68 protein-coding genes and 1 pseudogene (2 of these 69 cut by a window edge) are annotated in these 115,343 nt (G+C 60.8%); 46 read left to right on the top strand and 23 right to left on the bottom strand.

Translation table 11 applies throughout. The features are described 5' to 3' along the window. The 4 genes from BBOU_RS03870 to BBOU_RS03855 form a co-directional block, all read right to left on the bottom strand. A protein-coding gene (locus tag BBOU_RS03870; RefSeq protein WP_152595554.1) for a DUF6020 family protein crosses the window boundary here: on the bottom strand, window positions 1-71 show its start. Its footprint begins 1,477 nt before the window's first position; 71 of the gene's 1,548 nt are visible here — the first part of the coding sequence; the start codon lies at window positions 69-71; its stop codon lies off the left edge, out of view. A gap of 316 nt (window positions 72-387) precedes the next feature. Then, window positions 388-2,418, bottom strand: a complete 2,031-nt coding sequence (locus BBOU_RS03865) for a glycosyltransferase (RefSeq protein ID WP_026502849.1) — start codon at window positions 2,416-2,418, stop codon at window positions 388-390. Window positions 2,419-2,490: 72 nt separating this feature from the next. Next, window positions 2,491-4,602, bottom strand: a complete 2,112-nt coding sequence (locus BBOU_RS03860) for an LTA synthase family protein (RefSeq protein ID WP_238552014.1) — start codon at window positions 4,600-4,602, stop codon at window positions 2,491-2,493. A 600-nt stretch (window positions 4,603-5,202) separates the two neighbouring features. After that, window positions 5,203-5,643 carry a hypothetical protein gene (locus BBOU_RS03855; protein ID WP_033489864.1) on the bottom strand — a complete coding sequence of 147 codons (441 nt, stop codon included), beginning with the start codon at window positions 5,641-5,643 and terminating at the stop codon, window positions 5,203-5,205. Window positions 5,644-5,941: 298 nt separating this feature from the next. Between BBOU_RS03855 and BBOU_RS03850 the strand changes: the two genes are divergently transcribed. Beyond that, window positions 5,942-7,354 (top strand): tyrosine-protein kinase domain-containing protein, encoded by a 1,413-nt coding sequence (locus BBOU_RS03850; RefSeq protein WP_033489866.1) that lies wholly within the window; start codon window positions 5,942-5,944, stop codon window positions 7,352-7,354. Between the two features lie 179 nt (window positions 7,355-7,533). Further along, window positions 7,534-9,519, top strand: a complete 1,986-nt coding sequence (locus tag BBOU_RS03845; protein WP_026502847.1) for a hypothetical protein — start codon at window positions 7,534-7,536, stop codon at window positions 9,517-9,519. A gap of 554 nt (window positions 9,520-10,073) precedes the next feature. Here BBOU_RS03845 and BBOU_RS03840 read toward each other — a convergent pair. Both BBOU_RS03840 and trxA read right to left on the bottom strand, forming a co-directional pair. After that, complete coding sequence (locus BBOU_RS03840) at window positions 10,074-11,084, bottom strand: resuscitation-promoting factor (RefSeq protein WP_026502846.1); 1,011 nt, start codon at window positions 11,082-11,084, stop codon at window positions 10,074-10,076. A 401-nt stretch (window positions 11,085-11,485) separates the two neighbouring features. After that, a complete protein-coding gene (gene trxA / locus BBOU_RS03835; RefSeq protein ID WP_026502845.1) occupies window positions 11,486-11,821 on the bottom strand; it encodes a thioredoxin in 336 nt (111 codons plus the stop codon). A 174-nt stretch (window positions 11,822-11,995) separates the two neighbouring features. On the opposite strand from trxA, the gene BBOU_RS03830 reads away from it, so the two are divergent. The 14 genes from BBOU_RS03830 to BBOU_RS03765 all read left to right on the top strand — a co-directional run bounded on the left by BBOU_RS03830 (window position 11,996) and on the right by BBOU_RS03765 (window position 29,431). Next, entirely contained in the window at window positions 11,996-12,622 is a 627-nt protein-coding gene (locus tag BBOU_RS03830; protein WP_026502844.1) for a DUF4916 domain-containing protein, read from the top strand. Window positions 12,623-12,710: 88 nt separating this feature from the next. Further along, window positions 12,711-13,631: an alpha/beta fold hydrolase gene (locus tag BBOU_RS03825; RefSeq protein ID WP_051616721.1), complete on the top strand. Its 921-nt coding sequence runs from the start codon at window positions 12,711-12,713 to the stop codon at window positions 13,629-13,631. Then, complete coding sequence (gene nudC / locus BBOU_RS03820) at window positions 13,628-14,737, top strand: NAD(+) diphosphatase (RefSeq protein WP_033489868.1); 1,110 nt, start codon at window positions 13,628-13,630, stop codon at window positions 14,735-14,737. Before BBOU_RS03825 ends, nudC begins: the two co-directional genes overlap by 4 nt. Window positions 14,738-14,862: 125 nt before the next feature. Then, window positions 14,863-16,533 carry a L,D-transpeptidase gene (locus tag BBOU_RS03815; RefSeq protein ID WP_238552010.1) on the top strand — a complete coding sequence of 557 codons (1,671 nt, stop codon included), beginning with the start codon at window positions 14,863-14,865 and terminating at the stop codon, window positions 16,531-16,533. Between the two features lie 161 nt (window positions 16,534-16,694). Further along, window positions 16,695-17,108 (top strand): glycine cleavage system protein GcvH, encoded by a 414-nt coding sequence (gene gcvH, locus BBOU_RS03810; RefSeq protein WP_026502840.1) that lies wholly within the window; start codon window positions 16,695-16,697, stop codon window positions 17,106-17,108. A 229-nt stretch (window positions 17,109-17,337) separates the two neighbouring features. Continuing rightward, a complete protein-coding gene (locus BBOU_RS03805) occupies window positions 17,338-18,552 on the top strand; it encodes an App1 family protein phosphatidate phosphatase (protein WP_051616719.1) in 1,215 nt (404 codons plus the stop codon). Between the two features lie 76 nt (window positions 18,553-18,628). Further along, entirely contained in the window at window positions 18,629-21,037 is a 2,409-nt protein-coding gene (locus BBOU_RS03800; protein WP_026502838.1) for a S9 family peptidase, read from the top strand. A 193-nt stretch (window positions 21,038-21,230) separates the two neighbouring features. Continuing rightward, complete coding sequence (locus BBOU_RS03795; protein ID WP_015449955.1) at window positions 21,231-22,268, top strand: 3-isopropylmalate dehydrogenase; 1,038 nt, start codon at window positions 21,231-21,233, stop codon at window positions 22,266-22,268. A gap of 192 nt (window positions 22,269-22,460) precedes the next feature. Then, window positions 22,461-23,054, top strand: a complete 594-nt coding sequence (locus BBOU_RS03790) for a TM2 domain-containing protein (protein ID WP_026502837.1) — start codon at window positions 22,461-22,463, stop codon at window positions 23,052-23,054. A gap of 23 nt (window positions 23,055-23,077) precedes the next feature. Continuing rightward, on the top strand, window positions 23,078-24,193 hold the full coding sequence (locus BBOU_RS03785; RefSeq protein WP_051616698.1) for a lipoate--protein ligase family protein: 1,116 nt from the start codon (window positions 23,078-23,080) through the stop codon (window positions 24,191-24,193). 75 nt (window positions 24,194-24,268) lie between these two features. Next, a complete protein-coding gene (locus BBOU_RS03780; RefSeq protein ID WP_026502836.1) occupies window positions 24,269-24,988 on the top strand; it encodes a Crp/Fnr family transcriptional regulator in 720 nt (239 codons plus the stop codon). Window positions 24,989-25,204: 216 nt separating this feature from the next. After that, complete coding sequence (locus BBOU_RS03775; protein WP_026502835.1) at window positions 25,205-27,331, top strand: transglycosylase domain-containing protein; 2,127 nt, start codon at window positions 25,205-25,207, stop codon at window positions 27,329-27,331. A gap of 259 nt (window positions 27,332-27,590) precedes the next feature. Continuing rightward, the gene (locus BBOU_RS03770) at window positions 27,591-28,718 is read left to right on the top strand and encodes an NADH:flavin oxidoreductase/NADH oxidase (RefSeq protein WP_026502834.1); all 1,128 of its coding nucleotides are present in this window, start codon (window positions 27,591-27,593) and stop codon (window positions 28,716-28,718) included. 119 nt (window positions 28,719-28,837) lie between these two features. Continuing rightward, the gene (locus tag BBOU_RS03765; RefSeq protein ID WP_026502833.1) at window positions 28,838-29,431 is read left to right on the top strand and encodes an FHA domain-containing protein; all 594 of its coding nucleotides are present in this window, start codon (window positions 28,838-28,840) and stop codon (window positions 29,429-29,431) included. Between the two features lie 103 nt (window positions 29,432-29,534). Here the strand turns inward: BBOU_RS03765 and BBOU_RS03760 are convergent, their stop codons facing one another. The 8 genes from BBOU_RS03760 to BBOU_RS03725 form a co-directional block, all read right to left on the bottom strand. Continuing rightward, a complete protein-coding gene (locus BBOU_RS03760) occupies window positions 29,535-30,227 on the bottom strand; it encodes a variant leucine-rich repeat-containing protein (protein ID WP_026502832.1) in 693 nt (230 codons plus the stop codon). Window positions 30,228-30,286: 59 nt separating this feature from the next. Further along, window positions 30,287-31,159 carry a PP2C family protein-serine/threonine phosphatase gene (locus BBOU_RS03755; protein ID WP_026502831.1) on the bottom strand — a complete coding sequence of 291 codons (873 nt, stop codon included), beginning with the start codon at window positions 31,157-31,159 and terminating at the stop codon, window positions 30,287-30,289. Next, entirely contained in the window at window positions 31,156-33,612 is a 2,457-nt protein-coding gene (locus BBOU_RS03750; RefSeq protein ID WP_026502830.1) for a transglutaminase TgpA family protein, read from the bottom strand. The genes BBOU_RS03755 and BBOU_RS03750 overlap by 4 nt, the downstream gene beginning before the upstream one ends. Then, window positions 33,609-34,829: a DUF58 domain-containing protein gene (locus BBOU_RS03745; RefSeq protein ID WP_026502829.1), complete on the bottom strand. Its 1,221-nt coding sequence runs from the start codon at window positions 34,827-34,829 to the stop codon at window positions 33,609-33,611. The genes BBOU_RS03750 and BBOU_RS03745 overlap by 4 nt, the downstream gene beginning before the upstream one ends. Window positions 34,830-34,873: 44 nt before the next feature. Further along, a complete protein-coding gene (locus BBOU_RS03740) occupies window positions 34,874-36,169 on the bottom strand; it encodes an AAA family ATPase (RefSeq protein WP_026502828.1) in 1,296 nt (431 codons plus the stop codon). Beyond that, on the bottom strand, window positions 36,159-42,203 hold the full coding sequence (locus BBOU_RS03735) for an Ig-like domain-containing protein (RefSeq protein WP_420885345.1): 6,045 nt from the start codon (window positions 42,201-42,203) through the stop codon (window positions 36,159-36,161). The genes BBOU_RS03740 and BBOU_RS03735 overlap by 11 nt, the downstream gene beginning before the upstream one ends. A gap of 88 nt (window positions 42,204-42,291) precedes the next feature. Continuing rightward, window positions 42,292-43,722 carry a serine/threonine-protein kinase gene (locus BBOU_RS03730; protein ID WP_026502827.1) on the bottom strand — a complete coding sequence of 477 codons (1,431 nt, stop codon included), beginning with the start codon at window positions 43,720-43,722 and terminating at the stop codon, window positions 42,292-42,294. A gap of 542 nt (window positions 43,723-44,264) precedes the next feature. Next, window positions 44,265-45,410: a quinone-dependent dihydroorotate dehydrogenase gene (locus BBOU_RS03725; RefSeq protein ID WP_026502826.1), complete on the bottom strand. Its 1,146-nt coding sequence runs from the start codon at window positions 45,408-45,410 to the stop codon at window positions 44,265-44,267. A 93-nt stretch (window positions 45,411-45,503) separates the two neighbouring features. Between BBOU_RS03725 and BBOU_RS03720 the strand changes: the two genes are divergently transcribed. From BBOU_RS03720 to BBOU_RS03695, 6 genes and pseudogenes are all read left to right on the top strand, one after another. After that, window positions 45,504-46,295, top strand: coding sequence for a polyprenol monophosphomannose synthase (locus BBOU_RS03720; RefSeq protein WP_051616696.1), 792 nt, complete (start codon window positions 45,504-45,506; stop codon window positions 46,293-46,295). A gap of 146 nt (window positions 46,296-46,441) precedes the next feature. Then, window positions 46,442-47,233: pseudogene (locus tag BBOU_RS03715) on the top strand (DeoR/GlpR family DNA-binding transcription regulator); the annotation flags it as partial. A gap of 339 nt (window positions 47,234-47,572) precedes the next feature. Next, a complete protein-coding gene (gene galT / locus BBOU_RS03710; protein ID WP_026502823.1) occupies window positions 47,573-48,838 on the top strand; it encodes a galactose-1-phosphate uridylyltransferase in 1,266 nt (421 codons plus the stop codon). A 127-nt stretch (window positions 48,839-48,965) separates the two neighbouring features. Next, the gene (galK, locus tag BBOU_RS03705; protein ID WP_033489914.1) at window positions 48,966-50,189 is read left to right on the top strand and encodes a galactokinase; all 1,224 of its coding nucleotides are present in this window, start codon (window positions 48,966-48,968) and stop codon (window positions 50,187-50,189) included. 272 nt (window positions 50,190-50,461) lie between these two features. Next, window positions 50,462-50,734 carry an ACT domain-containing protein gene (locus tag BBOU_RS03700; protein ID WP_015449974.1) on the top strand — a complete coding sequence of 91 codons (273 nt, stop codon included), beginning with the start codon at window positions 50,462-50,464 and terminating at the stop codon, window positions 50,732-50,734. A 67-nt stretch (window positions 50,735-50,801) separates the two neighbouring features. Further along, window positions 50,802-52,166, top strand: coding sequence for a PFL family protein (locus BBOU_RS03695; RefSeq protein WP_026502821.1), 1,365 nt, complete (start codon window positions 50,802-50,804; stop codon window positions 52,164-52,166). A gap of 835 nt (window positions 52,167-53,001) precedes the next feature. Here the strand turns inward: BBOU_RS03695 and BBOU_RS03690 are convergent. Continuing rightward, the gene (locus tag BBOU_RS03690; protein WP_081815500.1) at window positions 53,002-53,676 is read right to left on the bottom strand and encodes a tRNA (cytidine(34)-2'-O)-methyltransferase; all 675 of its coding nucleotides are present in this window, start codon (window positions 53,674-53,676) and stop codon (window positions 53,002-53,004) included. A 76-nt stretch (window positions 53,677-53,752) separates the two neighbouring features. Between BBOU_RS03690 and BBOU_RS03685 the strand changes: the two genes are divergently transcribed. The 12 genes from BBOU_RS03685 (at window position 53,753) to pepN (ending at window position 81,676) form a co-directional block, all read left to right on the top strand. Further along, window positions 53,753-54,778 (top strand): HhH-GPD family protein, encoded by a 1,026-nt coding sequence (locus BBOU_RS03685; RefSeq protein WP_081815499.1) that lies wholly within the window; start codon window positions 53,753-53,755, stop codon window positions 54,776-54,778. Window positions 54,779-54,827: 49 nt separating this feature from the next. Further along, a complete protein-coding gene (locus BBOU_RS03680) occupies window positions 54,828-55,490 on the top strand; it encodes a hypothetical protein (RefSeq protein ID WP_033489872.1) in 663 nt (220 codons plus the stop codon). Between the two features lie 221 nt (window positions 55,491-55,711). Then, a complete protein-coding gene (gene rpoB, locus BBOU_RS03675) occupies window positions 55,712-59,281 on the top strand; it encodes a DNA-directed RNA polymerase subunit beta (protein WP_026502818.1) in 3,570 nt (1,189 codons plus the stop codon). 93 nt (window positions 59,282-59,374) lie between these two features. Next, window positions 59,375-63,439, top strand: a complete 4,065-nt coding sequence (locus tag BBOU_RS03670; RefSeq protein ID WP_026502817.1) for a DNA-directed RNA polymerase subunit beta' — start codon at window positions 59,375-59,377, stop codon at window positions 63,437-63,439. A 410-nt stretch (window positions 63,440-63,849) separates the two neighbouring features. Beyond that, complete coding sequence (locus tag BBOU_RS03665; RefSeq protein ID WP_051616694.1) at window positions 63,850-68,220, top strand: PD-(D/E)XK nuclease family protein; 4,371 nt, start codon at window positions 63,850-63,852, stop codon at window positions 68,218-68,220. Window positions 68,221-68,231: 11 nt separating this feature from the next. Next, entirely contained in the window at window positions 68,232-72,359 is a 4,128-nt protein-coding gene (locus BBOU_RS03660; RefSeq protein ID WP_026502815.1) for an ATP-dependent DNA helicase, read from the top strand. A gap of 142 nt (window positions 72,360-72,501) precedes the next feature. Continuing rightward, window positions 72,502-73,419, top strand: a complete 918-nt coding sequence (locus tag BBOU_RS03655; protein ID WP_051616693.1) for a GNAT family N-acetyltransferase — start codon at window positions 72,502-72,504, stop codon at window positions 73,417-73,419. Next, window positions 73,420-74,802, top strand: coding sequence for an MFS transporter (locus BBOU_RS03650; RefSeq protein ID WP_026502814.1), 1,383 nt, complete (start codon window positions 73,420-73,422; stop codon window positions 74,800-74,802). A gap of 92 nt (window positions 74,803-74,894) precedes the next feature. Next, window positions 74,895-75,647 carry a 4-hydroxy-tetrahydrodipicolinate reductase gene (gene dapB, locus BBOU_RS03645; RefSeq protein WP_026502813.1) on the top strand — a complete coding sequence of 251 codons (753 nt, stop codon included), beginning with the start codon at window positions 74,895-74,897 and terminating at the stop codon, window positions 75,645-75,647. Window positions 75,648-75,885: 238 nt separating this feature from the next. Continuing rightward, window positions 75,886-76,791: a 4-hydroxy-tetrahydrodipicolinate synthase gene (gene dapA / locus BBOU_RS03640; RefSeq protein WP_026502812.1), complete on the top strand. Its 906-nt coding sequence runs from the start codon at window positions 75,886-75,888 to the stop codon at window positions 76,789-76,791. Window positions 76,792-76,851: 60 nt separating this feature from the next. Continuing rightward, entirely contained in the window at window positions 76,852-78,711 is a 1,860-nt protein-coding gene (locus tag BBOU_RS03635) for a ribonuclease J (RefSeq protein ID WP_026502811.1), read from the top strand. A 358-nt stretch (window positions 78,712-79,069) separates the two neighbouring features. Continuing rightward, window positions 79,070-81,676 carry an aminopeptidase N gene (pepN, locus tag BBOU_RS03630; RefSeq protein ID WP_026502810.1) on the top strand — a complete coding sequence of 869 codons (2,607 nt, stop codon included), beginning with the start codon at window positions 79,070-79,072 and terminating at the stop codon, window positions 81,674-81,676. A 276-nt stretch (window positions 81,677-81,952) separates the two neighbouring features. Here the strand turns inward: pepN and BBOU_RS03625 are convergent, their stop codons facing one another. The 4 genes from BBOU_RS03625 to BBOU_RS03610 form a co-directional block, all read right to left on the bottom strand. Further along, the gene (locus tag BBOU_RS03625; protein ID WP_026502809.1) at window positions 81,953-83,317 is read right to left on the bottom strand and encodes an aspartate aminotransferase family protein; all 1,365 of its coding nucleotides are present in this window, start codon (window positions 83,315-83,317) and stop codon (window positions 81,953-81,955) included. A gap of 358 nt (window positions 83,318-83,675) precedes the next feature. Beyond that, on the bottom strand, window positions 83,676-84,119 hold the full coding sequence (locus BBOU_RS03620; protein ID WP_026502808.1) for a GNAT family N-acetyltransferase: 444 nt from the start codon (window positions 84,117-84,119) through the stop codon (window positions 83,676-83,678). 104 nt (window positions 84,120-84,223) lie between these two features. Beyond that, window positions 84,224-86,956 (bottom strand): bifunctional amino acid transporter/iron-containing alcohol dehydrogenase, encoded by a 2,733-nt coding sequence (locus tag BBOU_RS03615; RefSeq protein WP_026502807.1) that lies wholly within the window; start codon window positions 86,954-86,956, stop codon window positions 84,224-84,226. Window positions 86,957-86,974: 18 nt separating this feature from the next. Continuing rightward, complete coding sequence (locus BBOU_RS03610; protein ID WP_238552003.1) at window positions 86,975-87,598, bottom strand: cytidylate kinase-like family protein; 624 nt, start codon at window positions 87,596-87,598, stop codon at window positions 86,975-86,977. Between the two features lie 692 nt (window positions 87,599-88,290). Between BBOU_RS03610 and glmM the strand changes: the two genes are divergently transcribed. Both glmM and BBOU_RS03600 read left to right on the top strand, forming a co-directional pair. After that, window positions 88,291-89,691 (top strand): phosphoglucosamine mutase, encoded by a 1,401-nt coding sequence (gene glmM, locus BBOU_RS03605; RefSeq protein ID WP_026502805.1) that lies wholly within the window; start codon window positions 88,291-88,293, stop codon window positions 89,689-89,691. Window position 89,692: 1 nt separating this feature from the next. Continuing rightward, the gene (locus tag BBOU_RS03600) at window positions 89,693-90,349 is read left to right on the top strand and encodes a peptide deformylase (protein ID WP_026502804.1); all 657 of its coding nucleotides are present in this window, start codon (window positions 89,693-89,695) and stop codon (window positions 90,347-90,349) included. A 254-nt stretch (window positions 90,350-90,603) separates the two neighbouring features. Here BBOU_RS03600 and BBOU_RS03595 read toward each other — a convergent pair whose 3' ends face one another. Continuing rightward, the gene (locus BBOU_RS03595; protein WP_152595555.1) at window positions 90,604-91,695 is read right to left on the bottom strand and encodes a hypothetical protein; all 1,092 of its coding nucleotides are present in this window, start codon (window positions 91,693-91,695) and stop codon (window positions 90,604-90,606) included. A gap of 137 nt (window positions 91,696-91,832) precedes the next feature. On the opposite strand from BBOU_RS03595, the gene BBOU_RS03590 reads away from it, so the two are divergent. Continuing rightward, window positions 91,833-92,873 carry an endonuclease/exonuclease/phosphatase family protein gene (locus BBOU_RS03590; RefSeq protein ID WP_081815498.1) on the top strand — a complete coding sequence of 347 codons (1,041 nt, stop codon included), beginning with the start codon at window positions 91,833-91,835 and terminating at the stop codon, window positions 92,871-92,873. Between the two features lie 79 nt (window positions 92,874-92,952). Here BBOU_RS03590 and BBOU_RS03585 read toward each other — a convergent pair whose 3' ends face one another. Both BBOU_RS03585 and xseA read right to left on the bottom strand, forming a co-directional pair. After that, window positions 92,953-93,255 carry an exodeoxyribonuclease VII small subunit gene (locus BBOU_RS03585; RefSeq protein ID WP_026502802.1) on the bottom strand — a complete coding sequence of 101 codons (303 nt, stop codon included), beginning with the start codon at window positions 93,253-93,255 and terminating at the stop codon, window positions 92,953-92,955. Window positions 93,256-93,314: 59 nt separating this feature from the next. Further along, window positions 93,315-94,679, bottom strand: coding sequence for an exodeoxyribonuclease VII large subunit (xseA, locus tag BBOU_RS03580; protein WP_051616691.1), 1,365 nt, complete (start codon window positions 94,677-94,679; stop codon window positions 93,315-93,317). Window positions 94,680-95,061: 382 nt separating this feature from the next. On the opposite strand from xseA, the gene nrdD reads away from it, so the two are divergent. The 5 genes from nrdD (at window position 95,062) to BBOU_RS03555 (ending at window position 105,732) form a co-directional block, all read left to right on the top strand. Continuing rightward, window positions 95,062-97,494, top strand: a complete 2,433-nt coding sequence (gene nrdD, locus BBOU_RS03575) for an anaerobic ribonucleoside-triphosphate reductase (protein WP_026502801.1) — start codon at window positions 95,062-95,064, stop codon at window positions 97,492-97,494. Between the two features lie 179 nt (window positions 97,495-97,673). Continuing rightward, complete coding sequence (nrdG, locus tag BBOU_RS03570) at window positions 97,674-98,387, top strand: anaerobic ribonucleoside-triphosphate reductase activating protein (RefSeq protein ID WP_081815497.1); 714 nt, start codon at window positions 97,674-97,676, stop codon at window positions 98,385-98,387. A 237-nt stretch (window positions 98,388-98,624) separates the two neighbouring features. Beyond that, the gene (locus BBOU_RS03565; RefSeq protein WP_051616690.1) at window positions 98,625-103,463 is read left to right on the top strand and encodes an acyl-CoA dehydratase activase-related protein; all 4,839 of its coding nucleotides are present in this window, start codon (window positions 98,625-98,627) and stop codon (window positions 103,461-103,463) included. Window positions 103,464-103,787: 324 nt separating this feature from the next. Then, a complete protein-coding gene (locus tag BBOU_RS03560; RefSeq protein ID WP_026502799.1) occupies window positions 103,788-105,059 on the top strand; it encodes a glutamate-cysteine ligase family protein in 1,272 nt (423 codons plus the stop codon). A 43-nt stretch (window positions 105,060-105,102) separates the two neighbouring features. Continuing rightward, window positions 105,103-105,732, top strand: a complete 630-nt coding sequence (locus BBOU_RS03555; RefSeq protein WP_026502798.1) for a TetR/AcrR family transcriptional regulator — start codon at window positions 105,103-105,105, stop codon at window positions 105,730-105,732. 99 nt (window positions 105,733-105,831) lie between these two features. Here the strand turns inward: BBOU_RS03555 and BBOU_RS03550 are convergent, their stop codons facing one another. Then, window positions 105,832-108,153: a glycoside hydrolase family 3 N-terminal domain-containing protein gene (locus BBOU_RS03550; RefSeq protein WP_026502797.1), complete on the bottom strand. Its 2,322-nt coding sequence runs from the start codon at window positions 108,151-108,153 to the stop codon at window positions 105,832-105,834. Between the two features lie 342 nt (window positions 108,154-108,495). Between BBOU_RS03550 and BBOU_RS03545 the strand changes: the two genes are divergently transcribed. From BBOU_RS03545 to ileS, 4 genes are all read left to right on the top strand, one after another. Next, window positions 108,496-109,161, top strand: coding sequence for a MarR family winged helix-turn-helix transcriptional regulator (locus tag BBOU_RS03545; RefSeq protein WP_238552000.1), 666 nt, complete (start codon window positions 108,496-108,498; stop codon window positions 109,159-109,161). Then, a complete protein-coding gene (locus BBOU_RS03540; RefSeq protein ID WP_026502796.1) occupies window positions 109,158-111,071 on the top strand; it encodes an ABC transporter ATP-binding protein in 1,914 nt (637 codons plus the stop codon). Before BBOU_RS03545 ends, BBOU_RS03540 begins: the two co-directional genes overlap by 4 nt. Then, window positions 111,068-113,107 (top strand): ABC transporter ATP-binding protein, encoded by a 2,040-nt coding sequence (locus BBOU_RS03535; protein WP_026502795.1) that lies wholly within the window; start codon window positions 111,068-111,070, stop codon window positions 113,105-113,107. The genes BBOU_RS03540 and BBOU_RS03535 overlap by 4 nt, the downstream gene beginning before the upstream one ends. A gap of 417 nt (window positions 113,108-113,524) precedes the next feature. Next, window positions 113,525-115,343: the 5' portion of a mupirocin-resistant isoleucine--tRNA ligase gene (gene ileS, locus BBOU_RS03530; protein WP_026502794.1), read on the top strand. Its footprint extends 1,514 nt past the window's final position; the window shows 1,819 of its 3,333 coding nt (coding positions 1-1,819); the start codon lies at window positions 113,525-113,527; the stop codon falls past the right edge of the window.

Below are 115,343 nucleotides of genomic sequence, written 5' to 3'. Positions count from 1 at the left end.
TCATGGTCGCTTTCAGTCCGCTTCGAGTCGCGGCCTAGCCAATCGATGAAACGCTCGAATATCAGCGTCATCACCATAAAGAACACAGTCAGTGCGATGATGTGCAGTACTCGCCTGACGTTACCGCCGCCGCCCTCATTCAGGTACGCGCAGTATTCTGCCAGCGCTGCAAGAACTAGACTGCAACAGAACAGCCCGAACCGGGGCAGGCGCAATTTCCGCTGTGCTGTGCTTGTGCGGACGGTTGGAGATTCGACTACTGCTGGCATCCTCTTCATCAACATTCCACCATATCAACCAGGCGCCACGAACACAGCCGGGTGTGAGGATTACGACAATTCTCACACCCGGCTGGTATCCGCTTGGCTGCTGACGGCCTCTCTGATACTAATCCTGCGCCGGATTCTCCTTGAAAATCCGTTCCCACGTCTCGAAGCTCGTGAATCGGGGATCATTGTACGCGGCATGGAGCCGCGCCCAGTTGCGCTTCAACTCGGCGGAGAGACGGAGCGCTTCGTTGATGTCCCGGCGGAACAGACGGTCGTCACGGCGCATCCAAGTGACGGAATTGCCGTCCGGTGAGGTAACCAGAGCCGAATCCACGCCATTGTAAGCGTTCCAAGTGGATTCCATGGTTGGCACAGCTACATCCGGGGCAGTGCACTTACGTCCGTCGCGCGGCAGCAGCATCGCCTTCCCGAAGTTCACCGCGCAGTCGATAGCACGCCGGATAGATGTCGTCGGCCGGGTGCTCGGCGGGACAAACCTACGACGAGGCTCCGGGAACTTATCGAAATCCGAAACCGCATGCGTATCAGGGAATGTCGAACGAAGCTTCTTGACACTGCCCATCGCGGTCGAATAGATGCCGATGACATATTTCGGGCCTCGAAGTAGATCCCTGATAGCTTTGTGGTGCAACCCGATACCAGAGTAGACCAGATGAAGCCCCATATTGATGTCAGCGGAGAGCACGTTCACTGGCATTGTTCGCGAGGGTGAAGGATTATGCCGTAACGCAAAAATCCAACGATTGCGCTGCATGAAATACTCTTCCCACGTGCGGGAGATGTCCTTGTCATGCCAACCTTGATGCCACACTGCGACGCCTGGGAGAGACACCGTTGGATAACCGTGTTCCTTAGCGCGGAACGCATAGTCGATATCGTCATACTTGATAAACACCGGAATCGCGAGGCCGATTTCGCGGATAATCGAGGTAGGGATCAGGCACATCCACCAACCGTTGTATTGTGCGTCAAAACGCTGGTGGCATTCGGGGGAGTCTCGCAGCGGATTCGTAGCGAAATCATGGGATCCGAAGGCATTTCGCATTGGCATCTGGCGGCCATCGATATCCTCACCCTGCGACCACAACACCGTACGATTATCCAAATGCAGCATGCCACCGCCTACAAGCAATGGCCGCTTCGCATAATCCGCAAACTGCACGGCACGCACAATCGCCTCGGGCTCGCTGATTGCGTCATCGTCCAGCAGCAGCACGTATTCGCTGTTGCCGGCCTTGCATGTCTCATACATGCCACGGGAGAAACCGCCGGATCCGCCAAGGTTGCCTTGCCGCAGATATGTGAGCTGGCTGCCCAGATCTTCAGCAACCGCCTCGAAATCCGGTTGATTGCACACCAGATCAGTGCCCTGATCGGTGCAGTAGATAGTGTCGAGACGCTCGCGGACGGAGGCTTCTCCGGCAATCGCCTTGAGCTGGTTCATGCAATAGGGGGCACGATTGAACGTGGTAATAGCAATGGACAGCGTGGTGTGGTCCTTCGTCCTGCGCTCTTCGGTCGGAACCTGCCAGCCGGCGTCGCTTACCGTGAGTGTGGAATTCGGTGCCGCCTGGGCGTCGAACCAGAAGAATCCGCCATCCATGAGGCCTCTCATGTCGAATATACCGGAAACCGCCGTGGGGGTGTCGGCATCGATATCGATGCTGCCCGCCGGAGTAATCAGGCCGCGGCCATTCGACCTAAAGAGGTTGATGCGCCCCTTGCCTGCTGCTTTGGCTACGAACCGAACCTGGCTTACCGCAGTCCAGCGACGCCAGTAGGAGGCGGGGAATGCGTTGAAATACGTGCACAGGGAGGCGTGGCCGCCTTGATGGACCTGTAGTTCGGTGCGAGACAGGCATGTGAAGGAGTTTTCAGGGGTCGTCGCATCCGCGGCACCCTCGCGCAACAGATGCAACAGATCGCGACGATTCATATGCTTGGTGTCCACGCGAAGCTGGTTGATGCGAACGTCCTGGGCTCCGGCATCGACATGCGGGCGCGTCCACTCGACGGCATAGAGGGGAAGAGTCAAATCAGCGTCTTTGATAGGGAAGACAACGCGGCTGACGGTCTCCCATGCCGGTGCTGCTACAGAATGTGCGATATAGGTATCGGACTGCTTCATGCCGACAAGTATACAAACTTTGGCGTATTACGGAGTGGGCTCGTGGGAGCTTGGCCCTTGATTGCCCCAAGACTACTTTGAGACGGCCATGAAGTCAGTATTCTTCAAATACTGTTTGCCGGCGGTCAAATCGTATTGGATCAGCTGATAATCATGAAGCAGCTCTTTCTGCTGCGTTGTCAGATCCTTCGGCTGGATTCGATTCCCATCCGCATCCAAGTAGACAGGTTTGCTGGCATCGCCGGCGGAGGCGGGAACGGAAATCGCTGGAATCGCTGCATGCATTTCAGTGAGGAACGCGAGATACGGCGATATCTTCGCATTGAGATGCTGTGCTACTTGGGCCATGAAATAATTCGACGATGTATATGCGTTCGATGCGTCATCCAGTTTGGTGGTCGCGGATGCCGAGGCAGCGTTCGACCAGATGAAATAGTCGGTTTCGTGCAGGGTGATTTGATTGTGTTTGTCCTCGTTGGCGGTCGAGTAGATACCGGGAAGATGGTCCCCGTAGAAAATCACGGTGATCGGGCGGCCGATCTGGTTAAGCTGATTGAGGAGATCCGCAGTCGCCTGATCAGTGTAGTTCACGCCTTTGGCATAGGTCTCGATGCTGGTTTTCTCATCGTCGCTAATGTCGGACGAAGTGTCTCCGGAATCTTGGAATTGGTTGTTTTGATACCAATCATTGTAGGGAAGGTGATTCTGCATGGTCACGGATTGAATGAACTGGTTGCTGCCCTCATCGGTGTTGATGTTGGCGAGAATGTCCGAATAGAGCGAGGAATCCGAGGCGTACCACCCGGAATCGATTGGGGTGAGATCGGAAAGCTCGGGCTTCCCGTCGGAAGCGTAGAATTTGGAGAACCCGAATTTCTTGTAGTTGCTGTCGCGCAGATACATGGTGCGGGAATACGCATGGAACGCAATCGAACTCGACTTACCGTTCGCCTCGTTCCAGATTTGATTGAACGTGGGCGTCCATTTGAGTTTCGGCACCAGCTGCTGGTAGGCGATAGACAGTGATGAATCGTAATTGGCCATGTTGAGCCCTGTCAGCGCCTGATACTCGATATTCGCGGTACCGCCGCCGTACCCGGGGGAGAGCATAAGACCGGAGGTGGTTTCGGACTTGATTGCCCTAATCTGCGGCATCGGGTCTTCGGCGAATGACACGCCCGGCACACGGGTGGGGTCGGAGAAGGATTCGGACAACACCATAATCACCGTATTATCAGTAAGGTTCGCTGTACGCGTCTGGTTGATGGTGTCGGCTTCACTCGCATATTTCTTGGCGAGGATTTCCATACTTTTCTTGTTATACCCGTTTGGCTTGTCCATGATTTTGACATGTGCGAGCCGCAGGAAGTTCATGGCCGGGCCATTCGCGGCCGCATCGCCCATGGCGTTCCACAGCTGCGGGGCGTCGGACAACCCACTCGCAAAATTCTTCGCCCAGGACCCCTCGACAGGCAGTCCCCACGTAAACGACACACACAGCACCACGCTGAGCACTGCCGCGACCCACCTGCATACCATGGCGGTGATGTTCTTGACGCTGACGAATTCCGAACACTTCCACGTGTACGGGATTAGCCCGCGGCGCCGGTCGAGGAACTGCAATACCACGCACACCACAATCAGCCAGATCACCCCGGTAACGGCGGAGTTGATGAGAATCATGTCTTTCTTTGTGGTGAATGACATGATGCTGTCGCCGTTGCCGCCCGTGATGAACTGCAGGTCGGCCGGGATGATCGGCTCGTTGCGCAGCTCCACCTTGATCTTGTCGGCGATGGCGAACACGGTCATCAGCGTGCCGAAGATCGCGGTCGCCACCCAGAACCGGTTGATGACCAGGATCACCATGAGATACAGCACGCCCAGCACAATGAAGTTTAGCCACGCCTGGTAACTCTGGTGTAGCCAGATCTGGCTGACGAAACTCGTGAGCTGCCCGGCTACAGAGTTGAGCGCCTTGGTCTGGTCGTCCACAACCTGCCCCTTGGCGTACGTCGGCTCGCTGTACACGCTCCACTGCAATCCGAGCACACTTGCCGCAGTCACGACGATGAACACGATGGCGTAGAAGGCGAAGGGGAAGCGCATCCGCTTGTCCCAGATGCGTGTTTTGAAGAACGCCCACCCGGCTGCGCATGCTGTGAATCCGCGGGTTGCGCTCAAGCGTTGCCATTGTTGCGCAATCCAAGTGTTGATAGGGGAGAAGATACGCGACCACCATGCGCGGATGCTGGTGATTGCCGCAACGGCGGTGGTGCGGAATCGTGATGCGGCGTGCTTGACATGCCCATTGGAAGAGTCGGCGTCTTCCGGGGCCGCGACTGCGTTGTCGGGTCTCTCGGCGGGGGAATGGTCTACCGGCTCGGATTGGTCGGAAACCTTACGGTAGGGGGTGTTTGAATAGAAGTATTATCGGCGCCGCCCCGCTGGGCGCCAGTGAGTTCTGGTTCTGGCTGTGGCTGGTGATTCTGCTCGTCTGCGGATTGTTCGAGATCAGATGATTCAGCCATGCGCACTACTCCTGTTGCCGGTCACCATGTGATACGCACGATATCGTACCGGTCGGATCTTGACAACGTTTGCTGTAAGAGATATGCCGAAACAGGCGGTGAACATGCTGCACGGTCGCTGTGGGAAATCTCAACGGCGACATTCCCGCAGCGACCGGCTGGATTGCGGCTGGCAGGGTATTGTTGCTGGCCGGGGCGTCCATGTTGGGTTGTCCGAATGAACTGTTGTGTCCCTGACGCCGCGGGGTTGCGGTTACTTCACCGCTGCGGTTTCCTTCTTGCGTCCGCGGCGCTTCATGACTCCGGAAGTGGAGTCGCTCAGGTCGAAGACCACGACTTTGCCTTCGCCGGCCTTCGTGCCCGGAACCTTGTGATAGGCAACGTGGTCGTCGTCGACATCCTCGAAGGTGTAGTAGCGGGCGACCGTATCAACAACCGATGAGTCGCGGACGCTGGCGGACAGAATGTTCTTCTTTCCAGGCTTGCAGAACTTCACCGCGTTGCGGTCGTGTCCGGTGCACGGTTCGACGGCGAGCTGCTTGGTGTCAGGATTGACGAAAATCTTGACGAATTCCGGATAATTCAGATAGATGATGGTGGCCTTATTGAATCGCACAATCGTCTTAGTGACGGTCATGACAAGCTGGCCTGTTGCCTTGTCGATGTTAATCTCTTTGAATCCTTGTAATGTCATGGATGTAGTGCTCCTTGTAATCAGTGATGCGGCATCATCGCATCTCAATCATATATGATACTAAATCCTATATGTCAACATGGTTATTTGTCGAAAATCTTCTTGAAAAGACCTGAGCTGTAATCGGATTGCGTATCCTGTCGAATGATCGCTCGCCGCACAAGAACGGAACTCAACAGATACGTGAAAACATGGTGGATTCGTGGGCGTGAAGTGAGCACCACATCTCGAATTCGGTGGCTGGTGGTAGTATTGAGGAGTTTTGCAATAGGAGATTTTCAGAAAGATTGGGGAACCATTGACCATCGCCGATTTGCTCCAAGCTGTTCGCAAACATCTGGTGGCCGCCATCGCCACATTCGTTGTTGTTGTAGGCCTCGTCGCGGCATACACGTTCCTGACCCCGCCGAAGTACACGGCGACGGCCCAGCTGTTCGCCACCTACGCTGCACAGAGCGAGACACAGACCTCATCGGATATGAATTCCGGCGCGTCCTACCTGTCCACGCAGATCAAGACCTACCCGCAGCTCATCAAGACCGAGGCGGTGCTGCGACCGGTCATCAAGGATCTGGACTTGGATATGACCACAAGCGAGCTTGCAGCTCGAGTCACAGCCACCAACCCCAGCAACACCTTTATGGTCGACGTTTCCGTCGAAGACGGTGACGCGGCACGATCCGCGGCGATTGCGAACAGTGTGGCCAAGAGCCTGTCCCAGCAGGTCACGTCATCCCTGTACACGGACGAGTCGGCCAAATCCCCAATCCAACTCACCCTCGTTCAGAAGGCTTCCACCCCGCAATCCCCAAGCTCGCCGAAAACCACGTTGTATCTTGCTTCCGGGATTGTGCTCGGCATCATCTGCGGTATCGGTATCGCCCTGCTGCTTGACATGCTGAACACCAAAGTTGAAGGCGCCACCGACGTGCGTGAACTGACTCATGCTTCCTCGCTCGGCTCCGTGCAACGTTCCGCCCTGCTTGAAGAGTCCCGTCCAGTGGTCATTGCACAGACCAGCAGCAAGGAAGCTGAGGAATTCCGCCGTATCCGCACGAATATCGCATTCCTTGCCCCCAACACCAAAGAACACGGCCACCTGCTGGTCATCTCCTCCACCAGACCGAGCGAAGGCAAGACCACGATTTCCGCAAACGTTGCTGCGGCTATCGCTGAAGTCGGCAAAAGCGTTCTGCTTATCGACGCCGATCTGCGTCACCCGTCCGTCGCCAAGAAACTCGGCATTGAAGGTCAGGTTGGCCTGTCCCATATCCTGTCCGCGCAGGCAACCCCGCGTGACGTCGTACAAAAGTACTGGAAGCAGAATCTGCACGTCCTGCCCGCCGGCAAGCGTCCGGCGAACGCAAGTGTGCTGCTCAACTCGGAGATAATGACCGATATGGTCGAACAGGCGCTCACCCAGTACGACTATGTGATTATCGACACCGCCCCGCTTTCTGTTTCCGACGACGCCGTAGTGTTCGGACGCATGGCAGACGGCATGATCCTGGTTGTCGGTCGTGGTGTTGCCGACAAGAAAGAGCTTGAAGAAGAAGCCATGTCATTGAAAGAAGCTGATGTGCCGATTCTTGGCTTTGTGCTCAACTATGCGGATGAGAAGAAGCATTCCGACAAGAATGGCAATTACTACTATTACTATTACGAAGATTCGCACAACGAGCATGGCACCGGTCGTCACGGCAGCAAGTGATTGCCGCGCAGGCTGATGCGTGAACACCAGGGGCGACAGGAGCATTGCTTCCGTCGCCCCTATTCGCTTGTATGCGACCAGACCGTGACCGGGTATGGGCAGTGGCTTACCATAGATACATACGCCGTACGGAGTAACCGCATGACTAGGGATGGAAACGAACAGGAGGAACGGAGCCGATGACAGGACAGGAGCAACAACCCGTGGACAACAATCTGCTGTTCCCCATCGCCCCGTCATCCGGAGGTGATCCCAGCGCGGCGGACGATGCAGGAACCCAACACCCTGTCCCATCACCACTGTCAGACGAGCCGGCAGGGTTGCATGACGCCATTGACATCCCCGCCCCGCCGCAGGCCGCTGATACTGCACTTGAGCAACAAGCCCCGCAGGATACCGCGGACACGGATCAGCCCACTGCAAACGAGTCCGGTGTCCTACCAGGCGACATCGTCGACACGAACTGGAACATACCACTCATCACCTTCCCGACGTGGGGCTCGCTCCTCGACAACAACGCAGAACAAGACGACAATGCTGGGAACAAAACAGGGCAGCCTGCCGATGAGTCCGCAGCGCAGGACAATCAAGTAGCCCCCCCAACCGTGTTCACCCCCTTCGTGCCTTCCGAACCGGAGCCGGACACGCAGGCAGCTTCAACACAGGACACCACCAAATCAAAAACCGAACAATGGCTCAACGCCGCCGCCCAAGATCGCGGGATGCACGAGACCCAGCAAATCAACGCCGTTCAGCCAGATCCCAGTGCTACTGCTGTTGCTGGAATCTCACAGACCGCAAGCGATACCGGTATTGCGGAAACCGCCGCGCTGAACAACAGCGCACCAGCTACGGCTCAGACGCAACCCGTGAGACAGTCTGCTGGGCCGGCCCTCTTGACACCTCCCACCCCAAGCGAGCGCGATCTGCAACACGAGCGGACCGCCAACGCTGAAACGGAAACCATGACGCCGATTTCGTCCGCCGCCGTCGTCGCCGGAACCGCGGCGATTGCAGCGAACGTGGCAGCACCAGGAGCCGTGAAAACCACAGCTACCCGCACCTTGCACACGACGTCCGAGACACCGACTCCAGCCAATGACGCTGTCGGATCGTTAAGCGAAGAGCTCCGCGAAGAAGACGCGCGTGCCGCCTCCCAGCCCATTCAGCCGGAAGAATCGTATGGCGACAAACGGAACAAGGGCGGGCGAGCCAGAAGCCGAGCCATCGTCACTGTATTCGTCATCATCACCATTGCTGCCGCTGCGGCAGGCTTGTACTATCTCACCGGACTCATCCGCACCAACCGTGACCGTAGCAGCGCGTACGCAAGCTGCACTCAGGCGTACAGTGCCTACAAAGAAGAATCCGAGACCCTTGCCAAAACGCTGAAAACAAGTAAAGCGCAGCAGAAAGTCGGTGCCGATCAAGTAGCCGATGTGATGACCGTCGAACACCTCAAAACCGCGGTAGACAAGGCGAAATCCGTCAGCAAGCCCGTCACCTGCTCCACCTCGATGAGCACCGAAGCCATGCGTAAAGCTGCGGAAACCAACAAGACACTCACCACCGAACTGACCACAGCCAACTCCACCATCAAGGCAGCCGCCAAAGAAGTCAAAGCAAGCGTCACCGTCAAGCAGAACAACGACTACGATACCGCGGTCAACACGCTGAAAACCTCCACCAGCGAAGCGACCACTCTAATGACCAACAGCGAAGGTGTCGTCGCCGACGACCAGACCCGCACAACCCTGCAATCAGCCATCGATGCGGCAAACGAACTGCTGAAAAAAGACAAGCCCGCTCTCGCGGACCTCCAGAAAGCGCAGTCCGACCTGCAAAGCGCCTCCGACGCGGTCAACGACTCGATGGAAACCTACAAAACCCAGCGTGCCGCCGCCGACGCCGCTGCCGCTGCTTCCGCCGCGCAGGCACAAGTACAAGCACAACAGCAGGCTCAGCAACAACAGTCGCAGCGGCGGTATTCTTATCCGTCGTCGACCCCGAGAACAGACGAGAACACGACACAGAATAATTCACAAGGCCAACACGGCGACAATTCAGACAATTCACAGGGGGCCCAGACCCCATCAGACGGTAACACCACGTCGGACGGGCAGCAGTCCAAATCCCCGAGCCCAAGTGCTTCCGCCACTGAGTGAAATCGGGTGCTCATCCCGCTACTGACTCGTACACGGGTCACATGTGTTCCTGCTTACGCAGCAGCATCAGTGAGGCGGCCTGCCGGCTCCTCCACGCACGCGAAATCAGCACCGAAAACGCTTCGTATGGAAAAGATACCGGCGTGATACTCTCTCGTCAGCGTTGAGCGCTGATTGCGTATTGTTGATATTCTGCGGTTTTTAATGTCTCGCTCTGCTGGCGATTCTTCACTGGCCCTTGGTTTCCGTTCCGCAACATGTGATTCATCCCGACACATCACCGCCGTGGAGGGCAGACAAGTGACGGTGAAGGAAAAGATACCAAGAGAACAACTGAGCACAACGCCCCGCATGTGCAACGCATCCGAGGGCAGGGGAGGAAGGAGGCTTTCCCAGTGGCAGAATGAGACTTCAATCGCCGAAATCGGGGTATAGCGGCTTGGATACAGACTGCCCCTCGGGGAACCGATGACAAATCCCATACGCACCAACGCAAAACCGGCACCCGGATTGCTCCGGGTGCCGGTCATACAACACTCAATGAACCAGCATGATTAGTAACTGTGCGCCTTCAGCCAGTGTGCATAAGCACCTTGGACCGACCCGTACCGCGAATTGCAGTATCCCCAGAACCATTTGAGCTGCGTCTGATAGTTGGTCGCCCAATCAGCGCCGGCGGACGCCATCTTGCCACCGGGAAGCGCTTGAGGCAAGCCATAAGCGCCGGAACTGGCGTTGGTGGCGTTCACACGCCAGCCGGACTCATGCGTGATGATGTAGACGGTCGCGGTGAAATCAGCTTCGTTCCCGCCATTGGCGATGAGATAATCATGTGCCCACTGCTGCATCTCACCCACCGGGGTGGTGGTGCCGATATCCGTGTTGGCAGCGGCAGCAGCATTGGAGCTGGTCGTCTTGGTGGTGCCCGTGCCGACCAGAATGACCTTGTCGACAGGAGCGGTCTTCACATAGGATGCGAACACGTTGGAGGACACCACTTTGCCACCGGCACGCTGCACGAGGCTCGTGGTTTCCATCACGCCTTCCTTGCCTTCGGTTTCCACCTTTTCGGTGCCCTTCGGCAGGTCGGCGGTTTCCTTACGCACCACGTTGAAGGCGATGGCATCATCGGAGGTTTCCAAATCAGCGCCCGCACGTTCGATGGTGATGACTGTCGATTCGGTGACTTTCGTGGTCAGGGACGGGGAAACCGTATCCGTCGGTTCAAGCGTGATGTTGCCCGCTTCAAGCACCGACTTCACATCCGTGAAATCCTTGCCGAGCACGACGCGGGACTTGCCGTTGATCTTGACGGTGATATAGCTGGTATCGGCGTCGGAGCCCTTAAGGCTGCTGCGCGTGGTCCCACGGGAGACTTCCTGCGCGTTAGTATCGGTCGCCGAATACGCGGTAACAGTGGACTGATGATGCTCTGCCGCGTAATAATTGCGCGATACGACACCGGTGCCCGCGAGGATGCCCACTGAGGCGATGACCGCCATGATCCTGATGCGCTGGCGTTTCGTCAACGCTTGGAAAGTGGACTTCTTACGGTGGTTAGCCATGTCGCTCCTTGATCGACCTACAGATACCGTGTGACGGGTGGTAAACCGCTACACCCCACGTCGCCGACTGCTCAACACTGCCGCCGTCGGGTTGCGCACACAACCTCCATATTACCGCGATGAGATGAAACATCAAATCAGCGTGGGGCAGGAAGCGTTGTCCCGCGGTATCGGTATGTAAGCGCAACCGTTGTGGCACAAAGGCCTGGGGGCGTCCCGCACCATCGCGACGCGCCCGGAAACCCGCTGTGTGATTTCTCTACGCGGGGAATCGGCAGAACGTCGTCGCCGCAATGCAAAACCCGCGGTACAGCATGAGCAGTGCCGCGGGTTTCAAAACATCGATCATGTCGGCATCCACAGCACGGATACCGGCGATATCCAAGAAGAACGAAAACGCCTCAGTGCTCCTCGGCCTGATACGCTTTGGCCTGGCCGATCAGGTTCTCCAGATCGGAGGCGCGCAAAGCACCCGCCTGCTTGAAGATCACCTTGCCACCCTTGACGACCATCAGCGTCGGCACCGCCTGGATTTGCGCGGCAGCCGCCAACTCCTGATTCTGGTCGATATCGACCTTCGCGAAGGTGATATCGGGATGCGCATTGCTGGCGTTCTCGTATACAGGGCCGAACGCCTTGCATGGGCCGCACCAGGTAGCCCAGAAGTCAACGAACACGAGATTGTTGTCGTTGATGGTCTGCTCGAACGTTTGCGTGGTCACTGCGGTGGTTGCCATAATAAGCTCCTCACTTCGCCGTTCCGCCGGTGCGGAACGGAATCCGGTCTTGCGTGGTGTTCCAAGCATCGCACACCACTACCGGAAGTCTAGCGCTCTCCGCCTAAAGCCGAACCGAATTTCCGCTTGGAGATACCCGCCACGCCATTCACAGGGTTGGATAATAATGGAGACATGCCAGTGTTGAATGACGAAGTGCCAGATGAGGGCGATTATGATGCCAACCGCCGCAGAGGCGAGTTCGACCATATCACGCCAGAGGATTTCATCCGCGGCTCAGGGCACGGCAATCCGCCCGGATGGCTGGACTCCGATGAAATCAACCGTATCCGCCGCGAAACCCCCATGCCGTACGTCGTGGTTGTGCCGGTCCGTGTCGACGATTTGGGGCGGGTGTCCAGCGTCGGATCGCTGCTGTGCGTCAGCGAGGATGGTTCGGTCGAGCGCACGCTGATCGCCGGACGCGTACTGTATCACGAGTCGCTGCGGGAGGCGATCGCCCGCAATATTTCCAAGGATCTGGGCGATATCGCGCTGCCGGTCCTGCCGCAATCCTTGCAACCGTTCACGGTGGCGGAATTCTTCCCGACTCCCGGCATTTCACCGTTCCACGACCCTCGCCAGCATGCGATCGCCTTATGCTACGTGGTGCCTATTCCCGGTGACTGCAAACCGCAGGATGAGACGCTCGATGTGGAATGGTGCGACGTGCATGGCAGTCAACTGCAAACCTGCATCAACCAGATGGCCAACGGGTATGGGGAAATCGTCCGTCGTGCCCTCGCATGGGTAGGCGCGTAGGCGTACGCTTCACACGAATCGCCCCGAACGTCGTATTGCACGTGATTTCAAGGATGGGAGAACGATGACATTCACACCGATGACACCGATGGACACGCAGACGGCAGGAGACAAGCCCTTACCGGACACGCCGGCCATCACTCTGCATAACACCGTGTACCGGGATGGTTCTGCTGTGCCGCTGATTTTGGTTCACGCGTTCCCCGTTGACCATCATATGTGGGACACATGCGCGCCCCTGATCGCGGATATCGCGGACGGCATGGGCCTTGACCGGTTCGCCATATGGGCGCCCGACATGCCCGGAGCCGGTGAAGGGCCGATTCCCGGCGTCGCAGCAAGTGGACGACAAGCGCCGGACGGCGCCTACCTTGACGCGTTGGACCTCATGACGGACGCATACGCCGAGCTCGTCAACACCGCCGGATATGACCGCGCGGTCTGGGGTGGACTATCCATGGGCGGTTACGTGGTGCTGGACATGCAGCGCCGACACCCGGACATGGTCGCCGGACTCGCCCTATGCGACACGAAAGCGTCCGCCGATGATGCTGCCGCACGAGCGAATCGTCTGCGCATCGCCGACCAATGCACGCGCGACCACACCGTGAACCCGGTTATGCATTTCGCCCAGCCGAACGAGGGTGATTCCAGCATCAAACGCTCCGACGCGTTCATCAGTCAGATGACTGACTGGATCAACGCCCAGACGCCCGAAGGTGTCGCATGGCGGCAGCGCATGGCCGCAGGACGCCCGGATTTGAACGACCAGCTTGAGTCCATCACCGCTCCGACGGCAGTGATCAGTGGCGAATGCGACCTTTCCAGCCCGCCCAGCCAGATGCGACCGCTCGCCGAAGCAATGACCCATACGCACGCCGCATTCACCCAAATCCCCGATTGCGGCCATTTCAGCGCGGTCGAACACCCGCATGCCGTCGCCCAGGCATTGGCGGATCTGATGGCACGCGTACAAGACACCGAACGAACCGAGGATGATCAGCAGTGAGCGTGTTTTCCCCTCTCGCCTTGACCCAAACCCTGCCATTCCTGCCCTTGGCGCAAGGAGACATCGATTATCAGGTGGAACGCCGGGAAGATCCCGACCTGTTCGTATCCGTGCTCACTGCGCCGCAAACCACGGTCATGTTGGTCGACGGCGGCCGTATCGCCGTTCCCAAAGGCCAAGGCGCACTCACCGAATACGAGAACGTCGCCCTGCGCCTGGCCACCCTGCCCGGCGCCTACGTGCTGCCGGAACTGGCAACCCACCCACAGGTCGTACCGATGTTCCTCGGCTCCTACGGTGGTGCTCGTGACGAACAGGTCGTCGCCATTGATGTGACCAGACTGCCGGCCGCCACCGGAACCGCCAGTAGCGGCGTGCCGGATTCAGCATTCGAAGGCGCCGACGACGCGTTCGGCGCCACCAGCGGATCGGGAGCCTCCCGCCGCCCGCACGCCGCCGCATCATTGCTGCAACAAGCACGGGAACGGTTCGACTGGGTGGATTTGCGCGGATTCGCACCACACGCCTCATCACGCGAAGCGGGACAAGCCACCACTGCGGCGACACTCAGCGTCTGGCATATGCGCCAACGCCACTGCCCGACCTGCGGTGCGCCAGTCACCGCCGCCATGGGCGGATGGGCCCAACGTTGCACCAACGAGGACGACGGACACCGTCTGCTCTTCCCGCGCATCGAACCGGCCGTCATCGTTTCCGTCGTCGACGCACAAGACCGGCTCCTGCTGCAACACAACAACGCCTGGCAAACCACGACCATGTACTCGGTATCCGCAGGATTCGTCGAAGCTGGGGAAAACCTCGAACACGCGTGCCGCAGGGAAACCCGAGAAGAAACCGGCATCGAACTGGGCGAAGTCAGATACTTGGGGTCCCAGCCGTGGCCATTCCCCGCCTCCCTCATGGTCGCGTTCAAGGCACGCGCCTTAAGCACGGACATCCGCGTGGATGGCGAAGAAACCGGCGACGCACGATGGTTCACACGCGACGAATATACGCAGGCACTCGCCTCCGGTCGCGTCACGCCCCCGGTCAAAGCCGCCATCGCACGATACATGATTGAGGAATGGTACGGTCACGAACTGTGAGCCGGTGCCCGATTTCGGCGAATCCGACAGCAATGTGATATCGACCACGTACGGGGGTGGAAGTGCCACGATGGTCATATGATGCGGCTAAAATCAGGCGGGAGTAAAAAGAGGAAGGCAACAACGTGACGAACACTTCTGACGGTTTTGTGTCGCGATACGGCGCCGGAAGTCCAAGCATGGCGAATTTCGGCCGTATTCCAGCACAGCCTGACGCCCCGGGGGATGTCTGGAAGGGCATGGGCGGCATGGAACCCAACGACGATACGCTCTCCGGTATGGAGATTCCGCTGTACGCCGTCGCCGATGGCGGTGCAGCTGATACGGATGCGGAGATGGCTCAAGCGTTACGCCCGCCGCATAAGCGCGTATGGCTGATTGTGCTGCTGTCCATTCTCGGCGTAATCGTGGTCGCTGCGGTCGCGGGATTCTTCACCGCCCGCTGGTATTACCAAGACAAGGCGGCCCCCGGCATCACTTTCGCCGGCGTATCCGTCGCCGGACAGAACCGTGCACAACTCGCCGACACCGTCAAGCAGGCGGTCAACGCCACCAAAATCACTGTCACCGACCAGCAGGGCAACACCGTCACCGCGTCGCTGAAGGATTTGGGCGTCGCCGTGAACGAGCAGCAGACCGTGTCCGAACTGGTGTCTGCCAAGAACGCCAACCCGTTCATGCGCATCAACCCGTTCGCCAAGCAGAGCGTCAAACTTGCTGCCACTACGGATAAGCTCGCCTTGAGTGAATACCTGACCGGCAAACTGATTACCCCCGACCAGCAGGCCATCGCCTCCACCATTTCGTATGATGACGCGTCCTCAAAATTCGTGGTCAATGCCGGCCGCGGCGGGCAGACCCCGGTCATAGATACCGTGACGAAAGCCGTGGATCAGGCCATCGACCAGCCGGGAAGCGTCCGCACCACGAGCGTCAGCTACACGCAGACCGACATGCCGATCAGCGAAGCCGCGGCCGCGCAGGCCGCAGACCAAGCGAACGCCGGGCTCGCCCTGACCATCACCGTCAACAATGGTGACGTGACCACCTACAAAATCCCCGCGGCGACCATCGCCTCATGGACTACCACGACCGCCGACCCGGCAAAAGGCACTATTGCAGTGTCTTACAACAAGCAGGCCATCAGCGAGTATATGGCCAGCGAGCTTGGACAGCATCTCAACCAGACCAAAACCAATCAGGTCGATCTGGTGGATGCGTCCGGCAATGTCATCATGACAAAAACCAAAGGCGTGAACGGCGTGGCGATCAAAGACACCGCCACCGTCGCCGACCAGGTGTACAGCGCGTTGAGCGGCAACCGTTCCGCCACGTTGACCGTCGCCAGTGATGTGACGACATTCGACACAGAGCAGCAGAAAGTCACATGGAAGATCGTCGTCGACCGCTTCAAGCAGACGGCGACCGTATACAACAACGACCAAGTGGTTCAGACCTTTAACGTGTGCACCGGCAAAACCGGCAAGCATGAAACCACGCCCGGCAACTATTTCATCTATCTGAAGTACAAAGTCCAGGATATGCGTGGCAGCAACGACGACGGTTCCCAGTACCTGACACCCGGCGTGAAGTGGATCAGCTACTTCAACGGCGGTCAAGGATTCCACACCGCCAACTGGAACGCTTCCGGCATCGCGTCCGGCGATCCGACCGGACATGGTTCGCACGGCTGCGTGAACATGAACGAGGCCGACGCGAAGTGGATTTACGACAACTGCCCCGAAGGCACACTCGTGCAGGTAGTCGGTGCCCAACCGACCTCACCGGTGCGCTGAACCGGCCCACCAACCCGTCAACACGCCGGCCGGTGCCATCCGATGCGTCCTGACTTACAGGATTGCGGCGGATACACCGGTCGGCGTTCTGCTATCCGGACGGTACTGCTGGATATGCCGCAGTCGGCACGGCTGTTGGCTTCATGCGTTACGCTGGCATCATGAGCAACAACGAGCAAGAAGATGATCGCCCGAACCTCGAGGTTCCCGACCACCTGAACTATTCCGACGAACACGTGTGGGTCGACGAAAGTGTCGAACCCGCTGCCATCGGCATCACCGAATACGCCGCCAACCAGCTTGGCGACCTCGTGTTCGTCGACCTGCCGGAAGTGGGCACCCGCGTCGAAGCCGGCGATGAGATCGTCGAACTGGAATCCTCCAAAGCGGTGGAACCGTTGGTCTGTCCGGTTGCGGGCACCATCCGCTACGTCAACCGGGATGTCGCCGACGACCCGGGTGTCATCAACAATGATCCGTACGGCGAAGGCTGGATCGTCAAAATCGAGCTTGATGACGATGAGCCTGACCTGTTGTCCGCCGATGAGTATGCGGCGATCCTGCGGCGGCTGTAAGACATTGCCGTCAGCTTCTGCCGACGCCGAGGCACCCGTCAGCGTCGGCAGAAGCAGAAGGTGGACCGGTTCTGTCCGTCAAGCATCGGCAAACGGTCGACGATTGGACGATACTGGCCGTGCGTATCGGAAATGTCCATCGGGAATATCCCTGAGCCATCCCTGAATTCTTCCGGAACTCGCATGATGGCGTCATCCGTTCTTCATGACCTCACCGTATGATGGGGGCATGAGCAGCATTACACAATTCCCACACAATCGGAATGATGATGACATGCCGACCGTGCCGATTCCCGCCCGCCGCGTCGTCACCACCTTCGATGCTGCATCAAAACACGAGCAAATCGACAGCAAACCACTGCCGGTGAGAATCTTCCGCCGCGTGGTCACCGGCATATTCAGCCTATGGGCCAAAATCTCAACGACCATCGTGCGCAATCTGCATTGGCGTCAGCAAGTCGAACCATATGTCGGATACGGCACCAACGATTTTTCCCGACTCATCTGCCGAACGGTATACGAGCCGGTACACCGCGAGCCGGGCACGCTGATGCGCGGCTGGCGGGGCATGCTCGCCGTCCCGGCGCCTCACGTGAGGGTCAAACTTTCCATCGACAACGTACCGGTGGAAACCGTGCAAGTCGGCACCAGCGAAGTCTACGACCGTGTCGACCGCGTGCGCGAGCGCAGCAGCGAGTTCGCGGTCTCTGATTCCGCCGGGTATCTTGATCTGGTTGCTGACCGTACGCTCGAGCCGGGTATACATCATGTCTCCTATCAGGTTGCCGGGCGGCATGCGGTGAGCGCGAACCTGTTCACCATCGCTCCGGGGACGCGCGTTGGGGTGATTTCGGACGTGGACGACACCATCATGATCACGCAGGCGCCCACGTTGTGGAAGGCGGCGTACAATCTGCTGCTGCTCAACCCGCACAAGCGTGCATCCGTCCCTGGTATGGCGGTGTTGTTCAACCGGATCGCTGATATTTTCCCGGACGCCCCGTTCTTCTACCTGTCCACGTCGCCGTGGAATGTGGAGAGTTCAATCCGTCATTTCATCGAGAATTACGGGTTCCCGGCCGGTCCGCTGCTGTTGCGTGATTTGGATCCGCGGCCGAAAACCTTCATCCCCTCGGGTGTGCAGCATAAGTTGGAGTATGCCGAGCAGCTGATGGGTGATTTTCCTGACATGAAATTCATTCTGATCGGCGATGACGGGCAGAAGGATCCGACGACGTACGCGACCATTGCGAAACGGTATCCGGGGCGTGTGCTCGCCATCGGGATTCGGCAGCTCAGTCCGCGTGAATCCTCGCCGCTTGGTCCGGTGCATGGCATGACGCAATCCCAGCCGGCTCCGGTGACTGACGTGCCGGTGTTCACAGGGACGACTGGTGCCAATCTGATGAAAACGATGCTGCCGTATCTGCGGCACATCGCCTGATCGTCGCAGGCGTGTTCCGCGGTAGGGGCAAACTCGCCGGCGAACGCAAGCCGTGTCATGCTTTACGATGGTGCCTATGACCGACGAACAGTGTGAATCCGGAATGTCGCAGGGGAGTACTCGCGGGCTTGAGCCGCCGCATGCCAGGCTGGTGCCGCATCGGCGCGTGACGCATGGTGATGTGGTCGAGGACCCGTATGAGTGGATGCGTGACAAGGATTCGCCGGAATTGGCCGCGTACGTCAAAGCGCAGAATGAGTATTGCGAGCGTCGTATGGCGTCGTTGCACGGCTTGCGTGAGACGCTGTTCAAGGAGTTCACGTCGCATGTTGAGCAGACGGATATGTCGGTGCCGGTTCGGGTGAACGGGTACTGGTATTTTTCGCGTACCCGTGAGGGCAGCCAGTATGCGGTTTCCTGCAGGATTGCGGTGCGCGGGCAGGATGATTGGGATCCGCCGCAGGTCGACCCGCAGGCGGAACCCGGGTCGATGCCGGGCGAGCAAGTGTATTTTGATGCGAATCGGGAATCGCAAGGGCATGATTTCTTCCGTGTCGGGGGGATGGATATCAGCCGTGACGGCCGTTGGCTGCTGGTCGGCGTGGATACGGACGGCGATGAACGCTACGATTACCGGATTCGTGATGTGGAGACCGGCGAGGAGCTTCCCGAAGTGTTCGAAGGGATTTCGAACGCGTGTTTCACACCTGACGCGGCGTGGGTGTTTTACACCGTGCTTGACGACGCGTGGCGGCCGTGCGCGGTGTTCCGTCATCGGGTCGGCACGCCGGTCGTCGATGATGTCGAGGTGTTCCGTGAACGTGACGAACGGTTCTGGGCCGGGGTGGGCTTGAGTTTCGACGAACGGCATGTGGTGATCGGCACGGGTTCGAAAACCACGAGCGAGGTGCTCATGCTGCCGGTTGATGATCCGACCGGCGAGTTCGTCCCGTTCATCCCGCGTCGTGAGGGTGTCGAATATGACGTGAGTTTCGCCTGTTTCGAAGGCGCAGGCGAGCATGGCGAGGATATTCCGGTGGCTGTGGTGGATCACAACGCGCAGAACCCGAATTTCCAGATTGATGTCATCGATATGCGCACGCATAAGCCGCCGTACCGTTTGGGGGAGGGCACATGCGTGGCGGCGGGCTCCCCGTACGGGTGCGAGCAGGGTGACCGGGTGCTTGCCGGCGCGTCCGGCCGGCCGGTCGGCACGCCGTATCATGATCCGCGTAATCCGGATATTCTTCAAGGCGCTCGCGGATTGTCCATTGACGGGATCGCGTTGCACCGGCATTTTGTCGCGTTGTCGTATCGTGCGGACAGTTTGCCGCATGTGGCGGTGATGACCAAGGACGAGGCGGCGCAGGATTTCCTGCATGCTCGCCCGTGGCGGTTCCGTGAGCTGGTGCCTGACGCGCTCGGCTCGCCGGATACCGCGAGTGAGGGCGGTGAGGCACGGCTGTATTCGATTGGCGCGGGCGGCAATCCCTCGTATGACGCTCCTCGTATGCGATACTCGTTCACCGGGTATACGCGGCCTGGCGAGCTGCATGAGATCGACCCGCGTACTGGCGTGGACACCGTGTTGAAATGTGCCCGCGTGTTGGGGGATTTTGACGCGTCACGGTATGCGGAACGCCGTATCTGGGTTACGGCGCGTGACGGGGAACACGTGCCCGTGTCGCTGGTGTGGCGGCGTGACCGCCTGTCTGCGGCTCCTGGTGAGGCTGAACGCTTCGGCATTCGTGCGGACGGCTCATCCCCGATGTTCATTCTCGGCTATGGGGCCTATGAGGTCAGTTCCGACCCCGGGTTCTCGGTGGCGCGGCTCAGCCTGCTCGACCGGGGCGTACTGTACGCGGTCGTGCACACTCGCGGCGGCGGGGAGATGGGGCGCGCATGGTATGAGCAGGGGCGCCGGATGAACAAGAAGCACACGTTCGAGGATTTCGTCGACGCGACGCGCGCCTTGCAGCGCATGGGATTGGCTTCGCCGGCGCGCACGGTCGCCGAAGGCGGCTCGGCGGGGGGTTTGCTCATGGGGGCGATTGCGAATATGGCGCCCGAATGCTATGCGGGTATCGAGGCTGACGTGCCGTTTGTGGACGCGTTGACGTCGATTCTTGACCCGTCTTTGCCGTTGACGGTCACCGAATGGGATGAGTGGGGCGACCCGTTGCACGACCGCGGCGTGTACGCGTATATGAAATCGTATTCACCCTATGAGAACGCGCCTGTCCCCAAGGACGCCAGGGTGCGGGATTTCCCGAAGATTTTCGTGACCACGTCGATGAACGATACGCGTGTACTGTATGTCGAACCGCTCAAATGGGTGGCGCGGCTTCAGGCGGCCGGCGTGGACGCTGTCGAGAAAATCGAAACCGAGGCCGGGCATGGCGGCACTTCGGGTAGGTATCGGCAGTGGCGGGAAATCTCTTACGAGAACGCGTGGTGCCTGGCGACGATGGGTATCACCGAATAGTCGATGATTGTGCGGATGCGGATTCGCCGGCGGTTGCACCGCGGCGGGATCATCGTGGGTTTCACGGTGGACAATATGCCGGCGAAGCGCATCATTCGGCCGTAATACGGACACGTTTTCAGCATACGGACTCGTGTCCAGCACTTGAAACGTTCGCGTCCTTGACACAGGTGAACCGACTAGTGTCGCGAACATGAGCACAACCAAGACATATCGGATCGCCGTCATCCCGGGCGATGGCATCGGCAAGGAAGTCACCCCCGTCGCCCAAGCGGCGCTCGAAAAAGCTGCCGACGGCGTGGCGTCATTCACCTACGAAAACTTCGACCTCGGTGCCGAGCGCTACCTGCGTGACGGCGCCATCCTGCCGGACGAGGATCTCGAACGCATCAAGGGCACGGATGCTATCCTGCTTGGTGCGGTCGGCGATCCGCGCATCAAAGCCGGTATTCTCGAACGTGGTCTGTTGCTCAAACTGCGGTTCTCACTCGACCAGTACATCAACCTGCGTCCGTCCAAACTGTACCGTGGTGTCACCTCGCCGCTCGCCAACCCGGGCGACATCGATTTCGTTGTCGTGCGTGAAGGCACCGAAGGCCTGTACTGCGGCGCCGGCGGCGCGGTCCGTCGCGGCACGCCGAACGAAGTGGCCACCGAAGTGTCCATCAACACGGCCTTTGGTGTCGAACGCGTGGTCCGTTACGCCTTCCAGCTCGCCATGAAGCGCAAGAAGCACGTCACGCTCGTACACAAGAAGAACGTGCTCGTCAACGCGGGCGACATGTGGCAGCGGATCGTCGACAAGGTCGGCGAGGAATTCCCGCAGGTCACACACGACTACCTGCACATCGACGCGACCACGATCTTCCTCGTGTCGAACCCCTCGCGCTTCGACGTGATTCTCACCGACAACCTCTTCGGCGACATTCTCACCGATGAGGCGGGTGCCGTGGTCGGAGGCGTCGGATACTCCGCCTCCGGCAACATCAATGCTTCCAACGAATACCCCTCGATGTTCGAGCCGATCCACGGGTCGGCCCCGGATATCGCAGGCAAGGGGATCGCCAACCCGACGGCCGCCGTGCTGTCGAGCGCGATGCTCCTGCGCCACCTTGGATTCGACGAGGCCGCCGCAAAAATCGACCGCGCGGTCGAAGCGGATATCGCCGAACTCGGATCGACCAAGCGCACCACTGAAGAAGTGGGACGCGACATTTTGGCGCGCATTTGATACCTCTCACGCCACAAGCGTGTGAGCCGCCGCCCTGCAATCCTGTGCAACGGAAGAAGTCAATACAGCACGGGGATGCAGGGCGGTTTATTTCGTATCCTAATCACGCCCATCGCCCACGGTAGAGCAACACGGTCAAGAACAACGGAACGCTGGTGGCATGACCGCAACGGGTATGCGATACTAGGGGGCATGGAAGAAAACAATCAGCAACAGCCACCCGCCCCTGAGACGCCTGGCAGCAATGCACCGCAGCAGCAAGAGCAAACCCAGTACGCTCCGACACAGCAGTACGCGCAGTACTCGCAGCCCGCGCCATCAGAATACACCTACGGACAGGGCAGCACCCCATACCAGAACACCTACCAGTACGGCGCCCAACCGGTCGAACAGACACCTGCCCAGCCCGGCTACCAGCCGGCGGGCGAATACCAGTACCAGCAGACGTACGAACAGCCCTACCAGCAGCAGTACCAGCAGCAGTACCAGGGTGCGCAGGGCTATCCCTATCCGCCGACCACCAGCGCGGGATACGGCTACGTCGGCCAGAAATCCAAGGTCGCCGCAGGCCTACTGGGCATTTTCCTCGGATGCTTCGGTGCGCACAACTTCTATCTCGGCTACACCGGCAAAGCGGTCGCACAGCTGCTGATCACCATCCTCACCCTCGGTTTCGGATCCGTCATCACCGGCATCTGGTCCTTGATTGAAGCGATCCTCATTCTGAGCTCCTCCACCGGCAGCGACTGGCATCGCGACGCCCAAGGTTACGAACTGCGCGACTGAGCGACCAACCGAAAGACAACCATATGCGCGGCGAATACAAGACCCCGGGCGGAAAACTCGTCGGGGTCAGCGTCTCATGCGACCCGGCCGGCTTCGTCACCTCCTGCCACATCGACGGCGACTTCTTCATGGAAGGTGACGAAACCGGCCAGCGTGCCCTGCTCGCCGCGCTCGAAACCGCCCTATGCCACGGGGACGACCTTGGAACGGTATGCTCCGCCCATCCGCAGGTGCGCCTGATTGGCGTCGACGCAGACGCCTTCACCATCGCATTCCGCAGAGCGGTCGGCACTGATACAGACAGGCATGGCCTTGCCGTATCGCCCCCTCAGCCGCACACTCCTCCCCAACCGGGTCCCGCGGCGGACCGTCGTGTCCTCGACCAAATCGAGCGGAAAGCCGAACGCCGCCGTCGCGCCCGATGGCAGGCGCTCAACTCCCAGATCATCCACGACATCCCACGGATGCCCCAAGACCAAATGGATCTGGACATTCGCATGGCTGAACGCGTCGCCAGCGGAGAACTGCCAGCCACCCTGCGTTTCTGGGAGTGGGCGGCCCCGGCCGTCGTCATCGGACGTTTCCAATCACTCGAAGACGAAGTCAACCTCGAACAAGCCCGGCAAGAAGGTTTCACCGTCGTACGCCGATGCACCGGCGGCGGTGCGATGTTCATCGAACCAGGCAACACCATCACCTACTCCCTGTATGCGCCCCGGGATTTCGTCGCCGGCATGAGCATTGAGGAATCCTACCGCCAATGCGACCAATGGGTGATTGACGCACTGCACGACCTCGGCATTGACGCCACATTCACCGGCATCAACGACATCTCCTCAAACGCCGGGAAAATCGCCGGTGCCGCGCAACGCCGATTCCCCCCGATCGGTTCCGGACCGGGGGCGGTCCTCCACCACGTGACCATGGCCTACGACATCGACGCCACCGCCATGACCCGCATCCTGAACACGTCACGCGAAAAACTCTCCGACAAGGCGGTCAAATCGGCACGCCGTCGCGTCGACCCGCTGCGCTCGCAAACCGGCATGAGCCGAGACCGGCTGATCGGGCGGCTCATATTCGCCGCCTCGCATCCGCGCTCCGACAATCCGGGCATGCCTGACGAACCGTCATCCTGACGTTTCCCGGCGCGCGCGAAGACACAGAGGTTACAATAGGTGCCGTATGCGTCCGGAGGCAGCAAGGAGGAGCCCATGGTCATGCCCAAGCCCAATGCGATGCCGGAGCCTGACAACATCCTGCTGCGCACCGCACTATTCAAACAAGTCTCCCAACAGCAGGCCGCACGCCTGCTGCCATACCTGCAACGAGCACAATTCGGCAAGGGCGGCGTGATTTTCGCCGAAGGGGACACCGACCACCGCATGTACCTGCTTGAACGCGGTCGAGTCAAACTCACCCGGCGTTCCAGCGACGGGCGTATCCAACTGCTCAGTATTCACGCGCCGGGGGAGGTGCTCGGCGAAATCCCCGTGTTCGACCCCGAAGGCGGCCCACGCACCGCATCCGCAATCGCGATTTCCAACCCCACTCAAGTGGTGTGGCTTGAACACGACGCGTTGTTCGCATGGCTCGACCAGTATCCGCGCGTCGCCGTCGACATGCTCCAAGTGCTTGCCGGACGCATGCGCGCGAACAACGAACGTATCAGCGACCTCGTATTCATGGACGTGCCGGGACGGCTCGCCAAAACACTCATCAATCTGGCATCCCGCTTTGGTGTTCCGGTCGAAGCGGGCGTGAAAATCCCGCATGATCTGACCCAAGAGGAACTCGCCCAACTGGTCGGCTCATCGCGTGAAACCGTCAACAAGGCGTTGACCGAATTCGCCAACCGCGGGTGGATCGCACGGGAAGGACGCAGCATCATCATCTACCAGCCGGGCGCCCTGATCCGCCGGTCCAAACGCTGACGTCCGGACGAGCCGCCCGCGCAACGCCCCGAGCTTCCCCAAGCCGCGGCATCATCCACGCGTGGCCGCCGGCTTCAAACCGCTTTCGCACAACAGCAGGCTCGTTTTTGGCTTGTTTTCAGGGTTTTCCCCGTACATGGGTGATTGTGCGAATACCGTGGCGGTGTGCCTTCGACCCCTCGGCAAAGGTACAGGCGACACCATAGAATGGGGCACATGCCCAAAAAGAACTCCCTGACCGCGCGACGTGCGCTCGCCTTGCTGCTCGCCTATCTGACCCTCTGCATCTGTGGCGGCGTCGTGGTGAGCCTGATGGTGATGCCCGCCGTGTTCGGGGCGAACAACATGGCCAAGGCGCTCTCACCGTCCCTGACCGTCGAGGGTATTGATTTCGACGTGACCAGCCTGCCGCAGAAATCCACGCTGTACGCGTCCGACGGCAAAACGGTCATCGCCTCGTTCTACGCGCAAAACCGCGAAGTCGTGCCGATCAAGAACATTTCCGTCTACATGCAGCGCGCGGTGGTCGCGCGTGAAGACCGCCGCTTCTTCGAACATGCCGGCGTCGATGTGCAAGGCGTGATGCGCGCATTCGTGAAAACCTACGTCGCCAAAGGCGACACCCAAGGCGGTTCGTCCCTGACCCAGCAGTACGTCAAGAACGTGCTCATGGTCAAAGCCCGCGAAGATGACGATCCCATCGCCGAATACCATGCGTCCGAAGACACCGTGGCGCGTAAGCTACGCGAAATGCTCATCGCCGTGCAAATGGAAAAGAAATACTCGAAATACGAGATCCTGCAAGGCTATTTGAACATCGCCCAATTCGGCTCGGGCAGCCTATACGGCGTGGAAGCCGCGGCGAAACGCTACTTCAACACTAACGCCGCCGACCTCACCGTAGTCCAGGCGGCCACCATCGCGGCCATCACCAAAAACCCGGAAAAGTACGATCCCTCCATCGAAGCGAACCAGAAAACCGCCGAGGAACAACGCAACATCGTGCTCGACCTCATGCTGCAGGAAAAATTCATCAGCCAAGCGCAGCATGATGAAGCCAAAGCGACACCACTCAAGGACACGCTCAACATCCAGTCGGTGCAACAAGGCTGCCAGGTCGCCGGCGATGCCGCGTTCTTCTGCAGCTACGTGACCAACCAGATCCTCAACTCCAAAGAGTTTGGCAAAACTGCGCAAGCACGCCAGAAACTGCTGAACGAGGGCGGTCTGGAAATCTACACCACCATGGATGTCAACGCGAACAACGCAGCCATGAAAGCGGCGCGGGACACCATTCCGCCGAACGACCCCACCGGATTCGAAGTGACCATCGCCGCCATCAAACCCGGTACCGGCGAAGTGCTCGGCTTCGGCCTGAACAGAACGTATGACGCGACGGACGCGGCGAAAACCGACCCCACCCGCACGTCGATCAACTATGCGGTCGACCAGAAAGACGGCGGCGGCATCGGCTTCAACGTCGGTTCAACATGGAAACCGATCAACATGGTCGCCTGGATGATGCAAGGCCATTCCATCACCGAATCCCTACGCACCTACACACGGTACGCGAACAGTTCGTTCAACTGCGCGAAATTCGCAGGGAAAGGCACATGGTCGCTGCACAACTCCGAAGGCGGCACCACCAGCCCGGAAACCCCGTTGCAAGGCCTTATCAAATCGCATAACACCACGCAGGCGTCCATGGCCCAAGTGATCGGCCTGTGCTCCATCGCCGACGCCGCCAAAACCCTTGGCTACCATAACGCGATCCTCGGCCAGGAAGACGTCTATTCGGCCAACTCCTTCAACCCGCCAATGATCATCGGTTCGGTCCAAGCGTCCCCGCTGACCATGGCGAACGTGTACGCGACACTCGGGGCCAACGGCGTGGAATGCACGCCGATCGCCATCAAAAAGGTCATCAAGCAGAACGGCAAGAAGCTCAAAGTGCCGAGCGCCAACTGCCACCAGGCCATAGCCCCCGAGATTGCCCAGACCACCGCCTATGCGCTCAATCAGGGTGTGCTCAAAGGCGAGGCGAAAGCCGCCCAATTGGACAACAACCGCAAGACCTTCGCCAAAACCGGTACCAACGAGCAGACCTACATGCTGACCGCAGGCTTCGTGCCCAACACGGTCGCGGCGTTCGTGGCGGTAGGCAACGCGGAAACACAAGGCGACTTCTCCGGCAAAACCATCAACGGCGTCACCCACAGCACATGGTACGGCATGTATATCGCAAGCCCGGCGTGGAAAGAATTCATGAACACGTACCTGGCGGCGATCAACGCGCCCAACGATGACAGTTACGGAACCTTGGCAGGCCAATACGCCAAGTAAGGCGGCTGAAGCATCGGCGTGACGGCTTTATATACGGCGGGAGGCGGCATTGCGGCGACGCGTGCCGCCTCCCGCCGTATGACGGACGGGCGGACCGGGTGACCTGTCGGCGCATGTTCGTCCGCTGTTCACCGAAACGGACACTAGGATGCCGCAGGACACCTTACAATGCAAAGAGAAGCATATGACATGCCTGAAGGCGGCCGCGTGCAACGCATGCGCCGGCATACGCCCGTCTCCCCACGGAAAGGAACACGACATGGCGAACGACAATACAGGTACAGAACCTGAAGAGCGTGCAGACTGCAAACTGTTCGAGCCCTTCACGCTGCGCGGCCTGACGATGCGCAACCGCATTTGGCTGCCGCCCATGGACACGTATTCGGTGTACGCGCAAGACGGCAAGCCGACCCCATTCCATTACCAGCATTACGTGTCCCGCGCCATCGGCGGATTTGGCATGGTGATTGTCGAATCCACGGCGATTAGCCCCGAAGGTCGTATCTCCCCGTGTGACGTCGGCTTGTGGAACGACGACCAGATCCAGGCGTGGCGTTGGATCGTTGACGGGGTGAAAGCGACCGGCGCCCGCATCGGCGTGCAACTCAACCATGCCGGCAGGAAGGGCAACACGGGGAGTTTCTCACTGGGATACATCCATGAGAACGTGCCGCAAGACAAGGGCGGCTGGCAGACGGTCGCGCCAAGTCCGATCCCGTACGCGAAACTCGATACGCCGCGCGAACTGAGCGTTGATGAGATCCACGGGGTGGTCGCGCAATTCCGTGACGCTGCAGCGCGTGCGGTCGCCGCAGGATTCGACATGGTCGAAATCCATGCGGCCCACGGGTATCTGCTGTCCGAATTCCTTGACCCGCTGACCAATACGCGAGAGGACGAATACGGTGGTTCCCTGGACAATCGGATGCGCATCGTCGTCGAAACCGTGGACGCCGTCCGCCAGGTGATTCCCGACTACATGCCGCTTGTGGTGCGTGTTTCTGCGACCGATTGGGCCGCCGGCGGTTGGGATCTGGTCCAGACCGTGGAACTGTCCCGTGTACTCAAGGAGCATGGTGTGGATCTGATCGACGTGTCGACCGGCAGCATCATCCCGCATGTGAACGTGCCGGTCAAGCCGGGCTGGCAGGTGCCATTCGCTTCGGCGATCCGCAAGGAAGCGCAGATTCCGGTGAGCGCGGTCGGTTTGATCACCAAGCCGAAGCAGGCGGAGAAGATTGTGCGCAAAGGCAAGGCGGAAGTCGTGGAAATCGGCCGCGCCGCACTGCGCGACCCGTACTGGCCGTTGCGCGCCGCATACAAGCTCGGCGTACCCGCCAATCAGGCGCCGTACGCGGACCAGTATCGTCGCGGCGCCTTCTGCTGACGCGGCATACTCGATGAGGCTCGCCAGCAGTATGATCGCATCAACCTTGGCGACCATACTGTGGGCGGAGAGCCGCACCCGTCCGCCCTTGCGGAAAGCATCCGCCTATAATCGGAACCATGAGTGCGCTACCATATCCACCCCCACCGGAACTGGGCTGGTATGACGAAGATGCCACGGTGATGCCGCAGCAGACCGCCGAAACCCAGCCAGCCGCGAATGCCCAGCCCGTCGCGAGTGCGGGTACCACAACCGCCGCGAACCCGCCGACTACGGCGGAAATCGCGCAAACCACAGCACAACCCACAACGGCAAGCCAAGACGATGACGATATCGATTGGGAAGGCACCGTACTGTCCACGGCCTTCACCGCTTCGGCGCCGAAACAGGAGTATGAGCTGTACAACGAGCAGACCGGACAGCGCATCATCGTGGATACGGGCGTACTGTTGGGGCGCAAACCCTCGCAAGACCTGCCGCAAGGTGTCAAAGCGGTCAAACTGGACGACCCCACGCGCACGATTTCCCGCAACCATGCGGCCATCAGTTTCGACAAGGACGGCCTGCTGTGGATCGAGGACTACGATTCACTCAACGGCACGTACATCATCCGCGATAATACCGAAACGAAAGTGGAGCATGAGCGCATGAGACTCCAAGCCCCGTGCACCATCCGCATCGGCGACCAGTTCTTCACCTTCGAACAACGCTGACCGTCGGCACGACCCTCCAACACATTGCTTCCGCCCCGGGCCGGTGGCGCTGATACTGTGCCCAGAACCGGTTCGGGACGGGACTGTGAAACCGTACGTCAGATTATTGGCGTGAACGGATGGCGGCGTTGATCGCCGAATCATTCAACTGGCCAAGCCACTGGAGCAATTCCGGATAAATATTCGGATTGCGGGCGAGCGCAGGACGCAGTTCGGGCGCTTCACCGGCGATATGCGCCATGAGCATCTGATCGGTGGTTTGCATCGCGAGTTCCGCGGTGTAGCCGTTCGCAGGTGCGGCGGTGTCGGCGGTGGCAGAGGTTTCCTGTGCTGCGGCGACCGGCTGGCCTTCCGTATCATCCGCCGACTGGGATTGGGCGGCATACCCGGTTTCCTGCGCTGGGGCAGTGGCGGGCGTATTCGCGGCGTTGAATGCGGGATCGGCATTGTACGCTTCGGCAGCCTGATATTCGCTGGTAGAGCCTGACATCGCGGGCTGTTGCGTTGCAGACGGTTCGACGGCAGGCTGTTGCATCACCGGTTGCTGTGCGACCGGTTCGGCTGCCATCCGCTGCTGGACGCCGGACGGCGGAACCGGCCAGCCCATGGCGATAAGCTGCTGGCGGGCACGTTCGTCGCCGAACTGGGCGATCCATTGCTTCAACCCCGGGTATGCTCTCGGATTCGCAACGACATTCGCTCCGAACTCAGGATTCTCGTACGCGATTCGCGCGAGGAATGCCGGATCGGCGTTCGGATCCTGCACCGCCGCGACCGCGGCATCGAAGTCAACCATGGTGTGTTCTCCTTATTGTTGTATTGGCCACTATTGTACTGACGACACGTCTGCGCCGATCACCATCGCCATGATGACACCGCCCTGAGCGTGTGCAGGGTGCCTTCCAACGCGTCGTAGATGTCCTCGTTGTCGCCGAGTTTGCCGGCATGCCAGCCTGCGTTTGACGGGCATTCAGCACGCATATCCACCACCAGGACGGAAATATTGTCACTGCCGCCCGCCTGCAGCGCGGCTTCGACAAGCCTGTCCGCCGCCGATTGCGGGTTCGCGCATGACGCGACGATATCGGCAAACTTGTCGGAGCTGATTTGTGCGTGCAACCCGTCGGAACAGATGATGAACCGGCCGTTCGCGGGTGCGGCATACCAGTCGGGGCGGATGCCGTCAGGGGCGCCGATACATTGCGTGATGACATTGCGCGGGATGCGTCGGCTCGCCTCCTCAGGCAGCATTCTTCCCGTGTCGATGGCCTCCTGGCGTTCCGAATGGTCCCGGGTGATGCATACCAGCGAATCCGCCTGCCACACGCCGTCAGCGCCCGCATCCATATGGTAGGTGCGTGAATCGCCGATATTGACGATATAGCAACGTTCGTCAGGGCTCGAGCCATCCTGCCTGACACGCGTTGGCAAAATCACGCCGGTGACCGTCGTGCCGGCGACCCCGCCAAGCTCCTCACCCAAGGTGAGTGCATCATCCTGGGCTTGGTTCAGCACGGCGGCGATATCGTCGAGATTACGCCGGGGGCGTTCCGCCAGTTGCGCAAGCCGCCAGACGGCGTCCGCGCTCGCGCGTTTGCCACCTTTGCCGCCGCCCATGCCATCACACACGACATACACGCCGTTGCCGGCGTACAGGTTGTCCTGATTGGTTTTCCGGCGCAGACCGATATTCGTGTTCAGCCCGACATTGATGCTGAGCAGGCTCATGAGTCCCGTCCTTTCCTTCGGCTGCTTCGAGTGTTCCGGCCGCCCGGGGCGTGTACGACGTCCGCGAGCGAGAGCCTGGCGCGCCATCGGCGCAATACCGGCATGGATTTGAGCATGACGGCGCGCTCGTGCATTACGTCACGCCAGTAGCGTTCCACCTGTCCCGGTTCAACGGTCTGCCCGGAGAAGGTAACGTAATCGGCTTCCCGCCCCAAGGTTTCAAGCGTATCGGATTGAAGTCCCATCTGTTCGGCGATGGCATGCGCCTGCTCGCTTCTGGTGCCTCGAATATCCAAGCCGCTTTGCCGGGCAAGCGCAGTGACGGCCTGCCAGCCGGCGGCGACCCGTTGCGACACGCTGCCATGCTTGCGTGCACGTGTCAAGGCGATCGCTTTGACGGCCAACAGCAGCCCTATGGTGATAAGCAGGATCCACAGCGGACTGCCGTAGATGGCGATCGCTCGGATGATTCGCATCGCCCGCTGCCAGGATTCGTTGTTCGGGGTGTCATCGGCCATGCTGCCGCCGATGGATGATTTGCTGGTGGCTTGGTTGTCATCGCGCAGCGGGTCGGTAAGGGGGACGGGAGGTTGACGCACTAGGGTTTTCGGATTCGGGGGTGTCAGATTCTGGTTTTCGTCGGGTACTTTCGTCTCTTTGGGTGTCGGATAGAACGCCACCCACCCGTAGCCGTCCAATTTGATTTCCACCCATGCGGTCACATCGTTGCCGGTGAATTTCGTGACGGTTGTGCCACCGTGCTTTTCAGTACGGTTCTCGCTGATATCACCCTCATCGTTTTTCGGCACGAACCCCAAAACGACACGACTTGGCAGCCCGAGGCTGCGGGCCATGAGCGCCATCGCGGAAGCATACTGTTCACTGTCGCCGACCATTGCGGAACCGGCGAGCAGCTGATCGATACGATAGTTGCCGTGGCCGGCGTTCGACGGGTAATCGCCGCTTAATCCGTGTGAGAACCAGCCGGTTTCCTTGAGCTTGTCTGCGAGGGCTTGCGCCGCTTCACCGCCGGTGGCTTGCCCGCCGGCGATGGCGGTGGCAAGCTTGTCCACGCTGTCAGGCACGTCTTCTGCTTTGGGCTGGCTGATGCGGGCGGCGGAGGCTTTGGCGATCTCCTTATCGGTAGGAATCGCTGGAATCACGCCGGTTTCCGTATACGACATGCCGTCACGGGTGCGGGCGGGGTAGATGGAGGACATGGTGTCGGTGTTGTAGTAGAACGAATCGGCATCCGACGCTGTGGCGAACGTTACGCTGGACGCCGCGCCAGCCAAGGGCAGCCAGTAGTCGCTCAACCCTTTATCAATGGTGAACGTGGCGGTGAACCGCTTGCCTTTGGCATTATTGCGGATACTGGTGCCGACACGGCGATAACTGGAGGAATCTGACGCCATCGCGGTATCGGACAGATTCCACACATTGCCGTCGAACCGATCCATCACGGCAAGCCGGACCGTCGACCCGGCCGGCAGGTCGGTGACCGTCAACAGTATGTCATCCTTATGGTTCTTGATATACGAGCGCATACCGCTCAACGGGCTCGCATACTCGTACGGGCTCAGCGGCGGCTCGTAATGGTCACGTAAGATGGTGCGATGCTGTCCGACGGCCAGACAGCCGCCAACCGCCAGCGAAGCCGCCAACAACACAATGACCGTCGTGCTCAGCCAGCGGCCCAATTCCAGCAGATTCCAACGGGCACTGATCCACACCACCAGGATGATCGCGGTCACGGCGCCCGCGGCGATACGCTGGAAACCGTTTGAGGAGCCAAGCAACGCGCATAACGCAAGATTCGCGGCCACGGGGATGATGGCGAGCATAGTCAGCCGCCCGTCCCCGGCCATGGCGCAGATACCGGTCAGCAATGCCGCCCACAGACAGATCGTCCACACCGCCAGCAGCGACCCGTCACCCGTACCGGTCGGCGGAGCGACCGCCAGCAGATATTTGAACGAGCCGAGCGTATGCACCCACCCCTGGTTGAGGGTGCGTGCGGTAGGAATGACATGTGCGATCGTGGTGTCGTTCAGGACAAGCACCGGTCCGACAACCAGCTGGGCGAGCGCCATGAACACAATCTGCCACCACAAGCGCAGTGCGGGGACAAGCCCGGCGAGCGCGACCAGTGAACCGATCAGGGTCGCCGGGATCGCCGCTGTAGCCCACGCGGCCGCCGATCCGTACACGTCGATGAGATTGCCGGCACCGACCAGCGTCAACACGGCGGCGACCAGCAGGCTGACGATGTGCGTGGTCTGAGGCCGGTTGCGGTGCGGCAGGGGCGGCCGGCCGGCGTCGCGCACTATCCAGATTGCCGAATGCGTCGCATCATCCGCCCACGTGCCGGTCGCCGTGGCGTTCAATCCTGTAGTGCCGGTGGTGGTGCCGGTGAAATCGGTGGTGTTGGTGGTATGCATGTCAGTACTCATGCCAACACCCCCATGATGATCGGCAAATCGGCAAGGTCTCCCACAGTCGCCAGCGTGAAACCGGCGTACCGTTTGATGCCGCGCGGCTGGCCGGGCGCGGTTTGCAACACCACGCAGGTCGCGCTATGCGGCAAAGCCAACGTCATACGTTTGATGACATCGAGAGGTTTCATGCTGCCGACAGTGAAGAAATAGAACGTCGCGTCCGGCGCACGGACGAGCGTATCCTGCGCAAGATTGGGATTGTCGTCGATATCGGGGACGATGGCGCTGCATTCGTCAAGAAACTCGGTGGCATGCCGCGGCGACGTGTGCCGGGTGCCGGCGTGTGCGGTGACCGGTCGGCCCTGTTGCAGGCATTGCACGCCGATGGAAGCATGAATGGACACCGCCTGCTCGAACTCCTGGGCGTCGCGATAGTCATTGGGGGTGATACTGATCGTCAATGCGGTGTCGGTACGCCGGGTGGCCTCATACTGGCGGATCATCAGCGCGCCCGTTTTCGCGGAACTCAGCCAGTGCACGTTACGCACGTCATCCCCGGGCTCATACTCACGCAGCCCGTAGAAATCAAGATCGTCATCAACGATCTCACCGCTCGGCTGGCCCTCCAAATCGCGCGGGATACCGGCATTCAACGTGTTGAGCATCACGGTGCGAGGGTGGATGAACACGTCGATATGCTCGGCGAGCCGCCGTTCACGACGAATCAAGCCGAACGGATCGCCCTTGCGGATGGACAACGGGCCGACTGGCAATACTCCGCGGCTGATAGCCGTGAACTGCACGCTCGTGTGTTTCGACTGGCCGGCGGCAAGGATAGGAATGGTGAACCGCTCATGATGCTCGCCGATCGGCAAATCGCCACGCGCCGAAGCGGTCGGCGTGCGGCCGGGATTATCCACGGTTACGTTGACATCCACTGTGTCAGACACCGTGACCCGCCGGTCGGACACGTCGATGGCGGCGTTGAACGCGGTATTGCCCAGCGACATCGCAATCGCACATACCGTCATGGTCGCCAACACGACCGCCATGGCAAGCAGCTCATGCCAGCCCAGCCGTGCGAACGCCACAGTGCAAACGATGGCAAGAACGATAACCGCCCAGCCAAGCGGGGACACGGTTGACGTGGCCAGCCGCTCGGCCCGGCGTCCGATCCGACGCATCGAACGTTGGAACGTTCTGTTGCGCCGCGTTGTCTGTGATTGCCGCATTCCTCGACCTTTCAAACTGTGAGGGCGTGTGCCCCATGTGTGGTTCAGGCGTTGGCGCCCACGTGCGGTGCGGGAACATCATCAAGAATCTGCTCAACCACCTGCTGCGCGGTCAACCCCGCGAACGTGGATTCGGCAGTGAGCGTGATACGATGCGCAAGCACCACCACGGCAAGACTCTTCACATCATCAGGCACCACATACCCGCGATTATCAGCCGCCGCCCACACGCGAGCGCAACGGGTCAACGCGAGCGCGCCACGCATGGAGGAACCGACCTGGATACGCTCATGATGACGGGTCGCCTCCACCAGACGCACAATGTATTCGACGATGGCATCATCGAGATGCATGCGCTCGCCGACTTGGCGCATGCGCAGGATGTCTTCGCCGGTGAGCACCGGATGCACGGTGGCGGCACGGTCGGTGACGTTGACCTGCTTGAGGATGTTGACGCTGGCCTCATGGCTCGGGTATCCGATGGTGGTTTTGATGAGGAACCGGTCCATCTGCGCTTCAGGCAGCTTGTATGTGCCGAGCTGTTCGATCGGATTCTGGGTGGCGATGACCATGAACGGTTGCGGTACCGGGTGGGTGACCCCGTCGACGGTGACATTCTGCTCTTCCATGACCTCAAGCAGCGCAGACTGGGTTTTCGGCGAGGCGCGGTTGATCTCGTCGGCCAGTACGATGGACGCGAAAATCGGGCCTTCACGGTATTCGAATTCGCCGCGCTTCTGGTCGTAGTAGGTGACGCCGACCACGTCGGATGGCAGGAGGTCAGGCGTGAACTGGATACGTTTGAACGGCATGTCGATCGAGTTGGCCAAGCCTCGGGCCAACTGGGTTTTGCCGGTTCCCGGATTGTCTTCGAGCAGGATATGCCCGCCGACCACAAGGGCGGTGACGCACTGGCGGATCGGTGTCTCCTTGCCGACCACGACCTGGGAGACGTTGTCGACCAGTTTGCGGAAGGTGTCATGGAATCGGATGATGTCTTCGGGCGGGGCGGACATCAGGCCGGAAGCGGCGGCCGGGCGGGAGGTTGTGGGCCGGGCAGGTTGTGAGGAGGCGCGCTGTGTGGGCTGTGGTTGTACTTGTTGTGCCGGTTGTATCGGACGCGTCGGTGTCGCCGGTACTGTCGGTGTCGCCGGGTTCGTTGTGGTATGCGTGCTCAGCACGGTGCTTTCCGTGTCCGCATCCGGTTCATGCACCGGCAATGCCGGCTGCTGGCCGAGCGTGGGGATGGACGGCTGCTGCGGACCATGCGGTTGGGCGGGCACACGCGGGGTGTGGCCGATGGAACCCAACTGGGTTGCGTCGCTGTTGTCAGTGCTCATGGGTTGCTCCTTGCTGTTGGGTTGTCATTGCTGCGATAGTCCGTGTGCTCATCCATGCCGTCGCGTCATCCTGCGATTGCAGGATTCGGATGCCTGGGCGACGTGGGAACGGCATCCTGACGGAAGCGGGTTCCGCTGGTTTCGCGGATGTTGTCGGGCTCGCGCTCGGATTGGCGCTGGAATTCGGACTTGGATCGGGCTGTGGTGCGGGCGGCGCGACCCGGTCTTTGTCCAGCAGCCGCCCGCCGTCCTTGGCGTTGCTCAATGCCGGATCTGCGCCTGTCACGTTCACGCTCCACGTGTAGTCGGCTCCCGCCGGCAACAGATCCTTGACATCCAGCGCATGGGTGCCGGGCGTCCATGCGACAGTCCACGACTTGCCGTTGGCTTTGAACACGATTGCACTGGTTCCTGCCTGACCGTACGTGGTCACCACTCCGCCGTCAACGTCGATGATATTCGCGTCCTTCGCGTTCCAACGCAAACTCGGCACGGTGATCTGCGCCTTCTTCTTGTTCACATACGGTTGGGCCAGGGCGTCGGCAACCATGTCGCTTGCCGCACCATTGAACATCTGCGCGACACTGCCGGTGGTGCACGCCTGCCATGGGGCGAGTGTGAAATCATGCGACCGTTCGGACGCTTCGGCGACGTACGGGACGAAGCCGGCCGCCTGCACGGTGAACCCGTCGGCATGGCCGCGCTTGGTCCACTCGACCTTGCACGTGTCGCCCTTGCTTGAGACTTTGACCGAAGCCGGTGTCTCCACTGTGTAATGAGGCGTGAACTTCACCGTCGCCGGGTCGCTGCGCGTCGCCTTGTCGCCGACGACGCTGGCATGAACGGTGTATTCCTTCGTATTGAGGTCATGTTCCGGAATATCGAACGTCTTCGACCCGTCGCATGCCACCGTGAAGTCAAGATCGCCGGACAATTCGACCGCCTTGCAGCCCGCGTTGCGGGTATTGCCAACCGATTCGACGGTGAGCGTCCCCTTGGTGTCGTCATTCGTCACCGTGATATGCGGGGCATCGGGCTTACCCCACGGTTTCGCATCCCCGGACTGTTTGGACGGCTGGCTCCAATTCACCTTGTTATGGGATTGGACGGTCGCCTTGTAGGAAACGCCGTCGATGATGGCGTTGTCGTCGATGGGGAACGTGACGCTGGTACCGGTGGTTTCCTGCGGTGCCGGCGCGTTCGTCCCGCTCAACGTGACCCGATAATTGTCAATCGCAGAGAAATTGCCGCTCGGGGCTTTCCATGTGACGGTGATCGTACGCTCCCCGCCTTCGATACTCACGTCGGTTGGTGCGTCCGGCAGCTTGTCCGGCGTACCTTCCACGGCATTGGACTCCTTGGACCAGCCGACCTCGTTCTTGGCTCGCACCTTGAACGTGTAGGTTTTGCCGTTGCTCAAACCGTCAATCGTGCATGAGGTCGCCGCCCCGCATGAGCGCTCGCCGCTCCCGGCGCCGCTCCACAGGACCTTGTATTCGGTGATCGGACTGCCGTTCGCTGACCCGGCGGTCCAGTTCAAATCGATTCTGCCATCCTGCGGCTTGGTGGACACGGCTGACAGCAGCGGCGCGTCGGGCTTATCGCTTACGGCGACGTTGATGGTGCCGGTCGTCTCACGTTCCCGCGTCTGGGTGGCGTCACGCACGGTTACGACCACCGTGTTGTTGCTCGCCCCGATATCAGAGGACGCGGTGATGGAAATCACGCCGTTGGACGGGCAGGTCACGATGAATTTCGCGCCCTTGTCCGCCGTGCAATCGGTGACGGTCAACGGCGTGTCAGGGAACGGGTTGTATGCGTCGGCCAGCATATTGACCTGTTGGCTTGACCCCGCCTTGATGTTCACGGTTTTGCCGCTGACCCGCGCCAACGGCCGGTTGGATGCGGTGACTCGTACGGTCACGCCGGCATTCACCGTGCCTTTCGCATACGTGATATTCACCGGCACGCTCACCGTGGTGCCGGGCGCGGCGGTTTTGCTTGCGGAAACCGTCAGTTTGCCGGCAGCGCTCACTTTCGCGTCAACCCCATTGGAGTTCGCGCCTCCGGCATACGTGTACTGCTTCTCATCGTCGTATAATCCGGAAGGCGAATGCGTCAGCGCGGTCAAATCGATGGTGGTGGCGCTTTCCCCGGCTGCCACGTCAACCGTGGGGGAGGAGAATGTCGGCGCGGGCACGTCACGCCCGATTACCGTGATCGGCAGGGTCAGCACCGCCGAATTGACGATTTTCACGCTATCGCCTTTGCTGCGTTTGCCATCCACCGCGGTGAAGGTGATGGATGCCGGCCCCGCATAATCCTTCGGGGCGGTGAACCGCAACGTTTGATCATTGACATACAGGTCGTTGTTCGCGGCTTTGGTGGCGCTCACCGAACCGGCGTCATCCACGTACGCGGTTTTTCCGGCCCCCACACGCACGTAATCGGCGATATTGATGGTGATGGTCTCATGTGCGTTGACTTTCAACGCCGGGGCTTTCGGCCGTAAGGTCGGCGGGAACACGCCGTAGGCCGGCACTTGGATGAACGCGGTGGAAGTAATGCCGTACGTCGTGTTCGTCACGGTGTACGGCACGGCACGCGCCTCATCGGTCAGATCCACGCTGATGGTTGTGGAACCTTTACCGCCCTTGACATGCGCATGATCGGCGGCGGACGGATCCACACCAACTTGGAGTTCATCAGCGGTGCCTGAAGGGTTCGCGATCCACTGGGAGACGTCCACATCCACGGATTTCTTGTCGATGGTCGCGGCCGCGGGCACACGATAATCGTAGGCGGTCGGCGGGTCGATGGGGGCGTTCGCATCGACATTCACCGTTAACGTCGCGGTATCGGACAGGCCCGCCTTGTTGTTCACGGTGTACGCCACGTAATACGTTCCCGGCTGCTTCGGCGTAGTGAACGAGAGCATGTTGTCGCTCACGCTGATACCGCTGATGCCTTGCGATTCGACATGCTTGCCCACGGTCAGGTCCGTGCTGTCACCGGAGATATCATTCTGGGCGACTGGGACGGTGGTTGCGGTGTTTGGACGCAACGTGATCTCATCGTCACGCGCATACACGCCTGAATCCGCGCCGGAAGAGAACACGCCGACGCGGATTTGCGCGGTTGCCCGCTGTCCGGTCCAATCCTCCACCGCATACGAGAATGTGTCGGTGCCCGTAGAATCCGCGTACGCCTCATACACCAGATACGTGGCGCCCACTTCGGTGATACGACCGAGTTTCGGCGCCTTGTTGCCCAAGCCGAGCAGCTGCACGTCATCACCGTCCGGATCGATGCCGGTGAGCGTAACCGGGATCTGGACTTTCTGCCCGGCGGCGACCTGCGCTTCGACGTCGGCCGGCGTCGGAGCCGCCTTGTTCGAAGCGTCCTTCTCATGCACGTTGATGGTGATGGTGGCGGAAGCCGTATTGCCGAGGTTGTCTTTCACCGTGTACGTGACGGGGAAGGAACCGGTCTGCCGGCTGGCTTGGTAGCGCACGGTATCGCCGGAGACAAACACCAGCCCCTTGAACGTATGCTTGTCGACCTCAAGATTGTTCTGCAACTTCACCGTAGTGCCATCGGAGTATGTGACATGGTCGAGCACGTCCACGGACACGATGCCGCCGGTACGCACCTGGGCGGTGATATTGCCCGCCTTCGGCACGGAATTCGAGCTTGTCAGCGCCGGCGGCTGCAAGGTGATCACACCGGTTGACGATCCGGCGGCATTGGCCACCGTGTACGTGAGTTGCACCGGTTGGGTCGGGACGCGTCGCGCCGTAATATACACCCGCTTATTGCCGACGATGCCTGTTTTGATGCCGCTCTGCGAGTCGGCGGCGACACTGGTCACCGACAGTACGCCGCCCAACGGGTCGACATCATTGGCCAACGGTTCCACAATCGCGGTATTGTCCGCACCAAGCAACGCGACATCGTTCGCCGCGACCGGTTTGGCGGCATCCCCGGTGACGGCCTGCACGTCCACACGAACCAGGCCGGTCGTCGGAACGGACCCTTGCGTGATAGTGTACGGCACATAGTACGTGCCCGGATCGCTCGCACTGAACGTGATCGACATATCGGTCGCATTCATCGTGGCGGACACGCCGGCAGGGGATTCCACCGCGGTCAGTTGTGCCGGCTCGAGCGACGTGCCATGAACATACTGCTTCAACGCGATCGTGGTGCGAGTATCCGGCGTGGTCTGCCTGACCACGGGATCAATAGTGGCGGCGAGCGTATTCGCCGGTTTCACTGAAAAGTAGATCATGCCGGTGCCGATTTGCAGACCGTCGGACACGGTGACCTCGATACCTGCACGCCCTGAAGACATCGAACCGGCGTTGAACACCAGCTGGCCGTCGGCACGCGTGGAAACCGTCACCTGATCGGTGTTCTGCGGGGTCGCTGACACCAAGGTCAGCGGATCGCCGTCGGGATCGCGGAAACTGCCCGACGCGTTGACTGTGGTCGAAGCCCCCTGCTCGACATCAAACTCCGGGGGAGTGTCGATTTGCAGTGGCGCGCGATTGGCTCCCGCCGTAAGGTCAAGCGACACGTTGGCGCTGGATGTCTGACCGCGACCATCGGAAATGGTATAGCTGAACGTCACAGAACCAGCCGACGCCGCTGAAGCGTCAAGCTGAAGATACCGGCCATCATAAATCGGAGAAACCTTGATATCGGCCCCATCGGGAGCGCTCACCGAATCGATGCGCAGCACCGAACAATCGGTCTGCTCATCATTGCGCAGCACATCAAGAATCTGCTGCGAACCCGTCCGAGCGCCGAACGCATCATCCTGCGCTTTGATCTGCCCGGATTGAGAGGAGCAGGTTTTACTGAAATGACGTTGGTTGTTCGCGCTGTCATTATTCTGCTCCTGCTGCTTGGACTGCTTGGTGTCCACCTTGTTCCACTGGATTTTGATGACTTTCGTGGACTCCTGCGGATTCCACACATTGCCGTTGATGACATCGTTGAGCACCACCAGGCGATGATTCGTACGGAACACCAGCTGTGAAGTCGGATTGACCGATTCCAACGACGAGAACTTCGCGCTGACGCCATGAGCATCACACACCGACACGTAGTTGTTGGCACGCTGCGACCATGCCGCGAACACGCAACCCCCGGTCGACACCGGCCGCGCCGCATCCCCCTTGCCGGAATTCGACAGTGGCACGACCTTCTTGCTGCGCAAATCAACCGTCGCGATGCCACGTGGCGTCGACACCGCCACCCAGTCCCGCTGCCTGCCGTCAGTGGACGGGGCTTGCAATACCGCCCTGCCCGTCAGCCCTATCGTCACATTGCCGGACGGCCAGAACACTTTGCCATTGCCGGCGACAACCGGGGTACCGCCCACCACAGTGAACGATTCCGCACTCGACGCGCCTGGAATGCTGCCGACTGCGGCGAGCGTGCCCTGCGGCCCGTCAACACTCATCACCGTGTGATCGGAAGCACGATAGCCGTACACCGTACCGTCATGCGTCACCGCAATCGCACTGCCCGCGCCAAGTTTCATATTCGGAGCGTCGGCGGTGGGGTTCATGGATTCCACATCCGAGGCGGACCCCACCCACACGTTGCCTGTTTTGGCGTTGAACAGCGCCACCGTCGAACCGCCGACCACGGTTTCCATATCCGACGTCATCGTCGTATTGCCGCTCTCACTGACCGTGGAAGCCGCGATATTACTGGCTTTCGTGCCTTCGGAAAGCACCGTGTCGCCATCATGCTGGGCGATATCGAATCGTGCGGCCTTCGAGGCGACACCGGCATCGGCGTCCCGGTTCTTCACGTTGAACCGTGCAGCCTTATGATCTTTCAGCGACGTGACCCACACTGTGCCGTCATCAAGCTGCACATGCGGTTGTGTCACCGAACTGACGATAATCGCCCCCGCGACAATCCCCAACAGCAACACCAGCATGACCACCGGCGTGACCCACCGTCGCCTGCCGGAAGACACCAGCCGGCGTACTGCCCCGAACCGTGAATGGCGCATAGGCGAATGCGCCGCCGGCCTGCCCATACTGCTGTTGTTCATCGATCGACTCTTCCCTCAAACACCCGACTGCTGTCTTCCTGCTGATTCATGGCCTGGTGGCACACGCGATCGCAGGCGTGTCAGACATCTGCCTGTTCTTACGAATCAGACTCACCTGAATGCAGGTTTGCACCTCGCCGGACGCATCAACCTCAACACTCGTCGACTCCGTAATCGTGCCCTGCGAATCCGTTGAATTCTCCGCATCGCCGACAGACGACCACGCGTACGCATCACCATCACGCGGCGACGGATTCGTCCACGTGAACGTCACCGTATCCCCCGAAGCGGAATACGTGCCAGCCAGCCCAGTGACACTGGGAACACTACCGGAAGACACCGCCGCATCCGGATCACTGTCGTTACGCGGGGAAACGCTCCCGCCGGACCCCGAACCATGCACCTGCACCCTATTCGTATCGGATGCGGCATCCATATGCGGCGCCACCGCGACAACAAACACCACCATTACCGCGGCCAGCGCGGCAATCACCGCCAACGTGACAGCCAACGGCCGCCCCCATGAGCGCCGTGTACGTGGCAGATCAGCAGGCTTGGCGGCGCTCTCCCGGCGCGGACGCATATCCGGCGGAAAATCCGGGACCCCCTCAACCGTGGTCCGCATCGCATGCCCATACACCTCACGTTGCACCCGCTGCATGGCACGCGCGAACTCCAACGCGGAATAATACCGGTCCTCCGGCGCATAACTCAGCGCTTGACGCAACACACGCCCCACCGGCGCAGGAATCTCAGGACAATGAAACGCGGGCAACGGTTTGTCACATACAATCTGCTGCAACCGTTTCGCCCGATCCGCACCCCGCGCATCGCCCAGCAGATCGGCATACGCATACTCATACGGCGACTTGCCCATCACCAGCGCGAACAGCGTGGCCGCCAACGAGAATATGTCAGACGACTCATTGCCCCCACCACTGCGGGACAAGACTTCCGGCGGAGCCCAAGCGATCGTGAACCCCACGCCGGGACCCCCATAAATCGACCCGGCAATACCGAAATCAGCCAACAACGGCATACGCTGCGCATTGATCAAAATATTGCTCGGTTTGATATCACGATGAACAATACCCTTACGATGCGCAGTGAACAGCGCGCTCGCCAAATCAATGCCGACCGTCAGCATCTCATTCGCGCTGAGGCGATCATGCTCCAGGAACGTCTTGTAATTGCCGCCCGGAGCGTATTCGAACACAGCGTAGCCGCAGCCGTCGGCGGTGACGCCGCTGTCGAATACGGAAAGAATATACGGGTGTGACGAAACCTGCCCCATGAAATTCGCTTCGGTACGGAAACTGGCGGCGGCTTGCGGGTCAAGCGTTCTTTTGCTGATTTTGATAGCCACCTGTCGGGTGGGGGAGTGCTGCTGGTACAGGTACACGTCAGCTTCGGAACCGGAGCCCAGTTGTTTGACGGGCGTATATCCGGGGATTTGGGCCGGGGGCCGCAGTCGCATCGCCGGTTCCTCCTTGACTTTGTTACCGTGATTCTTCTCTTGTTTGCACTGGGATTGCGCGTCGTGCGGTTTCGCGTCGGCGCAACACCAACAACCATGCGACCGCGCATACACACAACACCATGATAGTGGCGACGCCCGCAAACAGGCGAATATTGGCGTCCGTATTGTGTGCAATTTGGGTATTGACTTTGCACAGTGGTTTTGTCGATGTGTTGTCGGTCATATCGGCGAGCTGTCGGCCGGTACGGGATGGGCAGGACAAGTGGTTTAGACGGTTCGTGGTCCTGAGGCGTGACTGTGTGAGGATTGGCTCACATTGTGGCGGGTTGGGTCGGATTGGTGGCGTGGGTGTGGCTGGCGGTGGTTGTGTGAGGATCAGCTCACACAACGGGCATGTTGGTCAGGCCGGTTCGATGGCGGTCGCGTATGCCACAGCCCGCGTCCCCGTATATCGGGCCGATGTGCCGTTCAACAGCAAAACGTGGGGAGTCTCCCGCAATATTGCGCAAAACTCCCCCCACGTTCGAGACCTCGCGCGGTCAGGCGTCAATACCGACCGCGTCGCTGACGTGTTCGAAACCGTCCTCGCGCAGCAGTTGCGCCAACCCGCGTTTCAGTACGGTGATCTGCTGGGGTCCGCGGTACATGAGCGAGGAGATGAACATGACCAGGCTCGAACCCGAACGGATTTTCTCGTACGCCTGCTTGGGGGTGAATACACCACCGATGCCGGCGATGGCGAACCGGTCGCCGTACTCGCGGTAGGCTTGCCGGATCAGCGCGTTGCTTGCCCGGTAGGTTGGCCCGCCGCTCAGTCCGCCTTGCCATGCTGCCGGGATTTCCATGTCGCTGCGGTCTTTTTGCAGGTTCGCGATGCTGACGCCTTGCACGTGATGTTCAGCGAGCACGTCAAGCAGTTCGCGGTATTCGGGCCATGTCTTGTTCAACGGCATTTTGACGAGTACCGGTTGCGGGTGTTCGATTGCATCCAGTGCGGTGAACAGGCGGTCGAGGTTGTCCGGTTCGCCGAACGGTTCGCCGACATGCGTGTTTGGGCAGGAGATGTTGACTTCGATCATCGAGGATCGTCCTGCGGCCCGACGCATGGAGGTGCAGTAGTCTTCGATACCTTCGTCGATGTCGCCGCACAACTCGTCGTTCGTCCGTGCGATGGATACGGATACTTGCATGCTTTTGGCTTTGTCCCACGCGCGTTCCGCCCGGGCGATCACCTGCTCGCTGCCGTCGTTGGCCAGTCCGACGTGCACGATCATCGAATCGTATTCGGGCAGCCGGTGGAACCATGGCTTCGGATTGCCGGCGCAGGGGCGGGCGGTGGCGGAGCCGACTGTTTCGAATCCGAATCCGGCGTTGTCGAGCAGTACGGGCATGTCACAGTTTTTGTCGAGCCCCGCGGACAGGCCGAACGGGTTATCGAAGTGTACGCCCATGACGTCGGTTTCGAGAACAGGGTCGGTGTAGTCGAGCATTTCGCGCAGCAGCCACATGAGCGGCGGGATGTTGCGGGTGACCCGGCAGAATTCGATCATCTGGTCGTGCGCCACGTCGGGCGTGTGGTTGAACACGAAGAACGGTTTGACGATGTGCTTGTAGCCGAAAGTGAAAAGGTCGGTGGTTGCCTTGTTGACGGCGTCGTGCAACGGCTGTTCGGAAACGTAACTCATACCTCATATTGTGGCACTGTTGTCAGCGTGTTCGCAACAAACACGGGTACAGTGATGCACAGTCTCAAGCCTGAACGTTGTGAAAGGGGAAGCATGGCAGCATCTGCGGAATTGGCTGCGCCTGTCGGCGGCAGCGTGTGTGTGGTGATGCCCACGTACAACGAGCGGGAGAATCTGCGTACCACGCTGGATGGTGTGTTCGCGTACAATCCGGGTGTTGACGTGCTGGTGGTCGATGATGGTTCGCCGGACGGTACCGGTGAGCTTGCCGACCGGATGGCGCGGGACAACGGCCATATCCATGTGGTGCATCGCAAAGGTAAGGGCGGGTTGGGACCCGCGTATTTGGCGGGTTTCACGTGGGCGCTTGACCGTGGGTATGACGTGGTGTGCGAGATGGATATGGATGGGTCGCACCGGCCGCAGGATTTGGCGCGGATGCTTCGGGTAATACGGTGTGATCGTGGCGTGGATCTGGTGATTGGTTCGCGTCGTGTGCCCGGCGGCCGTACGGAGGGCTGGCCGTGGTATCGGGATCTGATTTCGCGATGCGGTTCGTGGTATGCGCGGCTGATGTTGGGGGTCGGCGTGCATGACATGACCGCAGGATTCCGCGCGTACAGGGCTGATATGCTGCGCAGCTTGGATTTGCGTTCGGTGCAGGCGAACGGGTATGTCTTCCAGATCGATATGACGAGGCGTGTCGCGGCGGCGGGCGGCAGGATTCTTGAAGTGCCGATCGTGTTTCCGGAGCGTCGGCGCGGTGTGTCGAAAATGGATTCCGCGATTGTTGCTGAGGCGATGCGTTGTGTCACCGTGTGGGGTGTTGCGCGGATGCGTTCGGCCTGTGCCCGGGGTGCCGGACGGCGTGCGACACGCCGATAGTGCGTGTGCATACACGTTCGTTTTTGTGCGTCTCATTCATGGAATATGCGGAAAACATAGCGTTTTTGTGAACTTTGCGCGTCAGCTCGAGCGTTTACCGCTCAACACTGTCACTTGTGTGCGCAAATATGTGCGATAATGTTCATATGATTTCGTCACAACGTCAGCATCTGATCCTCAGCAGACTGCGCACCCGCGGTGCGGTACGCATCACCGCGCTGTCCAAAGAGCTCGGCGTATCCGCCATGACCGTTCGCCGTGATATCGCCGAACTCGCCGACAAAGGTCTGCTCAAACGCGTTCACGGCGGTGCAGTGACCACCAGCACCCTGCTGAGCGAGCCCCTGTTCTCCGTCAAATCACAAATGGACATCGGCCTCAAAGACGCCATTGCACAGGAAGCGGTCAACTATGTCTCACCGGGCGACGTCATCGCCATCGGCGGCGGCACCACCGCCTACGTGTTCGCCCAACATCTGCTCGAATCCCAGCAGTCCAGCGGCATCACCATCCTCACCAACTCAATCCCCGTGGCCGAACTCGTCCAAGCGCTCGAATCCAAGGACGTCGAAGTCATCGTCACCGGAGGCGTCATCACCCGTTCTAACTCACTGGTCGGGCCGATCGCGGACAAAGTCGTCCAATCCCTACGCGTGAACACCGTATTCCTCGGCACACACTCGGTGTCCATCCCACGCGGCTTCCTCATGCCCAACTCGCTGGAAGCGGCCACCGACATGGCCATGATGGACATCGCCGACCGCACCATCATCCTTACGGACCACACGAAATGGAGCAGCACCTCGCTGTCCCTGTTCGCCAGCTTCGACCAAGTCGACACCGTGATCACCGACGATGGTCTCGACCCTGATTCCGTCGCCAAAACCCGCGATCTGGTTAAAGAACTCGTCCTCGCCAAACAAGACAACCCCGATGAGGCAGACCGTCCGCGGCACCGGGCGCACCCGACGGAAAACGGCGTCGTCGCCGAACACGTCGGCAGCCATGCCGCAGCCGGGGCAGCAGGATACGCCGCCCCGCTCGACGACGAAGACGATTTCGCTGCGCTCTCGGATGCCGGTCGTACTCGCTCCACCCGCGCCGTCCGTATGTCGAACGCCCGCGTAGCCGGCGACAACTGACCACCACCTGTCCGATGGCAGACACCGTCGCCTGCCATCGGTGCGACCGACACCACACGCGGAACGTCGGATTCCGCCACAGTGTCAGGCTTCATACCCATCAATCATCACCCATCACCCATCAAAGGAGACCGCATGACCAACAGACAATCACCCGCATGGCAGTACTACCAGCCGGGGGCGTACGCGAGCGCCAACATCCGCATCACCCCGACCACGCTTGCCGACGGACGCGATTTTTTCTACCTTGACGATGATCCCGCGTACGTCAGCGGTGAGAAAACCCGTGAATTGCATGATCCGCGCCATCTTGCCTACCGGTTCGCCCCGCATGTGGACGCCGACGGCAACGAGGTGCCGTATGCCGCACCGCAGATGCGCCGTGACCCCTTGACCGGCGACTGGATCCCCATGGCCACCGCGCGCATGAACCGGCCGATCACCGCCGGTCCGGCGGCCACCGCGAAGGGCAACCCACTCGCCGCACGTAAGCCCGACGACCCGTATCAGGATGGCGAAGTGCCCGACACGGATTACAACGTCGTCGTCTTCGAAAACCGGTTCCCCTCCATGGTGCGCGTGCCCGGCGTGCCGGACACGGTGACCAATGTCGACGGCAACCCGTTGTGGCAGCAGAAAATGGCCGGCGGCCGGTGCGAGGTCATCTGCTTCGATCCCAACGAGCACGGTCTGCCCGCCGACCTGCCGGTGCGCCGGTTGCGTACCGTTGTCGAGGCGTGGGCTTTCCGTACCGCTGAAATCTCACATATCGACGGTATCGAGCAGATTTTCCCATTTGAGAACCATGGGCAGGAAATCGGTGTCTCGCTCGCCCACCCGCACGGTCAGGTCTACTGCTACCCGTTCATCGCGCCCAAACTGGAAACCGAGTTGCAGCACACCGAGGCGTACCATGAGCGCACGGGCGGCAATCTGCTGCGCGACCTCATGAACGCTGAAATCGAAGCGGGGGAGCGGATCGTCATGCGCAACCACAGCTGGGTCGCCTACGTGCCGGCTGCCGCACGCTGGCCGTTGGAAGTGCATGTCGCCCCCGTACGTGACGTGTTGACCATCGACGAGCTCGACGACCAGGAGCGCTGGGATCTGGCGCAGATGTACTCCACGCTGCTCAAACGCGGCAACGCCTTCTTCGACAAGGGCGACGGCAAGGGCATGGATCTGCCGTACATCGCCGCATGGCACCAGGCGCCGATCCATGACGCCCGTCGCGCGAACTATCGCCTCAACCTCCAGTTCTTCTCCTTCCGCAGGGCGGCGAACAAGATCAAATATCTTGCGGGTTCGGAATCAGGCATGGCCGCATGGGTGTCCGACACGACGCCGGAGCTCATCGCCAAGCGGTTCCACGAACTCGGCTCCATCGACATTGACGACTGAGCGTGCCGCGGCAAACCGTACATCGGCGCATATCAGACACCATCATCCGAAAGGAACAATCATGAGTACAACAATCCAGCAGCATGCAACGCAGGATGCCGCCGGAAGCATCCCCTTCATTGACGCGATGAGCGATACCGAAGGCGCGAAAGCGGCGCGCGACCTGTTCGAACAGGCCTACGGTGAGGCGCCGGAAGGCGTATGGGCGGCACCGGGGCGTGTGAACCTCATCGGCGAGCACACCGATTACAACGCGGGCCTGTGCCTGCCCATCGCGTTGCCGCATCGCACCTTTATCGCGCTCAAGCCGCGTGAGGACACCAAGGTGCGCGTCGTTTCCGACGTGGCTCCCGACAAGGTGGCCGAAGCTGACCTTGACGGGCTCAAGGCCCGTGGCGTGGACGGATGGTCCGCCTACCCGACCGGTGTAGCTTGGGCACTGCGCCAGGCTGGCTTTGACAAGGTCAAGGGCTTTGACGCCGCCTTCACCTCTTGCGTGCCGCTGGGGTCCGGCCTAAGCTCTTCTGCCGCCATGACATGCTCCACCGCTCTGGCTCTGGACGACGTGTACGGCCTTGGCTACGGCGATTCCGATGCCGGTCGTGTGACCCTCATCAACGCCGCCATCAAGTCCGAGAACGAGATGGCCGGCGCCTCCACCGGCGGTCTTGACCAGAACGCTTCCATGCGTTGCACCGAAGGCCACGCGCTGCTGCTTGACTGCCGTCCGGAGCTGACCCCGCTGGAGAACGTCTCCCAGCAGGAGTTCGACCTCGACAAGTACAACCTCGAGCTGCTTGTGGTCGATACCCAGGCTCCGCACCAGCTCAACGATGGCCAGTACGCTCAGCGTCGCGCCACTTGCGAGGAAGCCGCCAAGATTCTCGGTGTGGCCAACCTGCGCGTTACCGCCGACGGCATCTCCAAGGCCGATGACCAGTTCCAGGCCCTCAAGGAAACGCTTGACGCCCTGCCTGACGAGACCATGAAGAAGCGCGTGCGCCACGTCGTCACCGAAATCGAGCGCGTGCGTTCCTTCGTGCGTGCCTTCGCTCAGGGCGACATCAAGGCTGCGGGCCGTCTGTTCAACGCTTCCCACGATTCGCTGGCCGCCGACTACGAGGTCACCGTCCCCGAGCTGGACATCGCCGTAGACGTGGCCCGCAAGAACGGCGCCTACGGTGCGCGTATGACCGGCGGCGGCTTCGGCGGCTCCATCATCGCGCTGGTAGACAAGGGACGCAGCCGTGAAGTCGCGCAAAAGATTGCCGACGCGTTTGCAGTGCATGGATTCCACCAGCCTCGGGCGCTCGCCGCGGTCGCATCCTCTTCGGCGCACCGCGTCGACTGATACAGATCGACTGACACGGGGAACGTCAGCAAGGCCGAGATGCCCGGAACGGACCGTCGGCAACAATGCCGAGTTCGTTTCGGGCGTCTGTTGTTTTATGTGTCCCGCTTCAGGCGTCGTTGACTTGACGTCCGCTATTTTGCACAGCGAGTCGGCATCCTTCCGCCTTAGGCAAATCGTCCCGAAACGGACATTCCCGGCCCGATGACGTGTGCATTCCCTATACTTGTATTCATCTGGATACCATCGCACCGATTTTCCAAGGGAGATCCATGAACAAGGCAATCATCACCGTCGTAGGCCAGGACACCGTCGGCATCATCGCCCGCGTCTGCACGTACCTTTCCGGTCACCATGTCAACGTCCTCGACATCTCGCAGACCATCATCGACGGGTTCTTCAACATGATGATGATCGTCGATTACAGCAATGCCGACAACGAATTCGGCACCATGGTCAACGACCTCGACAAGCTCGGCGAAGAAATCGGCGTGCGCATCCGCTGCCAGCGTGAAGAGATCTTCACCAAGATGCATCGCGTCTGAGTCCATCCACCACGCGGATCGCCGCGCAAGAACGCAACCGAACGAATCGAAAAGGACAGACACGACCATGCTGAATATCATGGAGGTCCACGAGACCAACAAGATGATCGAGCAAGAGAAGCTCGACGTGCGCACCATCACCATGGGCATCAGCCTGCTTGACTGCGCTGCCGACACTGTGGACGAGGTGTGCGACAACATCTATCGCAAAATCACCACCTACGCCAAGGATCTGGTCTCCACGGGCGAGGCCATCGAACGCGATTACGGCATTCCGATCGTCAACAAGCGCATCACCGTCACGCCGATCTCGCTGGTCGGAGCCAGTGCTTGCAAGAGCTCCGAGGATTTTGTGCGCATCGCCCATGCGCTTGACAAAGCCGCGAAAACTGTCGGCGTTGACTTGATTGGCGGATACTCCGCACTTGTTTCCAAATCCATGACGCCCGCCGAGGAGATGCTCATCCGCTCCCTGCCGCAGGCGCTGAGCGAAACCGACATCGTGTGCTCGTCGGTGAACGTCGGCTCCACCAAGACCGGCATTGACATGAACGCGGTTTACCTGCTCGGTCACATCGTCAAGGACGTCGCCTACGCCACCCGCGAGACCGACAGCGACGGCTGCACCAAGCTTGTGGTGTTCTGCAACGCGCCGGATGACAACCCGTTCATGGCGGGCGGCTTCCATGGCGTCACCGAAGGCGACGCGGTCATCAATGTCGGTGTTTCGGGCCCGGGTGTGGTCTCCCGCGCGCTTGACGAGGCCAAGGGTAAGGATTTCGAATTCCTGTGCGAGACCATCAAGCGCACCGCGTTCAAGATCACGCGTGTCGGCCAGCTGGTCGCCCAGGAGGCGTCGCGCCGGCTCGGCATCCCGTTCGGCATCATCGATCTGTCGCTTGCTCCGACCGCCGCTGCCGGTGACTCCGTCGGCGAAGTGCTTGAGAAATGCGGGCTTGAGCAGGTCGGCGCGCCCGGCACCACCGCGGCGCTGGCCATGCTTAACGACCAGGTCAAGAAGGGCGGCATCATGGCGTCCTCGTATGTCGGCGGTCTGTCCGGCGCGTTCATCCCGGTTTCCGAGGACAAGAACATGATCGACGCGGCGGCGTCCGGTTGCCTGCGCATCGAAAAGCTCGAGGCGATGACGTGCGTGTGCTCGGTCGGCCTTGACATGATTGCGATTCCGGGCGATACCACGCCGTCCACCATCTCCGGCCTGATCGCCGACGAGGCGGCCATCGGTATGGTCAACCAGAAGACAACCGCCGTGCGCGTGATTCCGGTCATCGGCAAGGGTGTCGGCGAATCCGCGGAATTCGGCGGTCTTATGGGCTACGCGCCGATCATGCCGGTCAACACCGCCAGCTGCGAGGCCTTCGTGTCGCGCGGCGGCCGAATCCCCGCCCCAATCCACAGCTTCAAGAACTGAGCTGCTACAAAGGGCGTCAGAATATCCAAGTAATCCAAGGTATTGGATGTGACCCGACGGGCCGCGCACCGGATAATCCCGGTACGCGGCCCGTCGCGATGCTTACCGATCCGCTGATAATGCCGCATACGTCTACGCGCAGCCAGTCAACCTACGCGTGCGAGCATCACGGTCCCGACTCGCTCCCTCAATCTTCTGCCGACGATGAGGGGCGGCTCAGCGTCGGCAGAAGGTGAAGAAGTCCGGGATTTCGTCGTGCGATTACGGAACCGCCGTGTCGAATTCAGCTCAACTACGTCAACGACGGGCGTGGGAAATCTCGCATTAACCGGCCTCTGGTGGATAATCTCCCGGTTTTTTTGTGGGAGTTTGTTGCGAATGCATTATTCTGATGTTGTTCTCCCACGAACTGCTTCTGTGCTGATTTTGAAGAATCGCAGAATTCCAACGTTTTCGATGGGAGATTATCCGTGAAGAGAGCGGATTCCCATACACTCCCACGGGTCGTACGGGAGAATAGCCGTTGATTGAGCAATTCGCGATTTCTCCCGGGAGAACAGCCGCGGATTTCGTCATCCATGGACTTCTCCCGGGAGAAAGCAACCGGCATGCCGATTCCGGTTCGAACTCCCAGCAGGATCTAACAGAGGTAATCTCCTCGCGAAGCGTCAGTGCTGCGGACACACTGAGAATCAGGACGATAGACCAAACTCTCCCAATTACGCGCCGGGCTTGTTTTTTGTTTTGTGCGCTTACGCGCCGTTTTTTCTGCTTCGGGCCTCGATATGATCGGCCCTCAGCGGCGCTACGAAACAGCCCACTGGGCTGTTTCGCTTTACGCGCCGCCCTTGAATTTGAGTTGGCGCCAGGCTTCGTAGATGGCTATGGACGCGCAGTTGGTCAGATTCAGGCTCCGCAGGCTCGGGCGCATCGGCAGTCGCACCTGCTCGGCGACATGCGGGCCGAACATGATATCCGTCGGATCAGGAATATTGCCTGGCTCAGGACCGAACAGCAAAATATCCGTCGGCCGGTACTCAACCTCCGTATACAGTTTCGTCGCATGGGCGGTGAACGCGATAATCCGCGAATTCGGCATCGACTCCACCAGATTGTCAAAATCCGGGTGCAATACCACGTGCGCCATATCGTGATAATCCAAACCAGCACGGCGCAGCTTGGTATCATGCAGATTAAATCCAAGCGGCTCAACCAGATGCAGAATCGTGCCCGTCACCGCGCACAGGCGGATCGCCGACCCCGTATTGCCGGGGATACGCGGCGAGTAATAGCACAGGTGCGGCGTACTCGTCTCGGCTTTCGCCGCATCCTCCGCGCTCATCATCGCATCCGTCACATTGATCGGATTACCATGCGCGTCAGTGACGAGCTCATCCGGCCCATAATTCGACTTGCGATACCCGTATTCGAACATCGACTCGACTTTCGCCTCCGGATTCGCCGACGCACCGGCATCCTGAGACTGCTGCGGATTGGCTTCATGTGTCATACGCTCCAACCTAACCCGCTCAACCGACAGCCGCAGGTCACCCGTGCCCCGATCGGATGCTACAATACGGCACACGATGAACGACAATCAACCCGACCCGTGCCGCGTGCCAGACACGTCATCAGCCCCAAGCCGTCAAGCTCGCCGCATCCCGCATCCCGCTGCGGCCGCAGACAACGTCACTCGAATCCAACACGCTCTTGCCACATGGTGGCATGCGAACGCCCGTGACCTGCCATGGCGATTCGGCCGGACCACTCCGTGGGGCGTGCTCGTCAGCGAAGTGATGAGCCAGCAAACCCAGATGAACCGGGTCGTACCCTACTGGACCGCGTGGATGCGCCACTGGCCAGACCCGGAAGCACTCGCCGCCGCGTCCACGGCGGAAGTCATCACCGCATGGGGACGCCTCGGTTACCCACGTCGCGCCCTACGACTCCAAGAATGCGCCCGCACGGTCGCCACACAATACGGTAACCAGCTGCCGCGCAACTACGATGAGCTGCTCGCCCTGCCCGGCATCGGCGATTACACGGCGAGCGCAGTCATGAGTTTCGCGTTCGGCGAGCGCATCACGGTGATTGACACGAATATCCGCCGCGTGTTGAAGCGCGTGTTTTCCGGCGAGGAATCGTTGGGCGGTTCCGCGACGGCGAAGGACCGGGACCTCGCTTCGCGCGTGCTTCCTGAAGACAAGGCCGCCAGTGTGGTGTGGAATGAAGCGGTGATGGAGCTGGGCGCCTTGGTGTGTGCGGCGAAATCCCCGGATTGTGCGGCTTGTCCGCTCGCCTCGCGGTGCGCGTTTCTTGCGGCGGGCCGTCCCGGATTGGGGCAGCGGCGTACCCGTCCCCGTCAGCGGTTCGCCGGCACGAACCGGCAGGTGCGCGGCATTATTCTTGCTGCATTGCGTGCTTTGCCTGAAGATGCTCCGCTATTGTCGCGTGCGCACGTGAGAGCATTGTGGGCGGATCGGGCGCAGCTTGACGCGTGTGTCGCTTCGCTTGACGAGGATGGTTTGATTGAGATTGTCGGCGATGAGGGGATTCGTCTGCCCGCCGGGTCCGCCGCCGCAGGCACGGATGCCGACACTTCCGAAGATTGATGCGATGCTCATGTGACATGACTTCACCGGCGAGACTACACTGGGTCGTATGTCATCGAGCAGCCAGCGCACCTCCAGCAAGCCGCGCAATCGTCGCCCTCGTCGTAAACTGTCCAAACGTCAGCGGCGGGTGTATCGCAGGCGGCGTATCGTCGCGCTGATCGTGGTGCTGGTGACGCTCGCATTGGCGGTGTTCTGCGTGTACAGTCTCGGCCGTGGCATGGCGGCGATTGACGCGACAATCCGGCATGACGATCTGATGGCGTTGTCACGCAAGGCTGTGCCTGCTCCCAAGCAGAAAAGCAAGGTGAAGGATTGCACGGCGTCAAACGTCAAACTGTCACTGCAATCGGATTCGCAGTCGGTGCCTGTCGGCGGGGCGATGAAATTCACGGCGACGATCACATTCGTTCCCAAAGACAGCAGCAGTTGCCTGATTGATGCTTCGGACCATTCGCGGGTCCTGACCATCACCTCGGGCGGCGACACTGTATGGCGTTCCGACGCGTGCGATGTCGATTCGCGTAAACTGCTGCTCGCGGCGGGGGACACCGATACGCAGACGATGACGTGGAATACGAATCGTTCCGGGCAAACCTGCACTGAGGATTCGAAATTGCCGAAGGTCGACGCGGGTACGTATACCGCGCAATTGTCGATGAGAGACCATCCGAAAATCGTCAGCAACAAGGTCACCATCACGGTCCAGTAGCGGGTGGGATGCGGTGGCGCATGAATCAGCTCCCACAACCGTGACGTCGAGCGTGTCGTGGTTGCGTATCGTATAACAATCGGCTATCCTATTGAATTTGCGTAAAGTGTGTCATATTGCGGGCATGCTGACAGTGAAGAAGCGCCCGCGAGCAGCATATAGTGGCCGTCCGCCTGCGTTTCCGGGGAACAAACGACAAAGCGAGCGATAAGGAACGTCCATTGGCTGCTGAACAAGCTACGACGAACACCACCAAAGTCATCGCACGTGCCGACGAGCATGACATCAAACTGCACAAGGCGTCGGATCGCGTGAATTTCGGCTCCATCCGTGAGCCCATCGATGTGCCCTACCTGCTGGGCGTGCAGACCGACAGCTTCGACTGGCTGATCGGCAACGAACGTTGGAAGCAGCGTGTCGAGGAGGACGAAAAGAACGGCACCAACACCGTTCCGCACGTTTCCGGCCTCGACGAGGTCTTCCAGGAGATCTCACCGATTGAGAACTTCGCCCAGACCATGAGCCTGACCTTCTCCGACCCGTACTTCGAGGAGCCGCGTCATACGGTCCAGGAGTGCAAGGAGAAGGATTACACCTATTCCGCGCCGCTGTACGTGAACGCTGAATTCGAAAACGGCGACACCGGCGAAATCAAGAGCCAGACCGTCTTCATGGGAGACTTCCCACTGCAGACCCCGCACGGCACCTTCATCATCGGCGGTACCGAGCGTGTCATCGTTTCGCAGCTCGTGCGCTCCCCGGGCGTGTATTTCGACCGTCAGCCCGACCGCACCTCCGACAAGGAAGTCTTCGGCGCGAAGATCATCCCGAGCCGTGGCGCATGGCTCGAATTCGAAATCGACAAGCGTGACGTTCTCGGCGTGCGCGTGGACCGCAAGCGCAAGCAGTCCGCGATTGTGTTCCTCATGGCCATCGGCATGACCAAGCAGGAGATCGCCGACGCGTTCAAGGATTACCCTCTGGTGATCGACGCTTTGGCCAAGGAAACCTCGATCAACACGCAGGATGAGGCTCTGGTCGACCTGTACAAGAAGATCCGTCCGGCGGACACCCCGACCCCCGAGGCCGGCAAGAACCTGCTCGACTCCTTCTACTTCAACACCAAACGGTATGATCTGGCACGCGTCGGCCGCTACAAGATCAACCGCAAGCTGGGCCTCGAGCGTGATTACAACGATCGCAGCCTGAGCCGTGAAGACATCATCGCCACCATCAAGTATTTGGTGACCCTGCACTCCGGCGCGAAGACTTTCCCGGGCATGCGCGACGGCGAACCGGTCGACCTGCGCGTGGACGTGGATGATATCGACCACTTCGGCAACCGTCGTATCCGCCAGGTCGGCGAGCTGATCCAGAACCAGCTGCGTACCGGCCTGAGCCGTATGGAGCGTGTCGTGCGTGAACGCATGACTACGCAGGACGCCGAGGCCATCACCCCGCAGTCCCTGATCAACATCCGCCCGGTCAACGCGACCATCAAGGAGTTCTTCGGCACCTCCCAGCTGTCGCAGTTCATGGACCAGAACAACCCGCTGGCTGGCGTGACGAACAAGCGTCGTCTGTCCGCTCTCGGCCCCGGTGGCCTGTCCCGTGACCGTGCGTCCATGGAAGTGCGAGACGTGCACCCGTCCCACTTCGGCCGTATGTGCCCGATTGAATCCCCTGAAGGCCCGAACATCGGCCTGATCGGCTCGCTGGCGACTTTCGGCCGAATCAACCCGTTCGGCTTCATCGAAACCCCGTACCGCAAGGTCGTCAACGGCCATGTGACCGACGAGGTCGTCTACATGACCGCCGACCGCGAAGCCGAGCACGTCATCGCGCAGGCCAACCAGGAGCTCGACGAGAACGGCAACTTCGTCTCCAAGGAAGCCCTCGTACGAGATGCCCAGGGCGAGGCGGAGGATGTCCCGGTCGAAATGGTCGACTACATGGATGTCTCCCCGCGCCAGATGGTGTCCGTCGGCGCCTCCCTGATCCCGTTCCTCGAGCACGATGAAGGCCACCGAGCGCTCATGGGTACCAACATGCAGCGTCAGGCCGTCCCGCTGGTCAAGTCCGAGCGCCCGCTCGTGGGCACCGGTTCCGAATGGCGTGCAGCCGTCGACTCCGGTGACGTGATCCTCGCCGAAAAGGACGGCGTGGTCACCTACGTGTCCGCCGACATCATCCGCACGATGAACGACGACGGCACGCAGTCCAGCTACAAGCTCGCCAAGTTCCAGCGTTCCAACCAGACGACCTGCTACAATCAGGTCCCGCTCGTCAAGCACGGTGAGCGCGTGGAGAAGGGCACCGTCCTCGCGGACGGCCCGGCCACCGAAAAGGGCGACTTGGCACTGGGCAAGAACCTGCTCATCGCGTTCATGCCGTGGAACGGCTACAACTACGAGGACGCTGTAATCATTTCGCAGCGTCTGGTGCGCGACGACACCCTGTCCTCGATCCACATCGAGGAATACGAGATCGACGCCCGTGAAACCAAGCTCGGCGCCGAGGAAATCACCCGCGACCTGCCGAACGTCGGCGAGGACGCGGTCGCGAACCTCGACGAGCGTGGCATCATCCGCATCGGCGCCGAAGTCGAAGCCGGCGACATCCTGGTCGGCAAGGTCACCCCGAAGGGCGAAACCGAGCTGACCCCGGAGGAGCGTCTGCTGCGCGCCATCTTCGGCGAGAAGAGCCGCGAAGTGCGCGACACCTCGCTGCGCGTGCCGCACGGCGAGACCGGTACCGTCATCGCGGTCAAGGAAATCACCCGCGAAGATGCCGAAGAGGACGGCGATGAGCTGCCCAACGGCGTCAACCAGATGATCCGCGTGTACATCGCACAGCACCGTAAGATCACGCAGGGCGACAAGCTTTCCGGCCGCCACGGCAACAAGGGCGTCATCTCCCGGATCCTTCCGGAAGAGGATATGCCGTTCATGGCTGACGGCACCCCGGTCGACATCATGCTCAACCCGCTGGGCGTGCCGAGCCGAATGAACCTCGGACAGGTGTTGGAACTCCACCTCGGGTGGATTGCTCACGCCGGCTGGGATATCAGCATCGACCCGGATGTTGAGGCCGCTTGGAAGAAGTACGTGCCGCAGGGTGCTGAAAAGGGCGCTCCGGGCACACCGGTCGCGACCCCGGTCTTCGACGGCGTCCGTCCGGACACCTTGAAAGGCCTGCTCAAGTGCACGCTGCCGGACAAGGACGGCAACAAGCTCGTGGGCGAGGACGGCAAGGCGCAACTGTTCGACGGCCGTACCGGCGAACCGTTCCCCAAGCCGATTTCCGTAGGCTACATGTACATGCTCAAGCTGCATCACTTGGTGGACGACAAGATCCACGCCCGCTCCACCGGCCCGTACTCGATGATCACCCAGCAGCCGCTTGGCGGCAAGGCCCAGTTCGGCGGCCAGCGCTTCGGCGAAATGGAGGTGTGGGCCCTCGAGGCTTACGGCGCCGCCTACACGCTGCACGAGATGATGACCACCAAGTCCGATGACGTCGACGGCCGCGTGCGCGCCTACGGAGCCATCGTGAAGGGCGAGAACCTGCCGCCGGCAGGCATCCCGGAATCCTTCAAGGTGCTTCTGAAGGAAATGCAGTCGCTCGCCTTGAACGTCGAAGTGCTCAACGCCGACGGCCAGGCCATCGACATGCGCGAGGAAGACGACGACCCCGCCTCCAACTCGAACGACCTCGGCTTCAACATCGGAGCCCGCCCGGACGCCTCCGCCAAGGAGGACCAGGCCGCCGAGGAGCCCGAGTACAAGTGACGACACAGCCGTACGCTCCCGGCCTGGCAGCAGGCCGGGACGTGACGGCTCCCGCAAACGTGATGGAACCAATTTCAAAGACAGGAATCAAGAGTGCTGGACGTCAACGCATTTGACAAGCTTCGCATTGGCATGGCCACCGCCGACGACATCCGCGGCTGGAGCTATGGCGAGGTCAAGAAGCCTGAAACCATCAATTACCGTACCCTCAAGCCCGAGAAGGATGGTCTGTTCGGTGAGCAGATCTTCGGCCCGACCCGCGACTGGGAGTGCGCGTGCGGCAAGTACAAGCGCGTGCGCTTCAAGGGCATCGTGTGCGAACGCTGCGGCGTGGAAGTCACCCGCTCTCGCGTGCGCCGTGAACGTATGGGCCACATCGAGCTGGCCGCCCCGGTCACCCACATCTGGTATTTCAAGGGCGTGCCGAGCCGTCTGGGCTACCTGCTGGACATCGCTCCGAAGGATCTCGAGAAGGTCATCTACTTCGCGGCCTACATGGTCACCGAAGTGAACGAGGAGCAGCGTCACCAGGATCTGCCCGATCTGCAGGCTGAGTTCGACAACGAAATCGTAAGCCTCGAACGTCGTCGTAACAGCGAGATCGATGCGCGCGCCAAGAAAGTGGAAGAAGATCTGCACGCGCTCGAAGAAGCCGGTGAAGCCAAGGGCAGCGCCCGCGCCAAACTGCGCAACAGCGCAGAGCGTGATCTGGCGGCAATCCGTCAGCGTTTCGACGATCAGATCCAGCGTCTGACCGCCGTATTCGATCGGTTCAAGGGGCTCAAGCCCGGCGACCTGGAAGGCGATGTCGACCTGTGGCGCGAAATGAAGGACCGCTACGGCGATTACTTCGACGGCTGCATGGGCGCCGAAGCCATCAAGAAGCGCTTGCAGGACTTCGACCTGGAAGCCGCAGCGGAAGAGCTGCGCGAAGAGATCGACAAGGGTACCGGCCAGCGTAAGGCTCGCGCACTCAAGCGTCTCAAGGTCGTCAACGCGTTCCTGACCACCGACAACAAGCCGGAGGCCATGGTGCTTGACGTGATCCCGGTCATCCCGCCGGATCTGCGCCCGATGGTCCAGTTGGACGGCGGTCGTTTCGCGACCTCCGACCTCAACGACCTGTATCGTCGCGTCATCAACCGTAACAACCGTTTGAAGCGACTCATCGAGCTCGGCGCGCCTGAAATCATGCTCAACAACGAGAAGCGCATGCTTCAGGAAGCCGTCGACTCCCTGTTCGACAACGGTCGCCGCGGCCGTCCGGTCACCGGCGCTTCGAACCGCCCGCTCAAGTCCTTGGCCGACATGCTCAAGGGCAAGCAGGGCCGCTTCCGCCAGAACCTGCTCGGTAAGCGCGTGGATTACTCCGGCCGTTCCGTGATTGTCGTCGGCCCGAGCCTGCGCATGCACCAGTGCGGCCTGCCGAAGCCGATGGCGCTCGAGCTGTTCAAGCCGTTCGTCATCAAGCGTCTCGTGGACCTCAACTTCGCGCAGAACATGAAGAGCGCGAAGCATCTGGTCGATCGTGCCGATCCGGCCGTGTGGGGCGTGCTTGAAGAAGTCATCGCCGAGCATCCGGTGCTCCTCAACCGTGCGCCTACGCTGCACCGTCTGGGTATTCAGGCCTTCGAACCGATCCTGGTTGAAGGCAAGGCCATCCACCTGCCGCCGCTCGCCTGCGCCGCATTCAACGCAGACTTCGACGGCGACCAGATGGCAATCCACCTTCCGCTCAGTGCCGAAGCGCAGGCGGAAGCCCGTACGCTCATGATGGCGTCCGACAACATTCTGAAGCCGGCGGACGGCCACACCGTCACCATGCCGAGCCAGGATATGATCCTCGGTCTGTACTACCTGACCACCGTGGTCGAGGGAGCCAAGGGCCAGGGCCGTGTGTTCAGCTCGCTGGACGAGGTCATCATGGCGCTCGACAAGCATGACATCGACATGCAGGCCAAGGTGCTCATCCGCATGCCCAAGGACTTCGTGCTGCCGGCCGGTTGGGAACCGGGCGAGCTCAAGGTCACCGACCCGGAGCCGGGCAGCCCGGATGTCGTCAAGGAGGAGCGGTTCTCCGACGGCACTTACCTGTTCGCCACCTCGTACGGTCGCATCCTGTTCAACGGCACCCTGCCGGTGGACTACCCGTTCATCAACGAGCAAGTCCCCAAGGGCCGTCTCGCCAAGATCGTCGACGATATCGCGACGCGCTACTCCACGCAGCAGGTCGCCGCATCCCTTGACGCGCTCAAGGATCTCGGCTTCACCCGCGCACCGTGGTCGGGCGTGACCATGGCCTTCTCCGACATCGTCGAGCCGCCGGACCGTGAAGCGATCATCAAGGACTACGAGGATCAGGCCGCGAAGGTCAACTCCCAGTTCGATCTTGGTTTGCTCACCGACGAGGAGCGCCGCCAGGAGCTCATCAACCTGTGGACCGAATGCACCGACAAGGTCGCGGGCGCCATGCGCGACAACTTCCATGATGACAACAACGTGAACATCATGGTCCAGTCCGGTGCTCGAGGCAACTGGATGCAGATCCGCCAGATCGCAGGTATGCGAGGCCTCGTGGCCAACCCGAAGGGCGAGATCATCCCGCGTCCTGTCAAGTCCAACTACCGTGAAGGCCTGTCCGTGCTCGAATACTTCATTTCCCAGCACGGCGCGCGTAAGGGTCTGGCCGATACCGCACTGCGTACCGCAGAATCCGGTTATCTGACCCGTCGTCTGGTCGATGTCGCGCAGGAAGTCATCGTGCGTGAAGAAGACTGCGGCACCAAGCGTGGCCTGGCCATGAAGGTCGCCGAGCGCGACGAGAACGGCAATCTTGTGCTTGTCAAGGCGGCTGACGGCGGTCCGTACTCCCGTCTGCTTGCGGAGGACGTGCTCGACCCGAAGACCGGCGAAGTGCTGTACAAGCGTGATGAAGCCATGTCCATGGATGTGCTGCGCGACATGGTCGCCCACGGCGTGGAAGAAGTCAAGGCCCGTTCCGTGCTCACCTGCGAATCCAAGCGTGGCGTGTGCGCGAAGTGCTACGGCTGGTCGTTGGCCACCAACACGCTGGTCGATGTCGGCGAAGCCGTCGGTATCGTCGCGGCGCAGTCCATCGGCGAGCCTGGTACCCAGCTGACGCTGCGTTCCTTCCACTCCGGCGGTGTCGCTTCGGCATCCGATATCACGCAGGGTCTTCCGCGTGTCACCGAGTTGTTCGAAGCCCGCACCCCGAAGGGCGAGGCGCCGATCACCGAGTATCAGGGCACGCTCAAGGTCCAGGACACTGATCGTGGCCGTCAGGTCACGCTCACTCCGGACGACGACAGCGTTGAGCCGATCGTCTACCCGGTGTCCCGCCGTGCCCCGCTCATGATCAAGGACGGCGACCACGTGCCTGCCGGTACCCAGCTGTGCGAAGGTTCCGTCGACCCGAAGAAGATCCTGCGCATTCTCGGCCCGCGTGCCGCACAGGTCAACATCGTCGAGGAAGTGCACAACGTGTACCGCTCCCAGGGCGTGGATATCCACGACAAGCACATCGAGGTCATCGTGCACCAGATGCTGCGTCGCGTGACCGTGCTCGACGCGGGCGACACCGCACTGCTGCCGGGCGAGCTCGTCGACCGTCAGAAGTTCCAGGAGATCAACAAGCAGACCGTCAAGAACGGTGGCAAGCCGGCCGCTGGCCGTCCGGAGCTCATGGGTATCACCAAGGCTTCGCTCGCCACCGACTCGTGGCTGTCCGCCGCATCCTTCCAGGAGACCACGCGCGTGCTCACCGAAGCCGCCTTGAACCAGAAGGAAGACGATCTCAAGGGCCTCAAGGAGAACGTGATCATCGGCAAGCTGATCCCTGCCGGTACCGGTCTGGCGCGTTACCGCAACGCGACGGTCGAACCGGACAAGGCGATCCGCGACACCATCTACCCGAACTTCGGTTTGGGTGGCGATTCCGACGCTCCGCTCGACTTCGGCGACGAGAACGGCGATATCGACCTCTCCGGCATTGACTTCGGCGACATGAAGCTCGGCGATGACTTCAACCCGGACGATTTCAACCCGGACGATTTCCTGGATGACCAGGGCGGCCAGGAGGACATCGATGGTGACGGTGATGAACCGGACACCACCGGGGATGATGACCAGAAAGCCTGATTTCATGCGGGCTGAAGCTCCGGCTGATTGATGCGAATCGGGCCGGGCGGCTGCGGACAGTGTTCCGTAGCCGCCCGGCCCGATTGCTGTGTTGGGGCGTTGGCGATGTTGGTGGCGTGCACGATAGGGGAGTGGATTGGCGGTCCTCCACGGCTGCGATTTCACCGGCCGGAATCAATAGTGCGGAAAGGATACCGTGAGGTTTGAGTGATGAGGGACTGTGCCTGGCAGACAGGAAAGCGCGATGGACGGATTGTTGGAATCATGCGGTTTCGAGCGACTGGCCTCGACGGTGATTGCGTTGTGCTGCGACATTGCGCCGGCAGCGTGACGAAGGCCCGATCCCGGTGCGTCACCGAGGCATGAAGAAAACATAAGTCTCGGCGTGACGGCCGCATATCATAGGAACCATGGACGGTACATCAACACACAACACAGCGGTATTCGGCGGGCAAACCGCATCAAGCGAGGCGTTGGCGCACGCCCTGCTCGACGACGCGCTGACGGTCGGCGAACAAACCCAGCCGACACGTACGCTCGTGGCATTGGGGGCGCCATGCAGCGGGAAGACCACGTTCGCGCGTGACATGCTGCTCGAAGGCATCCGCCGGTTCGGCGGCACGCGTGTGGCGATGACCGTCTCCGGTCGTGTCATGGCGGACAAGCTCGGCAACGACGTCATCCACGAGCTTGGCGCGCTGTCCCAGGCCCGTCCGGTGACCACGATGTCCGCACTCGCATTCCGGGCAATCACCGCGCTACGCTCGCATACCGGCGGTGTACTGCCGCGCCTGCTTAACGGCGCGGAACAGGATGCGCTGCTACGAACCGTGGTCGCTGTCCATATCCAGCATGCCCGCAGCGGCGACGAATGCGACACGTGCGCACTGTTGCGTGAATATTTCGCACAAGACCAATGGGCGGATATGATTTGCGACCCGGTGTCCCCGGACATGACGCCCGCCGACATATCCGGTGCCGTTCCGTCGCAGCGCCACATATCGGACGCGACCTCGCTCGCGATGTTCACCAAAGGGATCAGCGACGCGTTCATCGTGCAATTGCGAGACATGATCTCCCGTATCAACGAGCTTGGCTTGCGTCAACGTGACGAGCAGCCGCTGATCGACCGGTTGCGAACGATTGCAGGCGCGACAGGCCCATCTGGTGCCGGTATGGAGCCGCAGGCGAGACGGCTCGACGTGCAGTGGCGGCTCGCGTTCGCGTTGCGTCAAGAGTATACGGCGGCGGTGGAAGCGAATTATCCGGGGCAGTATCGTCTCGACCCGTCGATGCTGCTGGTCGAAGGCGCGTTGGCGGTTTCGTCCTTGAACAAGGGGGACTTGCCGGAACTCATCGTGGTTGATGACGCGCAGGATCTGACGCTGGCCGGCCTCGCGTTCCTCGAGCAAACGGTCAGCGCGGGGTCGCGGCTGCTGGCGGTCGCCAATCCTGACGAATCCGTACAGACGTTCCGCGGATCGCATCCTGAATACGTGCTCAGCCGGTTGCTGGCATCCGACGGTGTCTTCCATGCCGCGAGTGTGACGCTGAACCGTTCGCAAGGCGAGACATACCGCGATCTGGTGATCGCCCGCGCCGGTCTTGATATCGATTCCGACGAGCATTTCGATCTGCCCGTCCCGCAACGCCCGTGGAAAACCGCGGTATTGCCCGGCAGCTATCCGATCGCCGCACAACCGCAGGACGCCACGCGTGACGGCAGCGTGGACACGCACCTGTACGCTTCGGCGAACGATGAGCTTGAATCGGTGGTCACCGCCATCAAGGCTGAACATCTTGACCACGGCCGCCCGTGGAACGATATGGCCGTCATTGCCCACGACAATGCGACTGTCCGCACCTTCGGCGAACGGTTGCGGCGCGATGGCGTGCCTGTACGCTACTCGTCGGTGACCAAACCGTTGAAGGACGAGCCGTTCGTCCAAGGCTTGTTCGCTATGATCGAGCTCGCCCAAATCCGCATGCTCGGGCCGGATGCGATCACCGACCCGAGATTCGTGGGAGCGTCTGATGCCGCGTCCGATGATGGGGATGCCGCCGCGCGGCTCGCTTCGTTCATCCGCTCCCGCGTGCGCATGGTGATGGGTTCGCCGCTGATCGTCGCCCGAAGGGGGAGGGAACAATCCCCGGCTCGTCTTGACCCGGTGGAATCGGCGATGCAATCGTTGGTCGCACTGTCCTCAATCAGCCGGCAACAGTCTGAGCCTCCTGTCAGGGATGCTTCTGCTGACGGGCAACACCACGATTCGGCTTTGCGGGTGCTGCAACAGCGGTGGGAAGGTCTGCAAGCGGCGCTGCTGCAAGCACAAGACAGCCATGCTGGAAACCATGTACAACAGCCGGACGGCGGCCTTGACGGCGCATCCGGGGCACAACCAGACGATTCCGGTCATGATGCGGCGGCATCCACGTTGACGTTGGAGGCGATGTACCTGCTGCTCGCCTGTCCGCGCCCGTTGGACATGACCGGGCAGATGCACGGGGACGCCGCAGGTACGGATGCCGATCTCATGCTGGACATGCTTGGCGCGGTTTCCCGCCACGATGCGGATATCCGCGCATTCGCGGCGATGTGGCGCAATATCGGGGCGATTGCCGCGCATATCGACAAACTTGCCGACACACGGCCGGTGTACGTGTTGGGTGCGGCGTGGGACGAATGCCGCGTCGCCACCGCCTGGCAGACCGCGGCGCTGATCAACTCGCAGGAGGGACGTGCCGCCAATGACCGGTTGGATGCGGCGATGCGCCTGTTCGACTACGCGTCCGGAGCCGGGACGGGGGATATCACCGCATTCTTCCGCGCTGTGCGCTCGATGCGTATCGAGGCGGATTCGCTGGCGAAAGTTGCGCCCATCGACCAGGCGGTCACCTTGACCACGCCGGCCGGATCGGGTGGACGGCATTGGCCGCTGGTGTGGATTGTCGCCGTACAACAGGACGTGTGGCCGAATCTCGTGCCACGCAACACGATGTTCGGCGGTGAGGATCTCGCCGACCTCGTGTTGCACGGCACCATGCCTTCGCTCAACCGCGGGTCGCATCGCGATGAACGGCTCACCACCGTGCTGCATGGCGAGCAGCGCGGCCTGCTGGTCGCTCTGACCCGCGCAAGCGAACGCGTGACACTGTCCGCCGCTGCGTCGGATGATTGTATCCCCTCCGATTTCCTCGCACGGTATCTGCCGGAACGTTTCGATGCCGACCAGACTGCCGGCACAGCTGATTCAGGCCAATCCGCATCCTCCGAAGCCGGAACGGACCGTCATATCACGCCGGATATCGCGGGTATGTGCACGGACGTGCGCGGACTGGTCGCGGCGGCACGCATTACAATCGCCCGCAACACCGGTGACAGTGACCGCGAGCGGCAGGCTCGCGAAGACGCATACCGCGCGTTGAAACTGCTCGATAACGCCGGCGTCTCATCCGCCGACCCGCGCAACTGGTCTTTCCTGACCACAACACCGGTGATGCCGGAACCCGACGGTGAAACGGCCCCCGCATCTGTACCACAACCGGCCAGCGAATCACATGAACGAGGTGCGCAGCCTCCAGCCCACGAGGTCACATTGTCTCCGTCCTCAGTGGACGGGCTGTGGGCGTGTCCGGTGTGCTGGATGATGGATCACCAGTTCGCCGGCCCCCGCCCCGGCGGCGTGCAGGCGAGTATCGGCACCATCGTCCACCAGATCGCCCAAGAGGCCAGCGCGGCGGGACTTGACAATCCCGACTATCATGCCGACACGCCGATTGAGGATCGTATCGCCGCCATCAGCGGGCGCATGATGGACCGGTATCGCCAGCTGCGTGTCGATCCGGCGACCGTCAACAATCCCGCCGACCGGTATACGCTGCTGTACAAGGACGCCCAAGTGGCTACGATGCTCGGGAATATCGCCTCGTACTTTGTGAAATCCAACGGCGCTGACTATTTGCAATCCAACAGCGACAACTTCACTGTCGGCGTTTTGGATTATGCGGAATGTGAGAAGGAGTTCGACGCGCGGTTCACCCTCGACGACATCGCGGCGGCGTACAACCGGATCCCGTCCGTCCACGTGCCGATGACCGCGGCGGACATCAGCGCCATCATGGGCATGATGGTCGGCGGATGGCCCGAAGGTATGAGCGCGGACCTGACGATCCGCCTGACCGGACGCATCGACCGTGAGGAACACCGGCACACCGACCATGGCGAACAGATCAGGCTGCTGGACTACAAAACCGGGAAAAAGCCCGATGTGAAAGGCGTGTTCAACGACTTGCAGCTGGTGTGCTACCAGCTGGGGCTTGCGTTCCCGACACAAGGCGACAGGCTTGGGGATACCCCCCAGCCGCCGGTCGCGCAAAGCGTCCTGTTCCATGTCAACGAGGCCGAGACACCGGCGACAAGTTACGCGCCGGAAAGCCTCTACCAGCCGCCCTTGTTCTCCGACGGTCATGTGAACGACCAGCCGTTCACGGCGCGCCGAGGATACCCCCACCCTGGCCGCATGTACGACTACACGGACATGAACCGGCCCGACACCGTGCCCGACGGGTTGTGGAAGGATTTCAGCCAAGTGGCCGCGAACACCCAAGTCGCGTGGGCGCTGGCGATGATTGCCCGCGTGTTCTATGCGGGGGCGGCGGTGCGTTCCGAGCGGATTGTCGCGCATCCACAGCACGCGCATCTGAAATACTGCGACGGCCATGGCATCTGCCCGGCGTGCGCCGGCCAAATCGATACCGTGTTTGAAACGAGGACAGCATGAGTGGAGCGAACATGAACACAACCATCCGCTTGAGCGAAGAACAGGCGAACGTCGCCAACGCGCCCGAAGCCGATGACGTGCTGGTCGTCGCCGGCGCGGGCAGCGGCAAAACCACGACAATGACCGAACGCGTGAACCATCTCATCGCCTCAGGCGTGCCGCCGGAGCGCATCCTCGGCCTGACGTTCACCAAGAAAGCCGCCGCGGAACTGTCCGGCAGGGTTTCCAGCGGCGCGGCAAACGGCACCAGCATGCTGCTCAAACCCACCGTCATGACCTATGACGCGTTCTTCCAGTCGATTGTCAGACAATACGGCCTGCTGGTCGGTTTCGACCAAGATGCGCAACCGTTGAGCGACGCCGGGGCGTTCCAGCTGGCGTCCAACGTGGTTGACGAACATCTCGACCACCTGTTCGCCGCCGTGGGACAAGCCGACGATGAAACCGGTGCCGGATCGGCAGCCGATCCGGCTGACAACGACACTCCCGACGGCACGCAACAGGGGGCGTTCACCACGCTGGTGGGCCGGCTGCTCAACCTGTCCCACGCCATCAGCGGGGCGATGATCGGCGGGGACTGCGATTCACTTGATGAAGCGATACGCCGCATCAGAACTTGGGATGACGCGTTCATCGACCGCCTGCAACACATCATCGACGCCGATACCACAGAACGCGCAACGGCGATCCCCGCGGATGATCCACTGGGCAACGGTGCTCCGAAACCACCACGAAAACTGAAAAAAGACAGCGACACAACCTACGCCAACAAAGTCAGGGAGTATCAGGACAAATTACGCAACCAGCGTGCCGACTCCGCACTGTTCCACTGCGCGCAACTATTGGATGTGACCCGGCAACGCAACGTCCTGCTCGACCTGGTCGAAGCCTACGAACAGGCCAAACGGGAAGCCGGCATGGCGGAATTCAGCGATTTCACCATCGCCGCCTACCAGCTGGTCAGACGATTCCCTTCCATCGGCCAGCAATACCGACACCGGTACACGCACGTCCTGCTCGACGAATACCAGGACACGTCCACCACGCAGGCGGAACTCATCGCCGCCCTCTTCCACCCCGAGACATCCGACCCGGCAGCCGATATCACCGCAGAAGACCGGTCCGCAGTGACAGCCGTCGGCGACCCCTACCAGTCGATTTACGCGTGGCGAGGAGCCAGCCCGGGAGCCCTGCGGATCTTCCAACGCGCGTTCGGCCTGGAACAGCCCGGATACCGCCCCTTCCCGATGACCATCAGCCGCAGGAACCCCCGTGCGGTACTGCGAATGGCCAACAACCTCACCATGCAGCTGCGCCGCCCCCATCGCAGACCGAGCAGCTCACGCATGGCAGAAGTCGAAGTCCTTCCCCTGAACCCCGCCCCCGACCGGGATGAACTCGGCACCATCGGCGTCCAAGAATACGAGACCCTCGGCCAGGAAATCGACGCGGTCGTACGATTCGCGAAACTCGCCATCGCACGTCACACTGGCGACGATCCTGCAGCCGAGGCCAAAGCGCGACCCCACGTCGCCGTACTGTTCCGCAGCAAACAACGGATGGCCAAGTACGATCAAGCCCTGCGCCATGCCGGACTGAGCGTGCAGATGGTCGGATACTCCGCACTGTTGGAACGCGCGGACGTGCGCGACGTACTCGCATTACTGCACGTGGTAAGCGACCCGACCGACTCGCAATCACTGATGCGACTGCTGGCGACCCCACGATTCCATATGGAAGCCAGCGACCTGACCGCATTATCCGCGCTCGCCAACCGGCGTGACACTGATCGCCGGTATCAGGCGCTCATCCAAGCGGGATATGCGACCGGTGAGGAAGGGGCGCGCGAGCGTGCAGCCATCGTGCGTGAGCATCGTGAACAACTGCCGCATCTGGTGTACCTGTCCGACGTGGTCGATCACGCACAAACCGTGGATGATCTGGCAGGCAGCGGGCTGAGCGACGCGGCAGTGGACGCCGTGCTGCACGCCGGACGTATTCTGCGTGAGGTACGCAAGGCGATGGATTTGCCGCTTGACCATGTGGTTCGTGCGGCGGCACGCGCACTCGATCTGGACATCGACACGGTGCTCGCCCAAGCGTTCGCATTCCCGGACATTCCGGTCGACCCGTCCCTCGCCCACGCTCCGGTCGAGTCGATCATTGAACTGGTGGGCACCTACACCCAGGAAATCACCCAAGGCAGGCAGGCCACCCTGCGCGGATTCATCACGTGGGTCGATTCGCTGAGACAAGTGGACGATCCGACTGCGGCGATCGCCACGGAACCGGTTGACGTCATCCTCATGACGGTCCATCAGGCCAAAGGTTTGCAATGGGATGCCGTCGCCGTCGTCGATGTCAACGAGACGACGTTCCCCAGCAATCAAGGTGATTATCTCAGCGTCAAAACCACGGACGACAGCAAAAACCTGTCCGCCGGCTCGTCGGACGCATCCGGGGCGTGGCAGCCGCCGGAGTATACGGAGCAGGCCAATACGTGGCTGACCAGTGCTGACATGGTGCCCGCCCCTGTGCGTGCCGACGCTGATATTCTGCCGCGATTCCCGCATGATGCGACGGTGGGGGGCGACCCGGTCGAAGCGCTCGACGCATTCGACGACACGCTCACCGTCGCCGACGAAGTGTTCGGCACCGGCCGTGACCTGCCGCTGGACGACATGGACACCATCGACAAGAACCAGCTGTTCCTCACGCAACGTGAGGAGTACGGCCGCCGTTTGCACGAGGACGAGCGGCGTTTGGCGTATGTCGCCGTCACCCGCGCCAAACACGAGGTGCTGGTCACCGCCGCGAAATACAACACGACGGACATGATCGCCTCAGGCGGCAGGCCGACCCCAGGATCCGTGTTCTGGCAGGAAATGCACGATTCCATGAGCCATGACGCGCGCACGGGGGCGCTGGGCACGGTGCTCGATGTCGTGGCGCTGCCATCCTGGGCGAACAGCCAGAAGCTTGAAGCAGACCCGGACACCCATGCCGACGACGGGCAGCCGCATACGCTTGAATCGGCGGGGGAGCACCTGCCCACAGGCTTCTTCATCGGCGATGACGCGCACATATTCGAAGACGCGGTGGTCGGTCAGGCATGGCGCACGCCGGTCGAACTGACCCATGCTGATGAGCATCTGCCGTGGCCGGGCTCCTTGAGTGAGCAAACCCGACACCAACTCGACCAGTCTGCACAGAACACGCTCGACTGGATCAGCGCCGAACACAAACCGCAAGAGCTCACGGATACCGACGTGCTATCGCGCAGAACACGCGCCTTGCTTGATGATATCGACTTGCAGCCGCAGGAATACCAGCTGCACGCCGATCGCGACGACCTTGACGAGCAGGTCAAGCAGGCCGCGCAACGACTCATGGCCAATACCCGCCGTTCGGTCACTTCACTGCAAGCCCAAAGCGGACAAGCAGACAGCCGCAAACTGCAACAATATTGGCGTGGTATGGTCCGCCCGATTCCGCATGTCGCCTCGCCGACCGCCGAAGCGGGCACCGTATTCCACGCGTGGGCGGAACGCTTCATCAACGCGTTCCATGACACCGCCATCACGGACGGTACGGGGGACACGCCAATATCCGGCGTGATGGTTTCACGTGAAGCCATGATCCAGGATTTGCAGGCGAGAGAACACCGGTACGCTGATGCCGCCCAATCGGTCAGCGCCGTCGACAAGCGGCTCGCCGTATGGGAATGCCGACTGGTCGAATCACGGTGGGCGCGTCGCCGCCCCCAAGCGGCAGAACGCCAGATCGTCGTCTCCCTGCCGCAACTGGACGGCATCATCGTCCACGGCAAGCTCGACGCGGTCTTCTACGGCGGCCTCGACGAGCAGGACACCACCAAACGGTTCACCATCGTCGACTGGAAAACCGGAACCAAACCACGCAAACCGGCGGATATCAACGAAAAGCTCGCCCAGCTGGACATGTACCGGCTGCTGCTTTCGCGTATCGAGAACGTCCCGTTGGACACCATCGACGCCACCCTGTACTATCTGAGTGAGCCCACCGAGGGCGACCGCGAGCTGCACGCACGCGGGAAAACAGAACAGGATATCCTTGCCGAGCTGAGCTCCGGAATCCCCGAAGAATCTGACAACGACTGACCTGCGCGAGGGCGCGGGCGGCGTTCCACGGACTGGAAAACGCGTCCGGGACGGTCATGCCAGCGGGGCCGCGACCCTCGAGCAGCATGTGTGGGCGGGCACACGTGCCGGATGCTGATTCGAAGTGAAAGTGAGGAATATCATGGGCGCGACCCGCGACCATATCCACAGTGCCAAGGCACCATCCCGGAACCGAACCGATGGCGACCGCATCGCCCATCGCAACCGCACACCGCATCATCGCACACCGCAAATCATCGCCCCGCAGGCGACGATGCACAATCGCGCCGAGTCCGCCGCACCCGTCGGACCGGCAGCCGCCGCCACAGCAGACGGCAAGGTCACCTACCGGCCGCTTGAAGCGCAAGACCTTCCGGCAATCATCGACGAATACGACCAGACTTGGGGGTTCAGACCGCTGTCGGGGCGCCGTCCGCTCTCGCAGATGGTGTCGAAACGATTCGTCCTGCATTATCTTGAAGGCACTACCCGGGCGGAAGTCGCCGAACTCGACGGGCAGGTCCTCGGCCTGACTTTCGCCCAAATCAACGGTGAACATCCACTTTACCCGCATGCGCAGGAGACGCTCGCCGGCATCGACGACCGGCTGCGCGCCGACGAGACCGGGTCGGTTGCGTTGCGTGAAGTCACCTACTGGCATCGCGCAGAAAGCCGTCTCGAACGTGTCAGCCAGATCGGCAGCGTCACCCAAGCCGAACTGCGACTGTTCCTGGTCTCTCCAAAAGCCCGCGGCCATGGCGTCGGCGGAGGCTTGTGGTCCCGTCTCATGGCGTACTTCCAGAAGCATGGCGTCAAACGCTACTTCCTGCACACCGACAACAGTTGTGATGTCGGCTTCTACGACCATCAAGGCCTGGTATGCAACGCGAAGCGCATCGCCGCCGACCATCCGGAAGACCATGTCGAAACCATGTACGGGCGGATGAACGACCTGTTCATCTACTCCGGGGAGCCTTCCCGGACTGTACGGCATCGTCGGCACACCGACCGGACCGGCAATACGCAACATGCCGGCCAACAACCGAAACGGGGTGATTGATTGGCCACGACGCCGTCAAGCGCCACCGCCGCGGCTTCCAAGCCTGCCGGCTCCCCATACGCGCGACTCTTCCGTCTGCCGGGGGCGAAAGCCTTCTGCGTTTCCGGAGCGATCGCACGTCTGCCGATATCCATGATGAGCTTGGGCATCGTGCTCGCGCTCAACCACCTGTACAACAACTGGACCATCGCCGGAACCATGAGCGCGGTCTATATCCTTGCCGTGTCGGCGGTCACCCCGTTCTACGCGCGACTGTTCGACCGGCTCGGCCAGCGCCGCGTCGGATTCCCCGTCCTGGGCTTGCAGGTGACCAGCATGCTGGTGTTCGCGTTCGCCGCCATGGCTCGCGTGCCGATCGCCGTACTGTTCGTTCTCGCCATGCTCATGGGATTGTGCCAGTTCTCGATCGGCGCACTTGTACGCACACGATGGGCGTACGCGCTACGCGGCAATCCGGACGGCTCGTTGCTGAACACCGCGTATGCGTTGGAGGCCGCCGTCGATGAAGTCGTGTTCATCCTCGGTCCTATTCTCGCCGCGTTCCTTGCGACATCCGTAAGCCCCGTCTCCCAACTGTTTGTGCCGGCCATCGCCGCCGGAGCCGGGGGAGCGGTGTTCTTCTCGCTGCGTAACACCGCTCCGCCTGTCATCGAAGTGGTCGAAATCACACCCGCTCCAGCCGACGACGCCGACGTGCTGCGCGCCGCAAGCCGCGGTCCGGAAACCGAGGAAAGCTCGATTGCGCTTGACAGCGGAGGCTTACGAACCCCACGTCAACGCAACCGCAGCGTGCTCACCTATCCGGGCATTGCCCTGCTGCTGGCGGTGTTCGTCGTATTCAACGTCAGTTTCAACGCCTTCGACGTATCCATGACCGCCGACTACAAAACCCTCGGCAATGAACGGTTCCTGGGCTTACAGCTCGCCATGTTCGCGCTTGGCTCATGCATCGGCGCGATCATTTTCGGCACCCGCAAGCTCAAAGGCTCGAACTGGTCGCATATGGTGGGGTTCCTGTTCCTGCTGACCTGCGGATACGTGCTGTTCCGCCTGAGCATGGACCATCTCATCCTGCTGGGCGTATTCGAAGTGCTCGCCGGATTATGCGTCTCACCGCTGTTCGCGACCGGTAATCTCATCGTCAAAGACATCGTCCCCGAAAGCTCCCTGACAGAAGGGCTCTCATGGGTGACGACTGCGGGAACCGTCGGCACGTCGCTCGGATCGACCATCGCCGGCGTGGTTGTCGACCATGCCGGACCGCACGCGGGGCTGATGATCCCGTGGATTGCCACTGCGTGCGCCATCCCGATCGCACTGCTCGGATGGTGGCTGTCACAGCGAAGCGCGCCAAACCGTCAAAGCGTCTCTTTACATTCGTAAGAGTAAGTATCCGTAAGGGGTATCGATGACATTCCGGCGGGTTTCACAGGCTTGCATGGCATCCGTGCCGCCGGAATACGTAAGGAGTAATCATGATCAAGGTTTCCGTTGTCGGCGCCAAAGGGCGCATGGGCTCTCACGTGGTCGAAGCGGTGAACACGGCGGAAGATACCAGCCTCGCGCTCGCGCTTGACGCCGGTGACGACCTCACCCAAATCACCCCGGACAACACCGATGTCGTCGTCGAATTCACCGTGCCGGCGGTGTCGCTGGAGAACGTGCTGACGCTTGTCGCACAAGGCGTTGACGTGGTGGTCGGCACGACCGGCTGGACCGACGAGAAGCTCGACCAGGTCCGTGCGGCGCTCGCCAAGGCGCCGCGTGAAGACCAGAGCGTGTTCATCGCGCCGAATTTCGCGATTTCCGCGGTACTGGCGGACTATTTCGCGAAGGTCGCAGCGCCGTATTTCGAATCCGCCGAGGTCATCGAACTGCATCATCCGAACAAGGTGGATGCGCCTTCCGGCACGGCGATCCACACGGCGCACGCCATCGCCGAAGCCCGTCGGAACGCCGGCCTTGGTGAGGTTCCGGACAACACGCAGACCGATGGTGGTTCGCGCGGTCAGGTGGTTGACGGTATTCACGTGCACGCCGTGCGTCTGCGCGGCCTGAACGCCCATGAGGAAGTGTTGTTCGGCAACGCCGGAGAGCAACTGACCATTCGCGCCGACAGCTTCGACCGCATCTCCTTCATGCCCGGCGTTCTGCTCGCCGTACGCAAGATCGCATCCCACACCTACCCAGGCCTGACCATCGGCCTCGACCACTTCCTCAATCTCTAACCCACCCCTATAACCTTCTGCCGACGCTGAGCGTTGTGTGAGCGTCGGCAGAAGGTTGTGCTTCTGCTTCTGCCGACGCTGAGTGGCATGTGAGCGTCGGTAGGGGGGTGTATCGATGCTGAGCGCTCTGTGAGTGTCGGTAGAAGCAGATGGAGAGGAAAGAGATGTCGGGGAGCCTTGGGCGGGGCTGGGGATGCGCCGTGCCCTGCGTCCCACCCCAGAGGTACGGTTACTTGGTATGAGTGACACCACCATGCATCTTCTTGATCCGGCGCCGTTTGGGCGCATTTTGCCCGCTATGGTTACGCCGATGAAAGCCGACGGTTCCATTGATTATGAGGCGGCTCAGAAACTCGCCAAGCAGCTGGTCGCGGATGGTGCAGATGGTCTGGTAGTCAACGGCACGACCGGCGAATCGCCGGTCACCCACATGGAAGAGAAAGTCGATCTTGTCACCGCCGTCAAGGAAGCGGTTGACGTTCCGATTATCTCCGGTGCCGGTTCCAACGACACCGCGCACACCGTGCGCATGGTCGAGCAGACCCAGGAAGCGGGTTGCGACGCCGTGCTCGTGGTGGCGCCATACTATTCCCGCCCTTCACAAGAGGGTATTTTCCGTCACTATCAGGCGGTCAACGAGTCGGCGGACAAGCCGATCATCATCTATGACGTTCCGGGACGTACCGGCGTGCATATCCAGCTGGAAACCTACCGTCGCATGGCCGAACTGGATCATGTCAAGGCGGTCAAGGACGCTACGGGCGACATCGCAGGAGCGGTGCGTAAGCGTCTGGAAACCGGCCTGACATGGTATTCCGGCGATGATGGTCTGTTCCTGCCGTTCCTGTCCGTCGGCGCTGTCGGCATTATTTCGGTGATCGCCCACGCGGCTGCCGGCCCGATGCGCGATTTGGCGAACGCGTTCGACCAGGGTGATATCCATACGGCGCAGAAGATCGCCGTCCAGCTTTCCCCGCTGGTTGAATCGCTCAACGGCACCGGTTTCCAGGCGGTGATGGCCAAGGCCGCGTTGAAGGTCCGTGGCGTGCTGGATTGCACGACCATGCGCCTGCCGAATGTCGGCCCGGGCGAGCCTGAGCTTGAACGCGCGCGTGAAGGCATGCGTGCCGCCGGCCTCCTGTGACGGGCATGACCTCGCTCGCGCATAGGCGCGGGCACTAAGTAACAGAAACCCAACAAGGAAATGGCAAAAGAACAAGAACAGAATAAGAGCAATTCCCGTAGGCGCGGCCAGCATACCGGTCGCCGCTCCCACGCGTCATCGGCCCGTAATGCCGGCCGTACGGTTTCGCGCCGTGGTTCGCGCCCCCAGGAGCTCGCCACAGCCCCCCAGCAGGATGATGTGTTGATCGCCCCGCCGAAGTATCGCAAGGGTTCGATGCGTATCGTGCCGCTTGGCGGTCTCGGCGAAATCGGCCGCAATATGAACGTGGTCGAATATAACGGCCACCTGCTGCTCATTGATTGCGGTGTGCTTTTCCCTGAGGAGGAGCAGCCGGGCGTCGATTTGATTCTGCCTGACTTCCACTACATCAAGGATCGCCTTGACAAGGTTGAGGCGCTCGTGCTGACGCACGGCCATGAGGATCATATCGGCGGCGTGCCGTACCTGCTGAAGCTGCGTCCGGATATTCCGCTGATCGGCTCGAAGTTGACGCTCGCCTTCGTGGAAGCCAAGTGCAAAGAGCATCACATCAACCCGACGATGATTGAGGTCAAAGGCCGCGACAAGATCAAGGCCGGCCCGTTCAACCTTGAATTCGTCACTGTCACCCACTCGATTCCGGACGCGCTCGCCGTATGCGTACGCACGCCCGCCGGCTCGCTGATCGATACCGGCGATATCAAGCTTGACCAGCTGCCGCTTGATCATAAGATCACTGATTTGGTCGAGTTCGGCAAGCTTGGCGAGCGGGGTATCGATTTGCTGATGATGGATTCCACGAATGCGGAAGTCCCCGGATTCGTGCGCCCGGAGACCACGATCGGCCCGGTGCTCGATCGTGTGTTCGCTGAAGCGACCCGTAAGATCATCGTCGCCAGCTTCTCCAGCCACGTGCATCGTGTTCAGCAGGTTGTTGACGCCGCCCACAAGTACGGCCGTAAGGTTGTGTTTGTCGGCCGTTCCATGGTGCGCAACATGTCAATCGCCGCCGATTTGGGCTACCTGCATATTCCTGAAGGCACGGTTGTCGACCTGAAGAAGGCCAAGGACATCCAGGACGACAAGATCGTTTACATGTGCACCGGTTCGCAGGGCGAGCCGATGGCCGCCCTCGGACGGATCGCCGATGGCAATCATCGTGACATCACCGTCAACGAGTTCGATACCGTCATTCTGGCGAGCTCCCTGATTCCGGGCAATGAGAACGGCGTGTACCGTGTAATCAACAAGCTCGTCCAGTTGGGCGCCCGCGTGGTGAACAAGGACAATGCGGCTGTCCACGTGTCCGGCCACGCGAATGAAGGCGAACTGTTGTACTTGTACAACATCATCAAGCCGAAGTGCGCGATGCCGATTCACGGTGAGAACCGCCACTTGGTCGCCAACGGTTTGATTGCCGTCAAGACCGGCGTGGCTCCGGACAATGTTGTGCTTGCGGAGGACGGCGATGTCGTCGACCTGTATCACGGCAAGGCCGCGATTGTCGGTTCCGTGCCGTGCGGCTACGTGTATGTCGATGGTGATTCGGTCGGCGAGCTGACTGACGAGGATCTTGAGAAGCGTCGCATCCTTGGAACCGAAGGCTTTGTCTCCAGCTTCGTAGTGGTCAATACGGATACCGCGGACGTCCTGTCCGGTCCGAAGATCTACTTGAACGCTGTGGCCGAGGATGAAAGCGAGTTCGACAAGGTTCGTCACCAGATTGTCGAACAGTTGCAGGACGCGATGATGCAGGGCACGCGTGACACGCATAAGCTCCAGCAGATCATGCGCCGTACGCTTGGCAGTTGGGTCGCCCGGCAGTTGCATCGCAAGCCGGTGATTGTGCCGGTGGTCGCTGATATCGCTCAGCGCGATGAAACCGATCCGCTGCTCTGACGTGTAGACGATCAGTGCAAACACAGTATGGCGAGCGTCATCCCGACGATTTTGGGATGGCGCTTCCTTGTTTCTTCCTGCTTCGGCTTCGCATTCCTTGCATACACACCATGTCGGTGATGGACATTGCCCGCACCATGGCGTAGAATCGTGCTGGTACAGAAACCAGTGCGGAAAGCACTGAAGCATGAATAGCAAGCGGCGCGGCGTGGCTTACACGTCGCGCCGCAATGTTTTACAACGAATACGGCATCAAGCGCGAGAGGTCCGACGCATACAGCCCAAGTTCACGGCGAGCGCACCACGTCGGGCGAGCATTCGAAGACACGCAGCATAAGCCGTAGAAGGAAGGAGCGACATGCCAGGCTCGAACCTCACGAGGCAGGAAGCACAGGAACGCAAGTCTATTGTCAAGGCGCCCGTCCATTACACGGTCAGCCTTGATTTGACGCAGGGGGCTGAAGATTTCGGCTCGACTACTACAATCACCTTCGGCGCGAGCACGGGACAGAGCACGTTCCTTGATCTTATTGCCGACGAGGTCCGTTCGGTCACGTTGAACGGCAGGAGCCTCGACCCGGCGACGGTGTTCAGCGATCATCGTATCCGCCTTGCCGGCCTGCTTGAACATAATGAGGTCACTGTTGAGGCGCGCTGCCAGTATTCGCATACGGGTGAGGGCTTGCATCGCAGTGTCGACCCGTCTGACGGCAATGTGTACTTGTATACCCAGTTCGAGGTGCCGGATGCCCGTCGTGTGTACGCGGTGTTCGATCAGCCTGATGTGAAGGCGATTTTCGATTTCCACGTGCTTGCCCCGCAAAGTTGGATTGTCACGTCGAATATGCCGGTCACGTCCACTGAGGATGTGGATCAGCTTACTGCGGATGGCACGCTCGGCGACCATCCGGCTGAGCGTTCGCGCAAGTGGGATTTCGAGCCTACGCCGGTGATGAGCTCCTATTTGACTGCGATTTGTGCTGGACCGTACGCGCAATGGCATGCTGAATATTCGAATGAGGACGGCCGTACTGTGCCGATGGCCTTGTACTGCCGTCAGGCGCTGAAGGACGCGCTTGATAAGGACGCCGACTATCTGTTTGACATCACCAAGAAGGGCTTCGCGTTCTACGCCAAGACTTGGGGCGTGCCGTACCCGTACGCCAAGTATGATCAGATTTTCGTGCCGGAATACAATGCCGGCGCTATGGAGAACATCGGTATGGTCACGATTCGCGACCAGTACGTGTTCGAATCCAAGGTGACTGACGCCTATGCCGAGCGCCGCGTGGTCACGGTGCTGCACGAGCTTGCCCACATGTGGTTCGGCGACTACGTGACGATGAAATGGTGGAATGACCTGTGGCTCAACGAATCCTTCGCTGAATTCATGTCCACGCTCGCCACCGCCGAGGCGACCGAATGGCATGACGCCTGGGCGACCTTCAGCTCCGGCGAGAAAAGCTGGGGCCAGGCGCAGGATCAGCTGCCGACCACGCATCCGATTGTCGCGCCGATCAACGATCTGAATGACACCTATGTGAACTTCGACGGCATCACGTATGCGAAGGGCGCGTCCGTGCTCAAGCAGCTTGTCGCCTATGTCGGCCGGGATAAGTTCTTCGAAGGCATTAACCATTATCTCAACAAGCATGCGTATGGGAATGCGACGCTCGCCGACCTGCTTGCCGAACTGGAGCAGACTTCCGGCCGTGATTTGAAGGCGTGGAGCAAGCAGTGGCTGGAAGCTGCGGGTATCAACACCATCAGCGCCCATGTCGAGGAGCATGCTGACGGCACTATCGCCGCGCTCACGCTTGATCAGAGCGCGTCCGCCGAGTATCCCGTACTGCGTCCTCACCGTTTGGCGGTCGGCTTCTATGACGAGAACGCTGACGGGCGGATTGTGCGCACTGACCGGCTTGAACTCGACGTGACCGGTGAGCTTCCTGTCGTGGAGGAAGCCGCCGGCAAGAAGCGTCCTGCGTTTATTCTGGTCAACGATGATGATTTGACGTATACGAAGCTGCGGTTCGATGCGAAGTCCCTCGAATTCGCCGCGAACAACCTGTACCGTTTCGCCGATCCGCTCGCCCGGTCCGTCATCTGGCTGTCCTTGTGGGATATGACGCGTGATGGTGAATTCCCGGCCGAACGGTTCATCAAGACGAGTCTTGACGCGTTGGCGACGGAGCATGAGTCCACGACCTTCCGTTACGCGCTCGCCCAGGTCGCTACGACGGCTCACCATTATGTTGCAGCAGACCGTAGCGCCCAAGTGGCGAAGGATACCGCCGAACGCTTGTGGGAGCTCGCCGGCAAGGCACAGGCAGGTTCGGACGAGCAGTTCCAGCTGGTCGGCGCCTATCTCACGTATGGCGTGGAAGGCGATGACCGGTTCCTCGCCAACGCTGAAGGCCTGCTTGACGGCAGCATCACGCTCGAGGGGCTGGATATCGACAACAATATGCGTTGGACGATCCTCAAGGCGCTTGCCCGCGTGAATGCGGCGGATAATGCGCGTATTGACGGGGAGCTTGCCAAGCGTGACACGACCGAGAACCGTGAGTTCGCGTATGGTGCGCGCGCGAGCCGTGCGACTGCGAAGGCGAAGGCTTGGGCGTGGGATCAGGCGTTGCATAACGGCGATTTGACCAATATGCAGCTTGAGTCGGTTGCCGCAGGCTTCGCGTCCACTCCGCGCGAGGACCTTGCCAAGCCGTATGCCGCCGAGTATTTCAATCAGGTGGATTGGGTGTGGGGACACAAGACCTTCCACATGGCCGAAGCCCTGCTCGAAGGGCTGTACCCGTCCTATGCGGATCCGGCGGAACTCGTCCGTCTGGGCGACCAGTGGCTCGGTGAGCATGCTGATGCGCCGCGCGCGTTGCGCCGCATCATCATCGAGAACGTCGAGTCTTCCCGCCGTGTGCTCAAGGTGCGCGCGTACAACGAAGCACTGTGATTCGGCACAGTCGAAAGCCGGCTTGGTGTCTGCCCTGACGGCCAAGCCGGCACTCCTATGGACCAGGGTGCATGGCGTGATTCACGATGTGGATTCCGCCGTCGTACCTGTGGTGTGTGAGTTGAACGCCGGCGCGAGGCCGCGAAGCCGCTGGACATCTTCCGGACCGCCGGAATGACTGTGGGCCGTCCCATCGTACGGATGGAACGGCCCACAGTCATGTTGTCTTGGTGATCGTCCGACCCGGGGGCCCGGGCGATCATCAAGATGTACTTGTTACTTCGCGAGCGCCGCCTTGAGGGATTCCTCGAAGATTTCCAGACCGCGCTTGGTTTGCTCATCGGTCATGACGAGCGGAGCCAGGAAGCGGATGACATTGCTGTCAGTGCCTGCGGACTCCATAAGCAGGCCGCGCTGCAAGGCCTCCTGGATGAGGTTGGCGACCAGCTCGGTTGCCGGTTCCTTGGTTTCGCGGTCTTTGACGAATTCCACGCCGATCATCGCGCCGAGGCCACGGATATCGCCGATGACGTCGTACTTGTCGGCCAGCGCCTTGAATCCCGCGGTCACCTGCTCGCCGATGTGACGGGCCTTCGCCGGGAAGTCCTCTTCCTTGTAGATCTTCATGGCGGCGATGCCGGAAGCGCAGGACAGCGGGTTGCCGCAGAAGGTGCCGCCGATGGTGCCGGCGGGGGCGGCATCCATGACTTCGTCGCGACCGGTGATGGCGGAAATCGGCATGCCGCCGGCGAGCGACTTCGCGGTGGTCACGATATCCGGAGCGGCGCCAGCCTCAGCCCAGTATTCGGAAGCGAAGTACTTGCCGGTACGGCAGTTGCCGCACTGGACTTCATCGGCGATGAGCAGGATGCCGTTCTCGTCGCAAATCTGGCGTACGGCCTTGACCCATTCGATCGGAGCGGGGATGAATCCGCCTTCGCCTTGAAGCGGCTCGACGAGCAGGCAGGCGACTTCCTTCGCCGGAATACCCTGGTCGAACACCTTCTTCAGGCCGTCCACGTAATACTGGATGGCTTCGGCTTCGGAATACCCTTTCGGAGCGCGATACAGATAGGGGTACGGCGCACGCGCGATATCCGCCGGGAACGGGCCCATGCCGCGGGAGTACGCTTTCTTTGCGGTCAAGGCCATGGTCAGGTTGGTGCGGCCGTGGAATGCGCCGGAGAAGCAGATCACGCCTTGACGGCCGGTGTAGGCTTTGGCGATTTTGATGGCGTTCTCGTCGCATTCGGCGCCGGAGTTCGCGAAATATGTCTTCTTGTGTTCGCCGCGACACGGAATCGTCTCGTTCAGGCCTTCGGCAAGCTCAACGTAGCCTTCATGGCCGATGACGTTGAAAATCGTGTGGAAGTACTTGGTCGCCTGGTCTTGCACGGCCTTGACGAGCTCCGGACGGGAGTAGCCGATGTTGAGCACACCGACGCCGCCGACCCAGTCGAGGAACTTGTTGCCGTCGATATCTTCGAACATGGCGCCTTCGCCGCGCTTGATGCAGATCGGATACGTCGAGGAGCACAGACCTGCCGGGACGTTTTCGTTACGCTTCTTGAGGAACTCCTGGGTCTTGGGACCGGGAACGCTTTCAGTGATAATCTGGGGCATATCTTCGGCCAATGTCATCGCGGTATCTCCTTGACTATGTTTTTCGCAATAACGGTGGCGGAACGCTGTGGATTTCGTCGCCGTTTTTCCTGACATGGAAATGTTTAACACCCGCGTATTGCTCTGCTTTTGACATTTTGAAATGGGGTCGTTTCTTTGTCGAAACAGGAGTGTTTTCCATGTAACATTCGTGTCGTACGAATTGGGCGCAGCTGTTGCGGGCATGGTGTCCGGTGTTGTGAAATCCGCTTGATTCCAAGGTTTTATCGTTCTGTAATACCGTCTTCAGGCGTAGTGACACCGGGCGCGCGGATGCCGGTCCGCGCGGTATCCGAACCGGGCCAGAGCCGATGGGGCTGTCCGCATATTGGACATTTCAGCGAGATGACGGCAATTGCAGCTCGAACCCGTAACAGCTGCGCTCGAACCCATACCTCTCATAGAACCGGTGCGCGGCCGTACGCGGCAGACCGGAATCAAGCGTCATCGCCCGGCATCCGCGCTGCCTCGCCAGCTCGACCGCATAATCGAGCATCATCGTGCCATAGCCTTTGCCCCGTTCGTGCTCATCCACAATCAGACTGGACACATAACATGTCAGTCCACACATCCAGAACGTCTCGAAATAATCGCCATGACACATGCCCACATAACGCCCCTCATCGTCAAGCAGGAAAAACACGAAACTCGCATCATCGGCAAGCACCCGCTCATACACGTCGCGCGTAGGCCCATCCGCATACGTGTTGTAATCCCACAGCGCGCGGATGAAACGCAACGCTTCAGGGAAGTCATCGGATTCGGCGTTCTTGATACGCATGGTATTCCTTCTCCTTGAATCGTTCGGAACATGACAACACGGCGGCCGTCGTACCATGAACGCGTTCGCGTCCTCGTACGACGGCCGCCGCCCGCCGGCAACCTTTACAGCGCCTTGCGATACAGTTCGGCGATATCTTCCGCGCCGATTTCGGTGCGCGTGTTGGCGATATTGGCCGGGGAGACCTTCATGGCGTTCTGGGTGAGCCACGGGATGTCGGATTCGCTGATCCCCAGGTCGCCCAGCGTCACGTCGAGCCCGATCTTGCGTTCGAACCCGCGGATCTTGCCGGCGCAATCCTCAGCCGTGTAACCGCCCATGAGCCGCGCCAGACGGCCGAACTTGAACCGGTCGCCCTGCCATGTGGCATCCACCACGGTCGGCGCGAGCGCCGCCAGCCCCTTGCCATGCGTCACATTCTTCAAACCGGAGACCGGATGCTCCATGGCGTGCGTCAACGTGATACCCGCCGTACCGATCACCAGGCCGCCGATTGTGGCCGCCTCGGACATATGCTCCCAGTCCTTGAGCGTGCCCGTGCCGGCGACCAGCCGCGGCAGACTGTCAAGGATCAACGGCAGTGCATACAGGGCGAGCGCATCGGTGAACGGCTGCGCGTTCTTGGCGGTGTACGCTTCGAAGCAATGGCAGAACGCGTCGAAACCGACCGCCGCAAGTTGGCCCTTGGGCATGGTCATCATGGCTTCAGGGTCCACAATCGAGCGTTTGGCCATGATCGCCGGGCAGCGCAGCGACTTCTTGTCGCCGTTCTCCGGGTTCGTCAGCACGGCGAACCCGTTGGCTTCGGAACCGGAACCGCAGGTGGTGGGGATGAGCACGAGCGGCAGCGCCACATCACTGGACTTGCACCCATAGATGTAATCGTTGATATCACCGTCGTTCTTCGCCATGAACGCGATGCCCTTGGCACAATCCATCACCGAGCCGCCGCCCAAGCCGACGATCATGTCGTAACCGCCGTCCTTCGCGATGCGCGCGCCCTCTTCGACTGTCGTCGTCAGCGGGTTCGCCGATGCCTTGTCGAACAAGCCGGTGGTGATGCCCGCCGCCGTGAGCGAATTGTTGACCTTGTCGTACACGCCGGTTTTCTTGGCGCTGCTATGGCCGGTTACGACCAGCGCCTTGGAGCCGAGCGGCTTGGCGAGTTCACCGGTCTGTGCCAGCGTGCCCGCGCCGAAGGTGAGATTCACCGGCGCGTAGTAGCTGAATGTGCGTGCCGTAGGCTGGTCGGCGGTTGTAACGGCAGCCGTGACCGCGGACACGGCGGCGGTGACCTCCGCTTGGCCGATTGTGGCGACCTTGGCGGGTGCAGTGGTTTCGGCGGCTTCGCCGGCTGCGATGGAGGCTGCGGCGGAACGCTCGCGGGCGTAATCCTTGTCGAGTTCGTCGTTGGCGACTTCAACCAAGGTGCCGAATTTCTCGCCATAGCGTGCCTTGCACACGAAGTAGAAGACCACGCCGAGCAGCACCCAACCGCCGACAAACGCCCATTCGGTGGGTACGAGGGCCGCCGCGCTGCCGGGAATGCAGTACATGACGACCATGAACCCGGACATGGCGATAGCCATGAAGCCTACGAACTTGTAATGCTTGACCTTGTACGGGCGTGGCATGTCCGGAGCCTTCTTACGCAGGATCACGAAGGAGATCGCGACCATGCAGTAGGCGACGCAGCATGCGAGGTTGCCGGCGTCCACGATCCATACGAGCATTTTGCGCCCGAGCAGCGGCGCCAGGCAGCTGAGCAGACCGATCAGGCCGATGGCCACCCACGGGGTCTTGTACTTGGAATGCAGCTTGCCGAATACCGGCGGGATCATGTAGGAGACGGCCATGGAGTACATGGCGCGGCTGCCGCCGATCATGAAGGAGTTCCATGAGGTCACCACGCCGCACAAGCCGCCGACGATCAGCACTTTGGCCATGATGTCAGTACGGAAGGCGCGTGCCATGGCGTCGGCGGTGACCAGGCCGCTGCCGGAGCTTTCCGATTGCGCGATGGCCTCGGGGCTGAGCACATATCCGACGGCGAAGATGATGAGCACGTAGAACGCGACGGCGAGAAGAATCGACAGCAGCAGCATTTTCGCGATTTTCTTGAGCGGCACGTTGATCTCCTCGGCCGCCTGCGGGATCACGTCGAAGCCGATGAAATAGAACGGGGTCATCATCGCGACACGCAGAATATTGCCGAACACGCTCGCGGTGTTGCCGCCGACAAACGCCTGCCCTTCAAGGTTGGACGGGTTGCCGCTGATCACGGAGCCGGCGATCAGCAGAATACCCGCCCCGCCGATCACGCAGGTGAGGACGGTCTGTACGATGGCTGCGGTTTTCGCGCCGCGGACGTTGATATAGGTGATAAACACGGCCATGATGATGGCCACGGCGAGCCAGGACGCGTAGATGTCGAATCCTGCGACCGTGTACAGATACCCTTGCAGGAAGCTTGGGAACAGATAGGTGATGATCGTCGGCATGGCGCACGCTTCGAAGCACACGACGCTGACATAGCCGAGGATGATGGCCCATGTGCACACAAAGGATCCGGTCGGCCCCATGGCGCGGTAGCTGAAGACGTGCTCGCCGCCGCAGTCCGGCATGGCTGGTGTCAGCTCGGCATAAGTCAGGCCGATGAAGAAGATCATCACGCCGCCCAGCACGAAGCCGAGCATGGCGCCGATGACGCCGCCGCGGTCGATCCAGTCGCCGCTGGAGACGACCCACGCCCAACCGATCATGGCGCCGAAGGCGATGACGAGGATGTCCCAGACGTTGAAAACCTTATCGAATTCCGATGATTTCTTGTCAGTCATCTGTCTCACTTCCTCTCGTCACTCGCCCAGCATCTCGACGAGCATCAGCAGATATTTCGCCGTCTTGTCCCATCCCAGCAGGCTGGTGTCGAGCAGCAGGTCGCGCTGGCTGCGGTCGCCGCGGTGGGTGCCGGTGATGTACTTGTGCCGCGAATGGTTGAGCTCATCGTTGTATTCGACGATCTCCTTGGCTTTCTTGGCGTCCACGTGGTCTTGTTCCATGATGGATTCGATGCGCACGTCCTTTGGTGCGTATAGGAACACGTCGAGCACGTCGTCGCGGTCGCGTAGCAGGTAGTTGGCGGAACGGCCGATGATGACGCATGATGATTTTTCGGCGAGGTCGTTGATGACCTCGGATTGGGTGAAGATGACACGGTTGCTCAGGTTCGCGTAGCGCGGGCCGAGGGATGTTTCGAAGGCGTACTGGACGTTCGTTTTCTGATCGGCCTGCTCGACAAGGCCGCGGCTGACGCCCAGTTGGTTGACGACCTTGTCGACCAGGTCGCGGTCGTAGTATTCGATGCCGAGCGCGTCGGCGAGCATCTTGCCGATCTGCGGGCCGCCGGCACCGTATTCGCAGCCGATGGTGATGATGATATGATCCGGGTTGAAGTTCATCGTGTTGCCTCCCCGCGGCATGGGGTTGTTGCGATATCAGCGAAATGCGGGCTACAGGCGTGACAGTCGTCCCGCGCCGTGATTGCGGTGTCTGCGAATCTCATGCAATCCTCTTTCTTGATGCTGCTGCACGCGAGGGGACGGGTTCGGGTGTTCGGATGCTCGTGCCGGTGTATGCCGGCGGCTTGATGGAAGGGACGAACCCTGTGGCGGGATCCTGGCCGATCCTGTTTTCCCGGTTGATGCGTGCGGACGGTGTGCTCAGATTTCATCCGCCTGGAATGGTCTTGTGGACCGGTGGAGGGCCTGTGAAATCTGCTTGCTGTTATAAAAGCTTCAGATTTCACGTCGTTTCCTCCCATTCATGCGCTGATTACGCGTGGGGAACATGCCGGTAACATTCGGTATGGCAGAACGGGTGAATTCGACGCCATAACTACCGGCACGCATGTGGAGGAGCGGTGTGCGGGGCCGGATGCTTTCCTTCCCGCCGTTCCACATGGTGGACACGGTGATTGATTCTGTGATGTTCCGGGACGGTAACAGGATGGCGCAATTGTCCAATCCGCCTGCCGTCGCCATCATCTTGTCCCACGGATGACGCGGTTTGCGTGGATGCCGTGCCGTTTGCCGCGTCGAATGGCGGTTTTGGGAACACGGGTAGGTACGATGGGATACAGCATATTCATGTCAAAGAAGCGAGGACTACAACCATGCCGAAAATGTTCGGAACCGATGGTGTACGCGGGTTGGCGAACAGAGATTTGACCGCCCGGCTGGCATTGGATTTGGGAGACGCCGCTGTCCGCGTACTCGGCCAAGCTGATGCGCCGCAAGACAAGGGCGGGGACGTGCATACTGAGGGGCGTCGCCGTGCGCTGGTCGGCCGTGACACCCGTGTTTCCGGTGATTTCCTGTCATCGGCGTTGTCGGCGGGCATGAGTGCCGGCGGCTTCGACGTCATCGATGTCGGCATCATCCCGACCCCGGGCATCGCGTTCCTCACCTCCGTGCTCAACGTCGAGATGGGCGCGGTGATTTCCGCCTCCCACAACCCGATGCCTGACAACGGCATCAAATTCTTCGCCCGCGGCGGTTTCAAACTGCCTGACAGCAAGGAAGACGAGATTGAGGCCGTGCTCGGCAAGGATTGGGACCGCCCGACCGGAGCCGGCGTGGGGCGTGTCAGCCACGACACGGTGACCGCCACGAACCTGTACATTGATCATCTGGTCTCCACCATCGCCCCGGTTGTCGGACCGGAGAAAACCCAGCCGAAGCCGCTCGCCGGTCTGCGTCTGGTCGCTGATTGCGCCAACGGCGCCACATCCGTCGTCGCCCCGGAGGCATTGCGTCGCGCCGGCGCCGAAGTCATCGTGATCAACGCGTCCCCGGACGGCTACAATATCAACGATCACGCGGGGTCCACCCATCCTGAGCAGCTGCAGGCCATGGTCAAGGCCACCGGCAGTGCGATGGGTGTCGCCTTCGACGGTGACGCGGACCGTTGCCTCGCCGTGGACGAGGACGGCACCATGGTCAACGGTGATCAAATCATGGGCATCCTCGCGCGCGCCAAGAAGCGTGAAGGCAAACTCAACCACGACACGCTCGTGGTGACGGTGATGAGCAACCTCGGTTTGAAGCTCGCCCTCAAGGATATGGGCATCAAGACCGTCCAGACCAACGTCGGCGACCGGTACGTGCTCGAGGAGATGCTGCGCGGCGATTATTCGCTGGGTGGCGAACAGTCCGGCCATGTGATCAACCGCGAGTTCGCTACAACCGGCGACGGCACCCTGACCGCGCTGACCCTGTGCAACGAGGTCGTCAAGTCCGGTAAGAGCCTCAAACAGCTCGCCGCCGACTTCCCGCAGCTGCCGCAGCAGCTCGTCAACGTCAGGTGCGCCAACAAGCAGGCGGTCACTACGAACGCCGCCGTGCAGAAGGCCGTGGAGAAGGAAACGCAACTGTTGGGCGAAACCGGACGCGTGTTGCTGCGTCCGAGCGGCACCGAGCCGCTGGTGCGCGTGATGGCCGAGGCCGCCACCCAACAGCAGGCCGATGACGTGTGCGATCGCCTCGCCAAGGTTGTCGCGGAGGAGCTGGCGTAACATGTTCACACGAGGTTCAAGTATTGATCTGGGGTTGAATCGTGCTGTTGAAAGCCTGCTGCGATCCGGCGGCAGCGAGGGTATTCTTCCGATCGTGCAGGTTGGGGAACCGGTGTTGCGCCAGCCGACGCGCCGATACAACGGCCAGTTGAGCAAAAGCACACTCACCAAGCTGGTTGAAACGATGCGCACGACCATGGTTGAAGCGCCCGGCGTCGGCTTGGCCGCCCCGCAAATCGGTTTGGGGCTCGCCCTGGCGGTGGTCGAAGACCATATCAGCGACGACCTGGACGATCCGCGTGAGATTTCCGAATTTCCGTTCCACGCAATCATCAACCCGTCGTATCAGCCGATCGGTACGGAAACGCGCAGCTTCTACGAGGGCTGCCTGAGTTTTGAAGGCTATCAGGCGGTTCGTAAGCGTTGGCGGGATATCACCGCACGGTGGCAGGATATGGACGGCACGTGGCATGAGGAGCATCTGCACGGCTGGCCTGCCCGCATTTTCCAGCATGAGACCGACCATCTCAGCGGCGAACTGTATATCGACCGTGCACAGATCCGCTCCTTGGCCACTGATGAGAACGTCGAGGATTACTGGTGCGATGACCCGGTGCCGATTGCCGCAGCCAAGGAACTCGGATTCAAACTCAACTGAGCCAAGGGTACGGAAGCCGCGAGGCGGTACAATCCTCTGCCGACACTCAGCATCGTCTCAGCGTCGGCAGAAGCAGCCAATGATTGTCTACCGACACCGGGGGTGGCTTGGCGTCGGCAGAAGCATGCCGACAACCCTCTGCCGACACTGACGGGGCTCTCAGCGTCGGCAGAGGATCGGGGATTGTGTTGCGCCTCATGGTTATGCGTATGAGGCTGGCCGTCACGAACCGCACACTGTGCGCTGATGCAGGCTCACTGCCCGTGTGCGAGCTCGTACTGCGCCAGATCAAGGATGGTATGCCAGTCGTCCGGCACCAGATTCGGGGGAATCAACGCAATCTGCTGATAGGGGTCGTCGTCGAGGATCCGGCTGGCGAAATCATACAGCTCACGCCATCGTTTGCCGGCGATCAGCTGAATCGCACGGGTGTCCGCAAACGGTTCGAGATCACTATTATCCCGCAGCAGCCGGTCGGCCTGTTCATCATCCCCGCACAGGCGCAGCACGTCATGGCGCAGCAGCAGCATCGACGTGTCGAACTGTTCCCTGATGCTTCCGGCGGAGACGTCGATGAGATTGCCGTCCGAATCCATCATGAGATTGCCGGCCGGATCGTCGCGGTCATTGGCTTGGATGTCCTTCTCAATCGAATCCATGGTGGCTCGCGCCCGGTCCATCGCATCATAGACGAACACCCGCGTATCATCCCATTGGGCGAACGGCAGAGCGCATGAAATCAGTGTGACCATTTGAATCGGATTGAACCGGAAATCATCCTTGCATGCCGCGTTGATGATTTCATTGAGCGCCAGACCGCCGGTCACCGGATCAGCGTGATTGGCGACACTGTCAAAATATGTGCGCGTCTCGTCGATAACCCGCTTGAGATACGTCAGTCCTTCGCCTTCACGGTCGGCGATGCTGCCGAGAAAAGCCGAGGTTTTCAACAGGGCCAACGAGAAGTTGACCGCGGCATCATGCCATCTGGTGGTGCTTCGCGCATTGCTGATCACCGCTTCAACGCCGGCCAACGCCCCGCTGTCGATGAAGAAGGTCGGCATGTCGGACAGGGGAATGCCGCTTGGGCCGTTGGCTTTCTGCGTGGGGCTGAGCGAGTCCATCATGCGCAGATACCATGTGATGGGCCCGTCGATGATCTGTTGCGCCTCCTCGGGCGAAGCGATGGGCACATCCATACGGATCTCGTCGTCCGCTTCCGCGTCGCGATGGAACGAGGCATCCCATAGAAATGTCGGGCTGGTAAGACCCGAATGGTTCAGCTGATCCCAAGCGAACTCGCAGAGCATTTCGTACTGCTGGGGTAGTGGTGTTGATGAGGTCATGCCGGTCCTTCGTATGTCGCTTGCTTCAAGCATAGCGAACTGGTGTGCATTGCGCGATGGTTCCACGATTCTCCGGTATCGGCATGCGTCGCGGCATTACAGTGGTGACGATACCTGACATGGAAAACGGAGATGGAATGGCTGGAACTCCCAATTCGTCGGCGTCTGCCGCCGGATCCAAGCGTTGGCGGCTGTTGCTCGGCGTGCTTGCCGCACTGCTCATGATGCTTGCGGTGCTGGGCACCGTGGCTCGAACGCTTCCCGCGGACTTGCAAGCATTGCCGTACGTGCCTGTCGTGGTGTCGTTGACACCATGGTTCGCGCTGCTCGCGGTGCTTTCGCTGATATTCGCATTGATATCGAACCGGTGGCTGGTGGCGTTCATCGCGCTGATATGCGTGGCGGCGCAAGCATGGTGGATGGCACCGTTCTTCCGGCCGCAAGCCTCGCTGGCGGATGAGGCGGTGAGTGCTGTCGGACAGGCGCACGCCATCACCGGTGACCGGTACGCGCGTGTGATGACGCTCAACGTGTTCAAAGGGCAGGCGGATGCGAAAGCCATCGTCGACATGGTGCGCGATGAGCGGGTCGAAATCCTCGCACTGCAGGAGACCACGGACGCGTTCGTCAAACAGCTGGAAGCCGACGGTATCGGCGACTACCTGCCGTACTCGCAGGTGTCATCATCTGACGGCGTGTACGGCAACGGCTTGTGGTCGGCTGTCGCGCTTGACGATCCGGTGGATGACGAAGTCCATTCCAGCGCTTCGTTCATGCCCGCCGGAACCGTTGATATGGGCGGGACTCAAGTGAGGTTCATATCCGTACACACCACATCCCCCCAACCGGGGTATTGGAGCCAGTGGAACCGTGCGCTGCGTGAACTGTCTGCGGTGCAGCAGCACAGTGAGGTGAAGTATGTGATGATGGGGGATTTCAACGCCACCTATGATCACACGGCATTCCGCAACATCCTGGGCAACCGGTTCGCCGATGCCGCCCGCCAGGCCGGCCATGGCCTCACCATGACGTGGCCGATGAACCGGCGCGGCGTACCCGCGTTCGCCGGAATCGACCATATCGTACTCGACCGGGGGATGGCCGCCGGTCAGGTGCAGGCCAAACGCGTGGCAGGCTCCGACCATGCGGCGCTCCTGGCCACGCTGCAAATGCCGTGAGGCGGGGTCATACGTGTTGCGGGCATCCGGATGATACGTCCGGATGCCCGCAACACGTATATGTGAGTATGTGAAACAGCTACTCGAGGTTGGATTGCGTGCCCGCGGTGTCCGCTGACGTCTGTTGCTGCGCCTGTGCGGCGTCAAGCTTGGCGCGCACCTGGTCGAGCAGAGTCTGGGCGCGCTTGGCGAGCGCCTCGCCGAGCTCCCACTGGCGCATGGATTGGTCGAGATTCAGGCCGCCTGCTTCGAGTGCTTGCACGGCTTGGATCAGCTGGTCGCGAGCCTCCTCATAGGACATGGATGCGATGCGCTCGCGTTCCTCCTGCGTCAGGCTGGAAGCCGGGGCGGTGTTGTGCGTGGTGTCCGTTGATGCGGTCATGGTGGTTCCTTTCGTGGATGGTGCCGGTCGGTTGGTGTGTCGTGTGGAACGGTGACGTGTCAGGCGGCATCACCGGTGGGCGTGGTGGTGCCGTTGGTGTCGTCCTGCCTGAGGGTTTCGGCGAGCAGGCTGCCATGGTGGAGGGTGATGGTCAGTCGTGTTCCCGTGGCCACGCCGTCAGCGGTGTCAAGCACATGCCCGTCGGCGGTCTGCACGACGGCATACCCGCGGTTGAGCGTCGCCTGGGGGCTCATGGCGGTGAGGCTGGCATGGAGTTTCTCCACGCTCATGCTCGCTTCGTCGACAATGCGGGTCAGCCCATACCGCATGCGTTGCACGGCATCGTCGACGAATCGTTGATGCGGTTCGAGCATGGTGCTCGGATTGGTCAGACTTGGCCGGTTCGCATAGCCTTCGATAAGCCGCTGCTCGTTGCCGACCATCGCGTCCATACGCAGGTTCATGCGCTCGCGCGCGTTGGCGATGAGCTGCCATTGTTCACGGATGTCAGGCACGACTTTCTTCGCAGCATCCGTCGGTGTGGAGGCACGCAAGTCGGCGGCCAGGTCGATGAGCGTCCAATCGTCTTCATGGCCGATGGCTGAGACGATGGGCTTGCGGCATGCGGCGGTGGCGCGCACCACGTTTTCGTCGGAGAACCCAATCAGGTCTTCGAAACTGCCGCCACCGCGGGCGACGATGATGACGTCCACGCGAGGGTCGTCGTCGAGCTTTCTGATGGCCTGAACGACTTCGGGCGGGCATTGTGCGCCTTGGACGTGCACATGTTCGACCACGAAGTCCACGGCCGGCCAGCGCAGGTTCACGTTGGTGATGACGTCGCCTTCGGCTCGTGCCTGCGGGGCGCAGATCAGGCCGATGCACTTGGGAAACTCCGGCAACGGAATCTTGTTTTCGGCATCGAACAGACCTTCGCCTTTGAGCTTCTTGCGCAATTCGTCGATCTGCGCTTTGAGGTCGCCGGCACCTACGCGGCGGATGTCGTCGGCGACGAAACTCAGGCGTGTCGCCTTCACCCACACTTCGGGCTTGCCGTGGACGACGACACGCTCACCCTGCCTGAAATCCCTGGCCATGGCGACGAATCGGCTGAACCCCATAACCGATATGGAGATGTCTTGGGTGTTGTCGCGCAGCGTGATGTACCCGGATGTGCTGCGGCGCATGTTGATTTCGACGATCTGGCCTTCGACCCAGGACGCCGGCCAACGTTCGACCGCATCATGGTATTTCTGGCTGACCACGCTGACCGGCCACGGGTTTTCCGCGGTGGTGTCGCGGGCTAGGCGCGGCAGTTGGTCGAGCGGTTTCGGCGCGACGGTGTCTCGGCTTTCGATGGCGTTGCCTGCCGCATACCCTTGGGTGTAGCCGGAGCCCGGCGCGTTGTATCCGTACCTTTGCATACGCTTCCCTCCAGCCACGTTGTGGCATTCGTGTTGCCCGCCGCGCGTGCGGCCTGTCCGGTCCGGCGTTCCCCGTGGACTGGCGCAGTCCTCGCCGGTTGCTGATAGCCTCAACTTTCGCGCATCGAACGGACAATACTGTTCACCCGCGCCCGCGTATAGCACGTTTTCTCCGTCTGCGATGGCGTGTCGTGAACGACACGCGGAGACGGCAACGTTATCTTCGTCACATTTGCCTCGTTTTGGCGGAACCATGCGGTTTGCTACTACATCTAGGACAGTGTCGCATTTTTGGCACTAGATATCGTGGTACAGTCGATGCTTGCACATGAGAACGAACGAAGGTCGGGAGGAGCCCGACCCATGGAAAGGACGGAACCCAATGGACATGCAGGTTCTTGATGCGCCGCTGACCGCCGCCCCGGAAAGCGACACAGAGAACACCGTCGCAGAAGGGAAAGAAGCCATGAGCAAGGTGCTCGTCGAGAAGCGTGACGGCCGGATCGTCGAATTCGATCCGATCAACATCATCAGCGCCGTCAAGTCCGCTTTCAAGGACCTTGATAAGGAAATCGGTCCGGAGGAAGAGCAGCTCATCCGCGATCTCGCCAACCAGGTCGAAGGCGAAATCAAGGAACGCTACAATGGTCCCGCCAAGATCGAAGACATCCAGAACCTGGTCGAGCATGGCCTGATTGAAGACCACCTGTATGAGGTGGCCCGCAACTACACGAACTACCGTCTGAACAAGGATATCGAACGCGCCAAGGCCACCGATATCAACGAGGCGGTCAGCCGTCTGGTCAACCGTGATGAATCCCTCGTGCGTGAGAACGCGAACAAGGATTCCAATGTCTACGCCACGCAGCGTGACCTGCTCGCCGGCGCCGTGTCCAAGGCGTCCGCATTCTCCATGCTGCCTGACGCGGTATCCAACGCCCACATGAAGGGCGACATCCACTTCCATGACGCCGACTATTCGCCGTTCACCGCGATGACCAACTGCTCGCTGCCGGATTTCGGCGACATGCTCGCCCACGGTTTCGAACTCGGCAACGCGATGATGGACTCCCCGAAGTCCATCGGCACCGCCGCCACGCAGATCACCCAGATCATCAAGGACATCGCTGGCGCCCAGTACGGCGGCCAGACCGTCAACCGTGCCGACGAGATGCTTGAGCCGTACGCGAAACTCGACTATGAGAAGCATCTGAAGATGGCTCACGCCATGTTCCCCGACGACATGCCCATCGAAGCCGCGCAGACCGTCGTGCATGGCCTCAAGGAGCAGGAGCCCGCAGGCCTGCACTTCGAGAACCGCGCCCCGCTGCCCGACGACGTCCCGTTCGACACGGACGCCGCCCCGATCCAGCAGATCCGCGAAATCTACGCGAAGCTCATGACCCGCAAGGCGATTTACGACGCCATGCAGACCATGGAATACCAGATCAACTCCAACCGCGTATCCAACGGCCAGACCCCGTTCGTCACCGTCGGTTTCGGCTTGGGCACCTCATGGTTCGCCCGCGAAATCCAGCGTTCCATCCTGCTCAACCGCATCCGTGGTCTGGGCAAGGATCGTCACACCGCGATCTTCCCGAAGCTTGTGTTCACCATCAAGCACGGCATCAACGCCGACCCGGGCGACCCGAACTACGACATGAAGCAGCTGGCGCTCGAATGCTCCACCAAGCGCATGTACCCGGATGTCGTCTTCTACGACAACATCGTCAAAATCACCGGCTCCTTCAAGGCCCCGATGGGCTGCCGTTCCTTCCTGCAGGGCTGGATCGACCCCAAGACCGGCAAGGATGTCGAAGACGGGCGCATGAACCTCGGTGTCGTCACCGTCAACGTGCCGCGCATCGCCTTGGAATCCCACGGCGACAAGGACCGCTTCTGGAAGCTGTTCGACGAGCGTATGGAAGTCGCACACCAGGCGCTGCAGTTCCGCATCATGCGCTGCAAGCAAGCCACCCCGGTCAACGCGCCGACCCTGTTCCGCTACGGCGCTTTCGGCCGCCTCGGCGCCAACGATAACGTCGACCAGCTGTTCCGTAACGAGCGTGCCACTGTCTCCTTGGGCTACATCGGCCTGTATGAGGCGACGGCCGTGTTCTACGGCAAGGATTGGATGCGTGACCACAGCTGGGATCCGGAAGGCAAGGAGTTCGCGCTGTCCATCGTCAAGCGCATGAACCAGCTGTGCAAGCAGTGGTGCAAGGCCGAAGGCTACCATTACTCGGTGTACTCCACGCCGGCGGAAAGCCTCACGGACCGCTTCAACCGTATGGACCGCGAGAAGTTCGGCCGCGTTGACGGCGTGACCGACCACGACTTCTACACCAATTCCTTCCACTACCCGGTGTGGCTGTCCCCGACGCCGATGGAGAAGCTCGACTACGAGAAGGACTTCCCCTACTACGCGTCCGGCGGCTTCATCAACTACTGCGAGTTCCCGTGCCTGCAGGACAACCCCAAGGCGCTCGAGGCCGTGTGGGATTACGCCTACAAGATCGGCATCGGCTACCTGGGCACCAACACACCGATCGACCACTGCTTCGTGTGCGGCTTCCAAGGCGACTTCGAGCCGACCGAAGAGGGCTTCAAGTGCCCCGAATGCGGCAACTCCGACCCCGATAAGTGCAACGTGACCAAGCGTACCTGCGGATACCTCGGCAACCCGGTCCAGCGCCCGATGGTGCATGGTCGTCACGAGGAAATCGCCCACCGTGTCAAGCATATGAGCGGTGAGACCGGTCATGTGACACTCAAGGACGGTTCCGAACACGAATGGTTCGAAGAAACCAAGTAAGCCCGAAGCACACCGGGAAACACACCGTCAGGCGGACGGCCTGACGGCGACAACCAATGATGACGGCCGCGATGCACGCTGCACGCGGCCGTCATTGCCGTGCGTCGTGGCTTTGTTCGCGTCAGCTTGGATGGGCGGACGTGTGAAAGAAGCGGCAAGGCAAGGAACAGGAAGCACTGATGGCAGCAACGACATTGCATGATTTCGCGGCGGGGGAGACCGGCCGCGGCCCGTTCATTCCGACCAACCGGTCGAACAATCCGAAAGCCGGGCAATGGACGAACCGGATGAGCCACAACATGATCGCCGACTACAAACGGTTCCTCATGACCGACGGCGAAGGCATCCGCTGCTCCCTATACGTGTCCGGATGCCCGTTCCACTGCGTGGAATGCTACAACAAATCCATCTGGGATTTCCAAGCCGGACACGAATACAACGACGCGCTCGAAGCGCAAATCATGGACGACCTGTCCCAATCCTACGTGCAAGGCATCACCTTCCTCGGCGGCGAGCCCCTGCTCAACACGGGCGTGCTCCTGCCGCTCGCGCGAAAAATCCGCGAACGCTTCGGCCACACCAAAGACATCTGGTGCTGGACCGGCTACACATGGGAAGAACTCATGCGCCCCGGCGAAACCCAGGACAAGCTCGACCTGCTGCACGAAATCGACATCCTCGTCGACGGCCGGTATATCAAGGATCTGCACGATACCCTCCTGCAATTCCGCGGGTCAAGCAACCAGCGCATCATCGACGTACCGAAATCCTTCGCCGCCGGCAAGCCCGTCATCTGGAGCAAACTGCACGATCAAGAGCGTTTCATCCCGGAAATCTACGGCAAGGATCGCGCCGCCGGCGAAGGCAACGACAGCCTGTCCTCAGGGCAGTAACACCGCTCGCCGCATCCGCCGCACGCCATTATCCGACGGGTTGTACACTGCCGGTGGCCGTTGGGACGCGGCAAACCGTGCAGGTTTCGTATATCTGTACCGTTTCGCTTCGGGCGAGTTGTGCTGACGTGCGTATGCGTTAGCATTCACTAGAGGAAATTCGGCAGGACACGTGCGAAGGTTTGCAATACTCCGCCACGCCGCCCGGTTTCTGCCGACAATGGATATGAGGTGCAGATGACGCAACAGGGAGAGCATGTCATGACCGACGAACACGGAAAGAAGCCGTTGCGTGTCGGTCTTGACATCGGATCGACCACAGTCAAAGCGGTCGTATTGGATCAGAATGACACGCTCGACAGCGTGCTGTTCTCCGATTACCGTCGCCATCATGCCAACGTGCGGGCCACAGTCGCCGGACTGCTTGAAGACATCCACCAGCAGCTCGAACGGCTCGGCCGCGGCGGCGAGCCGATTCGCCTGGCAATCACCGGTTCCGGCGGCTTGACCCTCGCCGACAACCTGCACGTGCCCTTCATCCAGGAGGTCATCGCCGAAACCCGCGCGATCGACCAGGAGATCCCGCAGGCGGATGTCATCATCGAGCTCGGCGGCGAGGACGCGAAAATCACCTACCTCAAGCCGACTCCGGAACAGCGGATGAACGGCTCGTGCGCAGGCGGCACCGGCGCGTTCATCGACCAGATGGCGACCCTGCTGGACACGGACGCGGCCGGTCTCAACGAGATGGCCAAGCACTACCAGACCTTGTATCCGATCGCTTCACGCTGTGGCGTGTTCGCGAAATCCGATTTGCAGCCGCTGATCAACGACGGCGCGGCGAAACCCGATTTGGCCGCCTCGATTTTCACCGCCGTCGCCACACAGACCATCGCCGGTCTCGCTTCCGGCAGGCCGATCCACGGCAATGTCGTTTTCCTCGGCGGGCCGCTGTTCTTCATGTCCGAGCTGCGTGAAGCCTTCCGGCGCGCGCTCGACGGCAAAGTCGACCAGTTCATCACCCCGTCCGACGCCCACCTGTATGTCGCGTTCGGCGCCGCGCTCATCGCCGGCGACGACAATGACGACGACGATACCGGCACCGCCACCATCGCCGAACCGCGCTCCTGCGCGCAGATCCTCGACGACCTCGAACGGCTGAAGAACCTGCCGAGCAATACGAAGACCATGCCGCCGCTGTTCCCCACCGAGGCGGATCGCGAGGCGTTCAACGCCCGCCACCATCGTGAACACGTGCATGTAGGGACCTTGGAAGGCGCCACGGGACCGCACTTCCTCGGTATTGACGCCGGTTCGACCACCATCAAGGCGACTCTGGTCAACGACGACCGTGAAATCGTATGGTCGTCCTACGCCACCAACGAAGGCAGCCCGTTGACCGCGGCGGTCAATATCGTCAAACGCATTCAGGCGCAACTGCCTGCGGATGCGTGGATCGCGCGCTCCTGCGCGACCGGATACGGCGAAGGCCTGATCTCCACCGGTTTGCACCTGGACGAAGGCGTCGTCGAAACGATGGCGCACTATCGTGGCGCCGAAATGGTCAGCCCCGGCGTCACCGCAGTCATCGATATCGGCGGCCAGGACATGAAATACCTCGCCATCAATGACGGGGTCATCGACTCGATCGCCGTCAATGAGGCGTGCTCTTCAGGCTGCGGCTCCTTCCTGCAGACCTTCGCCCAGTCCATGGGACTGAGCATCGAAGAATTCACGCAAAAAGCCCTGAACTCCACGCATCCGGTGGATTTGGGCTCGCGCTGCACGGTGTTCATGAACTCCTCCGTCAAGCAGGCGCAGAAAGAAGGCGCCTCCATCGAGGACATCGCCGCCGGCCTGTGCTATTCGGTCGTACGCAACGCGTTGTACAAGGTCATCAAACTGCGTGACGCCGACGCGCTCGGTGACACGGTTGTCGTCCAGGGCGGCACCTTCCTCAACGACGCCGTGTTACGCGCCTTCGAACTGCTGACCAAGCGCGAAGTCACCCGACCCAACATCGCCGGTCTGATGGGCGCGTACGGTGCCGCCCTGACAGCCCGAATGCACTATGTCGACGCGGCCGATGACGATCCTTCCGCCGCGCACACCCGCTCCAGCATCCTCACCGGCGACGCCCTCGACAATCTGTCGATGACCACGTCCCGTGACGTGTGCAAGCTGTGCCAGAACCACTGCAAGCTCACCATCACCACCTTCCAGGACGGTTCACGCTACGTGACCGGCAACCGGTGCGAACGCGGCGGCGACGCGAAAAAACAGCGTTCCGACCGCCCCAACCTGTACGACTACAAGTACAAGCGTTGCTTCGCCTACCGGCGTCTGACCGACAAGAAGGCGACCCGCGGCGAGATCGGCATCCCGCGCGTCCTCAACATGTACGAGAACTACCCGTTCTGGTTCACCCTGCTGACCAATCTCGGCTTCAAGGTCATCATCTCCGGGCGTTCCAACCATGAGCTGTTCGAAACCGGCATCGAATCCATCGCATCCGAGAACATCTGCTACCCGGCCAAACTCGTGCACGGTCATATCAAATGGCTGCTCAACAAGGGCGTCAAGACGATCTTCTACCCGTGCGTGAGCTACGAAGAGAACCTCGTACCCAACACCGACAACCACTACAACTGCCCGGTCGTGGCGAACTATCCGGTCGTCATCGGCGCGAATATGCCCGAACTGCGCGAACCCGGCATCCGCTACATGCGCCCCTACTTCAACTTGGCCAATCATGAGCTCATGGCCAAGCGCATCGTCGAAGAATTCGCCTGGGCGAACGTGACCATGGACGAGGCGCAGCAAGCGGTCAAGGCGGCGTACGCAGAAGACAAGCTGTTCAAGCATGATGTCCAGCAGGAGGGCCTGCGTGCGCTCGCCTACATGAAAGAGCACAACTGCCACGGCATCGTGCTCGCCGGGCGTCCCTACCACATCGACCCGGAAGTCAACCACGGCATTCCCGAGACCATCTGCTCGCTTGGCATGGTCGTCCTGTCCGAGGATTCCATCTGTGAACTACAGCCGGGTGAAGACCTGCATCTGAGCGAATACCTGAGCGCCGGCGAACAAGACCCGCACGCGAAGGACGCCGCAGGATTCCGCGAAGTGGGCGACCGCAAAGTCACCCGCATGCCGTTGCGTGTGCAAAACCAGTGGGCCTACCATGCCCGCCTGTACTCGGCGGCACGATTCGTATCCTCCTACCCGGGGCTTGAACTCGTGCAACTCAACTCCTTCGGATGCGGCCTCGACGCCATCACCACTGATCAGGTCAGCGAAATCCTCGCCGACAAGGCCGACGTGTACACCGTGCTCAAAATCGACGAAGTCAGCAACCTGGGTGCGGCCAAAATCCGCCTACGCTCGCTGAAAGCCGCCGTCGAGGAACGTGAACGCAACGCCGAACTGCGTGACGGCCGCAAGTCGCCGCAACCTCATCAATTGCAGGAGCCGCAGCCCGCGCAAACCGCATCCGACTGCGGTTTCCGACACACCGGCGGCACTGCTCCGACCCCCGGACGTCAGGCGATGCTCGACGCCGTGATGGCCGAGAATCCGAAGCTCACCGAGGCGGTCAGGCAGGCTTCGCGCCGCACCGCTGCCCAAGCGTCGCAGCAGGACGGCACGAAGACCGGCAAACGCGGCGGGTCCGCCCGCAACGAGGCCACCATGAGCCGGTATGCGCACAAGGTCCGCTTCGAGAAATCCATGCGCGACTACACTATCGTCTGCCCGCAGATGAGCCCGGTGCACTTCTCACTGGTCGAATCCGTCATCCGCTCCGGAGGATACAAGTTCGACGTGCTCAAACACGCCAGCAACGAGGACGTCGAAACCGGCCTCAAATACGTCAACAATGACGCCTGCTATCCGGCGATCATGGTTGTCGGGCAGCTGGTGGACGCCATCATCCAAGGCAAATACGATCCGGACCATGTGGCGCTCGCCATTTCCCAGACCGGCGGCATGTGCCGTGCCACGAACTATTACGGTCTGATCCGCAAGGCGTTGATTGACGCCGGATACCCGCAGATTCCGGTCATCGCGCTGAGTTTCCAAGGGTTGGAAAGCAATCCTGGATTCAAAGCCACGCCGGCGATGCTGGAGCGTGCCGGCAAGGCGCTCGTCTACGGTGATCTGCTGATGAAATGCCTGTACCGCGTCCGCCCGTATGAGGCTCAGCCGGGCAGCGCGAACGCCCTGTATGAGCAGTGGGACACGATTCTGCGCGAAACCATCGAGCATCATGGGTATTCAAAGACCGCCAAGCGTGTGTACGGCAAGGGGTACTGGCTGTACCCGCAGCTGTTGAAGAAGATCGTGCGCACCTTCGACGAGCTGCCGCTCAAGGATATCCCGCGCAAGCCGCGTGTCGGTGTGGTCGGCGAGATTCTTGTCAAGTATCATCCGGACGCCAACAACCATGTCGTCGACCAGATTGAGGCGCAAGGCTGCGAAGCCGTGGTGCCGGGCATTGTCGAATTCATGACCCAGCACCCCTACACCGACAAGTGGAATGAGGATCATCTGGGTACCGGCGGCAGCCAGACCATAGACGCGGTTATGCGCTGGGCGCTCAACCGCGGGCTCAACCCGGTACGTCGCGCCATCGCCACCGCGCACGGCAAGTTCAGCCAGGACGAACGCATGGAGCAGCTGGTGAAAACTGCTGATGAGGTCACGTCCGTCGGCGTGCAGGCCGGCGAAGGCTGGCTGCTGACCGCCGAGATCATCGAGCTGATCGAGTCCGGATGCCCGAATATCGTGTGCGCGCAGCCCTTCGCGTGCCTGCCGAACCATGTGACCGGGCGAGGCATGTTCGGCAAGATCCGTCGCCTGTATCCGCAGGCCAACATCGTGTCGATCGATTACGATCCGGGCGCCTCGGAGGCGAACCAGCTCAACCGTTTGAAGCTGATGATCGCCGCCGCCAAGAAGAATCACAAGGCGCATCTCGATGAGCCGATGCACGGCCGGGCAAGCGGACGTGCCGGCGAGAGCGGAACGTCCGCGCCGTCGCCAGACGCATCGGCGCCGCTGTCTACGGCAGACTGAACGCGATTCTGGCGTCGTGCCCAGATGCCGGCGCTAGGATACGCGTTCCGCGCTGTGGGGCGTCCACACTGTCCCGTCGCAATACGCGGTTGCCGCCCGCTGTGCTACGTTGCGGATTGTCTGTGGTCGCCGTCGTCCGCACGGTTCGCTGTCCGCACGTTCCGCGTCGGCAACGACTGAACGAAATGAACGCGTGACTTGCCACAAGCGGAATCGAATCAAGTGGCATCAGACCAGACGAACTGCAAGGCGCTATCAGTTTTTCGTAGAGCTGAGGGCGCGGCAATCCGCGCGTGGCGGGCCCATTTCGTTTACGATGGCAGCATGAGCACACCACGCATCAGCTACGCGCATATGAATGCCACCGTCAACCCCAAGCATGTCGACAGCCTGGTCCGTTTCTTCGAAAGCGGCGCCAAGCCGGAACGCAACGACGGTTACGGGGTTGAAATCGAGCATCTGCCCGTTCGCAATGGTACCGACCAGGCGGTCAACTATTACGAGCCGAACGGGATTGAGGTCCTGCTCAATCGTTTGCGCCCCTATTACGATGCCGACAAGGAGTATTGGGAGAACGGCCATCTGGTAGGCCTCACCCGCAAGGGAATCTCCATCTCCCTGGAGCCGGGGGCCCAAGTCGAATGCTCGATCGGTGTGCTGCACAGCCCGCAGGAACTGGCTGTCGAGTACGGTCGCTTCCGCAAGGAAATCAATCCGATTCTCGACGCGCTGGACTTCCGCCTGATCAACTACGGTTACCAGCCGAACACCAGCTACGCCGACATTCCGGTCAACCCGAAGAGCCGATACGAGGCGATGACCGATTATCTGGGGCGTGTCGGACAGTATGGCCTGTGCATGATGCGCGGTTCAGCATCCACACAGGTGAGCATCGACTATCAAAATGAGCAGGACGCCATCCGCAAACTGCGCGTGGGAACGGCGATCGGCCCGATTCTCGCGTGGTTCTTCCGCAACACCCCGTATTTCGAGGGCACCGAGAACCCGTTCCCACTGATGCGCCAGCGCATGTGGGATTTCCTCGACTGCCAGCGCACGAACCTGATCCCCGGGTTGTATGATGACCGGTTCGGCTGGGAGGATTATGCGGTGGACGTGTTAAGCACCCCGATGATGTTCGCCGACCTGACCCATACCCCGGAGGCTGAGGGGCTGCCCGAAGAGCAGAAACACCGCGCCGCGTTCCGCGACAACGCGGGCGAAATCTACCCCGACCGCGAGCTCAACGCGTACGAGGTGAACCATGTGCTGTCCACGCATTTCAACGATGTGCGGCTGAAGAACTTCATCGAACTGCGCCACTGGGATTCACTGCCGGTCGAACGTGCCCAACGGTTGACGGAGATCATCGGTTCCCTGTTCTACGACGATGAGAACCTCGACCGGCTGACATCGTATTTCGATGGTTTGAGCGATCTTGACGTGCTGGAAGCGAAGGCGAACGTGCAGGCGCATGGCAGTGAGGCGACGCCGTATGGGCAGCCGCTTGACTTCTGGCAGGAGTTCCTCGGATTGGAGGGGCTGCTTGCCGACGTGCCGGGGGACCCCGTCCACCCTGACGTGTTCCAGGCCTGAAACGGCGCTTGGGTTTTCCGTTCGCGCCGATACACTCGGGCGTATGGATACTCAGCGAAGCAAACGGATCCGCAAACCGCCGCAGGAGCGCCGATGCGAGGTGCTGAACGCTGCGGTCGAGCTCATCAGTGAACGTGGGTTCAACGGCATGTCCGTACAGGATGTCGCTGACCGGGTCGGCATTTCCAAGCAGGGCGTGCTGCGGTATGTCGGCAGCAAGGACAATATGCTGGCGATGGTGTATCACGAATACTACAATGCGGTCGGCAGTCCCGAGGAGTTCCGCGCCTCCGGACTGCCGGGCAGCGGACCGGGCGCGATGCTGTTCCCCGCGTATCTGCGATTCCTGGTGCAGTGCAATGCGCAGCGGCGTATGCTAGTCCAATTGTTTTCCGTGCTTCAGGTCGAATCGTTCAATCCACGGCATCCGCTGCATGAGGAGTTCGCCCGTCGGCCGGAGGCGATATGGCAGTATTACAGCGGATTCACATGGGATATTCCGCAGTGGGTGGGGCAGTGGGAGGATATGCGCCCGCTGGTCCGCCGTGCGATGGAGATCATGGACGGCGTGCAGTTGCGTTGGTTGCGCGAACCGGCGATTGATTTGTGTGAGGAATGGGCGGCGATGGAGGATGTGCTGTTTCCGTTGCCGCTGTGGGAGGGGTACCGCTGAACCGTCGTGGGTTCGGCGGCACCGTACTCCGTATATGGTTGGTGCGCAAACGCGCGTTTGTTGTCGCTATATGGCGTTGCCGCCTGGACGGATCCTTACCTATGCGACGGTGAACGTGGCGCGTTTGAGATCCGTACGACGGCTGGAATGGCCGATCAGCACCTCAAACTCGCCGGGTTCCACAAATCTGCGGGCTTCTTGATCGACGATGGTGCAGTCGGCCACCGGAATATCGAAGGCCACAGTCGTGGTTTCGCCCGGTTCGATGTGCACGCGTTGGAACGCCTTGAGCTCGCGGTCGGCCCAACTGTATGAGGTGACGATGTCGCCGATATACAGCTGGACGACTTCGGTGCCTGCATGGTCGCCGGTATTGGTCAGCGTGATTTCGGCGTGTACCGTGCCATCCACAGTGAATGTCCCGCAATCCGGGGTGTTGGTGATAGCCACTTCGCCGTAGTCGAAGGTGGTGTAGCTCAGCCCTTCGCCGAACGCGAATGCCGGATCTTGTGTGAGATCGGCGTAGCGGTTGCCGTGCTGGCCGCGAATCTGGTTGTAATACACCGGCAGCTGCCCGGCGTGGCGCGGGAAGGTGATGGGAAGCCGGCCGCTGGGATCGGTGATGCCGAGGATGATTTCGGCGATTGCCTGCCCGCCTTTCATTCCCGGGCTTGGCGCCCATAGGAACGCGCTGACGCCGTCTGCTGTGGATTTGTCCACGATGACGCCGTTGCCGCCGATGACGCATGCGGGCATGACTTGCGGTTTGGAGCTCATCAGCACGACGACCAGCGGTGTGCCGGTTTCGCGTGCCACATCGCTGAGCGCTTCGAGCATGGCGTTCTGGCCGCCGAGCAGTTCCAGGGTTGCAGTGGAGCGGGTCTCTCCGACCAGTTGCACGACATCGCCGACGACGGCGACGATGAGGTCGCTCTGGCGGGCGTTGTCCACGGCTTCGTCGAGCAGTTGCTGGTCGACGGGGGCGCTGACGGCGAGTTTCGGGCGCGGCTGGCCGTCCGGGAAGTATGTGCCTTCCGGGGCATCCACCAGGTCGATGATGTTTGCGCCGCGGGAATAGGTGATGTCGCAGCCTTGAGGGGCGAGTTGTTTGAATCCGTCGAGGATTGTGGTGATCATGCCGCGCGGCTGGCCGTCGGGCATCCAGGTGACTTGGCCGGAGTTGCCCGCCCAGTCGCCCAGCTGGTTTTGGGCGTCGTCGGCAAGCGGACCGATGACGGCGATGCGTTTGCCGGCGGCGGCGAACGGCAGCGCCCCGTTGTTGTTCAACAGGACTGTGGATTCACGGGCGATGCGCAGATTGAGATGCTGATGGGCGTCGCAGCCGACGACTTCTTTGATGCGCCGCTCATCGGGCAATCGGGGGTCTTCGAACAGACCGAGACGGAACTTAAGTGCGAGGATGCGGCTCACTGCGGCGTCGATCAGTGACTCGTCCAGCAAGCCGGTGTGCACGGCTTCGATGGCGCCGTCGTAGAACTGCGGCGTGGTCATGATCAGATCGTTGCCGGCTTTGACCGCGTCTGCGGCGGCATGCACATAATCGGCTTTGACTTTCTGCTCCCACACCGCGCGGCCGACATTGTCCCAGTCGGTGATCAGCGTGCCTTGGTAGTTCCAGTCACCGCGCAGCTTATCGGAGAGCAGCCAGTGGTTGAATGTGACCGGTATGCCGTCGATGGACTCGTAGCCGAGCATGAAGGTGCCGCAGCCTTCTTTGGCGACCCGTTCGAACGGCGTCAGGAACCATGATTCGAGTTTGCGGTGGGACAGGTCGGCTTCGGAAGCGTCACGGCCGCCTTGGGTCTCGCTGTAGCCGGCGAAATGCTTGGCGCATGCGAGGATGGCGTCGTGGGCGAGTGGCTCGCCGGCTTTGGCGCCGCCTTGGTAGCCTTTGATGATGGCGGAGGCCATGTCGCCGATCAGGGTCGGGTCTTCGCCGAAGGTTTCGTCCACGCGGCCCCATCGGGTGTCTCGGGCGATGCACAGTACGGGGGAGAAGGTCCAGTGCACACCGGTGGCGGAAACTTCTTCGGCGGTCGCACGGCCGACTGCCTGCACTGCGGCGGGGTCCCAGCTGGCCGCCATGCCCAGTTGCGAGGGGAAGATGGTGGCTCCCGGCCAGAAGGAGTATCCGTGGATGCAATCGTCGCCGATGAGCAGCGGGATGCCGAGGCGCGTTCTGGTGTTCACGGTTTCGACGGCACGCGGCAGGTCCGCAGGGCTGGTGTGCAGAATCGAGCCGACATGTTTGGCGACGATGAGATCGTCGAGGTCGCCGTTGCGGGCATCGAGTTGCATCATCTGCCCGACTTTCTCTTCGAGGGTCATGCGTCCGAGCAGGTCGGCGATGCGTTGCGGTGTCGGCAGTGCTGGGTTTTGATAGGGGAGATTGGCGGTCATGCGGTTCGCTTTCTTCATCGAGGCGGGTCTAGTTACCAACTGGTAGTTTAGCGTCGCTGCCGGATACGACACCCCGCTGATGTGCGTGTCGGGATGTGCTTGCATGTCGGCCGGGACGTGCGTGTCGGGATGTGCGTGTGATCCCGGAAAGGGCAGGGCCGTTCGCTCTGGTGCCCGGAGGGCGGCGGCAAACCGGTTCGACACGCCAAATGTTGTATATGCAACTGTTGTATGGGGCACCCATTACCATCAAGATGCGGAGCATCCGAGTCACAACAACACGGTGACTGCGGGCATCCTGCATCACGTCAAGAGTATCGGGCAGCCTCACAGGGGAAGAACATGGCATATGACATCAATCAGTCTGGCATCACGCCTGCCGTTTGCCGCGATGACAGCAGATCCGGGCCCGGCTGCGCCCCGGCATCCGATCAGATCCCCCTGGGAGTGGAAATCCAGCGGCTCGCCAGGGCGGTCCGCCGGTATCTCGGATTGACGATGCCTGCCAGCGCGCGCGAAGCGACAGACGGCAACGCCAGCATCATCATGTTCCTTGACCGCCATCGCGGTGATGAGATATTCCAGCACGATATTGAAACCCGCTTTTGCATCACCCGGTCCACCGCCTCACGCGTGCTGACCCGCATGGAGCGCAAGGGGCTGATTATCCGCAAACCGGTCGCCCGCGACGCCAGACTCAAACGCATCGTGCTCACCCCAAAAGCCGACCGGATTGTCGCCGATCTCATCGTCAACGGGAGCCGTGCGGAGGATTCCCTCACCGCAGGGTTCACGCCTGATGAGCTCGTCCGACTGCGCGGTTATCTCGCCCGGCTGCACTGCAATATGGACGCCGCGCTTGACACCGCCGCCCAGACTCAACCCACGCGAGCCCCGGTGCAGTCCGCCACAGGGCAGGAACCCTCGCACAACGCCGGTCAACTTGCCGCAAGCATCATCCGCAACAATCACACCACCATCGAAGAAGAACAGGAGCGCAACCAGTGACCGCACAACAGCTCGCGACTACACGCGACGCCGCCGACGCGCCGGCAAAACCAACGCACGTCATCCGCACCCTGCTACACAGCCTGCGCGAATACAAGAAGGAAAGCATCCTCACCCCGCTTACGGTCGCCGTCGAAGCGATCATGGAAATCATCATCCCCACCGTCATGGCGAACCTCATCGACCAGGGCATCACCGGCGGTTCCATGCCTATGGTATGGAAATTCGGCCTGATTCTGTTCCTGTGCGCGCTCGTCTCGTTCGCCGCCGGCACGCTCGCCGGCCGGTTCGCCGCCGTCGCGTCCGCAGGTTTCGCGAAGAACCTCCGCCACGACGTGTTCGCCAAAGTGCAGGGCTTCAGCTTCACGAATATCGACCGTTTCTCCACCGGTTCGATTATCACCCGCAGCACAACCGACGTGACCAACCTGCAGAATTCATTCCAGATGATCGTCCGCATCGGCGTGCGCGCGCCCATCATGATGATCGCCGCATGGGTTTTCTCGTTCCGTATCAGCCGGTCGATTTCCTTGGTGTATCTCGCCATCATCCCGATTCTCGGCATCGCGCTGTTCGCGATTGTCCTGTTGGTGCACCCTGTGTTCGAGCGGGTCTTCCATACGTATGACAAGCTCAACAATGACGTGGATGAGAATCTTCAAGGCATCCGCGTCGTCAAATCGTATAATCGCGAAACCCATGAAATCGGCAAGTTCAACCGCATCTCACTGGCGATTTACCGTGATTTCGTCAAAGCGGAACGCGTATTGAGCTTCAACGCCCCGCTGATGGACGCGTGCATTTACATCGCGCTGCTCGCCGTCTCATGGATGGGGGCGCAGCAGATCGTCGCGTCCGGCAACAACGCGGCGCACGGCTTGACCACCGGCGACCTGACGGCACTGGTCACCTACGCCTTGCAGCTGCTCATGGCGCTCATGATGATTTCGATGGTGTTCGTCATGTTCATCATCTCGCAGGCATCCGCAGAACGCATCTGTCAGGTGTTGCAGGAACGCAGCACCGTCACCAACCCAGACCACCCCATCGAACAGGTGCCGGACGGTTCCATCACCTTCGACCACGCAACCTTCCGGTATTCGCGCAACTCGGAGAAACCGGTGCTTGACGACATCAACCTTGACATCCCCTCTGGATCGGTGGTCGGCATCATCGGCGGCACCGGATCGTCCAAATCCAGCCTCGTACAGCTCATCCCGCGCCTGTACGACGTGACCGAAGGCTCACTGAAGGTCGGCGGCCATGACGTGCGCGACTATGATCTGCAATCCCTGCGCGACCAGGTCGCCATGGTATTGCAAAAGAACGTGCTCTTCAGCGGCACCATTGCCGAAAACCTGCGGTGGGGCAACCCGGACGCCACCGACGAGCAGGTTCGCCATGCCGCGAAAATCGCGCAAGCCGACGGATTCGTCCAAGAATTCCCCGACAAGTACGACACCATGATCGAGCAGGGCGGCACCAACGTGTCCGGCGGTCAGCGGCAACGCCTGTGCATCGCCCGCGCACTGCTGAAAAACCCGAAAGTCTTGATTTTGGACGATTCCACCAGTGCAGTGGACACCAAAACCGACCAGCTCATCCGCGAGGGGCTGCGTTCCGAAGCGCCGGACGTCACCAAAATCATCATCGCCCAGCGTCTGAGCTCCGTACAAGACGCCGACATGATCCTGGTCATGGCGGGCGGCCGCATCATGGACCAAGGCACGCACGAGCAGCTACTCGAGACAAGCGACGAATACCGTGCAATCTATGAGCTGCAAACCAAGAACCACGGCGAAGCGGATACCGCGGATGGTGCCACGGGCACCCCGAGTGCCACGAATGTCCCGGACGCCGCAGCCAGCCAGTCCACCGCAAACACCGCACAGGAAGGAGAGACGCGATGAGCACGCAGAACACCACGCAACACGCCGAACAGCCTGCCGATGCATCAGGCCGCAAGCCGCGCACGAGAGTCCCCCGCGGTACCATCAAACGGCTCTGGGGCTACATCGCCCAATACCCGGTACGTCTGACCATCGTTGTCCTGTCCATCATCGTGTCCGCCGCCACACAAGCGCTGTCCATCGCGTTCCTGCAGCGGCTCGTCGACACGTACATCATCCCGCTGGTCTCTGCCACCCACCCCGACTGGGGGCCACTGATCCGTGCGCTCACCATGCTCGCCATCATGTACGCGGTCGGCACGTTCTGCGCGTGGCTGTGGGGCTGGCTGATCATCGACATCGAGCAGGGCACACTCAAGAAAATCCGCGATGACATGTTCGCCCACCAGCAGCGTCTGCCGATCCGCTACTTCGACACCCACGAACACGGCGACGTGATGAGCCGGTACACCAACGACACCGACACCCTGCGGCAGGCGATCTCGCAGTCCTTCCCGCAGATGTTCGCCTCGCTGCTGTCCGCGCTCGCATCCCTGATCGCGATGATGTGGCTGTCCGTGCCGTTCGCGCTGTTCACCCTCGTATTCGCGATCATCCTGTTCGTGCTGGTCAACAAGCTGGTCGCCCGTTCCGGTATCCAGTTCGTACGCCAACAGCGCATGCTCGGCGATGTCAACGGATTCGTCGAAGAATCGGTCAACGGACAGAAGGTCATCAAGGTGTTCAACCATGAGGACGCCACACAACGCGAATTCGACCGCCGCAACGAGGAACTGTTCGACGCCGCAGCCCAGGCCAACACCTACGGCAACATCACCATGCCGATCGTGAACAACTCTGGCTACCTGCTGTACGTCATCACCGCGGTCCTCGGCGCGTGGGCCGGTCTGTCCGGCATGCATAACTTCGGTTTCGGCGGCGCAAGCACCATGACACTCGGCACCGTGATCGCCATGCTGACCCTGTCACGCGGCTTCATCAACCCGCTCGGCCAGGTTTCCATGCAGTTCACGATGGTCATGATGGCGCTCGCCGGCGCTTCACGCATCTTCGCGCTGATGGACGAACCGGTGGAAGCTGACAACGGTACGGTCACGCTGGTCAACGTGGAGCTTGGCGAAGACGGGCACACGATGACGGAAACCGACAAGGAGACACAACACTGGGCGTGGAAGCGGACGGCGGATGATGACGGTACACGCTCGCTTGCCGCGGCCGCCAAACTGCGTGGCCAGGCCCGTGAGGTCGCCGCCAAAGCCAAGCAAAGCGCAATCACGTCGCCGGACGGCCGGTACACGCTGCTGCGTGGTGATGTGCGCTTCACCGACGTGACCTTCGGATACAACCCGTCCAAGCCGGTGTTGCACGACATCACATGGTTCGCCAAGCCGGGGCAGAAGATCGCGCTGGTCGGTGCGACGGGTGCGGGCAAGACCACGGTCACGAACCTCATCAACCGCTTCTACGATATTCAGGAAGGTCAGATCCTGTATGACGGCATTGACGTGCGGAACATCCGCAAGCCGGATCTGCGCCGTTCGCTCGGCATCGTGTTGCAGGACGTGAACCTGTTCACCGGCACCGTGATGGACAACATCCGCTACGGGCGTCTGGACGCGACCGACGAGGAGTGCATTGAGGCCGCGAAGCTGACGAACGCCGACGGGTTCATCCGTATGCTGCCGGAAGGGTACAGCACCGTGCTTTCCGGCGACGGTTCCGGTCTGTCGCAGGGCCAGCGCCAGCTGATTTCGATTGCGCGCGCCGCCGTGGCGGACCCGCCCGCCATGATTCTGGACGAAGCGACCAGCTCGATCGACACCCGTACCGAGGAAGTCGTGCAGGCAGGTATGGACGCCTTGATGAAGGGTCGCACGGTGTTTGTGATCGCGCACCGGCTGTCCACTGTCCGCAATGCGGACGTGATCATGGTACTCGACCATGGTCGGATCATCGAACGCGGCAACCATGACGAGCTCATCGCCCAGCGTGGCGAATATTACCAGCTGTACACCGGAGCGCTCGAACTCGAGTAACGCGACAACAGCCAGAAAACCCACCGTCTACCTACGCTCAACTCACTGTCAGCGTAAGCAGCCGGTGGGTTTTTCTGCCTCTGCCGACGCTGAAGTGCTGCTGAGCGTCGGTAGAAACAGGGGAGGGTGGCGTCGAATCGCGTGTTCGCTGTGAGTCGCTCGGTCGTCCCGCCCGCGGTGCTATCATGGCGGCTGTATGTGGCGATGATCCGTCATCAGCGGGGAGCCTTCGGAAGAACAGGGCACGGCATCAGCCAAGCCCCCAGTAGAACCGACGGGTCCGGCCCGACACAGCCGGACACAAGCGGTCGCGCACAGCCGGCAACCCGGCGGTACACGGCAAGCGAGGTGGTACCGCGGCGCAAGCGCAAGCTCCGTCGTCCTCGTGGCAATATCAACCAGCCAGTCGAGGAGAATATGGTGAGCGAAACCACCGATCACGTGTATCCCAAGGCATCAACCGGCGAGCAAAGCGCCAACGTCGCGCCGAACCCGAACTTCCCCCAGCTCGAACAGTCCGTGCTGGATTATTGGGATACCGACGACACCTTCAACAAATCCGTGGAACGCCGCCCAACCGGCGATCACAGCCAGAACGAGTTCGTGTTCTTCGACGGCCCGCCGTTTGCCAACGGCCTGCCGCACTACGGCCACCTGCTGACCGGCTACGCCAAGGATGTCATCCCGCGCTACCAGACCATGAAGGGTCACAAGGTCAACCGCGTGTTCGGATGGGACACGCACGGCCTGCCGGCGGAGCTCGAAGCGCAAAAGGAACTCGGCATCGATTCGGTCGACGACATCAACAAGATGGGCATCGCCAAGTTCAACGACGCCTGCCGTGCTTCCGTGCTCAAATACACCAACGAATGGCGTGAATACGTGCATCGCCAGGGCCGTTGGGTGGACTTCGACCACGGGTATAAGACCCTGAACACCCCGTACATGGAATCCGTCATGTGGGCGTTCAAGCAGCTGTACGACAAGGGCCTCGCCTACAAAGGCTACCGCGTGCTGCCGTACTGCCCGAAGGACCGCACACCGCTGAGCAACCACGAACTGCGCATGGATGCCGACGTCTACCAGGATCGGCAGGACACCACCGTATCCGTGGCCGTCAAACTGCGTGACGAGGACGACGCTTACGCCGTGTTCTGGACCACCACCCCGTGGACTGTGCCCACCAACCTCGCCATCGTCGTCGGCGCTGACATCGACTATGTTGAAGTGCGCCCGACGCAAGGCAAGTTCGCCGGCAAGAAGTTCTATATCGGCAAGCCGCGTCTTGAGGCCTACGCCAAGGAGCTCGGCGACGACTATGAGATCGTACGCGAACTCAAAGGTGCCGAGATGGAAGGCTGGCGTTACTGGCCGGTCTTCCCGTACTTCGCGGACGACAAGGCGCTCGCCGAAGGTGGCACCCCCGGCCCGAACGCGTTCCAGATCTTCACCGCCGACTATGTCGACACGGTTGAAGGTTCCGGCCTCGTGCACCAGGCACCGTATGGCGAAGACGATATGAACACGCTCAACGCCAAGGGCATCAAGTCCATGGATGTGCTTGACGAAGCCTGCGTGTTCAACTCGCTGACCCCTGACTACGAGGGCATGTTCGTGTTCGACGCGAACCTGCCGATTTTGCGTAACCTGCGTGCCGGTGACGGTCCGCTCGCCCGCATCCCCGAGGAGCATCGCGCTTTGCTGTTCCAGGAGAAGAGCTATGTGCACTCCTATCCGCATTGCTGGCGTTGCGGCACCCCGTTGATCTACAAACCGGTGTCCAGCTGGTTCGTGTCCGTCACGAAGATCAAGGACCGTCTGCTCAAGCACAACCAGGAGATCAACTGGATTCCGGAGAATGTGAAAGACGGCCAGTTCGGCAAGTGGCTCGCCAACGCGCGAGACTGGTCGATTTCCCGCAATCGCTTCTGGGGCAGCCCGATCCCGGTGTGGGTGAGCGATGACCCGAAGTATCCGCGTGTCGATGTGTACGGTTCGTTGGATGAGCTCAAGGCCGATTTCGGCGATTATCCGCGTGATGACAAGGGCGAAATCAACATGCACCGCCCGTACATCGACCGTCTGACGCGCCCGAACCCGGACGACCCGACCGGCAAGAGCCAGATGCACCGCATCACCGATGTGCTCGACTGCTGGTTCGAATCCGGCTCCATGCCGTTCGCCCAGTTCCACTATCCGTTCGAGAACAAGGAATACTTCGAACAGCACTTCCCGT

The sequence above is a fragment of the Bifidobacterium boum genome, from assembly GCF_000741535.1.
GTDB classification, from domain to species: Bacteria; Actinomycetota; Actinomycetes; order Actinomycetales; family Bifidobacteriaceae; genus Bifidobacterium; species Bifidobacterium boum.
This window is presented reverse-complemented; position numbering and strand designations above follow the sequence as displayed.

Coding starts and splice junctions, on each gene's coding strand:
- BBOU_RS03635 (WP_026502811.1), top strand. CDS start 76,852: ATGGCAAAAGAACAAGAACAGAATAAGAGCAATTCCCGTAGGCGCGGC.
- BBOU_RS03775 (WP_026502835.1), top strand. CDS start 25,205: ATGCCCAAAAAGAACTCCCTGACCGCGCGACGTGCGCTCGCCTTGCTG.
- BBOU_RS03840 (WP_026502846.1), bottom strand. CDS start 11,084: ATGGCTAACCACCGTAAGAAGTCCACTTTCCAAGCGTTGACGAAACGC.
- BBOU_RS03740 (WP_026502828.1), bottom strand. CDS start 36,169: ATGAGCACTGACAACAGCGACGCAACCCAGTTGGGTTCCATCGGCCAC.
- BBOU_RS03795 (WP_015449955.1), top strand. CDS start 21,231: ATGAGCACAACCAAGACATATCGGATCGCCGTCATCCCGGGCGATGGC.
- BBOU_RS03620 (WP_026502808.1), bottom strand. CDS start 84,119: ATGCGTATCAAGAACGCCGAATCCGATGACTTCCCTGAAGCGTTGCGT.
- BBOU_RS03745 (WP_026502829.1), bottom strand. CDS start 34,829: ATGCGGCAATCACAGACAACGCGGCGCAACAGAACGTTCCAACGTTCG.
- BBOU_RS03760 (WP_026502832.1), bottom strand. CDS start 30,227: ATGGTTGACTTCGATGCCGCGGTCGCGGCGGTGCAGGATCCGAACGCC.
- BBOU_RS03730 (WP_026502827.1), bottom strand. CDS start 43,722: ATGCGACTGCGGCCCCCGGCCCAAATCCCCGGATATACGCCCGTCAAA.
- BBOU_RS03755 (WP_026502831.1), bottom strand. CDS start 31,159: ATGAGCCTGCTCAGCATCAATGTCGGGCTGAACACGAATATCGGTCTG.
- gcvH (WP_026502840.1), top strand. CDS start 16,695: ATGAGCAACAACGAGCAAGAAGATGATCGCCCGAACCTCGAGGTTCCC.
- BBOU_RS03680 (WP_033489872.1), top strand. CDS start 54,828: ATGTCATCGAGCAGCCAGCGCACCTCCAGCAAGCCGCGCAATCGTCGC.
- BBOU_RS03845 (WP_026502847.1), top strand. CDS start 7,534: ATGACAGGACAGGAGCAACAACCCGTGGACAACAATCTGCTGTTCCCC.
- BBOU_RS03805 (WP_051616719.1), top strand. CDS start 17,338: ATGAGCAGCATTACACAATTCCCACACAATCGGAATGATGATGACATG.
- BBOU_RS03610 (WP_238552003.1), bottom strand. CDS start 87,598: ATGCCGCGGGGAGGCAACACGATGAACTTCAACCCGGATCATATCATC.
- nrdG (WP_081815497.1), top strand. CDS start 97,674: ATGGCAGCAACGACATTGCATGATTTCGCGGCGGGGGAGACCGGCCGC.
- dapB (WP_026502813.1), top strand. CDS start 74,895: ATGATCAAGGTTTCCGTTGTCGGCGCCAAAGGGCGCATGGGCTCTCAC.
- BBOU_RS03725 (WP_026502826.1), bottom strand. CDS start 45,410: ATGAGTTACGTTTCCGAACAGCCGTTGCACGACGCCGTCAACAAGGCA.
- BBOU_RS03790 (WP_026502837.1), top strand. CDS start 22,461: ATGGAAGAAAACAATCAGCAACAGCCACCCGCCCCTGAGACGCCTGGC.
- xseA (WP_051616691.1), bottom strand. CDS start 94,679: ATGCAAAGGTACGGATACAACGCGCCGGGCTCCGGCTACACCCAAGGG.
- BBOU_RS03545 (WP_238552000.1), top strand. CDS start 108,496: ATGGCATATGACATCAATCAGTCTGGCATCACGCCTGCCGTTTGCCGC.
- galK (WP_033489914.1), top strand. CDS start 48,966: ATGAGCGATACCGAAGGCGCGAAAGCGGCGCGCGACCTGTTCGAACAG.
- BBOU_RS03555 (WP_026502798.1), top strand. CDS start 105,103: ATGGATACTCAGCGAAGCAAACGGATCCGCAAACCGCCGCAGGAGCGC.
- BBOU_RS03590 (WP_081815498.1), top strand. CDS start 91,833: ATGGCTGGAACTCCCAATTCGTCGGCGTCTGCCGCCGGATCCAAGCGT.
- BBOU_RS03700 (WP_015449974.1), top strand. CDS start 50,462: ATGAACAAGGCAATCATCACCGTCGTAGGCCAGGACACCGTCGGCATC.
- BBOU_RS03735 (WP_420885345.1), bottom strand. CDS start 42,203: ATGCGCCATTCACGGTTCGGGGCAGTACGCCGGCTGGTGTCTTCCGGC.
- BBOU_RS03595 (WP_152595555.1), bottom strand. CDS start 91,695: ATGACCTCATCAACACCACTACCCCAGCAGTACGAAATGCTCTGCGAG.
- nrdD (WP_026502801.1), top strand. CDS start 95,062: ATGGACATGCAGGTTCTTGATGCGCCGCTGACCGCCGCCCCGGAAAGC.
- BBOU_RS03825 (WP_051616721.1), top strand. CDS start 12,711: ATGGACACGCAGACGGCAGGAGACAAGCCCTTACCGGACACGCCGGCC.
- BBOU_RS03695 (WP_026502821.1), top strand. CDS start 50,802: ATGCTGAATATCATGGAGGTCCACGAGACCAACAAGATGATCGAGCAA.
- BBOU_RS03800 (WP_026502838.1), top strand. CDS start 18,629: ATGACCGACGAACAGTGTGAATCCGGAATGTCGCAGGGGAGTACTCGC.
- BBOU_RS03770 (WP_026502834.1), top strand. CDS start 27,591: ATGGCGAACGACAATACAGGTACAGAACCTGAAGAGCGTGCAGACTGC.
- BBOU_RS03685 (WP_081815499.1), top strand. CDS start 53,753: ATGAACGACAATCAACCCGACCCGTGCCGCGTGCCAGACACGTCATCA.
- pepN (WP_026502810.1), top strand. CDS start 79,070: ATGCCAGGCTCGAACCTCACGAGGCAGGAAGCACAGGAACGCAAGTCT.
- BBOU_RS03665 (WP_051616694.1), top strand. CDS start 63,850: ATGGACGGTACATCAACACACAACACAGCGGTATTCGGCGGGCAAACC.
- BBOU_RS03830 (WP_026502844.1), top strand. CDS start 11,996: ATGCCAGTGTTGAATGACGAAGTGCCAGATGAGGGCGATTATGATGCC.
- BBOU_RS03560 (WP_026502799.1), top strand. CDS start 103,788: ATGAGCACACCACGCATCAGCTACGCGCATATGAATGCCACCGTCAAC.
- glmM (WP_026502805.1), top strand. CDS start 88,291: ATGCCGAAAATGTTCGGAACCGATGGTGTACGCGGGTTGGCGAACAGA.
- BBOU_RS03625 (WP_026502809.1), bottom strand. CDS start 83,317: ATGACATTGGCCGAAGATATGCCCCAGATTATCACTGAAAGCGTTCCC.
- BBOU_RS03785 (WP_051616698.1), top strand. CDS start 23,078: ATGCGCGGCGAATACAAGACCCCGGGCGGAAAACTCGTCGGGGTCAGC.
- BBOU_RS03780 (WP_026502836.1), top strand. CDS start 24,269: ATGGTCATGCCCAAGCCCAATGCGATGCCGGAGCCTGACAACATCCTG.
- BBOU_RS03660 (WP_026502815.1), top strand. CDS start 68,232: ATGAACACAACCATCCGCTTGAGCGAAGAACAGGCGAACGTCGCCAAC.
- BBOU_RS03865 (WP_026502849.1), bottom strand. CDS start 2,418: ATGAAGCAGTCCGATACCTATATCGCACATTCTGTAGCAGCACCGGCA.
- galT (WP_026502823.1), top strand. CDS start 47,573: ATGACCAACAGACAATCACCCGCATGGCAGTACTACCAGCCGGGGGCG.
- BBOU_RS03855 (WP_033489864.1), bottom strand. CDS start 5,643: ATGACATTACAAGGATTCAAAGAGATTAACATCGACAAGGCAACAGGC.
- BBOU_RS03600 (WP_026502804.1), top strand. CDS start 89,693: ATGTTCACACGAGGTTCAAGTATTGATCTGGGGTTGAATCGTGCTGTT.
- BBOU_RS03750 (WP_026502830.1), bottom strand. CDS start 33,612: ATGAGTACTGACATGCATACCACCAACACCACCGATTTCACCGGCACC.
- trxA (WP_026502845.1), bottom strand. CDS start 11,821: ATGGCAACCACCGCAGTGACCACGCAAACGTTCGAGCAGACCATCAAC.
- BBOU_RS03585 (WP_026502802.1), bottom strand. CDS start 93,255: ATGACCGCATCAACGGACACCACGCACAACACCGCCCCGGCTTCCAGC.
- dapA (WP_026502812.1), top strand. CDS start 75,886: ATGAGTGACACCACCATGCATCTTCTTGATCCGGCGCCGTTTGGGCGC.
- BBOU_RS03690 (WP_081815500.1), bottom strand. CDS start 53,676: ATGACACATGAAGCCAATCCGCAGCAGTCTCAGGATGCCGGTGCGTCG.
- BBOU_RS03615 (WP_026502807.1), bottom strand. CDS start 86,956: ATGACTGACAAGAAATCATCGGAATTCGATAAGGTTTTCAACGTCTGG.
- BBOU_RS03550 (WP_026502797.1), bottom strand. CDS start 108,153: ATGACCGCCAATCTCCCCTATCAAAACCCAGCACTGCCGACACCGCAA.
- BBOU_RS03535 (WP_026502795.1), top strand. CDS start 111,068: ATGAGCACGCAGAACACCACGCAACACGCCGAACAGCCTGCCGATGCA.
- BBOU_RS03565 (WP_051616690.1), top strand. CDS start 98,625: ATGACGCAACAGGGAGAGCATGTCATGACCGACGAACACGGAAAGAAG.
- BBOU_RS03720 (WP_051616696.1), top strand. CDS start 45,504: ATGGCAGCATCTGCGGAATTGGCTGCGCCTGTCGGCGGCAGCGTGTGT.
- BBOU_RS03765 (WP_026502833.1), top strand. CDS start 28,838: ATGAGTGCGCTACCATATCCACCCCCACCGGAACTGGGCTGGTATGAC.
- BBOU_RS03655 (WP_051616693.1), top strand. CDS start 72,502: ATGGGCGCGACCCGCGACCATATCCACAGTGCCAAGGCACCATCCCGG.